Here is a 115,343-nt window from a genome sequence, read left to right as displayed (position 1 = left end):
CGGCTACTGTAGCAGTAACGGGAGGAACTCCGGGCTATACCTACTCATGGGCGCCATCGGGGGGCACCGCAGCAACAGCTACGGGCCTTGCGGCAGGTACTTACACCGTAACGGTGACGGATGCCAACGGATGTACCGATACACAGGCATTTACGATCACCCAACCGTTAACACTTGTTGCTTCAGCAGTTCAGGATTTCCCTGCTACCTGTGTTGAGAACAGTGACGGCGGCGCTACAGTAACGGCTGCCGGTGGTACACTTCCATATACTTATGCATGGGACAACAGCGAAGCTACTGCATCTGCAACTGCACTTACGGTAGGAAACCATATTGTAACAGTTACAGATGCCAACGGATGTACAGCAACAGCTAACGTAACAATTAGCTTCAGTGATACTGTAGCTCCTGTGCCAACAGTGGCCAACTTGCCGGATATTACTGCTCAATGTAGTGTAACAGAAGCAGACGTACCGGTACCAACTGCTACAGATGAATGTGCAGGCACTATAGTAGTAACCCATAATGCTACCTTCCCAATAACAGCCCAGGGTACTACAGTAATTACCTGGACTTATGAAGATGTGAACGGCAATACAACTACACAAACACAAAATGTGGTTATTGATGATACTGTCGCGCCTATTCCAACTATAGCCAACCTGCCGGTAATAACCATGCAGTGCCAGGTGCTTACTACCGATATACCGGTACCAACTGCCAACGACAACTGTGCCGGTGCACTGGTTGCTACAACAACAGATCCACTGCTATACACTGCACTAGGCACATATACCATAACCTGGAGTTACGATGACGGCAACAACAACATCACTTCGCAAACGCAGACTGTGGTTGTAACTGAATCGGCTATCAACGCAGTGACATTTACAAACCAAACAGTAGTATATAATACTGCCGCACAAGCAATAACGGTAGACAACCTGCCTACAGGTGCAACCGTTGCCTATTCTATCAGCCCTGACACAGGATTAGGCAATGCAGCCATCAATGCGGGAAGCTATACCGTAACAGCGGTAGTAACCCCGGCTCCAAATGCGCCAAATTGCGACCCGATAACATTATCGGCTACACTGACCATAGAACAGGCTCCACAAGTGATCACTTTCGCCCCAATACCGGTTAAAAACCTCGAGGCTGATCCTGACTTCCAGCTTACTGCTACTGCAAGCTCCGGGCTTCCTGTATACTATACTTACACATTTACAGCTCCAACAGCACCGGCAACAGTGACTTCCGGAGGATGGGTCGATATGCTGACTTCGGGAATTGTACAAATTACCGCACACCAGGATGGTAATGCCAACTACCTCCCTGCTACTCCGGTAACGCAGGAACTCGTGATCAACAGCAGTGATGCAAGTATCCACACCATTACAATTGGTGATACAGAATACGCCAATCCGGGCCAGGACATTTACCACCTCATATTGTGTGAGGACACTGCAAGCTCGGTAACTGTGAACCTTGTAACCGAAGTGAATGCGACTGTTGTTCCGGGGCACACCTTTGTGATCCAGACACCGCAACCAGGCATTTACACCCAGACAGTAACAATCACATCTCAGGATGGTACAGTAACCCAAACGTTTACTGTAACAGTTGAGAAGATGTTCCAGTTCTTCGATATTGCCGTACAGAAGTTCGACAACGTACTATTGGCCAACAACAATCCTTCTACCAATGGCGGGTACTCGTTTACGGCATATGAATGGTACAAGAATGGTGTTTTGGTAAGCCGTGACCAATATTTCTCTGAAGGCCCGACCAATGACGACCTGTTGGATCCTAATGCAGAATACTACCTGAGACTGACAACTGTGGAAGGCGATGTGCTCCAAACGTGTATCGGGGAGGTAACCCTTGAGCACAGCTTCAGGATATCGGTATTCCCGAACCCGGCTGTTACCGGAAGCGAGATTACCGTTACTGCAGATTTCCCGGGAAGAGAATTTAATGATATGCGAATTGACATCCACGACATCAACGGAAGGCTGGTACATTCAGGCCAGACCAACCAGAGGGTAACGCAAATACAGCTGGGCACAGGCATTGAGGCCGGCGTGTACATTGTGAGCTGTACCACCGATAAACACAGGGAATCATTCAAGATAATCGTTCGCAAATAATCATTAGCATCTTACACCATGAAAAAATATATAAGCACTATTAAAAGCATCTCTGCCATAGCCTTTACAGGGCTATGGCTGGCATGCCCTACTGCCAATGCACAGGAAAAATCCAAATCTTCAGAGCTATCCTTTACCGTGGGCGGAGCAGCTTCCTATCTTGATTATAAGGTAGAAGGCGCCGACGTCAGCCAGGGTATAGGGTTTAACCTCAGCCTGGACTACACCTACTTCTTCTCGGATTATTTCGGGATTTCTACAGGGGCTGAATTCCAGAGGTTTAACGCAAAAACCAAGGGCACTAACCTTGAAGGAGCCTACGAAACCACTGATTTTGAACAGGAAGCCTTTGAATTCCGCTACTCGCTGAGAAGGTTTGAGGAAGAGCAAAAGGTAAACTTCCTGAACATCCCGCTAATGCTGGTGTTCCGCAATGAGGAGGCCGGTATTTATGCCCGGGTTGGGGCCAAAGTTGGCCTGCCCATATCAGGCAAGTTCAACGGCAGCTATAACCTCTCAACCTCAGGCTATTACCCTCAATATAACGCCGAATTGTTCGACCCTGCATTCATGGGATTCGGGGAGTTTGACAACATCAGGGCAGAGCGCGACGAGGTAGAGCTAAAGCCTTCATACATAGCAGCTTTCGAGTTTGGCATCATGCACCGCATCGGGAATGGCAACTTTTATTCGGGGCTGTACCTCGATTATGGCCTGAATGACATTGCCGACAAGAAAACGGCTCCTGTAGAGTATACAGTTATGAGCAATGGCGCGGGTTTCACGCACAACAGCATCATGAATTCAGAGCAGGCAGGCGAAATCAGGACCATGTCGTTCGGGGTGAAACTGAGGTATTCCTTTTTGAACTTTTAAACCAATCCATTTTTCCAATTATAAAACCATCATGGCGACATGGTGGTTTTTTTATGGGGAAAATAAGGGTAAAACATGATGATTTTAGGGTATGTGCCGGAGGATTCCTGAGGGGGTTCAGGGGTATATTTTGGGTACTCCTGAGGGTATATTTGAGCCACTCACTTTTCGGCCGGTGAAAAGTTCAAAATTTCACAAAAAACCGTCCGTTCAATTTTTGGAATGACCCGGTAAAAAGCCTTCAAAAAGTGAAAATGCATGGCTCTGCTTTCAATTACAAAAAGGCCGAAAGAGAATAATGGGATTTTACAGATTTGTTTCAATCAGTCACAGGGTATAACCGCACGCATTCTTCTGTCAGGTAATACCGGCCGTTAACGTTTATGGCATCCATGATGATAAAGCAAAGCTTTTTGCCGGAGCAGTCAAAATAGATGCTTACGTCGGTAACCTTAATCGGGTCCAGCCGCTTCCCATCACGCTTCAGCTTCACTTCCCTGTCCGATGCCTCCGTTTTTGTTATAATGACTTCCGACAGGTCCAGTTCCATCTCTTTGGCTGTGTCCTGCCATTTTTGGAACCGTTGCATTGCCTTGAGCGTATACTTTTCAAAAGCCTCCGGGATCATGGCATCCGGAATCGTAGGGTCGATCTGTTGGCTAAAAGCCTTTATCACTTCGGGCGTAGCCAGGAAGGTTTCGTAGCTTTTGGCATCGTTGGCCCGGCAGGCTTCAAAAACCTTGTTGGCAAATTCGGTAGCTGTGGCCTGGGCCAAGGCGATGCAGGGTAGGAGGAATAGGACGAAGTATTTCATAAATTGATTTGAGGCTAAGATAATAAAGTGTAAGCAAATGAATGCTTATATATAGAGTCTGCTAATTAGATAATATTATTAACTTATGCACATATATTTACTACATGGAAAAATGTAAACTTTGTAAAAAGAATGATGCTACACAAACTGGTTCACATATAGTACCCGCATTTATTCTTAAAACTTTATTTGAGAGAAATAAAGAATTTGTAGTTACTATCAGCAAGACAAATGTAGTCAAGAATGTGGGGAGAGAATTGTCTCCAGAAAAAATTCAGGAGTACATGGGAAGACAGTTAACCGATAAAGAACTCGAATCTAATCACATCCCATTTATACAAGATTATATTTTTTGTCCACAATGTGAAAAGAACTTAGGGTATCTTGAATCAACTTATTCGGAAGCTATCCATCAAAAGTATAACAGAGTCAATATAACCGAAAGTGAAATTATAAAACTTTCAAACAAATCATTTCTCATATCATTATTCTGGTACTCCATTATTTGGAGAATGTCAATAGCGCACGAAAATCCTTTTACTTTAAAAAGTAAAGAAGAGAACAAATTAAGAGATTATCTGTTCTTTAATCTGAAATCTTCTCTTAAATCATTAAAAAACTATATATCAGAAAAACCAAATGAATGTATTTATCCTATCGCCGTATGCCTTAATTCAAACTTTAAAAATAGAGTTACAGGTAATACCGTTGAGATTAATACAAATTATAGAAATCCCTATTTAATGCATTGTAATGAATATATAATCATCATGTATTTTAAACCTTCACAGATTAACGCAATCCAGCATTGGTTTTATGGATTAGAATATACATTCACAATAAAAGACATATTAAACTTTGACAATTCTGATTCATTTAAATTAGGATACATTAATGATGATGAATGGGATACAATCAAAGAAAACGTATTGCGAGAAATTGCTGTAACAAAGCATAAAGAATATGTGTTACTGTTCAAGTATGTTGCAAATCATTACAATTTAAATTTTAGTCTTCAAGATATAGGAAATTTCATTGAAAGAATATTATCGGATAAATTGGCGGATAGACATGATGAGCAAAGAATTCGAATCATCTTAAAAGAAGAAATTTTAAAATTAAGACCTAGAAAATCGCAAAAATGAGGATTAGTTTAAGTCCTAAAAAAAGCGCCCCTTTCAGGGCGCTTTTCACATATAGAATTTAAAACAACTTAGTTGGTAGGCAGCACGGTAGCGCCGGGGTAGCTTCCCGCGCTCACCAGTGGCAGCTTCGCATTGTAGTGCGAGTTGATCACCTTGATCACCTCGTTGGCGATAAGGGCATAACCGCGTGCATTAGGGTGTACGCCATCCAGCGAGAACATTACGGTGCTTAGGGTAGCCGTGCTGAAGTAGTTGGCCGTGTAGATTGAGCCGTCTTCAACGCGAAGGCCCGACACCAGCTGGTTCATTATGGCATTCATGTCAACCACGCCGAGGCCTTTCGCATCAGCAGCAGCCTTAATGATGTTGTTGAAGGCAGTAGTAGCCGTATTTACGTCGCTTACCTCCGCAGCCGTAAGTATGTGCTGGTCGTCAAGCGGGTAAGTAACACCGTACTTGTTCAGGGGGTCTACAGCATACGGGCTGGTTGGCGCAGTGCCTATAACCGTCCTTGTGCTAAGCAGTACCAGGTCCTGTGCGGTAGCGTGGCGTGCCTGCCCGAACACGATGCCTATAACCGCCGCCTGCTGTGCAGGTACGCCTGCCTGTGTAAGGGCGCCTGTAAGCTGTGCCTGCATGTTGGCCAGCGATTCATCCTTTATAAGCAGCGGGTTGGCTTCGGTAGCAGAAAGCAACTGCAGCCTGCTGCCCTGGCCATAGGCCGTAAGCACCTGCTTCACCGGGCCGATCAGGGAAGTGTTCAGCTGGTTGATGAGCGCTGTACCGTTCGCCTCGTTGCCTCCGCCTATGGCAGCAGCCGTTAGCGGGTTATAAGGTACGGTAGTGAAGAATGGTATGGCCGTAACATTCGGGATGGTAGCCACAACACCTTTAGCGCCATTCGACGTAAGCGTGTTGATGATCATGTTATACGATTGCTCAAATACCGGTACCGGGGTAATGTCGGCACCGCCAAGGCCGGCTGTTGAACCCGATCCTCCACTGGTAGCATAGCCCAACACGTCATTATTGCCTATCCAGTTGGTAAAGAACGTTGGGTTCTTCATCATCGCATCGCCCAGCACTGTAGAGGTAGTCGATGTAGCCATCCTTACGTAGTAGGGGTTTGCCATCGGCGGGTTTTGGGCAAGCCCTGCAGGATTGCCATAACCCTGTGCCAGCAGGTGGAAGGTCTTCGCGCCCGGCACACCCATGTTGTTAAACGCGGATGCCTGGGGTGTAAGCGTGATGGTCGACGTACCCGCTATCGGCTCCGGCCCTCCGGCAGAAGCATCGATAACCAGCCTCGTACCGAAACCGGGGATGCCGCTGATGCCTCCAAGGTTGTTAGTATCTTCAGCATACGATGGCTGCGTAAACGCACCGCCGCCTACAAGCGCAAACTGGTTGGCCAGGATGCTTGGGAACGAGTACGACTGGCTAACGCGTGACACGGTTCCGTCCATGTATCCCGAGGTAAGCGAGTTGCCTATGGCCACATAGCTGGAAAAGTCGGCATCGCCGGCGCTGTAGTTGCCGTTGCTCAGTTCGTTTTCAAATTCCGGTTCGCACGAGGCAAAGCCCGCCGCGAGTATCGCTAAGTATATTACTTTATTTTTCATAGGGATTTTTATTAGAATCTATAGTTTAAGCCAACGCCCGGAGAGAATACCACATTTTTGTACGTTCCTCCGAAGGATACGTCCGGGTTGCCGTCTTCGGAAAAGTGGTCGTATGAAGCATCCACCTCGTCGAAATGCAGGTATAGGAAAGATACGTCAACACCAAAGTTGGCATTGAACATGTACGTGATACCACCTGTATAGCCCTGAGAATCGTTCCTGGGGGTTTCCGGTGCAAAATAACCTCCCCTTACCGGACTTTCGTCGTGGTACCATCCGGCACGTAAGATGAACTTCTCGTTCGGCTTGAATTGGGTACCCAGCCTGAAGGTGCTGGCATCTTTATAGTTCCTTGGGTTAACCGATGTAGCAATGCTCGGACTTGCAAAATCAACAGTAAGTGATTCATATACATTCCAGAATGTCCTGTTATAGTCAAATGCAACAAGCCATTTGTCGTTGATCTGCCATGAGATGCCCGCAGTAAGCTCTGCAGGCAGCGGAAGGTCGGCATTGAAGGTCGTATTGGTGTAAATGCCTTGCGCAAAGGCAGGAAGGTCGCTAAAGGTGGCATCGCCGTCGCGTGCTTCCATCGTAATTTCCGAACGGTAGTTAAGGCCCAGCCTTACATCTTCCAGCGGATTGAACATAAAGCCGGCGCTCCAGCCCCATGCGGTAACGTTTTTAGCTTCGATGGTAACGTCCGACCTGTTGCCTTCCTCATCGGTAAGGCTGCGGGTAAGGTTCCTGTTGAACTCCACACCACCGGTAACGAATATAGGGCCTCCACCGATGCTGAACTTATCGCTAAGCTTGATGGATGCGATAGGCTGTACGTAAATGGCCTGGAGGTCGATGTTATTAACAAGGTGCGATCCTACCCAATCCTGGTCCCACTCCACAGCCGAACCGTAAGGGGTATATACTGCAAGGCCCACAGCCAGCCAGTCGAGCGCCTTGTACGATGCATACAGGCTGAATGGCGTACCGGTATTTTCGGTAGAGGCTTTCCAGTTGTAGGTTTCGTTCTGGAATTTTGTACGGGCAAAAAGCGCATTGGCCCCAACCGATACATTAAAGCGGTCTTTAAGGAATACCGCTCCCGCAGGGTTGAAGAAGAGTACCTCGGCACTGTTGGTTACAGCCACACCGGTATGACCCATGCCCAGCTGCTGCTGCCCCTGAAGGCTCACACGGTATCCTCCTGCAAATGCCGAAGTAGCCGTTAATGCCATCATTGTTAAGGATAATAGTTTTCTCATAGTTAAAAATAAGTGTTAGTTTCTCGTTTATTAATCTTATACCAAATTTAATATAATTTATGAATTGTACAATATTTAGGGAAAAATATTATGCATTCATAATAACATTTTTATCAATAAACGGAGGAAGTTTTTTAACATTTCGCTAAAAGTATTATAAAACATTTCCAAACCTTTAAAATATCGGTCAGCAAAGACCTTTTATCCCCTCCCTAATGGAATACCGGCACCCCTAAAAACCTAACCGCCTGGCAACTAGCAAAAACCACCTGTGCTACACCTAATCATTGGCATTTACCGGTATTGCCTGATCCCTAATCAGGTTACATCCGCACACAGTTACTTAATTAAAACCTAAATGATTTCGATGTGCGAGCGAATTGTAGTACATTACATCATAATCACCAAATTATGAGTATTTTAAAAAAAATCGCGACAGGATTGCTTGTACTGCTGTTGCTGGTCATCATCGGGGGCTGGGGCCTGAGCTGGTACATCAGCAAAAAGCTGCCTTCGATCATCCGTAACGAAAAAAGCATACCTTACAACATTAGCTATAAAGACCTTGACATCGACCTGCTGGGCGGCAGCTTTACCATGCACAATGCCAACATTGCCCCTAAGGACAGCATAGGCGTATCGCTCCAGCAAGGCGCCTTTGCAGAGGTGAAAGCCATACGTGTCGAAAACTTCGGGATATGGGCCTTGCTTACAGACGACCGGATTACCGTAGACAAGGTTATCATCGATACACCCAACGTGACCTTGTACCCGCGTGAAAAGAAATATAACCCCGACGATGACATCAAGCCTTTCAAAAACGCCATACGTACCGGAAGCCTTGAGATACGTAACGGAAAGTTCCGGTACCTCGACTCGCTGAAAGGGAAAATCATGAGCGCTTCCAACATCAGCTTTGAGCTGAACAACATCCGCATTGACAGCAATACGGTAGAAAAGAACATTCCCGTGCGCTACCGCGATTACCGCTTTGCGTGCGACAGCCTGTTTTATCGTGCAGGTCAATTTTACAACCTTACAGCAGACAAATTCTCATCGTCGGACAGCACCATTGCCGTAACCAATTTTAAAATGATACCCCAACAGGACCGTGTGCAGTTTACCCGCATGCAGCCCAAAGAAAAAGACCAGTTTGCCATTGTGGCCGAAAAAATAAGCATCCCCAAAGCCGACTGGGGTTTTGTGAACGACACCCTGTTTGTGCATTCGCCCGAAATGGTGCTGGAGAAGGTGAATGCCAACATTTACCGGAGCAAGCTGCCCAAGGACGACCCCTCCATAAAAAAGCTGTACAGCCAGATGCTGCGCGAGCTGAAATTCGACCTGAAGCTGGATAAGCTGCTGCTGAAGAACTCGACGATTGTATATGAGGAGCAGCTGGATTTTGAGCGCCCGCCGGCAAAAGTCACCTTCTCGAAATTTTATGCAACTGTTTCGAATATCTACAGCCCCATACGCAAGGACAAGCTGCCCAATACCACCATTGATGTGCAGTGCCTCTTCATGAAGTCGGCACCGTTTATCGTAAACTGGTCGTTCAACTCCATGGATGCAAGCGACTCATTTACCATTATAGGCCGCCTGAAGGACATCCGCAGCGAGGAGGTAAACCCCGTATCGAAACCGCTGATGAACGTGTCCACCACGGGCAACCTTAACGAGGTGTACTTTACCATGAACGGCAACCGCAACCGTGCCGAGGGCGATTTTGCCATCAGGTATAACGACCTGGACATAACCGTACACGACAAGGACAACCTGAAAAAGGAAAAGAAACTGGTTAGCGCGCTCGGCAACCTCGTTGTAAAGAATGACACCGATGGCGACCTGAAGGAAGTGCACATAGGCGTGGACAGGAATAAAGACAAGTCGGTATTCAACTATATCTGGAAGTTTGCGCAGGAGGGACTGACGCAGACGATACTTCCAAAAACCGTAGCTAAAATCGCAAAGAAAAAGCAGGAGAAGAAGGCGAAGAAGAAGTAGGCTTTACAACCGAAATCACATCGCAATCCGTCATTGCGAGGCACGAAGCAATCTTTCTCTGGCTTACCTGAATGGAAAGATTGCTTTAGTTTACCCCGCGTTGGCGGGGTCGTACCTCCTCGCAATGACCAAATGCGCCATTAGTGGGCGAGGAAACTGAGCGTCTCCTCCATAAACTGCGCCGGGTTCTCGGCATGCAGCCAGTGGCCGGAATTGGCAATGTCTTTTATTTCCGCATTGGGGAAATGGGTTTTAATCAATGCAAAATCTTTGTCTTTGATATAGGGGGAACGGTCGCCGCGCAGGAAAAGCGTCGGCCCGTCGAAGTGGCTGCCATCCGGCAAAGCCTGCCCGATGTTATCTACCTTTTCATTAAACACATCGAGGTTAAAGCGGTAGGCCAGCTGCCCCGGCTCTTTCCAGTAAAGGTTCTTCATCAGGAACTGGCGCGTGCCGGCATCGTCTATGTGCTGCGAAAGGATCGCCTCCACATCGCTGCGCTCCGGCTTTACTGAAAAATCAACCGCATTAAGCCCGGCCAGTATATCCTGGTGGTGGGGACGGTAATATTTAGGGCCGATGTCGGCTATTACAAGCCGGTTTACTTTTTCAGGATATTGCACCGCAAAAAACATGGCTGCCTTCCCTCCCATCGAATGCCCGATGACATCGGCTTTCGAAATTTGGTGTCCGTTGCAGTAGTCCACCAAATCCTGCACCATGGCATCATAGGTAAACTCATCCGAATGGAAGCTCTTGCCGTGGTTGCGCATGTCGACGGCATGCACCCGGAAGCCTTTGTCGGCATATTGCCCGCCCAGGGTCTTCCAGTTATCAGACGTGCCTAAAAATCCGTGTATGATGAGAAGTGGCTTGCCTTCGCCTTCTATCCTTGAGTGCAGCATGTTATTTCAGTTTTTGCAGGTACATATTGATTACGTTCTCCAATCCCAGGTACAGCGACTCGGCAATGAGCGCATGGCCTATGGACACCTCCAGCAGCCCCGGGATATTTTCCTTAAAGAATTTGATGTTGTCCAGGCTAAGGTCATGCCCGGCATTCACGCCAAGGCCAAGGCTGTTGGCCACCGAAGCCGCATCGGCATAGGGCTTTATACCCTGCAGGTTGCCCAGGCCGTATTCGTGCGCAAAGGCCTCGGTATAGAGTTCTATCCTTTCGGTCCCGGTTTCTTTGGCGCCTTCGACCATCTTCAGCACCGGGTCGACAAATATCGAGGTGCGTATGCCGTTGCGTTGGAATTCCTGTATCACTTCCTGCAAAAAGCTTTTGTGCTTTACGGTATCCCATCCGGCGTTGGAGGTTATGGCATCATCGGCATCGGGCACCAGCGTTACCTGTGTGGGTTTGGTCTCCAGCACCAGGTCGATGAACTTCGGCACCGGGTTGCCCTCTATGTTGTATTCGGTATATACTATCGGCACAAGGTCGCGCGCATCCTGGTAGCGGATGTGCCTTTCGTCGGGCCGTGGGTGGATGGTTACGCCCTGCGCGCCGAATTTCTGCACATCGGCGGCTACTTTGAGTAAGTCGGGGACATTGCCGCCCCTCGAATTGCGCAGGGTGGCTATTTTATTTATGTTGACGCTGAGTTTTGACATATCTTTGCTAAGTGAGCTTTTACAGGCAAAAATACGAAGTTAAAAAGGCAGAATATCCTTATTTTTGATTATTTTGCAGAATATTTAGCATTACCCCAATGACTGACATCACCGACTTCCTGAGCAATACCATAAAACCGCTGCGCACCACCGACACCGTTGCCGACGCGCAGGACTTATTCGCCGAATACCCTTTTTCGCACTTCCCCGTACTGGAGGAAGGCGTATACATAGGTTGCGCCATTGCCGAAGACACCGAGCTGATGGACATTGAGAAAACCATGGCCGACCTGCGTTACAGCTTTGAGCGTTTCTTTGTACGCGATACCACCATTTGGCTGGATGTATTGGAGGTTTTCGCCAAGAACGAAACCAACCTGCTGCCGGTGCTTAGTGCCGAGAACCAATACCTGGGCTATTACGAAATCACCGACATCATCACGATGTTCCACCAAACGCCGTTTTTGAAGGAAGAAGGCGGCATACTGGTCGTGGAGAAAGGCATTACCGACTACAGCATGAGCGAAGTGGCGCAGATCGTGGAAAGCAACAACGGCAGGCTACTGGGCTTTTTCATATCGGAGGCCAACCTTGAAAAGGTGCAGATCACGCTGAAGATAAGCCTTGGCGGACTGAGCGAGATCATACAGACCTTCAGGCGCTATAATTATGCGATCATTTCGGAACACCAGGAGGATGCCTACCTGAACACGCTGAAAGACCGGTCGGATTACCTGGACAAATACCTGAATATATAGCAATGAAAATAGCGATTTACGGGCAATACTACAAGGACAATACCGAAGAGATCATCGACAGGCTGCTGGCAGTCTTCGACAGCTATGGCCCGCACATTGCCGTTGAAACCAACTTTTATAACGCACTGGCAGAAAAAGAACTGCTTGCCGGGCGGAACTATCCAGTATTTTCGGGACATGAGGAGCTAAACGGCTTCGACATCCTGATATGCATCGGCGGCGACGGTACCATGCTGAGGGCCGCCACCTATGTACGCGACAAAAACATACCCATTGTGGGCATCAACGCCGGGCGCCTTGGCTTCCTGGCCACGGTACAGCAGGAAAACATACCGCACCTGCTCCCGCTGCTTTTTGAGAACAAATACAAAATATCGCCCCGCACGCTGCTAACGGTAGACTATGACGGCAAGCCCGAAACCCCTGCCGGCGAGCTGGACTTCGCACTGAATGAAGTGACCGTGAGCCGAAAGGATACCACCTCGATGATTACCATCGAAACCAAGCTGAACGGGGAATACCTGAACTCGTATTGGGCGGATGGGCTCATCATCTCCACCCCTACCGGATCTACCGGCTATTCGCTGAGCTGCGGCGGCCCTGTGCTGATGCCCGAAGTGAGCAGCCTCGTGATAACCCCTATTGCGCCGCACAACCTGAACGCGCGCCCGCTTGTAATCCCTGACGATACCGAAATTGAATTGAGGGTAAGCAGCCGTGAAGAGCAGCACCTGGTTTCGCTCGACTCCCGTATCATATCGATGGACGTGGAAACTGCCATCTGCATTAAAAAAACCGGATTTAAGATCAACCTGGTAGAATTTGCCGAAGAGAAATTTACCGATACATTGCGCAAAAAGCTCCTTTGGGGCGAGGATAAGAGGAATTAGTCTTTTATTACATTTTTTAACCACATAGGCACATAGTATCAATCCGGTTCTGTAATCATGAAAAGGAGACATAATTCCACACAGATGAAGCTACGCTTCACTATGGGTTACTAAACAATACCTTTTCATTTAACACTGGCCCAAGCACTATGTTCCATAATGGTTAAAAATTTACCGCCAACTTTTCCCCTTAAATTTACCGTGCCTGCATACTACACGCGCACTTCTTCCGTTTTCAAGTCTGTATGTTGCCAATTTATAGAATTTTTAAGGATGTAAATTAGGTATTAATAGGCAGATTAGAAATCTATATTACTATATTTGCACCCAATTTTGTAGAATGAAGAGGACTGTATTTTTGATATTGATAATCGTAACGGCATTCAGGAGCGAAGCCCAGATCAATGAACTGGGTATTTTCGCGGGCGGCGCTAATTACATAGGCGATGTAGGGCCTACGGATTACATTGCCCCAAATGACCTTGCCATTGGGATCATCTACAAATGGAACCGCAGCCCGAGGCATTCGTGGAGGGCATCGTTTACCTACGGCAGGATATCTTCAAATGATGAGGATTCTGAGGTGTCGGGCAGGAAACAGCGGGGCTACTCCTTTGAAAACTCTGTAAAAGAATTATCTTTAGGGCTTGAATTCAATTTTTTCGATTTCAACCTGCATGAGCCGGAGTTTAAGATCACTCCTTATATATATGGGGGGCTGAGCTATTTTTGGTACAACGACATATACATCAATACCGCCAACGGGGAAACCGAAAGCGGCGATTCGACCGGGGCGCTGGCCATACCGATGACCGTGGGCCTGAAGTCGAACATTACAGAGAACCTTATACTTGGATTTGAAGTGGGCGCACGATACACATTTACCGACAACCTGGATGGCAGCAACCATGATGACCACCCCGGATTCCGTTTTGGGAACCTTGACAGCAAGGACTGGTATGTGTTCTCGGGCTTTACCCTAACCTACACCTTTGGCGAGAAGCCTTGTTATTGCGCCAATTAACCTCATGGATACAACTACCACGCTACATACCGGGAACCTGCCTCAGCACCTTGCCATAATAATGGACGGCAACGGGCGTTGGGCCAAAAAGAAAGGGATGCTGCGCATTTTTGGGCACGAGAACGGCACCAAGGCCGTACGCGAAACCGTAGAGAGCTGCGCCAGGCTGGGCATAGGCTACCTTACGCTGTACGCCTTTTCTACCGAGAACTGGAACAGGCCCAAAATGGAGGTGGACACCCTGATGAACCTGCTGGTAAGCTCGCTCGAAAAAGAGCTGCCTACGCTGCAGAAGAACAGCATTAAGCTAAACACAATAGGCAATACCGCCATGCTGCCCGACGGAGCCCGCAAAAAGCTGCTGGACGTTATAGAGCAGACCAAAGGCAACACCCGCATGACCCTTACACTGGCCCTGAGCTATGGCTCCCGCGAGGAGATTATCTCGGCAGTTAAGAAAATAAGCGAAAAAGTACAGAATAACCAATTAAACATAGCTGATATCAGTGAATCTGTCATCGGGGCGCACCTGTATACACACGACCTCCCGGACGTTGACCTTGTGATAAGGACCAGCGGGGAGCAAAGGATAAGCAATTTCCTGCTTTGGCAGGTGGCTTATGCCGAGCTGTACTTTACAGAGGTGCTATGGCCTGATTTCAGGGAAAAAGATTTACATGAAGCACTTATCAGTTACCAAAAAAGAGAACGTAGATTTGGAAAAACCAGTGAACAAGTCAAATAACACAAATATGCTCAAAACGGGCATTGCATTGCTTTTCGGCCTTTTATTATTTGCAGGCAGCACCGCCAACGCGCAGGAATACAACAACCTGGACGCGGCAACCGAATACATATTGGCAGACATTAAAGTAACCGGAAAAATAAGCTATAATGAGCAGACTGTTGTGAACTTTACCGGCCTTGAAAAAGGCCAGACCATACACGTTCCCGGCGAAGAGATAAGTGCAGCCATAAAAAAGCTATGGAGGCTCGGGCTTTTTAGCGACGTAAACTTTTACCAGAATAAAATTGAGGGCGACAGCATTTACCTGGAGCTTTACCTGAACGAATTGCCGAAGCTGAGCGACGTAAAGATTAAAGGCGTGCGCAAAGGAAAAATCGAGGGGCTTATTAAGGATACCGACCTTAATAAGGGCAAGATCGTGAACGAGAACCTTATCACCAATACCAAAAACTACATTGAGAACAAGTACCGCAAGGATGGTTTTTACAATACCAAGGTAGCCATCAATGTAATACCGGACAGCACCAACACCGTGAAAATGGTGGTGAACATTGACCGCGGCAAAAAGGTAAGGGTAAGCGACATAGAATTTAACGGCAACACCCAGCTGAGTGACGGCAAGCTGCGCAGCGCCATGAAAAACACCAAGCGCAAGAGCCGTTTCCCGCTTAACCCGCTGCGCATATTCAAGCCCTCGAAATTCATTGGCGATAAATACAAGGAAGACCTTGTGAGCGTGATTGACAAATACAAGGAAAAAGGCTACCGCGATGCGCGTGTAACTTCGGACACCGTAGTATATAACCCTAAGAAAAATACCGTAACCATCACCATAAATGTGGAGGAAGGCCGCAAGTATTACTTTGGCGAGATAAAATACCTGGGCAACACCGTATACAACAACCACCAGCTGAACCAGATACTGGGCATTAAAAAAGGCGAAGTGTACAACGGCGTAATGCTGCAAAAAAGGATTGCCGACCCAACCAAGCCGGACGGCGAAGACCTTACCAACCTGTACCAGAACAACGGCTATCTGTTCTCGAACATCAATGCCGTGGAGGTAAGGACCTATAATGACACGATTGACTTTGAAATACGCATTGTAGAAGGCCCGATTGCTTACTTTAACAAAGTGAACGTTGTGGGCAACGACAAAACGAACGACCACGTAATATACCGCGAGCTACGCACCAGACCGGGCCAGAAATGGAACAAGGAAGACGTTATCGGAACCATCCGCGAACTGGGTGCACTGGGCTTTTTTGACCCTGAAACCATCCGTCCGGACGTTCAGAACCCTGATCCTGCCACAGGTACCGTAGACATTGAGTGGAGCGTGACCGAAAAAGGATCGAGCCAGATTGAATTGCAGGGCGGTTATGGCGGCGGTGGCTTCATCGGTACGCTGGGACTGTCGTTCAACAACTTCTCGATACGCAATATCTTCAATAAGGAGGCCTACAACCCGCTGCCGATGGGCGACGGACAGAAGCTGTCGCTGCGTGCGCAGGGCAGTACCTACTTCCAGACCTACAGCCTTTCGTTTACCGAGCCGTGGTTTGGAGGCAAAAAACCGATACAGCTTTTTGGTTCACTATCGCATAGTAAACAGTTTTTATATAACTTTACATCACGCGATGTGGACAGGTCGAGGAGCTTCACCATTTCATCAGTATCCCTGGGTATGGCGAAAAGGCTCAGCGAACCGGACTACTACATGAGGTTGTCGCACTCTTTGACATTCCAGTATTACAGCCTAAGTAATTATAACACAGGATTGTTTACCTTTGGTAACGGTATATCAAGGAACCTTGCCTACACGGTGGAACTGAGCAGGGACAACAGGGGACGCAACCCTATTTACCCTACGTATGGCTCATTGTTCAGCGCGAGCTTCAGGACAACCTTCCCGTACTCGCTGGTAAATGGCATTGACTATGCGGCGCTTAAAAATGAGGCACAGTACAAGCTTAGGAATACTACTGGCGTACAAATGGATGGCACGAATGGATATATTGACAATGGTGACTATTATATTGACAATGGAAATGGCACAAAAACCGGTGTAGGCGATAATTATGAACAAGCAAGCCTTGACGAAGCCAAATACGACCAGAAAAGGTTCAACTGGCTCGAGTACTGGAAATTTAAGTTCAAGGCCGATGCCTACACCAGGCTGGCAGGATCGCAGGGCCACGAGTTGGTGCTGAGGGCTTTGGGCGAATTTGGGTACATGGGAGCTTATAATTCCGACAGGGGCCTTGTACCGTTTGAAAGGTTCTACCTTGGTGGTGACGGTATGGCCAACTATGCGCTGGATGGCCGCGAGGTGATACAGCTGAGGGGTTACCCGAACCAGTCGCTTTCGCCGATTGACGACGAGGGCATACAGATTGGGGCGACCATATATAATAAGTTTACACTGGAGCTGCGCTACCCGATCACGCTGAAATCGCAGGCTTCGATATATGCGCTTACGTTCCTTGAAGCAGGTGCTTCGTATGATGGCTTTAAGAACTACAACCCGTTTGCGCTGAAGCGTTCGGCAGGTTTCGGTCTTAGGGTATTCATGCCGGCATTCGGGCTTCTTGGTATCGACTTTGGCCACGGATTTGACCCGCTTCCCGGACAGCAAACCAAGAACGGATGGGAGACGCACTTTATCATAGGCCAGCAGTTCTAAAAAAAAAATGGCACGATATTTTCTAATACATAAAAAGCTATGAAGAAATATTTATTGACACTGGTTACCGTTTTGAGCTGCCTTGCAGCAACAGCCCAGGGTGCAAGGGGCGTAAAGATCGCTTATATTGACATGGAGTACATCCTTGACAAGGCGCCCGATTATGCCGAAGCTAAAAACCAGCTGGAGCAAAAGGCCCAAAAATGGAAGCAGGAGATTGATGTTAAAAAGAGCGAAATAGAAAAGCTTAAGGAAGCGCTGAAAGCCGAAAAGGCCCTGCTTACCAAAGAGCTTGTTGAGGAAAGGGAAGAAGAGATAGCTTACCTTGAAAAAGAGATGCTGGACTTCCAGGAAAAGAAATTTGGCCCTACCGGCGATTTGGTGACACAGAAGTCGGTACTGGTAAAACCGATACAGGACCAGATATTCACGATTGTGCAGGACCTGGCCGAAATAAGGAAGTATGATTTTGTTTTCGACAAATCGTCGGACCTTACGATGCTTTTCGCCGCCAATAAGCACGACATAAGCGAGCTGGTACTGACAAGGATGGCACGCGCCGCCAAACAGGAAAGCCTGAGCAGCAGGCAGCTGAAAAAGCTGGAAGAGCAGGAGAAGGAAGAAGAACGTGCAACCAATCCTGACATTGTAGAAAGGCAGCGCATACTGGATGAGAAAAAAGCAGCGAAGCAAAAGCTGATTGATGATAAAAGAGCAGCCCAGCAGGCTAAAAGGGATGCTTATGAAGCCAAGAAGCAGCAGCTGAAGGAAGAAAGGGAAGCCAAGAAAAACGGCACTACACCACCGGCAGCGGGCACAGCCAACAAACGCAACGCGGCCAGCGAAACCGAAACGACTGATGTAAAAGAAGGCGAAGCCGGCACTGGAGAAGACAAGGCCACTACAGCCGAAGATAAAAAAAGTAATGCCCAGGCTACCAGGGAAGCAGCTATAGCCGCAGCAAAAGCGGAGAAAGAAAGAAAAGCCGAAGAAAAAAGGCTGGCCATAGAAGCCCGTAAAAAAGAGCTGCAGGAAAGAAAAGAGGCCGCGCAAAGGGCAAAAGAAGAAAAAAAGAATAAGCCTGCCGAAGAAGCGAAGCCGGCAGAAGCAACGCCTACTTCGCCATCGGAGGGCAACGACCCGGAATAGAACAACAAAAACAGAAATTAATTATAAATTACGTAGACAAATGAAACAATTGAAATCATTAGTAATCGCTGCTATACTTTTTGTGGGAATGAGCCAGGCTGCATCGGCGCAGGCCAAGGTAGCACATATCAATGTTATGGACCTCATGACCTCAATGCCTGATAAAAAAGCTGCAGATGCCCAACTTGAAAAGCTTACCAAAACGTATGATAACGATTATAATGCAATGGTAACCGAATTCAGGACCAAAGTGGCACAATACGAGAAAGAAGCTGCTACGGTGACTGAAGCTGTTAACGAAACCCGCAGCAAAGAAGTTCAGGATATGCAGAAAAGGATACAGGAGTACCAACAAAGCGCTTCTAAAGAGCTTCAGCAAAAACAGGAAGACATCTACAAGCCAATCATTGACAAGGCAAGGGCTGCGATTTCTAAAGTTGCAAAGGCCAAAGGTTACCAGTATGTGCTAGACGCATCACAGGGAGGCGGCGTACTTGTACACGACGGTCCGGACCTTCTTGCCGATGTAAAAAAAGAACTTGGCTTCTAAGACATCACAATACGTAAACCATATACTACAAAACGGCTCATGATTGGGCCGTTTTTTTTATATTTGTGATATGGAGAAAAGCAAAAACCCCATTGGGCTGTTCGATTCGGGAATAGGCGGGACTTCCATCTGGAAGGAAATACATGCCCTGCTGCCCTGGGAGGACACCATATACCTTGCTGACAGCAAAAATGCTCCCTACGGCCAAAAGGGTAAAGACGAAATCATTGCATTGAGCTGTAAGAATACCGAATACCTGCTGGAGCAAAACTGCAAGCTGATTGTGGTGGCATGCAATACCGCTACTACCAATGCAATAAAGGAACTCCGCGAAAAATATGACGTACCCTTCATAGGCATAGAGCCGGCGATAAAACCTGCCGCCATACATACCAATACCAATGCGATAGGCATACTGGCCACCAAGGGCACGCTGTCGAGCGAGCTGTTCAACAAAACCGTTGCCGGCTTTACAGGTGTGAATGTTGTGGAACAGGTGGGCTACAACCTCGTGGCCCTGATTGAATCGGGCAAGTTGGAATCGGAGGAGATCCGGGAACTGCTGAAGCAATACCTGCAGCCTATGATCGATGCGAATATTGATTACCTGGTGCTCGGGTGCAGCCACTACCCTTACCTGGTGCCCCAGATAAAGGAAATATTGCCGCCTCACGTAAAAATAATCGATTCGGGGGCCGCAGTGGCCCGCCAGACCAAAAAGGTGCTTGAAGCCAACATGATGCTTAACGATGAAAAGCACAAGAGCACAACCCTTTTTTACACGAATGCCGACCCCGGCGTATTGAATGCAATACTGGAAAATAAATACCCGGTAGAGAGAAAGGATTTTTAACCCCTACTCGTCCTTAAACCAGGAAGAATACATCACATAATTATTGGAGATGCGGCCTATCTCTCCGGCAAAGTCGGAGGCGTTGATGTCCTTTACCTTTTTAGCAGGGATGCCGGCATAAATGGTACCCGACTCCACCACGGTATTCTGCGTAACCACCGCGCCGGCCGCAATGATGGTATTGCTTTCGATGACACAGTTGTCCATCACGATGGCACCCATGCCGATAAGCACATTATCCTTAACCGTACATCCGTGAACAATGGCATTGTGCCCTATCGACACGTTATTGCCTATCACGGTGGGGTGCTTTTGGTACGTACAGTGAATGACGGCGCCATCCTGAATATTTACCTTATCGCCAATCTTAATATAGTGCACATCGCCCCTGATGACGGCATTGAACCATACGCTGCATTGCGAACCAAGCGAAACATCCCCTACTATGGTAGCATTCTCTGCTATAAAGCAATCCTCGGGTATTTGCGGGTACTTCCCGTTTACTTCTTTTATAACCATGGCTGTAAAAAAATCGTCCCGATAATCGCTTATCGGGACGGAATTAATAATATGTAGTCTATAATTAGTTAACTGCAGGACAGTTACAATCCCATTTCTCCCTCTTACAGAACAGGTTGATACCAAGCGTGATCTGGTGAAACCCGCTGTTATCAAACTTAACATCGCCGGTAAGGTAGGAATAGGTGTAAGCAAACATGAAGTTCTTATAGTTCACACCGATGATAGGCGTAAAATATTGCAGGTTTTGCTCAGAAGTACCGTTGCCGTCTACATACTGGGCACCGTCAAGGCTCCTCCTGTAAGACAGGCCTCCCCATAGCCTTCCGAAGTCCATCTCCTTATACACTTTAAGGTTTACGTCGATGGTCTTTTCCTTAGTTTCGTCAACAGCCTGGAACATGATTGATGGTTCCCACTGAAGCGTTTCCTGCGCGCCGAATACATATCCGGCAGAGATAAGGTATTTTTTAAGGTTGTCGCTTTCGATATCAGTATAAATATCCCTCTTGCTGGCCAAAACGTTCTTGGCGGTAAAGTGGGCAAAGAAATCAAGGTAGTGGTAAGAAGCCCCGATATCTACGTTGAAGTAAGAATCCTTCTGTTGCATACCGCCATCTACGATAGGGTCGAATTCAGGATCGAACTCGCTTTCGTCAAGTCGGCTCTGGATAAGGCCGGCACTCATACCGAATGAAAGCATGTTCAAATCGGCATCGTTACGCGAAAAGCGGATATGGTGGGCATAGGTTAGCTTGGCACCTGTTTGGGAGTGGTAGCCGTTTTTGTCGTTGAAGGCAATGATACCTACACCCGACTGCTCGCCCAACGCCGTGTTGAAGCTGAGTGTCTGAAGCTGCGGAGCATCATCCTGGCCAAACCATTGCTGGCGTGCGGTAAGCCTAATTTTGGCACAGTTTGCCGCCCCGGCCATTGATGGATGTATCAGATAATAGTTGTCTGACAAATAATCTGAATAAACCGCTATACCTTCTTGTGAAAAAGACATTTGCGCTACTAGCAATCCAAAAATCAGGTAAATCTTTTTAAAATTCATGTTAACCTTATCGTTTAATTGAGATGACTTTATAACCATTCCCGGTAACATTCCCATCAGGTAACGGTTGCATGCCACAGCTATTTTCCCTTATGCCGCGCACCTTTTCCTTTCGGTAATTTTACATAGCGGTCAAATATATAAATTTTTTATTTTAGGTTGGTAATTTAATTGTAAAAATGCCGCCAATTCTGACGGCATTTTTATATTTAACATTTTTCTTATCGTTTGAGTGCAAAGTGGGCCTTAAATTCCCGCTTTTGTCCGCCAATAGTGTACTCTACGGTAAACCAGTAATCGGTTGCAGGCACGGCTGCCCCGTTGAAAGTACCATCCCATCCTTCACCTTCGGCACTGATTTGCTTCATCAGTTTTCCAAAGCGGTCAAAGATATAAATCTTCGCATCTTTATTCTCTTCCGTATTCAGGCCAAAGATGTTCCATGTGTCATGGTATCCGTCGCCGTTCGGGGTAAAGAAGTGAGGATAGTCGATCGGGCTTATCCCGTCAAGGCCGAATATCAGCTCCAGCTCATCACATGGGTCGGCTGTCGCAACATCCCTCACACGTATCGAATGCCCGTTTGCATCTTCTCCCGGAGGATATGGAGACACATTTTCAAACACGTTTGAATTTTGCCACGGACCATTGTCAAGGCTGTATTGGTATTCGCCGTAACCCTGCACCAGCACTGTTATTACCTGGTTGTCGCCAAACGGATTACCCACTACATAACCATAGTTGATAGGGCTTGCCGGGCCGCTCCTTTCAATAACAACCGGAGCGACAGGGTCAGACACGCAGCCGGTAGCACCGGTAGCGATTACAGTATAGCTGCCCGGGTCAAGCACGGTTAGCGTCGGACTGTTTTCGCCTGTCATTACAACGCCATCCTTATACCACACAAAGGTGTGGGAAGCATCCAGGCCTGAGTTGATGACAGCAGGACGAACATTATCGCCGGTCACAAAGTCGATACAAACCGTAGTATGGTCGGTTGTAAGCACCGGCGCAGGCAGGCGCTCTACAAACAGTTCAAGGGTAGTTATGTCATAGCATCCGCTTACGGTAGACTCATTGGTCACCCTTACCCATATCATTTGGTAATCCGGGGTGCCTTCATACGCTGTAGGGTTTGGTATGGCATTTTCACCCGCTTCGGCATCTTCCATGCTGGTATAGTAAGTCACACTGTAATTTACCGGGCTTTGCGTTCCGAGCACTTCCGGCTCAACCACGGTAAGGTCGAAGGCAAATACGCCATCGTTATCCCCGTCATAGTCACATTCAAAGAACGTAGTGGTTACAGGGTTGGCAATTGCCGCCTCTTCAACCAACAGGGTCAAAGGCGCCCATGTAACACATTCGGTTTCGTCATTCGTCACACGTACAAATATGTTCTGCACATTTGGCGAGCTTGTATTGGTGTAAACGTAAGGCATGGCTATGTTATTGTTCATGTTGGCCATGCTGCTGTAGAACCTGATGGTATAATCATCAGGGTTTACGCCTTCGCCCAATATCTCATCCATGTGCGTATTGAAATCGAATGTAGCGATACCATCAGTATTCTGCTCACAGATAGCGTATGGCTCGATAACGCCGGCCTCACCCAGTTCAGGAAGCATGTCGACAATGATCTCGAATGACACTATCACGTAGCACACGGGGTTTGCCGAGTTGCCGGTATTGGCCTCCGCCCGTACCCAAATGGTCCTGCTGCCACTGTTGTAAGCGGTATAGTTGACTATCGGGTTCTCACGGTTATCAGCATCTTCAAAGCTTTCATAATAGGTCAGCACCATTGTGTTGTCGCCATTCCTTATATCGGCTGCGGCATCGCTCAGGTTGAATACCTCCATGCCATCCGGCGAGCTGTTCACATCGCAAAGCCTTAGCGGGTCGGCCGCAGGGTCCGGCTTAGGAAGCGGCAGCACATTAATCGTCAGCGTAGTATAGCTCTTACAGCCGTCTGTTGTGGTAACCATCACATACAGTGTTTTAGGGTTACCCAGCGGTGGCGGCGGGTTGGTATATGCGGTAGCATCGTCAACCGCAGGTGTTGTCGGGTCAAGGCGCGGGTCGCTTTCAAAATAGGTCACGACATTGCCGTGGCCTATGCCGAATTGGCCCAGTATCTCGTCATCCTTAACGGTCAGGTCAATGGTTGTCTGCGCATCGTATCCGTCTTCATCATAGTCGCACACGGCAAGCACCGTAGGCGTAGTAAGTGCCAGCGGCTGGTGCAGCTCCAACTGGAAGCTCTCAATGCTGAAACACTCGGTATCCGGAATCTCTACGCGTACCCATATCGTTTGCCCGTTCGTGCCGTAGTAATGCGACGGGTTGGTAATCCTTGGTGCACCATTGATAGCATTATCCTCTGTCGTAAAATATTCTATCGTTACGGTTGTCGGAGCTACATGTTCCAGTATAGGTGCGTCCTGTACCGTCAGGTCAAAATACGCCCTGTCATCCTGCCCGTTGTTGTCCTGGTCGTCACACTGTACAAGGTCGATAAGGTCTTCCGGTGCCGTTGGTGCCGGTTCAACAATAAGCATTATGGTATAAGGCTCCTGCCTCACACAGTTGCTCACGGTATTCCTTACCCTTACATACAAATATTGCATGCCCGGGTTTACGTTGTGGTAGTTGGACAGGTCTTCTGTTATCGGGTTAACCCCATCAAGGGCATCCTGGTACGTCAGGTGGAAGGTCACCTCAAGGTTTGGCGCATCGTTCACCATGTCCTCCACAAGGGCTTCAAGGTCAAACTGGCCAAATCCAAGGCCTGTAGTATCACAGGTAGTAAGTTCTTCCTGCGTTGGCAATACCAGTACCGGCATCGGCTCTACCCTCACATCGAGCAGCACGATCCTGTAGCATCCGGTTTCCTCTACGGTTGCCCTTACAAATATGGTCTCTACCGCAACTGAGTTGGTATACGTCTCAGGGTTCAGTATCTGGCTTGCGCCTGTTCCTGCTACCGCATCGTTGTAATCCTTAAAGAATGTCACGATTATGCCATCCTGGACACCCGATGGCGTAGTGATGATTTCCGGTATTTTGGTAGTAAGGTCAAACTCCTCTACCTCATCGCCCGGGTTGTTTTCATCACAAACGGTAAACGGCACCGGCGGGTTGGCTACCGGAAGCGGGTTCACGATCAGTTCCACATCTACTTCATCAGTACATCCTGAAACATTGTTAGTCACCCTTCCAATGATTACAGCGCTGCCGCTGCTATAGCTTGCCGGTGTAGGTATCTGCCCAAGTTCGTCATGGAATGTCACCGTAAACAGCGCAGGGTCATGCGTGCCCAATATTCCTTCCTCAAGCGTGGTAAGGTCAAATACTGCAATGCCATCAGTGTCGTTGTTACCGTTGTCGCACAGTATGTACGGCTCCGGCTCAACAGCTACCGGCGAAGGCTCCACTATCAGCTGCAGCTCTACAATATCAAAACACTCCGTCTGGTCCGATTCTACACGTATGTATATTGTCTGGATGCCATTAGTAGTATACAGCTGCAGGTTGGTATACGATGTTGTATTGGTAATGATGTTATTCATCGCCCCGTAGAAGGCATCGTTGTATGTTTCAAAAGGTATGGCCGTAACCACGTTGCCCAGCTGCGCCTCTATGAGTGCAAGCGTTGGCTCCAGGTTAAAGTCGGCCTCCAGGTTATTATCCGGGTCGCACGAATGTATAGGATCCGGCTGGGTAGCTATTGGTGCAGGCAGCACCTCAAGGTCTACAGTGCCTATCACGATACAATGTGTCACCACATCTTCAATCCTTGCATAGATGGTAGCCGTTTCAGACAGGTACATGGCCGGCAGGTAATCGTCAAGCCCCAGCTGTGCCTGGCCCAGCGTTTCATAGTAGGCTACCGTTACGCCCGATGCGCCCATGGTCACATCCTCATCTATTTCCGAAAGGTCGAATAAGCCCTGTCCGGGTTCTTCTTCACAGGCATAGTAGGGCTCCAGTGCTGTCGCTACCAGCGGAAGCGGGTTCACGATCAGCTCAAGCTCAACTACATCATAGCATCCGGTATCGTTATTGGTTACCCTTGCAAATACGCTTCCGTTGCCGCTGTTATGGTTGGCAGGGTCGGTATCCGGCTCGATGTTGCCCGCGGCATTTCCTGCCGTGGCATAGAAGGTTACTGTATATTGCGCCGGATCAAGCCCGCCAAGTATTTCGTCAACCTTTGTTGTCAGGTCAAACACCTCAACACCATCAGGCGAGTTGTTATCGTCACACAGCACGAATGGCTGCGGAGTAGTTGCTACCGGCGACGGGTTCACCACAAGGTTTAAAGGCACAATGTCGTAGCAGTCCGTCTGTGAGCTTTGCGCCAGCACATATACCGTTTGCACACCGCCTATTGTAAGCGCAGGTACATTGGTATAGCTGCCTGTGTTGGTAATGTCGTTCGAACCTGCTTCCGCCTCCGTAAAGTTGCGGTGAACGGTAAGCTGTACCGTATTGCCCAGTGCCGCCTGCATGGCTGCAAGAGTCGGGTTCATGTTGAATACAGCGGTGCCGTCATTTTCAGGGTCACACACTTCAATGTCATCCGGTTCCGGGGCTACCGGTGCAGGAATCACTTCCAGCTCAACCGGGGCTACCGAGATACAATCCGTTACCGTACTTTCTATCCTTGCATATATGGTAGTGGTAGCGGTAGTATAGGCCATTGGCAATGCCGGGCCTGTACCGTCCTGCGCTTCCGCTTGTGTAGCGTAGTAATCTACTATAGTTGGCGAAGCATCCACAAGCAATACCGGGGTCACTTCGTTAAGGTCGAATATCCCTATGCCCGGATCCTCCTCACACGAGTAGAACGGCTCCATGTTGTCATTAAACAGCGGCAACGGGTTCACGATCAGGTCGAACGAGCCTACGCTGCGGCAGCCTGATGCGCTTTCCACCCTCACCCAAATAGTTTGCGGGCTCGAAGTGTTGGCATAAGCATCCGGGCCAGCTATAGGCGTACCGTCTTCCAATGCGGCTGTTTCATTATCATAATAAGTTACTGTCAGTCCTGCAACACCGTTGGTTGCATCGTCATCTTTAGATGTAAGGTCGAATACCTCGATGCCATCAGGCGAGTTGTTATCGTCACATAGAACATAATCTTCTACAGCCGGTACGGCAGGCCTTGGGTTCACGGTAAGCTGCACCTCCTCTATCGAGTAGCAGTTGGTTGTAGTGCCTGTTTCTACCGCCCTGATGAATACGCTTCCTGTTGCCGATGGGTAGGCCGAAGGAGTATCGATGTCTTCAGTATTGTCCTGTGCCAATGCAAGCGTAGAGTGATAGGTTACAGTAAGGTTGGTTGCACCGTTTATCACCTCTCCGGCAGACGGCTCAAGGTCAAATACCGCTATGCCGTCAAAGTCGTCATCGCAAAGCTCCAGCGGCGTTGCCGGCACTAATACGGGCTCATTGTTTATGGTAACGGTAAATGTGTGCGTATCCGAACACATGCCGTCGGTACCTGTTTCAGCATATATGGTGATATCCTGCGTTTGGGTAATTTCAGTACCTGCGGCTATCACATTGTTATCTGCATCATAATAGCTGCCTACAGTAAGGGCAGGCAATATGTAGCTGCCGCATACGGCAATGTTATCCGGGGTATCTACTACCGGTGTCTCGTTTATGGTTACTACAAAATCATTCTCATATTCACAGGTGTATGGCGGATTACCTTCCCTCTTATACCTGTATACGGTAGTGGTAGCGGTAAGAACGTGCCCGTCAGGATATACCGTTCCGGTACCGTCCGCCGCTGAATAATAGTCGCCTTCATCAAATACAGGCAGGGTATAGCTGTCGCACACCTCGATGTCCTCAACCTCTTCAAAGAATGGCTGCGGCGTAACTATAAGGTCAAACTGCGTTGTACCAAAAGCAAGCGGGTTGGCAATTTCCTCTACCCTTACAAATATGGTTTCGGTAGTGCCGTTGTAGGTTTCAGGGCTCTCGATGTCATCTTCGCCCGATAATGCATCGGCTGCATTGTTGTGGTAGGTAATGGTATAAAGCGACATATCGTCGAAATCTTCCATCATATAATCTTCCTGCGAAGTCAGGTCGAATATCTCATGTGAATCATACGGAGCATCTTCACACACATGCATAGTTAGCGGTGCGTTAAGCGGAAGGTTACAGTCGGATATGATCAGGTTGAATTCCTTTATGAACATACAGTCGGTACCATACCTTGTTATCCTCGCATAGATCGTCTGTCCGTTTGTACCTTCAAATTCAGTAGGGAAAGGAACAGGGAAATCGTCCACAAGCTCTTCCATGCTTGTAAAGTAGTACACTTCATAATAGAGTGGGTCACCAAAGCCCGAAAGCATGGTAGCTGTATTTTGCTCCAGATTAAATAAAGCCGTATCATCACCATCGCTGCACGCTGTAAGGTTTTCAGGATCTACAGACGTATCGGGCGGATAGTATTCAATAATAATATCCTGCCTTATATTACAGTCAGGCGATGCGGCGGTGCTGGCCAAAAGCGTATAAGTACCGGGGCCGTCTATCGTCAGTGTTTCGGTAGTTACCGGGTCATCATTGTCATCAACAACCAGAACGCCATCCTTTTCCCATGTATAAAAATATTCCACGCTTCCGCTTACGGTAGGTACAATCTCGTATACATCGCCGTCGCAAAGTGCGGTATTGGCTGCAAAGGTTATGTCTTCCGGCAGTTCCGGCTGGCCAATATCGAAACTTCCCGCGGAAAGGAATACGGCTGAGTCAAGGGCATTATCATTCCTGTCGGCAATTACCAATTTGATATGGTATGTTGTACCCGCATCAACATCAGACTCAGCTGTCATAATGGTAGTCCTTCCGTTAAAATTAATAGGGGCAGTCGAGTTGGCGGCCTGCGGATAGAAAGCAGCGAAATATTGTTGGTTTTGTGACGCGCAGTTATTGCCCGGAGTATTATACAGTGAATTCCTGATTGTTGTAACCGCTATAGGTGTGGTGGTATTAGGAACTAAGGCGAGGTTGGTCGTTACCCCGGTAGTAGTATTGGTCAAAAAGAAAGCGAAAGCATCAGAAAACTGACACTGGTACTGACCATATTCTTCTGAGGCAAAAACGAAGTCGAAGCTCATGTGCGGTGCCAGCGGAACAAAGTCAAATTCAATTTTTGTGGCATTTCGATGCGCAGAAAGTCCCGGGTCTATACCCAGTGACTGGATGTAGTTGAATAATTGATCATCCTGACAACAGTTAAATTCACCGGTAGATAGCTGGCTTGTATTGTGAGCACCGGCCTGCATCGCATCACCTGTCATGAGTATGATCCCGCTCTTTACCGGAAAAGTGGAGTTGTTTTTCTTGAAATAGCCTATCCCCATATCACCGGGGCCGGCACTCCATGTAATATTTGAAATATCAACGCACTGGATATCGATAAGCACATCCCTTACCAGTTCTTCAATAGAGTATTCATTCCTCGTAACAGTAACATGTGCCGGGTTAGGCTGGTCACTGTCCACACAGCCAAAACAGCCCGGTACAGGATCCGGAGTATCTGAAGTTACTGTTACCGTATTCTTCAGCTCGGTAGTTGAAGCAACATAGTTATCCGGAATAGTAACATTTACCGTATAAATTACACTCTCACCGGCAGGCAGGATGTCTATGGTATTCTGCAGCATCCCTGATCCCGCGGCACCGTTACCGCTCCATGTAAACACAAAAGTGTTTACCGGCTTAAAGTCTTCTACATATACGTTGTAGGCATCACTTGGCCCCGGGTTAGACACCGTGATGGTGTAGGTAGTTACCGTACCTTGGTCGTACTTGTCCTGCCCATTGGTTTTTAACGTTACAATATTAGCCAAAGGATTTGGTGTGGCCGTAACCGAACAGCCAGGACAGGCAGGAACAGGATCCGGGGTACTACTGGTTACATTAACGGTATTGGCAATGTTGGCTTCCTGGTCATACCCGCTTGGTACCGGAACGGTTAAAGTATAAATTACCGTTTCACCCACGGCAAGAACCGGTATGGCATCTGCAAGGTTGCCGGTACCCTCTGTCCCGTTGCCGCTCCATGTTACATTGGCTACAGGCAGCCCGGCAGGTATCATGTCCTGCACCGAAACGTTTTGCGCCTCAGTAGGCCCCTGGTTGGTTATGGTTATTTTATATACAAGATCGGTTCCCGCAGTATATTGGTTATTAGCGGAAGATGTAATCACTTTAGTCGTTACCAGGTTTGCCGACCCCTGTATGTCGGTGTCCGTACAAGCCGGGCAGGCAGGCACAGGGTCTGCCGTAAGGCTGGTCACCTGCGTTTCGCTCACAAGGTTGCCTGTATAGCCTGCAGGGATTCCTGCAGTTATGGTATAGGTTACCGTTTCTCCCGCTGCCAGCTCATCAAGAACATCGGCAAGCGCGCCGGAGCCTGCAGTGCCATTGCTGCCTGTCCATGTAAAGTTGGTAATGCCGGCAGGAACCGCATTGCTTACATTTACGTTCAGTGCAGTATCAGGTCCCTGGTTGCTCACGGTAACGGTATATACCGTTGTTGTACCCGCAATGTATGTATTTTGTCCATTGGTATTGGTAACCACTATGTCGGCCTCATCATCATTATTGGTATCCGTATCCACACACTGGGTGCATGAAGGGTCAGGATCTGTAACCACTGTAGCCGAGGCCTCACTTATCAGGTAACCATCATAATCGGCAGGAACCTGCAGTGTAACTGTATAGGTAACAGTCGCCCCTGCTGCCAGCGTAGCAATGGTATCTTCAAGGGCTGCATCCGTACCCGAAGATCCGTTGCTGCCCGTCCAGTCAAAATCGGTAATGCCTGCAGGAACAGCGTTTTCAACAACAACGTTCACAGCATCGGCCGGGCCGTTGTTTGTTACGGTCACGGTGTAGACTGATTGGCCTCCCGCAGTATAATATGCCGATCCGTTCGTGTTCACGACAACAATATCGGTTGCATTGGCGCTGTTAAAGTCACTATCAACGCACCCGGCACAGGTCAGGTCAGGGTCATCCGTGTCGCTGGAAACTACCGTTGCCCCGCTCACAAGAAAATCCTCATCATAATCTGCCGGAATCGCTATGGTTATCGTATAGGTAACCGACTCTCCTATCGCCAGGGCAGGAATCATATCGGCAAGCGGTACATCCGTGCCTTCAGAGCCATTGCTGCCTGTCCATGAAAAAGCGGTTATTCCCGCAGGGATGGCATTGGCCACACTCACGTTTTCCGCATCCTGCGGACCCGCGTTGGTTACCACTACGGTATAGGTAGCTGTCGTTCCCGCCGTGTAGGATATCTGGTTATTGGTGTTTGAAATTACAATGTCGGCAAGCGGCACGTCATTATCGGTGTCAGTACAGCCTTCGCAGGCAGGATCCGGATCCAGCGTATCGCTTGTAACTGCCGTAGTGCTTACCAGCGACGGTTCCGAATAATCCGCAGGCACGTCAAGCGTAATGGTATACGTAACTGTTTCACCCACGGCAAGCAAAGGTATGTCATCCGACAGCGGCTCGTCCGTCCCTTCAGACCCGTTGCTTCCCGTCCATGAAAATGAGGTTATACCTGTTGGGATGGCATTTTCAACACTCACATTTACCGCATCCGACGGGCCGTTATTGGTTACCGTTACGGTGTATGTAGAAGAAGCGCCCGCCACATAGCTGTACTGGTTGTTGGTATTCACCACCACAATATCGGCCGCAGGAATGTTATCGGTATCCACACATTCCTCACAGGCAGGCACATGATCTGTAGTATCGCTTGTGGCAGATGCCGTACTCACCAGTGTAGGCGCATTGTATCCGGCAGGCACATCGAGTGTTATGGTATAGGTCACCGTTTCGCCCACTGCCAGTGCAGGCAGGGTGTCTTCAAGCTGCACATCCGTACCGGAAGAGCCATTGCTCCCTGTCCAGGAAAAAGACGTGATGCCTGCCGGAATGGCATTTTCAACCTCAACGTTGGCGGCCGGCGAAGGGCCGTTATTCGTTACGGTTACGGTATATACCGAAGAAGCTCCCGCAACATAATGGGTTTGTCCGTTGGTGTTAACCACCTCTATGTCGGCAACAGGCGCCGGGGTATTGGTATCTGTACAGCCTGTACATGCCGGAACAGGATCGTTCAGGAACTGTGCACTGGTACCTACCGTATGCAAAAAATCACCTGTAGTACCCAAAGGCACCACAAGTGTCACCGTATACGTTACCGACTCGCCATTGGCAAGGGTTGCAAGAGTATCATCAATTGGGCCTGTTCCCGAAGTACCGTTGCTGCCCACCCATGAAATTTCAGTTACTCCTGCCGGCAGGACACCGTTTACATCAAGGTTGTTTACGGCAGCAGGGCCGTTATTGGTCACCGTTACGGTATATACAGATTCTTCTCCGGGTGTATAGGTCGTTTGCCCGTCTGTATTGGTGACTAAAATGTCGGCAACCGGTGGCGCCGTATCGGTATCGGAGCACTGAGTGCATCCCGGCACCGGGTCGGTCACCGAGACATTCAGGGAAGTTGTGCTGGTAAGGTTGCCCGTATAGTTTGCCGGCACACCTACAGTGATGGTGTAGGTAACCGTTTCGCCCACAGGCAGTACATTAAGCAGGTTGTTAAGGGCAACATTGTTCCCTACAGAGCCATTGCTCCCTACCCATGAAAACTGGGTGATCCCCGCAGGTATGGCATTAAGCACCCTTACAAGGGTCGCATCTTCGGGGCCGTTGTTCGTTACGGTAACCGTGTAAACCGAGTTTTGTCCCGGTATATAATGCGCCTGGTTATCGGTATTCACTACCACAAGGTCCGACTGGGATGCATAGGTTACACGCACCGGGTTTATATCCAGCTCGTAGTCGCTCGGTATCCTTATATTGATCGTAAAGCTCACAGTCTGGTTCACTGCAAGCGTAGGAATGGTATAGCTAAGGTTCACATTCATGTGGACAGGCTGTACGGCCGGTGGCGGAACATATTCCAGGCTGGTAGTCCACCAGAATTTGTTAATGCCCGGCGGCATCGGAATGTCGGCCGGAATCGGCATGTACACCAGCACATTGGAAGCAGGGTCAGGACCTGTATTGGTCACCATTACGGTATAGGTCATCACATCACCCTGAACATAAGTACCGTTAGGATTGGTGCTGAAAACTGAGATGTTTGACTGGGCATTTGCCGCAATCGTTCCCAGAGCCAATAAGAGAATTAGTAGTAGTTTCTTCATATAGCAGTTTTTAATATAGGCCGGTTGTTAACAACTTGTTATAAATTGCTGAACAAACAGTTAATAGGTACAAGGAATCAAATATAAATATTCAGCAATACTTTTAGATGAAAATTTATAAAAATCACAAATTCATTGAAAATCTTTACACAAATAACTGATGTGATTAGTATATTTTATGAATAACATTTCAAAAGCTCCTAACCCTACCCTCTTTTTTCAATTTTTTTTATGCTAATTTTGCATAAAATTAAAGAAGACATGGAAACCGTAACTATAAAATCTACCCAAAACCCTGCTATCCTGAAGTTTGAGCTTAGCGAATTCATTGCCGGCAGCAGGAACTTTGAGTTTAAAAATATCGACGAGACCGCCAACTCACCTTTGGCAAAGCAATTGTTCTACCTGCCGTTTGTAAAGACCGTATACATATCGGGTAACTTTATCGGGATTGAGAAATATTCCATCGTGGAATGGGAAGACGTACAGGATGATGTAGCCGAGCAGATCGCGAAATTCATCAACGATGGCGGCATGATCGTGAAGCAGGACGAGGAGACTTCAAAAAAAGTACCTTCTACCGTATATGTGGAAACCACACCCAACCCTGCCGTTATGAAATTTGTTTCGAACAGGCTGCTGAGCAAAACAACGGCCGAGTTCAAGAACATTGACGAAACGGCCGCATCGCCATTGGCTAAGGAACTGTTCAAATTCCCGTTTGTGAAGGAAGTGTTCATCGACGAGAATTATATTTCGATCACCAAATATGCCATAGCCGAGTGGGATGAATTCACTGCCGAAGTGCGCACATTCATCCGTGAATACATCGAGCAGGGCAAACCTATCATAGACGAGTCAATGATCCGGGCTACACCACAGGCCGAAAAACAGAAGGAAGAATATTTTGACAGCCTTGACACTACCTCGCAACGCATCATCAACATATTGGAAGAATACGTGAAACCGGCAGTACAGGGCGACGGCGGCAACATTGCCTTTGACTCCTATGATGAAAAGGAAAAACGCGTAAAAGTGATACTGCAGGGCGCGTGCAGCGGATGCCCGTCATCAACCTTTACGCTGAAAAGCGGTATCGAGAACATGCTGAAAGACATGCTGAACGATGAAGATATAAAAGTAGAGGCGCTGAACGCGTAACACTATAATAAAGAAAAGCCCTTAATCGGGCTTTTTCTTTTTGTCATCATTTTTATCTTTCTCAACTTTTTCTTTTTTCACCAGCATATTGGTCTTTTCGTTGTAAACCGCCTCCTCTATTTTTTTACCGGTTTTGCTGAACACCTTTATCTGTGGGTCTTCATGCGTTCCCGTTACAACAATTGGCACACCAATTAGCCCTGCCGGCGGAAGCCCCAGGCGTATCCTCAGGTCAAGGAGCCCGTCAAAGCTGGTTGTGCCTTTTATGGTTGGCCTGAAAACAGCTACTTTAAAGGTAAAGTCGTCAATACGCACCAGGTTGTTATCTATCCTGGTTTTTATGGTAATATCCTTCAGGTTGGGGTTGTCCATTTCTTTAGAGCCCGTTTTATCACTGATGCCGCCAAACAGCTTTAGCCCAACAACTTTTACATCCCTTACCGAAATTGTACCGCCGCCTTCCAGTGACGGCATGACAGGGCTCATGTTGCCGTCGAGGTCGCCCTTTATCTTATAATCTACCGAGATGATGCCCTCGGCTTTTTCAGCCGCAGTCACCAGGTCGTGGAAAAGCGGTATCTCTTTATACGCCCGTTTGACGCTGAAATCTTTTGCCCTGAAGTGCCCTTCAAAGTTTGCAGCCGTTGGCGATTCACTTTTATAGCCTGCATCGATATTTACTGTACAGCCAATGATGTTGAAGTTGGTGTTTTCCAAATACAGCCGCCCTTTATTGATACCCACTTTGCCAATCAGGTTATTGAGCACCAATCCTGTGTATTCCACTTTATCGGCATTGGCCACAAGCGACACATTCAGGTTAGTGGGCAACACCACCACCCCGCTCATTTTCGGGTTCTCCTCTTTGGCATATTCCATCTTTGCTTTGCGGTCCCTGTTCTCACCTTCTTCCAGTGCCATGAACTCATCCACATTAATCAGCTTCGACTTCAGGTTGAAATTACCGGCCAGCGTGCCATTCGATTCCAGAAAGTAATTGATGGTATTGAGCAAATAGCCGTTGATGGCAAAATCCGATTTGCCATAGGCCGCTTTAAACTTATCAAACCACATCTTTTCATTTTGAAAAGTAAAATATCCCTCATTAATGAAGAAGGCTTTCGGGAACAGTTCCGAAGTGGTCTTTATGTTTTTCAGGATGAGGCTGCCCTTGTTGTCCAGCTTCCCATACTGCCCGGTGGTGGCATAGCTCTGCCGGCCTTTCAGTGCAAGGTCGGCTTTTGCATAGCCGGTAACGTCGAGACCTTCCTGTTTAAATACTTTGTATATGCGTCCCACGTTCAGCTCCCCTTTAATCCGTGCATCATAGAATAAATCGGCAAAATCTGACACCGTGGCATTCACATACACCGGGTTGCCCTCAAACACGAATGATGCGGGAGTGACTGCCACCTTCAAATCTTCAAAGGTGCCGTTTCCGTTTTGCAGGCTGGCGACAAATGTGATGCCGGTAATCGGGTTGGGATAGTAGTCGGTTTTCAGCCAGCCGTTTTGCAGGTTGATGCCGCCTTTCGCTTTGGGAAAGAGTTTCTTTTCGGTATTATACTGACCGTTTGCCACAATATCCATTTTCAACAAGCCTTTCAAATCCATGTTCTGCAACCCAAGCGCCGCATCCAGGGTCTTAAGGTCGAGAGCGCCTTTTACATCGGCTTTTACATCCATTACACTCAACCCCTTTGTTTGCAAAAAGGCATGGAAATAATCCTTCTCCCCTACCTTGAAATCAAGCTTCCGAAGGTTGATGTTCAGCTTCTCCGCATCGAGCGAGGGCAGCATGGCATTCAGGTCGAGGTTAAAGTCGGTAAGCGGTACCGGGGCATCGGCATATTCTACCGAACCATCGGTCACTTTGAGGTTAAAGCCGAGGTCGGGCTGCTGGTTGGTCGATGCATTATACCGACCTTTGAAGGTAAACAGCAAATCGCTCCGGCCCTTTATTTTGGTTTCCTCGAGCCAGGTAAGGTATTGCGGTGGAAGTACAGACAATAAATCTTTAACCGTGGTATTTTCCGATGCGGCATCGATATTGATATTGTAGCCGTCCCTCAGTATCGTAAATTCGCCTGTAAACTCAACCGGAAGGCGGTTGATGCGCAATTCGTTCTTTTGCAATATGAACGAAAGCGAGTTGGTATTGATGCGGGTAATCAGGTCGGCACGCACCCGTTTCTTTTCCAGGTAGGGAACCCGGTCGTAATAAAAGTCCACTGAGTCGATACGAGCGTCCGTCTGCAGGTCGAAAACGTCCTCACTGAGGTCGCCCTTGCCTACATAGTTGAAACCATAGGCATCTACCAGTATCTTAGCCGAACGGTCGTTATAGCGTATGCGGCAGTTGTCGAGGTCGATGCGGTCCAGCCTGATGGCGGTGCCTTCGGAGAGCGTATCCTTCGGTTGGTCTTTTTCGGCTACATATACATTATAGTTGGCCTCCCCATTCCGGTTCACCATCACATTGATGAATGCGTCTGACACGTACAGCTCATCTATCTTGACCTCATTATCAAATATCAGCCTCTTCAGGTTGATGCCAAAAGCCACCTGCTCGGCTTTCAGCAAAGTATCATTGGCAAACGGCGCCGAGCCTTTGAGCGAAAGGTCGTCCAGCGAAACAGTAAGCGATGGGAAATGGGTAAAGAACGACAGCCTTGATTTAGAGAAGTTCAATTCGCCCGCAAGGCTTTTGTTGGCGAGCCTTTTAACCTGGTCCGATACCGTGCCGGGAAAAAACAACGGAATGAGGAACATCAGCAAAAGTATGGACACTATCGTAATGCCAAGCCACTTGCCTGTTTTCAGCGCTATATTTTTTACGGATGCTCTCATGGCATTCTTGTTTAATTCTTAAATAAAATTAGATTTTTCCTGTTAATAAGGCTTGCTATTTAACTTGATGTTAGTATTGTTACCCCCTATTTTCATAGTAAGCATCCGTGTTATGCAGGCCGGGGGAACACGCCCTCGCAGGTATTCTATTTTTATATGCCGGTCACACAATATCTTACTATCTTTACAGTTCATTTTAAAACGGTAAATCACATTAAATGGCTTCAAGGAAATCACGTCTCACCCGCATGAAGGTACTCAGCATGTTCTCGGTGGTGCGTGGCTACAACATCCCCATCATTGCCCTGGCGCAGTACCTGTCGGCCATTTTCATACTGGCCCCGGAGGAAAGGGCGCTCGATGTTATCCTCGACCTTAACCTGTTTTTCATCGTATTGGCCTCGTCGCTCACCATCGCTTCGGGCTATATCATCAATAATTTTTACGACGCACAAAAAGACCTCATCAACCGCCCCAAGAAATCCATGCTCGACAGGCTGGTAAGCCAGGGTACCAAGCTAAGGGTGTATTTCCTGCTCAACTTCATCGTGTTCCTTTTGGCATGGCTGGTGTCGTGGCGGGCAGCCTTGTTCTTTTCGGCCTATATTTTCCTGATATGGCTTTATTCACACAAGCTTAAACGCTACCCGCTCATTGGTAACCTTACCGCTGCCCTGCTTGCGGTGCTGCCTTTTTTCGGGATACTGATGTATTTCAAGAATTTCTACCAGGTGATATTTGCCCATGCCACCTTCCTGTTCCTGCTGATCCTCACAAGGGAGCTGATAAAGGACCTTGAAAACCTCAAAGGCGATATCGTGGCCGACTACCGTACCATACCCGTAATGTTCGGCGAGCGCACAGCAAAAGCGGTCATTATGGGGCTTACCTTCCTGACGGTCATTCCTGTTTTCCTGCTGATAGACGTGTACGATGTAGGCTATATGGACATCTATTTCTATAGTGGCATGATCGTGATCATTTACTTCCTGAGCCTGCTCTGGAAAGCCGAAAACCAAAAGGATTACCTGCGACTGCACAACATCCTGAAATTCCTAATCGTTACCGGCGTATTCTGCATTGTGCTTATAGACCCGTCAGTAGTGGTGCATGGCAGGAAATTGCTGTCCATGATATAGATGGCCGACTAATCGGCAAGCTATAAATAGGCGGAATTCTATAATCTGCCTCATCCGCATTCCAAAAAAAATTAAACTATCTTTGCCAAAATATTCTACAAATGAACAATGGCAGTAACAGGGGCGGCGGCCCGGGAAGAGGCAATAGCGGCAGGGCAAGGAAAGCAGGCGCAGGCCCGTCGAAACCGATGAATAAGGCACGCAAGCCAAAACCTGCGGCAAAACATGAAGATGCAGATGCAAATAAAGGCCCGAAAAAGGCAGGCTTCATAAAAGGCAAAGGTCCTGTTGACAGGAAGCCGGCAGCGCCGAAACCCGCAGCCAAAAAAACCAATCCGGACGAAATTCGCCTTAACAAGTACATTTCCAATTCGGGCATGTGCTCGCGCAGGGAGGCCGATATCTACATACAGTCGGGCAACGTTAAGGTGAACGGCAAGGTAGTGACCGAAATGGGCCACATCGTAAAGATTACCGACGAGGTAGATTTTGACGGTACACGCATCACGCCTGAAAAGAAGGAATATATCCTGCTTAACAAGCCGAAGAACTTTACAACTGCCGGGGATGATGAGAAAGACCTGCGCAATGTTATGGAGCTTGTACGTGCCGCAACAAAGGCCAAGATACAGCCGATAGGGCGCATGGATAAGAATACCACCGGGCTTCTTATTTTTACCAACGATACTGATATGGTGCGCAAGTTCTCGCAGCCCAACCAAAAATCGTTCAAGATCTACCAGGTATCGCTTGACAAAAACCTGAAGTTTGAAGACCTGGAGAAAATGTCGCAGGGCGTAACGCTCGACGGGCACAGGCTCTTCATAGATGAAATCAGCTACATAGAAGGCGAAGCCAAGACCGAGATAGGCCTGAAACTGCGTACGCCAAATGTAAAGGTAGTACGCGCCATATTTGAAAGCTTTAATTATGATGTACTGAAGGTAGACCGTGTATCGTTTGCCGGCCTGACCAAGAAGAACCTGCCGCGTGGCAACTGGAGGTTCCTTACCGACCAGGAAGTCATCAACCTTAAAAACGTTTAAGCAGTGCAGCCACGCGATATCGAACACATAGCCATGAAATGGTTTGAAGCCTTCAATGCCAAACAGCTTGACCGCCTGCTTGACCTTTACACCGAAGATGCCGAGCATTTCAGCCCCAAGCTAAAAATCAGGCAGCCGGAAACCGGAGGCATTGTAAAAGGACGCGAAGCCATGCATGCCTGGTGGCAGGATGCTTTTGACAGGCTGCCTACGCTGTATTATAAAGTCACTTCGCTTACCGCTAATGACCACCGCGTATTCATGGAATACACCCGCACCGTACAGGGCGAAGACGACATGCTTGTTGCCGAAGTCCTCGAAATAAAGGATGGCAAGATAGTCGCTTCAAGGGTATATCATGGGTAATATCTAAAACGAAAATATACCTCTAAATACAGTAGAGCCGTTGCAATGCAACGGCTCTTATCGTTTTTATTAAAGAATCAGACGTTGCGTGCAACGTCTCTACAAAGTTTTTCCGAGTTTATAAAACTTTGCGGCTTTGTTACTTTTCAACTTTGAAACTTTCCTTCCCCAACCCCCTCTTCCTCAGCAATGGCTGAATCGATGGCTCTGCCCCACGGAAGGTGCGGTACATTACATCGGCATCGGCGGTGCCGCCCTTTTCGAGTATGTTGGTGCGGAAGGACCGGGCTGTAGCCGGGTCAAACAATGATTTTTGCTTAAAGGCATCGAACGCATCCGTGTCCAGCACTCCCGACCAGATATAGCTGTAATATCCCGCCGAATACCCTCCGCTGAATATGTGGCTGTAATAGGTGCTCCGGTAACGCGGAATGATAGATGAGGGAAGACCTATTTTATTCATGGCCGCTTCTTCAAACGGCACGATGTTCTGCGTAAGCGCATCCGTTAGCGTATGGTAGTTCAGGTCGAGGTAAGAGGCCGCAAGGTATTCTACCGTGGCAAATCCCTGGTCGAATGTTGCCGATTCCTGTAATTTTTGTATCAGCGCATCCGGAATCACTCCCCCGGTCTTGTAATGTTTAGCATACATCTTCAGCACTTCGGGTTCAGCAGCCCAGTTCTCCATGATCTGCGAAGGCAGCTCCACAAAGTCGGTTGGCACGCTCGTACCCGACAGGCTCTCATAGGTAACATTGCTCAGCAAGCCGTGCAGTGCATGCCCAAATTCATGGAAGAAGGTTGTGGTTTCATCAAACGTAAGCAATGCAGGGTTGCCTGCCGTAGGCTTCGAGAAGTTGCACACTATGGAAATTATCGGCGCAATGCGCTTACCGTCGGTTATTTTTTCCTTGCGGTAGGAGGTCATCCACGCACCACCCCTTTTGGAGGCACGGGGAAAGAAGTCCATGTACAGCAGCCCAACGTGCTTGCCGTCTTTTTCCGAGACCTCCCAAACGGTCACGTCCTCATGGTATTTTGGCACGTCGTTCAGCTCTTTGAATTGCAGGCCATACAGATTTTTCGTTACCTCAAATATCCCGTTGCGCACATTATCCAGGCTAAAATATGGCTTTATCTCCTGCTCGTCGAGGCTGTAGCGTTCCTTGCGTATCTTCTCGGTATAGTAGCGCCAGTCATATGGCTGTACATTATCTTTTATCCCATCGGCTGACATCATTTTCCTGATGTCGGCCTCCTCTGCTTTTGCCTTTTCCAGCGCCGGCTTCCAAAGCTGGTCCAAAAGGCTGTACACATTTTCAGGTGTTTTGGCCATACGCTCTTCCAGCACATAATGCGCGTGAGACGCATAGCCTAAGAGCCTTGCTTTTTCGCTGCGCAGGCTGGCCATGTGCACTACATTGGTGCGGTTGTCCAGTTCGTTGCCATTGTTCCCCCTGTTTTGGTAAGCCATCCATATCTTCTTGCGAAGCTCACGGTTGTCGGCATATTGCAGGAATGGCATTACACTGGAATTGTGAAGGGTAAAGAGCCATTTGCCCTCTTTTCCCGCGGCCCTCGCATCATCGGCAGCAGTCTGCACCACCTCCTCCGGAAGCCCGGATAAGTCTTTTTTATTATCAATGACCAATTGGTAGGCGTTGTTCTCGGCCAGTACATTATCGCCAAACTTCAGCGATAGTACCGACAGCTCACTGTTAATGGCGCGCAGCCTTTCCTTCTGTTTGGCATCAAGGTTGGCGCCACTGCGTAAAAAGGCTTTGTATTTCTTTTCCAAAAGCTTGGCCTGCTCGGGTGTCAGCTTCAGGTTCATCTGCGTATCCCAAACCTTTTTTACACGGGCAAACAGCTTATCGTTAAGGTAGATGTTATCGTTGTGCTTTGATAGCTCCGGCGCCAGTTCCTGGGCTAATGCCTGAAGGGTATCGTTGGTGTTGGCCGAAGTGATGTTGCTGAAGATGGTATTGACCCGGTTAAGCAGCGTACCCGAAGTTTCGAGCGCCACTATGGTATTCTCAAACGTAGGGGCGTCCTTGCCTGCCGCTATGGCATCGATCTCCCCCTGATGCACGCGTATGCCCTCAAGGATGGCGGGTTTGTAATGTTCATTTTTAATGAGATGGAACGGCGGTGCCTGGTAAGGCGTTTCGAAAGCGGCGAGCAGCGGGTTATCGTCGCCTATGGTTGCGGGAGTGTTCATTCGGTTGCAGGATAATAATGTTGCGCCTGTTACGGCAAGTAAAATTGCTGTTTTTTTCATGTCATTGGGCTTCCGTTATGGAAAAAGTAAAGTTACCCCAAACAACGCAGAAATCCAAGGTATTGTGAGGAATTGCCCGATTAAATGGTGCAGGATGTTATTTATCTGCGATGGCTTTCAGCTTCCCTCCTGCCAGCATGATGATAAAAATAATGAAAATGAATACCATGATATTCAGCAGTCCATAAGACAGTAGTCCGGGAAACGCCGGAAAATTAAGCCACAGGCTTCCGTGTGTGCCGAGCGCCCAATGGGAAAGGTACCGTACAAAAAGATCGGAAGGCAGGATAAGCAGCAGCAATGCAAAAGTGATGAGCGCCGCCTTTTTCATGTATAGTTTTTTGATCCAGAACAGCTGGCTGAGTACCACGGTCATGGCCGGCGGAAAAAAAGTGAAGAGCATATAGGCCGGTGCCGAAACATTGGATGTGTTGTACGAAGTCCCGTCAAAAAAGTAGGTATATGCATCTTTGGCCGCCAGCAGGAAATAAAAGATACCTGCTATGCGCACTGCCTGTACAGCCGTGAGTATAAAAAGGTCTTTGACTGCTATGGCCTTAATATTGGAAGTCCTTACAAGGGCGAGAATGGGAATGACAAACCCGAAACCCACAAATACGGATTTCAGCAGAATGTTCAGGATGTCAGTAACGCTGTGCACGGGTTAGAATTGATACACTACCTCCAGTTTATGGCCTTCCAGCGATTTTTTGGCTTTTTCGAGGTCTTCGGTAAAGCCCAGGATGTAGCCGCCACCGCCTGATCCGCAAAGTTTCAGGTAGTAATCGTTGGTATCGATGCCCTTTTGCCAAACCGAATGGAACTGCTCCGGTATCATCGGCTTGAAGTGGCTCAACACTACTTTGGAAAGCTTCTTGGTATTAGAAAAAAGTGATTTGAAGTCGCCATGCAGGAAGTTGTCCACACAGGCGTCGGTATATTGCGCGAATTCTTTCTTGAACATATCGCGGAAGCCCTGCTCCTTGAGGCTTTCCATGAAAATGGAAACCATCGGTGCGGTCTCGCCTACAATACCTGAATCCAACAGGAATACGGCTCCCTTGCCCGTAGTGCTTTGGCTTGGTATGCCTGTGGTCTCTATGTTGTCCTGGGAGTTAATCAATATTGGAATGCTCAAATAGCTGTTGAGTGGGTCAAGGCCCGAACTCTTGCCATGGAAGAACGACTCCATCTGCCCGAATATCTTTTTGAGGTGCAGCATCTTGTCCCTCGTCAGGTTTTCCAGCACGGTTATCTTGTCGTTGGCATAACGGTCATAAATGGCCGCAACCAATGCACCGCTGCTGCCCACGCCATAGCCCTGCGGAATGGTCGAGTCGAAGTACATGCCTTCCTCAAGATGCTTGTTTAGCGTTTCAAGATCAAAGGTAACCAGTTCCGGCTGCTCCTTTTGCAGCGTTTCAAGGAAAGCCGCAAAACGCTTCAGGCTGGCATTGGATTTTTGGGCTTCCGCCGAATCCTTGCCTTCTATCTTGAGTGCGCCGTTGTAAAAGTTATAGGGAATGGACAATCCTTTAGAATCCTTAATGATGCCATACTCTCCGAAGAGTAAGATTTTCGAGTAAAATAAAGGTCCTTTCATGTTGTGCTATTGAGCTATAAAGGTACGATAAAAACGTTAACTTTTTAATTTTAGTATAATCTTAACGCGCCTGTTCCGATTTCGTCGCAAATGTACTGGTTGTTCTGGCAGTATGCAAGCAATTCGGCTTTAATGAAATCCAAAACTTTTACTGCAACGTTTTCAGGATAAAGCACATGCACGTTGGCTCCGGCATCGAGCGTAAAGCAAACCGGTATGCCCGTATCCTGCCTGAATTTCCATATCCGGTTAATGATCTCAAGCGTGTTGGGCTTCATTAGTATAAAATATGGCAGGCTTGTCATCATCATGGCATGCAGCGTGAGCGCCTCGCTTTCGGTAATCTTTATGAAGGCATCCACATTTCCTTCTACAATCGCCCTCTTCATGGCTGACAGATTTTCATGTGCCTGTTCAAAGCGCCTTTCGGCAAAAGGGTGGCCGTGCATCAGGTCGTGCCCTACGGTACTGCTCACCTGCTTTTCCCCTTTGTCTACCAGAAGTATGGTATCCTTGTAATTCCTGAATACCTCATGCACTTTACCGGCAAACGGCACCCCGAAAAGATCGGAACTCCCTTCGATTTCCGCATGCGCACCCCACACCACGACTGCGCCGTTGATGCTGCGGCAGGCACTGCCCGAACCCAAACGGGCAAGGAAAGAAGCCTTTTTATAGAAATATTCGTCGGTTATATCCGGATACAGGAGGCGCTCCAGGCTCATGAGGTTCATGGCCAGTGCCGCCATGCCCGATGCCGATGATGCTATGCCGGAGCTGTGGGGAAATGTATTTCGGGTATCAATAGTAAAATGGTAATCCTTTATAAAAGGGATATACTGCGCCGTGCGTTCAAAAAATTTCTCAATTTTCGGACGGAAGCTGTCCTTGGGCTGCCCTTCAAACAAAAGATCGAAGGATATTCCGCTAACATCCTTCTTAGGTTCATAAGCAAGTTTGGTAACCGTCTTGCACTCGTTAAGCGTAAAGCTGATGGAAGGGTTGGCCGGAACCTGGTTGGCCTTTTTGCCCCAGTACTTTACAAGGGCAATGTTGCTGGGGGCGCTCCATTCAAAGCTTCCTTCATCTGCTATTTTGCTATATGCTGAAGGGATAAAATCCTTTTCGGTCATTGGGATTGATTTTGGGCAAAGGTAATTATTTTAGTTTGGAGCCGTTTCACAAAGTTGCACAAAGGAGACGTGTGCCTTCGTGAAACAACTGCTACAAGCTTTTCTCAAAACACACACTGCTCGCCACACCCGCGTACTGTCCGTAATTATCGGTCTGCGAATAACCGCTCTTTTTATAGAGGCCGATAGCTTCAGGCATTTTTATGCCGGTTTCGAGTATGCATTTGCCAAAGCCCAGCTCTTTTGCCCAATGCTCCAGTTCGTGCAAAACCGCTACAGCCACACCCGATCCACGATGCTCCAAAGGCACGAACATGCGCTTTACCTCGATGGCAACATTGTCATAGGGCTTTATGGCACCGCAACCCACAGGCGCATCTTTTTTGTAAGCCACAACCACGTGCCTCAGCATATCGATCTTGTTGAACTGGTGGAAAAAATCATGCTCATCGCCATCGCGGATGGCAAGGTCTTTATCCAGCTCGCGTACGAGGTTTTGGAAGTCGATGTCTTGTGAGGTTGTTCGTTTTAAAGTGATCATTTCTTATACGTTTAAATTCGTACTGAACCCCTAAAACCCCGTGCCGCATAATAGGATTCAGCACCATTGTGGTAATAAAACACCGTATCATAGCGACGGTCGCAAAACACCGCGCCGCCCAGCTTGCGAATCTCTGCAGGTGTAGCCGCCCAGCTTGAGGTTTTCAGGTCGAACTTACCGAGCTGCTGCAGCTCGCGGTATTCTTCTTCGGTAAGGATATCAATGCCCATTTCCGCAGCCATGCCCACTGCGCTGTGCCCCGGCTTGTGCTCCTTGCGCGACTCCAAAGCCTGGTGGTCATAGCACACACTGCGGCGGCCTTTGGGGGTTTCGGCAGCGCAGTCGTAAAAAATGAACTCGCCTGTTTTTTTGTCAACACACACTACATCGGGTTCACCGCCGGTTTCTTCCATCATGTCGAGCGACCACAGCTTGCCGGGATTGGCTTCCAGCCTTTCCTGTACCTTTTCCCATTCAATGCCTTTGTGGCGGTGCATATTTTTTTCAAAGCGCGCTTTCAAAACACTAAATAGTGCATCGCGCTGGCCTTGTGATAGTTGTTTTTTAGTTCCCATATTGTTTGTTTGTACGATACCAAATTTACTAAAACCATTTATCATATTTTTCACACACAAATGTAAAATTCTGCCTAATTTTACTTCATGGAAAATCCGCAACTCTCCTTAACGTTCAAAATATTGGTAATGATCGCCACCTGCGTGGGAATTGGCTATTTGTCCGGCCAGTTTACGCAGGAAGGTGTGGAAACATGGTATAAGACTATTGAAAAACCGGTATTCAACCCGCCCAACTGGGTATTTGCCCCGGTGTGGACTACGCTGTACATCCTGATGGGACTTGCCGCCGGGCTGGTGTGGGGCCGCATTGGCGAACAGCCCGAAATCGTTAAAAAAGGCCTGACGTTTTTCGGGATACAACTGGCACTTAATGCCCTTTGGTCGTACCTGTTCTTCGGGCTCCACAACCCGCTGCTGGCGTTGATCGAGATTATACTTTTATGGCTGATGATCTACGAGACCTTCCTGCAATTCAACAAAATCAATAAGCTATCAGGCTATATTTTCATCCTGTACCTGCTGTGGGTAACCTTCGCTACGGTGCTCAATGCCTCGATATGGTGGCTGAACAAATAGTTGATGGGCTACTTGTTGATGTGGTTATTTGAAAAAATAGATATCATAGCAACTATAATCAAAAAGCCCCCTTTAATCAGGAGGCTGGCTGTTTGTTATTTTTTGCAGGATTAATTTTTCAGGATAACGAACCAATCCCAGTCGGCAGGGTCGCCAATGCCAACGCTTGGCGCATACAGGAAAATGTTCACCTTTGCATTCGGATTTCTAGCCCTGTAATCTTCAACTAACTGAAGGTGGCTGATCGATTCCCAAATTGCTTCGTGATCGATGGTCAGGAACGGAAAGCCGGTTTCGCCATCGCCATATTCCACATGTACAATATCTGAACTTGCAGGCATTGCAATTTCATTGTCCATCACCGCAAATGATGACGGAGCATCAAGCGCCGCAGGATAACTCATTTCACCAAGGCCATTCCAGTGTATGGTACCGTCAAAAATTGTTTCACCTGTTTCTTCATACTTTAATTTTATGCTTCCGAAATCCGCCGGCGAAACGTACTCCGGTGTAATGGTAAAAGTGTCTGCTTCCTCAAAGCTAAGTTCTTTCCCCCCCTCGAAAGTGTTGGTAAGAAGGTCTACTTTCAACAGCAGCACTTTGTTATTCCCTGCAGGTTGATTTGTTGATGTATCATCATCTGAACAAGCAGTAAGTGACATTGCAAGCGTTAATCCAAAAAGTAAAATTGTCTTTTTCATAATGTGTATAATTTTATTCTTAGATGTTGCAATACTAAAACGGTTGCGTGAAAAAATTAAATTTTCTTACAAATACTTTCCGCTGCAATGAAACCTCCTGTCCAGGCATTCTGGAAGTTGAAGCCTCCCGTTATGGCATCGATATCCAGTATCTCGCCCGCAAAGTACAGGTTTTCCTGCAACTTGCTTTCCATCGTCTTAAAATTGACCTCCTTCAGGATGATGCCTCCCGCAGTAACAAATTCTTCCTTAAAGGTGCTCTTGCCGTTTACATTATATTCGCCATTTACCAACTGCCCTGCCAATGCGTCCAAATGGTTTTTAGAAAGGTCGGCCCAACGGGTTTCGGCACCAATGCCCGATGCGGACACGAGGCTTTGCCACAAGCGGTTGGGGAAATTGAACGGCGACTGCTTAGCTACCGTCTTTTTTGCCTGCCCCTGCTTCAGTTCTTTCAGGGCTTCAAGGCATTCGTCCCTGCCCATGTCGTTCAGCCAGTTGACCTGTAAAACGAACTGGTAATTTTTCGCTGCGAGTTCCCGTGCACCCCATGCCGAAAGGCGGAGTATTCCGGGGCCGCTCATACCCCAGTGCGTTATCAGTAGCGGGCCGGAAGCTTCGAGCTTTGAATTTTTTACTTTTACCGATGCCGGCGCCGAAACGCCCATCAGGTCTTTTATCCTCGGGTCTTTTATGTTAAAGGTAAACAGCGATGGTACCGGCGGGATCATCGTATGGCCAAGTTCCGCCAGCATGTCCCACATTTTGGGATTGCTGCCCGTTGCCATAACTAAATGTTCCGCCACAAAAACTTCTTTATTGGTTTCTATTTTCCAATGCGATTCTGCTTTGTATAAGGACTGGATGCTCTCGCCTGTCAGCACCGGGATGTTCAGCTTTTTTACTGCCTCCATGAAACAATCGATGATGGTTTGCGAACTGTCCGTTACCGGAAACATCCGTCCGTCTTCCTCTATCTTGAGTTCCACCCCATGCCTTTCGAACCATTCAATCGTATCACCGGAGCAAAAACGATTAAAAGGCCCGCGCAATTCCTTTTCGCCTCTTGGGTAAAACTTTACAAGGTCGTTCGGCACAAAGCAGGCGTGCGTTACGTTGCAACGCCCCCCACCGGATATGCGGACTTTAGACAGCACGTCCTTGCCGCGTTCCAGTATGGCGACTTTAAGTTTAGGATTGGCTTCGGCAATGTTTATCGCGGTAAAAAATCCTGCCGCGCCTCCCCCGGCTATTATGACATCAAAACTTTTCATAGGCGTTCAGGGTAATCAGATATTATCCCGTCTACACCATAGCTTTTCGTGCGGGCTATGTCGTCAGGGTCGTTCACGGTCCATGTGTATATTTTGTAGCCTGCTTCCTGCGCTTTTTTCACATTGCTTTCCGTAAGCAGCGAAAAGTGCGGGTGTATGGCTTTAGCCTTAAATTCTTCTGCCCAGTCCCACGCCTCTTTCATACTGGCCTGTGTGAGTATTCCAAGATAAATATCGGGATTGAGCCTGCCTATCGCCTCGAGTTCTTCTCTTTGGAAACTCGACACAATCAGGTCATCATAACGCCAGCCTCCTTTTTTAACCAAATGCATAATGAAATCATTCACAGGTATTGCGGTGTGCCTCCCCTTCATTTCAATGTTTACTTTGCACCTGCCTTTGCACAGCGTCATTACCTCGCTCAGCGTGGGAATGGTATGGCTGCCTTCCACCACCAGATGCTTCAGCCCGGCCAGTGTCATCTTATGCACTTCGCCGCTGCCGTTGGTGGTGCGGTCTACCGTAAAATCGTGGATCACGACCAGCTCGCCCGTAGCGCAAACGTGCACATCAAGCTCGAGGCCGTCAACGCCCAGGTCGAGCGCCTTTTGGAAAGATGCCATCGTATTTTCGGGCAAGTGGGCCTTAGCGCCGCGATGGCCTATTTTTAGCATATCAAAGTTTTTTTGTAAAGGTAGGATTTCGCAGCCAATTAGAAAAAATGTAAAACAGGAGCAATAAAAAACCCCGAAGCAAAAACTCCGGGGCTATCTAAATAACAATGAAAAAATTAATTCTTAACCACCCTTACCGTTTCAGTGGCATTGCCCGATGTAAGCCTTGCGAAATACATCCCTGAAGCAAATCCTGAAACATTCACGGTAGCCTGGTTAGCATTTACAGCAGCAGTGTAAACTGTTTTGCCTGTTACATCCATAATCTGCACAGAAGATATGGTGTTGCTGCCCGCATTGAAGTTCCATACGCTGTTTGATGGGTTAGGGTAAACCGTGATGGATTTTGAATTGAAATCTTTAGTGCTGTTGGTCGATTCTGTAAAAGCAAAATCACCTGTCGACCTGTTGAAAGTACCATCATAAGTACCTGCTGTAGCCATGATATTGCCACCGTTGCCTACTACAGTTACAGTACCTGAAGGAAATGTTGCATTACCCCATGTTACACCCCAATCGTGGTTCAGCCTGAATTTCCACTCAGCTGCTGTAAATGTTACATCGTTTACCGTATAATTAATACCGTCAGCAGTTTGCATGTCTATGTCAACGTTACCCCATCCGCCTACAGCATCACCCGTAATACTGATGATAACAAAGTTAAAGGCATAGGCATGAGTATCTGCATTGTACGTAACATTATAGCTGTTCGCCGGAACCGATATGGCAGCCCCGCCCATAGTTGCCGTACCTGCCGGGAATGCAGCACCACCCCAGGACTCACTGCCGTTAAAACGGAATGTTACCATGCCCGGATTTTCAAAAACCACATTGTTTGCCGTGTAGGTAGTGCCATCCAAAGTAAACATAGATACTGCAGTAGCTCCAATCATTACGTCAACATCGTCAAAGTTACCCGCATCTTCAAAGTTATACTCCAGTGTTGTACGGTTAAACGTAATGTTGTAAACACCCGGCTGTGACGGAATGTTGTTCGAACTGTTGAAAACACCTGTTCCCGAAGGCCATGTAGTGCCACCCCAGTTGTTTGTCCATGAGTCATTTTCCCTGAATTTTACCGTACCATTCGTAAGGGTAAAGTTTTCAAGCGTGTAAATAACGCCGTCTGTTGTCTGCATGTCTGTATCCGTTGCCCATACGCCCGGAGTTGCATCGCCAATAATCCCGATGTTTTGCGCAAACATCATTGCAGTACCCGCCATGAATACCGCTGCTGAAAAAAGTAATTTTTTGATCATAGAATAGGTTTTTAAAAATTAAAGAAAACGTTTTAGTTAATAAAGTATAAAAAAGCCGCGGCTTGGGCACCGCGGCCTGTGTCATTATTTTGTCAATATCCAGTACTGCCAGGGTTCGGCCTCTATCTTCTGGTTAGTGGTAAATGTAACTTTCTCACCGGTCATGTAGTTGGTGTATTCCCCTCCCTCTACAGGGATGTTGAACGTAATGGGTGCACCTTCAAGGTTAGCCACATAAATCACTTTTTTGCCATCCTTTTCACGCTCGAAAGCGATCAATGGCTCTTTATCGTATGTTTCCAGCAATTTGAACGATGCAGGGTTTTTGCCGCCGTTCAGTGCCGGGTTTTCGTTCTTCAATTTACCAAGTTTTTCATAAATGGCAAACATCTTCCCTTTATTCTTGTCGATAGGGTCCTGTTCAAAGAATTTGAGGCGTTTCTTCACATCATATTCCTGCCCGGTATAAATGAGCGGCATTCCCGGCATTACGTAGGTCATGGCAGCAAAGGCTTCTGCCCCATCGCCCAGCCTTTCATACTCGGTACCGTTCCAGGCATTCTCGTCGTGGTTGGTGGTAAAGTTCATGAAGATGTCATCGGCCTCATATTTCCCGGGCCTTTCTGCAAGGAACTTTTTCAGGTCGGCAACCGGTTTTTTGCCTTTGGCTACGTCGTTCATCAAGTGGTGCGCCACCCAGCCGTAGCCCATATCGAACTGCCCTTTAAAAAGGTATTCCTTGTCGCTTTCCATCAGCATGAAAACGGGTTTCACGGCCTTCAGTTTCGGGATGGTATAATCCCAAAACTCCGTAGGCACATTATCGGCCACATCACAACGGAAGCCGTCCACGTTCTGCTCCTTTACCCAGTACAGCATTTCCTTCATCATCGGCTCGTAGAGGACTTTGCTGGTATAGTCCAGGTGGGCAACATCGGTCCATCCCCAGCTTTTGCCGGTTTCAGGGTTCAGCGGGTCGGTCACTTCGCCCTTGGCATTCTTGTGATAGTATTCCGGGTGCTCCGTGATCCACTTGTGGTCCCAGCCCGTGTGGTTGGCTACCCAGTCGAGTATCACATACATGCCGTTGTCGTGGGCGGTCTTTATCAGCTGCTGGAAATCCTCCAGTGTACCCAAATCAGGGTTGATGGCAGTATAATCCGTAATGGCATAATAGCTGCCCAGGTATTTTTCCCGCTCCTTAGGATCTTTGATGTCCTCAACCGACAAGTCGCCCGTAGCCTTCCTGTTCTTCATAGAGATAGGATATATTGGCATCAGCCATATCACCTTTACGCCCAGCTTTTTCAGCTCCGGGATGTCTTTGGTGAATGCATTGAACGTCCCTTCCTTCGAGTAGTTGCGGATGTTCGCCTCATAGATCACGCTGTTCTCCATTACGGCATCGCTTACAGGGGCAAGGGTTTCCGTTTGGGCGGTTTCCTTTACTTCCTCTTTTTTCTCCTCCTTGCAGCCAGCGGCAATAATTGCCAACGCCATGAGGGATAATATTGTTTTTTTCATATTCAGTTTGTTTGGTTTTAGTCTTTTAACCACATAGGTACATAGTTTCCAAAGCCCATATTTTTTACCACAAGGGGCACAAAGGCTTCCACATGGAACACTAAGCTGAACGTTTAAGATCACAAAGGACGCTTCGCTTCCCCTTACTACTTTAACTCCAGCACCAACACCGATTTTGCTTCCAGCGTAATATCCTTGGTCACATCAACCGCTTTGCCTGTCAGTACATCCTTGCCGCTGCTAAAGCCGTTAAGCCTTTCCGCAAAGCGCGCAGTACCGATAGTTTTGGCATCCGCCGAATTGTTCAGCACCACCATTACGGTTTCCTTGTCGTTGTAACGGAAGTATACATACACGTTATCGTGCGGCAGGTAATGCATCATCTTACCATTATGGATCACGGTTTTGCCTTTCCTCCAGTTGAACAGCTTCGAAGTCACGTCAAAAAACTGCTGCTGTTCGGCAGTACGGCCTGCTTTGGTAAACGCATTAGCTGCATCGCCCGGCCACCCGCCCGGAAAATCCCTGCGGATGTCGCCATCGCCCTTGCCCTTGTCGCCTGCCATGCCAATTTCGCTGCCATAGTACAGCTGCGGGATTCCCCTTACCGTTGCCAGCAGTGTCATGCCCATGCGGTACTTGTTGAAGTCGTTCCTGTAGTTTTGGTTAAAACGCCCTGTGTCGTGATTCTCTACAAACGTCAGTATGTTGTTGATGTCGGCGTACAAAAAGTCGTTCGCAAAGTTGTCGTATACCTTTTGCATACCGCTGTCCCACCCGGCCTGGTCCTCGTTGAACACGTTGCCGAAGGCATCGTGCAGGGTAAAATCCATCACGCTTGGCAGGTAGGAGTTGTAGCTCTGTATCGCCGCGATTTTGCTGTCCTTTTGCCAGTACGACATCTGTGCCTGGTCGTGCATCCACACCTCACCCACAATATTGAAGTACGGGTATTCGTCAGTGATGGCTTTGGTCCATTTGGCAATGCCCTCTTTGTCGTTGTATGAATAGGTATCCACGCGGAAGCCGTCAAGATCGGCATACTCTATCCACCATATCGCGTTCTGCTTAAGGTATTTCAGCACCAGCGGGTTGCTTTGGTTCAGGTCGGGCATGCTCGGCACAAACCATCCGTCCATGCACTGGCGGGCATCGACTTTTGAGGCATTCGGGTCAAATTGCGTGGTCATACGGTAGTTGGACTGCGAATAGCCCGGAAACTGGTGCACCCATTCGTAGGTAGGCAGGTCTTTGTACATCCAGTGCTGCGCGCCCCAGTGGTTGGTCACATAATCCATTACCAGCTTCATGCCGCGTTTTTTCAGTTCACCCGAAAGCTTTACATAATCTTCATTGGTACCGTAGCGTGGGTCAATTTTGTACACATCGCTCTGTCCATACCCGTGATACGAGCCGCGTGGGTCGTTATCCTCACAAAGCGGCGTGCTCCATATAGCCGTAGCGCCTAGCTCGTGTATATAATCCAAATGATCGATGATACCCTTTATATCACCGCCATGACGCCCGTTAGGATTGGTGCGTTCGGCCTTTTCGGTAGTATTATTAGTGTTGTCATTTTTGGCATCGCCATTAGCAAAACGGTCGGGCATCAGCAGGTACATCATGTCTGCAGATGTAAAGCTTTCGCGTGTGGCCGACCCTGCCCTGCGTGCCTTCAGGTCATACTTTTGTGTAAATGCCGCTTTCCCCTTGTCATTTTTAAAAGAAAAGGTCAGCTGCTGCGCCGTTACGTTTTTAGTATCGATGGTCACGAAAATGTAGTTCGGGTTTTCGGTCTTCACCACATTATTGATCACCACGCCATTGCTTACCGATGGCGTGTACTGCGCAATGTTTTTCCCGTAGAACATCACCTGCAATTCGGGATTGTGCATCCCGGCATACCAAAATGGGGGCTCGACGCGATCAATCTGCGCGAAGGCGGTGGTTGTTGCTAATAGCAGTAATAGTAATTTCTTCATAGTTTGTTTGGTCCTCACCCTAAACCTTTCCGGCCTCACCCCCAACCCCTCTCCAAAGGAGAGGGGAGTGAGCTACACTCTTGCCGAATCACTCTGAAAGTGAGATATAGTTATTTGTTTGTAATCTTTAGTCCTCACCCCCAACCCCCTCTCAGGTTGCTTCGTCGTTCCTCCTCGCAATGACAGAGGGGGAAGCTACACTCTTGCCGGCTGACTCATTTGCAGGTCTGAGTGGAGCTGTTCCCCCTTCGGGGGTTAGGGGGCTAAACCGTCACTAATGTATTAGGTTCCACGGTTACTTCTTTGCCGTTCACTACAACGGTTAGTTCGTGGTCGCCTTCCAGTGTAAAATTCGTTTCGCCCGCGTGTACTGATACCTTAAGCACCTGGTTGCGGAAGTTGATCTTGAACGAGTAGCCTTCCCACTGTGCCGGGATCCTCGGCTCGAAATGCAGCATGTCATTCTTTACACGCATGCCGCCAAAACCTTCCACAATGCTCATCCACGTTCCGGCCATGCTGGTAATGTGCAGGCCTTCCTTTACCTCTTTGTTATAATCGTCAAGGTCAAGGCGCGATGTCCTTAAATAAAAAGTATATGCCTGTTCCATCCTGCCCAATACTGCTGCCTGAATGGAATGTACGCACGGTGACAGCGACGACTCATGTACCGTCAACGGCTCATAGAAGTCAAAATGTTTCTCTAGTTGCTCCTTTGTAAAATGATCTTCAAAGAAATAGAAGCCCTGCAGCACGTCGGCCTGCTTGATGTACGGCGAACGAAGTATCCTGTCCCAGCTCCATTTCTGGTTGATGGGGCGCTGTGCCGGATCAAGCTCCGCGACCTTAACCAGTTCCTTATCCAGGAAGTTGTCCTGCTGCAGGTACACGCCGAACTCCTCCGAGTACGGGAAGTACATGTTGTCAGCCACATTTTTCCAGCGCAGTATCTCTGCGGCATCAAGGTTCACTTTTTCCATGATGCGGTCATGATCTGCCGGATACTCCTCACTAACCCTGGCTATCTGCTCCACGGCATAGTCGATGCACCATTTGGCTATATAGTTGGTGTAGAAGTTATTGTTTACGTTGTTCTCATACTCGTTCGGGCCGGTTACGCCAAGGATCACAAATTTATTCCTGTTCGCTGAGAATGTTGCCCGCTGCTGCCAGAAGCGTGCGATACCGATGAGCACTTCCAGTCCTTTTTCGGGGATGTAACTGTAGTCACCGGTAAAGCGGTAATAGTTATAAATGGCAAAGGCGATCGCACCATTGCGGTGTATTTCTTCAAAAGTAATTTCCCATTCGTTGTGGCATTCCTCGCCATTCATGGTTACCATTGGGTAGAGCGCGGCGCCGTTGGTAAAGCCCAGCTTGGCCGCATTTTCTATTGCTTTGCCCAGTTGGTTGTAACGATAGGTCAACAGGTTGCGTGCCACCTGCTGGTCTTTGGTCGCCATGTAAAACGGTATGCAGTAGGCCTCGGTATCCCAGTAGGTGCTCCCGCCATATTTTTCTCCGGTAAAGCCTTTCGGGCCAATGTTGAGCCTAGGGTCTTTGCCCAAATAGGTTTGGTTCAGCTGGAAAATATTGAAACGTATGCCCTGCTGTGCCTCTACATCGCCTTCTATAGTAATGTCGGCCATTTCCCAAATCGATGCCCATGCTGCTTTCTGTTCGTCCAGCAATGTATCGTAACCCCTGGCTTTCGCATCGGCGATAACTTTTTTGGCGGCAGCAACAAGATTGTCCTTATCATGGTTCATCGATACGGTATATCCGCCAAATTTCACGATGGCAGCTGTATCATTTTGGTTGGCTTCTATAATATAGCTAAACTGTACTTTGTCATCTCCTGCTTCGGCATTCGCCGGAAGTATTTCTACATCATTACCATTGAGCAAAATGCTGTTGTGCATGAAAGTACAGGCGTTAAAATGCGTCTTGAACGTACGTGCCGTTACAAACGCTTCGCTGCCCGAATGCTGCACATCGAGCGGTTCCCAAAACTTCTCTTCCCAGTTGGCATCCATGTTTTTTACGCCGGCATCCACATAGGGTTTGAAAGTAATTTGCGCGGCACGGTTGAGTGGCTTCACCTCATAGTTGATGACGCCCAACTCATCCGCCTCAAGCGAAAGAAACCGGGTTACGTTTACCGAAACTTCCGTCCCGTTTTGCAATGTGGCTTCAAACGAACGGTTGTACCAGCCTTCCTGCATGTTGAGCTCGCGCCTGAAGTTTTTCACTTCGCATTTGGCAAGGTCGAGGCTTTCGCCGTTTATCTCTATGTCGATGCCTATCCAGTTGGGCGCGTTGAGCACCTTGGCAAAATATTCGGGGTAGCCGTTTTTCCACCAGCCCACTTTGGTTTTGTCAGGATAATAAACGCCGGCTATGTAGCTGCCCTGAAACGTATGCCCGGAGTAGCTTTCTTCAAAATTGGCGCGTTGTCCCATGGCGCCGTTGCCTATGCTGAATAAACTTTCGGAAGATTCAACCCTTTCCGCATCAAATCCCTCTTCGATGATTGACCAATTGTCCGGTAGTATATAATCCTGGTTCATTTTATGTAGTAACTAAAGTTGCTAAAAATTCTGTATCTATTTCTGTAAAGTCGTTGAAGTTGTATTGCGCCTCGTGCAGTACGGTGCTGCTGCCAATGCCTATGCTCACCATATTGGCAATGTTCGCGGCCTGCACCCCGGCTACCGAGTCCTCGAAAACTATGGCGCCTTCGGATGGCATGCCCAGCAATTGCGCCGCCCTTATGAAAACCTCGGGGTCGGGCTTGGCGTTGGTTACATCGTTGCCATCGACAATCGCATCGAAGTAATGGATAATGTCCACCTTTTCCAATATTGGCCGGGCGTTTTTGCTTGCCGAGCCCAGTGCGATCTTTTGATTGTTGTCTTTTAAATACTGTAGTACAGGCACTACACCTTCCAATATCTCATCGGACTGCATGTGGTGGATGTACTCCAGGTAATCCTCATTCTTTTCAGACAGCCATTTGTCTTTGTCTTCCTGGGTCACCTGTACGTTGCCAAGCCCGAGGATGATGTCGAGGGAGCGAATGCGGCTCACCCCTTTCAGCTGTTCATTGTGTTCGTGCGTAAAATCGATCCCAAGGCGGTGCGCTATCTTTTGCCAGGCCAGGAAATGGTATTTGGCAGTATCGACAATAACCCCGTCGAGGTCGAAAATAAATGCTTTTTGGTTCATTAAATTTTTTGATTGATTGTATTCTGATTGATTGTAATCTTTGCATTGTCATTTACCATCAGCGACATAAGGCCTGCCATCAGCATAGATACCCCTCCGATTACAAGGGCATATATCGGCTCGTTTTCAAAGAAATAGGAAACTAAGAAACCTAAGATGGATGCTGCAACCAATTGCGGTATTACCACAAAAAAGTTAAAAACACCCATATAATAGCCCATTTTTGAGGCAGGAAGCGCCCCTGAGAGCATTGCATAGGGCACTGACAAAATACTGGCCCATGCTATACCCACACCTATCATCGAAAAATCATACATATAGAATGTAAAATGATGCCAGGTACCCGGTGTGCCGATAGAAAATATCTCATTGTTAAAAATGCCCCAGTTGCCTAAAAAATAAATGGAGGCAAGCCCTGCACCACCTGCAGCAAGGGCAAGAAAGTGTGTAAATTTCCTGCTTGTCCTTTTTGCTATAAGCGGAAGCAGGAATGCGGCAATGGCTGCCACAAGGTTGTAGTTGGCAAACATTTCGCCCACCAGGTTCGCCCCGGCATTGTATGCCACCGATGTGGTATCGGTAGTCTTAAAAATGTGTTCGGTCACTGCCCCGGTGGTATATATCCACATTGAAAACAATGCAAACCATGAGAAGAACTGTACCCAGGCAAGCTGCTTCATCACTTTAGGCATGAACTGGAAATCGTTCATTATGGTTACAAAGCCATTCCTGTATTTACCTGTTTTTTGGAACGTTCCGGAAAAGATAAGGGCTACCCCACCCACACCTATGAGGCCGAGGGACAGTACATACAGGTCTTTCTTGAGGCCATACTCATAAATGATATAAGAAAAAGCAAGCCCTATGGCCAATGCGACAGACCCTATAAGCAGATGCCGTGAGCCATTGGCATGAAACCATGAAGCAGGGCGCTCCTCTTCGCTGTATTTGCCTCCATGCTTTTCCTCCTCACTTTTTTCGTAGGCGGCAAGCTCCTCCGGCGAATATTCCTTTGTAGTAAAAATGGTCCATAATACCGAAATGATAAAAGCTGCGCCACCAATGTAGAAAGAATATTTTACCGAATCGGGAATCTCTCCGGCAGGTGCTACATTGCTCACGTTATAATGGGTAAGGATATTAGGCAGCTTTGATGCCACATACGCGCCAAGCCCTATAAAAAAGCTTTGCATGGCAAACCCTGCAGTCCTTTGCCTGTCCGGAAGTACATCGCCAACAAATGCCCTGAAAGGTTCCATGGAAATGTTGATGGATGCATCGAGTATCCAGAGCATTCCCGCAGCAAACCAAAGCACAGGCGAATTTGGCATTATGAACAGGGCTACTGAAGCCAGCAATGCCCCCACAAGGAAATAGGGCTTCCTCCTGCCAAGCTTTGTCCAGGTACGGTCGCTGAAATAGCCTATAATGGGCTGCACAATAAGTCCCGTAAGCGGGGCCGCTACCCAAAGGGCAGGGATATCGTCTATTTCGGCACCGAGTGTCTGAAAAATTCTGCTGACATTGGCATTTTGCAGGGCAAAACCCATTTGTATCCCCAGGAAACCGAAACTCATGTTCCAAATTTCCCAGAAACCTAATCTACGCTTTTCCATTATCGTAATTAAATGGTTATTACTACGATAAGCGCGTTACTGCTTATCAAATCTTATAGGGTTGAAGTGGACTATAAGCGTTGATAATTAGAACAAAGATATAAGTTTTTTAATCCGAAAAACATTTGGCCTCAAAAAAAATTCCGCCAAAAGCAGCGGAATTGATTTTTCAAGATGTTGAAAATAAATATTTTACACCCAACTACAACGTTGACGTAGATTTCTTCCAATCATCCAAAGCAGCGTCCTTCAAAGTACAGAAGCCATTTTTTACCGAAATAATAATACTGGCGGGAACAGGTCACCATCAGGTTTGTCCCAAGAGGAAATTTAGAGTTTGAAAGAGGTTCCCATTCTTCAAAATTTTCAGGATAATAGGTAAGCTCCGAAGTATGGTATGCCACCCCTTTGAAGTCAATCCGAAGAAATATTTTCTTCACTTTATTGTTATAAAACTCTATTGCGAAAATTGAATAGGACTTTCCTTTAAGGCCAACCGCTTCATGATAAGGCTCGAGAGCATGGCTTTCGCTTATGAATTTATAATTTTCACTCACAAATTTATAGCCATTGGTTTTACCAAGGCTGTCCTTCATCAATTCATTGATTTGCATTACTTTGTTTACAATTAGCGGTTCATTTTCAAGCATGAATGACTCAGCAATATCTGATTCTTTCGCGGTACTGCACACTTGGTTCCTGAACAATGTCTGCTGAAGGATGTCTGTTTGCCAATAAAACCCGACAACTACTATAATTACTGTTTGAATAAGCCATAAAAATCGTTTGGAAATGACAGCCAAAATTACGGGCATTATCGCTGCCAGATAAACCATACTGAGAAAATCTCCTCTGATGGTTAAACTATGATCAGGAGGGCCACTCCATGTAGTCGCAGTAGTCCAATGGTAAAACCCGAAATATAGAAAATACAGTATCCCTGCAAGCAGCAAAATATCAAGGACAAGAAATATCCGATAAGCTTTCCTGCCCATGCTGCTATATATTTTCAGTACTTTCCCTGAACACCAGGCTGGTTTCTATAAGCTCTGTAGTGTATTGCTCATTTTCTTCCTCCATTTCCAGTCGGTCGATGAGCATCTGGGCTGCCCTTCCTCCCATTTTTATCCCATTCTGGCTTACAGTGGTAATGCTCGGGCTGGAGAATTGGGATATGATGCCATCGGTAAAGCCAATCACCGAAAGTTCTTCCGGTATTTTGATGCCCATTTTGGTAGCCAGCTTAATGCTTGTTACCGCAAAAAGTTCGTTGACCGCAAATATGGCATCGGGCCTTTTGTCCTGCAGCAACTTTTCAATTTTGGTGGCGCAGTTGTCAATATCTTCAATCTTTACGATCATGTCTTCATCTACCACGATATCATGGTCGCCTAATGCATTTATATACCCGTCAGTACGCAGCTTGCCTACGCTCACATAGTCGACCGTAGTTACGAGGGCCACTTTTTTGAAGCCTTTGCCTATCAGGAAACCTACCGCATCATAGGCAGCCATCTGGTCGTCGATGATCACTTTGTCACACAGTACATCATTGGTGATGCGGTCGAACATTACTACCGGCATTCCCTGGTTGATAACTTCCTGTATATGGTGGAAGTCCTTCTTTTGCTGGGTTTCTTTGGAAAGCGACATGATGAAGCCATCGGTACTGCCTGTGGCCAGCATTTCCATGTTGATAACCTCTTTGTCGAACGACTCGTTGCTGAGGCACACGATTACGTTGTATCCATTCTCATTGGCCACCTGCTCGATGCCGCTGATTACAGTAGCAAAAAAATGGTGCACGATCTCGGGGATGATGATGCCGATGGTCTTTGTTTTCTTGTTTTTGAGGCTGAGGGCAATATTGTTGGGCTTGTAATTGTAAAGCTTGGCGAAGGCCTGTACTTTTTGGCGCGTATCCTCACTGATTTCAGGGCTGTTACGGAGTGATTTTGATACGGTTGATATGGATACGTCAAGCTCTTTTGCGATCTGCTTGAGGGTGACTTGTCTTTTCATTGAAAATCGGGTAAATAGTAGATTCGCAAATAAAGGTAAAGGTTATTTTTATTAATAGCAATTATCTTACTGAAATTGTGCAAATTCAGGAAAGTTTTCAACACGACAACGTTTTCGCAACCCCCAAAAAGCGAAAACGTTTTTTTGGTAATATTTTTTACATAATTTTAACATTCGAAGTGGATTATAAGCAAAAACAAAACGCAAAATTAACCTAAACAACTTGTATGAAAACAATGTATCAGAAGTTATTACTTTTATTGCTGATGCTTCCCTTAAGTGCACTGGCCCAGAGCACATTATCGGGAACTGTCCGCGATAACGCCACTGGGGAGCCCATACCCGGGGTAAATGTAATTGTGCAGGGCACCCAAAATGGCACTTCGTCGGACCTGGACGGTAATTTTAACCTGTCCAATCTTAAGAGCGGTGACCAGATCGTGTTCAGCTTTATTGGCTATGCCGACCAGGTGGTAGGATATACCGGCCAAAGCACCATAGACGTCACAATGTCCGAGGATGCCACACAGCTTGAAGAGGTGATGGTGATCGGTTATGGTAGCGTAAAGAAAAAAGATGCTACCGGCGCCGTAACAACCGTTACTTCGAAAGACTTTAATAAAGGCACCATGGTTACAGCTGAAAACCTTCTTAACGGACGCGTTGCCGGTGTTACCATCAATACCAGCGGTGCCCCGGGTTCCGGATCGATGATCCGTATCCGTGGAGGTTCGTCGCTTAATGCTTCGAACGACCCGCTTATCGTTTTGGATGGCCTTCCGCTTGATAATAACACCAACATCGGTTCAACATCTTTGCTTGCGGCCATCAACCCTAATGATATTGAGAGTATGACAGTGCTTAAAGATGCCTCCGCAACAGCCATCTACGGTTCGCGTGCTGCCAACGGTGTAATCATCATCAATACAAAAAGAGGTTCAAAAGACCTTAAAGTAAGCTATAACTTTACGTACGGAAGCGGTAAGGTAACCGATAAGATTGATGTATTCAGCGCAAGCGAGTTCAGGGCACTAATCCAGGAACGTGTTGCGGCAGACCTTATGCCGGCAAGTGAGCTTGACCTTCTGGGCGATGCCAATACCGACTGGCAGGATGCTATATACAGGAGGACTGACTTTGTAGACAACAACGTATCATTAAACGGCAACCTGTTTAAAACCATCCCTGCACGCCTTTCATTAGGTAATACCTACCAGGAAGGCGCAAGGCTTACCAACAAATTTAACAGGAGTACGGTATCGGTATCATTGAACCCGTCGTTCTTTAACGACCACCTGAAGTTCAGGGTAAATGCCAACTATGCCAACGAGAAGAACCGTTTTGCCGATGGCGTGGAAGGATCGGCTTTCCGTTTTAACCCTACGCAGCCTATTTACCAGGCAGGGTCGCCATACGGCGGATACTTTGAATACTATAACGCGGCCGACCCTAACAATGCCCTTACTTTGGGTACAAGGAACCCGGTTGCGCAGCTGAGGCAGACATTTGACACCGGACACAACAACCGTATCTTTGGTAACATTGAGACAGAATACCGTTTCCATTTCTTCCCTGACCTGAAAGCTGTAGTAAATCTGGGCTTTGACGAATCGAAAGGTGAAAGGGACCGTTATGTACCTACCAATGCCGGTTCATCGCCATCTAACAACAGTATTCCTTTTGGCACCAACGAGTACAGCGAAAGGACGCTAAGAAACAAATTGTTTGACGCTTACCTTAACTACAACAAGACATTTGGCAAAACAAATGTTGATGTTACCGCGGGCTACTCTTACCAGATTTTTGAACAGAGCAGTTTTTATACCGGTAACGTAAACGATCCCAACCTTGGAAGCAACTTCCCTGAGACGGACATTGCTACAGATAACGTAATCATCGGTTTCTTCGGAAGGGCTAACCTTTCCTTCAATGACAAATACCTCCTTACATTAGCTTTCAGGAGGGACGGATCATCCCGCTTTGCCAGCGATAACCAGTGGGGTAACTTCCCTGCTGCGGCTTTTGCCTGGAAAATGAGGGAAGACCTTTTTGCTAACTCTACTACGTTTAGCGACCTTAAGCTTCGCCTTGGCTATGGTGTTACAGGACAGCAAAGCTTTGCTGCCCCTAACTTTTACCTGCAGCAGTACAACACTGGCGACGGTAACAGCCAGATCGTGTTTGGCGACTCACAATACCCTATCGCCGTATCGCTTCCGTACAACCCTGCCATCAAGTGGGAAGAAACTACTACCTACAACGTAGGTTTGGATTACGGCCTTTTCAACGGCCGCATCAACGGTGCTGTAGATGTTTTCTACAAACTTAGCGAGGACCTGCTACAGGAGGCGCCATTTGCCGACGGTGGTAACTTCTCTAACCGCGGATGGCAAAACATCGGTAGCTTTAGTACAAAAGGTATAGAATTCAGTATCAATGCCGATGTGGTTAAGACCGAAAACTTTAACTGGAACCTTAACTTTAACGTGACCAAATTTGAAAGAAGGATCGAAGAGCTTGCATTTGGGCAGGATATCCAACTGGGTGGCACAGGTGCAGGTACAGGTGGTACAGCACAGCTTTTCCGCGAAGGCTACACTCCATACTCTTTCTATGTATACAAGCAATTGTATGATCCAAGCGGTGCTCCTATAGAAGGCGCTTATGCCGACCTTGACGGCAACGGCACCATCAATGAAGCAGATAGGTACCTTTACAAAAACCCTGACCCGGATGCTACATTTGGCCTTGCGTCGAACATCAACTGGGGCAACCTTGACTTCTCGTTCAACATGAGGGCAAGCGTGGGCAACAGGATATACAATGCTGTTGCGGCGGGTAACGCACAGTACAACCTGCTTAAGACTGATGCTGCGCTTACCAACATTCCGCGCAATGTTTTAAGCACAGGCTTTACAACCACATCCGAAGCAGTACTTTCTGACGTATATGTAGAAAACGGATCGTTCCTGAGGCTGGATAACGTAACGCTTGGCTATACGTTTAAAAACTGGCTTGACAAGGCTTCTGTAAGGCTGTTTACCGGCTGCCAGAATGCGCTTCTTATTACAGAATATTCAGGCATTGACCCTGAAATCACAAATGACGGACGTGACCAGACTATTTATCCGCGCCAAAGGACATTCCTGTTCGGTGCCAACATAAATTTCTAATAAAAAAACTATGAAAAAATTGAAATTCAATTTCTTATACCTTCTGGGACTGACGCTTGTGTTCTCTTCGTGTACGAGCGACCTGGATGTGCAGCCCGAAGATGACGACATCTCTACGGCAGACGATTTTTATAAGCAGCCGGGTGCTTACAAGCAGGCACTGGCAGGCGTGTACGGCAACCTTTCGCTTACCGGTACCGGCGGTGCGGGATCATCGTTCCTACAGGGCGTTGATGCAGGTACGAGCCAGTTTGGCCGATGCCTTTGGTACATGCAGGAGCTTACTACCGATGAAGCGATATGGAGCTACGAGAACGACCCGGGCGTAAGGGAACTGCAACGCAATACATGGAATGCCGAAAACCCGCTTATCCTGGGTATGTTTAGCCGTACGATGGTAGAGGTTGCCCTTGCTAACGAGTTCCTTAAGCAAAGTACACCTGCCAAACTGAGCAGCAGGAACATCAGCAGCGAAGAAGCTGCTGAAATAGAAGTTTACCGCAACGAGGTAAAGGTACTAAGGGCCATGGCCTATTACTACATGCTCGATATGTTCAGGAAAGCGCCTTTCATTACCGAGAACGATCCGGTAAACTTCCGTGGGCCGGAGTATAATGCACAACAACTGTATGATTTCATAGAAAGTGAGCTTGTTGCCGCATTGCCTAACCTTAAAGCTGCCCGTAGCAATGAATACGGAAGGCTGGACCAGGGAATGGCCAACATGGTGCTTGCAAAGCTGTACCTGAATGCAGAGGTTTATATAGGAACCCCGAAATATGCTGAGTGTGCTGCAAAATGCCAGGAGGTTATCAATTCGGGCTATGTATTGAATGCTAACTACCTTAACAACTTTAAGGCAGACAACCACACATCTTCTGAAAACATCTTTACACTGCAAAGCGATGGAACCCTTACGCAAAACTACGGCCCTACCACTACCATGGTAAACGGTGAGGTGGGATCGCTGGAGCTAAACGGCGTATCGCTTGGAACCAGTGCTGCCGGATGGAGTGGCGCACTGCGTACGAGGAAGCAGTTTTTCCAGAAATTTGGAGCCCTGGGTAATGTAGACAGCGACTCAAGGAACACTTTCCTTGCCCACCCTGACAGGGAACTGGACATTACCGACATTGCCAACAAGAACCAGGGATACGTGCTTGCAAAATGGTCGAACATTACCTCTGCAGGTGTTGCAGGCCCTAACTCTACCTTTGTGGATACTGACTTTGTACTGTTCCGCCTTGCAGATGCGTACCTGATGTATGCTGAATGTGCAGCAAGGGGTGCTGCCGGCACAAACCCTGCTGTAGCACTTGATTATGTAAATGACCTTAGGGAGCGCGCCAATGGCAATGCTTCGGAAAACATTTCGCAGTCTGAACTTACACCGGAATTCATCCTTGACGAGCGCGCAAGGGAACTGCACTGGGAAGGACACAGAAGGCAGGACCTTATCCGATTTGGCAAATTTACCGGCGGAAGCTACAACTGGGAATGGAAAGGAAACAGCGCGGGCGGTGTGGCCATTGCCAACCACCTGAGAATATTCCCATTGCCTACTGCTTCCATAGCGGCAAATCCGAACCTTACACAAAACACTGGCTATTAAAAAACTCAAAAACTAATATTATATACAATGAAAAATATATTCAAATCGTTGATCGCAGCTGTCCTTATTACAGGCGGGTTTGCTTCATGTGAAGATGAGCAGGAGATAAAGTACTTATCGCCTGAAGGCTCATTCCAGATACTGTCTCCTGAAACAGGAGGGTCTATAGTGCTTAACGGAGATACCCCGGACAATCCGGGCCTTGCAATGGTATGGGAAGACATTTCATACGGAAACCCTACCGAAGTAAGCTACACGATACAGATAGATGTAACCGGAAATGACTTTGCCACTCCACGTGACATTGCTACCGTTCCCGGAGGGGCTACCTATAAGACCATTACCATGGCCGAGCTTAACAATGCCGCCCTTGCCATGGAACTGCCGGTTGATGAAGCCAGCTCTATCGACATCAGGGTAAAATCGTGGGTAGGCTCAAACGGTTCGATGGAGGCTTACTCTAACGTAATCACTTACATCATTACACCTTACTCTGTAACCATACCGGTACAGGACCTGTTCCTTGTGGGTGCAGCTACAGAGCACGGATGGAGCGAGAACGCTTTCAACGCACCTCTTTTCAGGGACCATGCAAACCAAAACCTTTACCGTTTTACAGGCTATTTCGCTGCTGACGGATTTAAAGTGCTTTCTAAGCGTGGCGCTTGGCACCCTCAATACGGTTCTGCATCAGCCGGCGTACTTGGCGTAAGCGGTGAAGACGGAAGCAACGAGCCGGGCCAGATTATGGTACCTGCCGCAGGTTACTACACTTTTACTATGAATACAGACGAAATGACTTACAGCCTTGAGCCATTTACAGTAGATCCTGTTACCATGCCTGTTTTCACCTCGGTGGGCATTATAGGCGCGGCTACCCCTGGCGGATGGGATAACGACACGAACATGACCAACACTACACAGCAGCCACACCTTTGGAGGCTGCAAACAGTTGCGCTCACAGCTGCTGCAGTGAAATTCAGGGCAAATGACTCGTGGGATCTTCCGGGCAACTGGGGTGCAGGGACAGCTCCAATACAGGGGCAGATGTCTGAAAATGGCGGCGACTTCCAGGGTGTAGTTATTGATGGCAACTATGAGGTGTGGTTTAACGACCTTGACAAGCGTTACATTTTCATAGAAAACTAAAACAATAAAAATAAAGGGCTGCTCGTCAGCCCTTTATTATCTTATATAAATTACCATGAAAAAATTTACAATACTATTTTTACTACTGGGCTTCATTGGCTTTGCACAGGTGACCACGAGTCCCTCCCCCGTACTTGCCGACCAGCCGGTAACCATATTTTTTGACAAGGCAGGCACGGGCCTTGCCGGCTACAACGGCACTATATATGCACACACCGGCCTTACCGTAGACGGTACCGACTGGAGCAACGTGGTTGGCTCCTGGGGATCGAATGCCCAGCCATCGCTTACACTGGTTTCGGGAACCACTTATAAGCTGGAGATCCCTACCAGCCTGTATGCATTTTACAACGTGCCTACCTCAAGCACCATTACCAAAATGTGGTTTGTATTCAGGGCGGCAGGTTCATCGGGGCCGCAAACCAACCCTGACATTTCCATAAACGTAGGGGCTTTCCAGGTAAACATGACCACACCGCTTGAAGACAGCACCACGCTGCTGGCATCGGGCGCAAACCTCAGCATAAACGCCAGCAATACAGGCGGGCCTGCAAATTACAACCTTATGTCGAACGGTGCGAGCGTAACTACGTCCAACAACGTTTCGACATTTACCTATACCCATTCCGGCCTTACTGCCAACCAGAACTATGAGCTGGTAGTAACACAGGGCACCAACGTGATTACGAAAAAATTTACTGCTGTTGTAAACCCCGGCAATGTTAACGCTACACTGCCTGCGGGAATGCGCGATGGCATCAACTACCATGCAGGCGATGCTACCAAAGTAACGCTTGTACTGAATGCACCGCTTAAAGACTACGTGTATGTAGCGGGCAGCTTCAACAACTGGCACCCTACATCGGCGTATGCCATGAAAAAAGACGGCACAAAATTCTGGCTGGAGCTGCCATACAGCTTTGTAGCCGGCGATAATCATACGTTCCAGTACTGGGTGGTCGACGAAACACCTGTTGCCAACTCACCGGCAATGGTAAAAACCGCCGACCCGTTCTCTACCCTTGTACTTTCGCCATTTGACGATCCTTACATCACCGAGGCGCAATATCCCGGCCTGCCGCAATATCCTGAGGGGCAGTCATTCGAAGTAAGCGTTATTAAAACAGGACAGGCGCCTTACAACTGGCAGGTGCCTGACTTTAACAGGCCTGCAAAGGAAGACCTTGTTATCTACGAATTGCTTATCAGGGACTTTAACACCGAAAAAACGTGGCAGTCGCTAAGCAACCAGATCGGCTACCTGAAAAGCCTCAACATCAACGCCATCGAGCTGATGCCGGTAATGGAGTTTGAAGGCAACATTTCGTGGGGCTACAACACCGCCTACCACATGGCGCCGGATAAAGCTTACGGTACGCCCGAATCGATGAAGGCATTCATCGACCTTTGCCACCAGAACGGTATTGCCGTAATACTCGACGTGGCGCTTAACCACGTGTATGGCCGCTCTCCGCTGGCTCGTATGTGGGTAAATGACCCTGACGGTGACGGTTTTGGAAATACGACTGCCGAAAACCCGTACTGCAACGTAAACGCCATGCACTCCTACAGCGTTGGTACCGACCTTAACCACCAGTCGGACCTGACACAATACTATGTAGAAAGGACCATTGAGCACTGGATTACAGAATACAACATAGATGGTTTCCGTTGGGACCTTACCAAAGGCTTTACGCAAAACTGCCCTAACAGCGATGGCTGTACCAACGGCTACCAGGCCGACCGTGTAGCCATACTGAAAGAATATGCCGACATGCAGTGGGCGCTTGACCCTGACTTTTATGTGATATTTGAGCACATGGGTACCGGCAGCGGGCCCAATAGCTCGGCAGGTGAGGAGACCGAATGGGCCAACTACCGCGCAGGTGAAGGCAAGGGCATCATGCTATGGGGCAAGCTTACCGACCCATACAACCAAAATACCATGGGCTATGCCAGCGACAGTAACTTCAACTCGATCGATTTTGAGAACAGGGGCTACCAGCAGCCGCGCCTTGTAGGCTTTGCCGAAAGCCACGACGAGGAAAGGCTGATGTACAAGAACCTTGAATATGGCGCAAACTCCGGCTCCTACAATGTGAAAGACCTTGCAACTGCACTCAACAGGCAAAAAGCGCTTGGCGCGGTATTGCTTACTGTTCCGGGACCAAAAATGATATGGCAGTTTGGCGAACTGGGCTATGGCTTCAGCATCAACCGCTGCGAGAATGGCACCATCAACTCCGATTGCCGTACCAACCCTAAACCTATACCTTTTGAGCTGGGCTACCAAAACAATGCCGACAGGATGGCTGTTTACGGTGCATGGGCAAACATCATTGAACTAAGGATGCTAAACCCCGTTTTCCATACCAATACATTTACCGTGGCATCGGGCAACCTGCTGCCAAGGATAGACATCTGGAACGAAAGCATCCCGACAACACAATTGAGGAATGTGATCGTACTTGCCAACTTCAACACTACGGCACAGAACGTGAATACCAACTTCCCGCTTGCAGGAACATGGCATAACCTTGTAGATGGCTCTACCATTGCGAGCACGGTAGCAAGCATACAGCTGCAGCCGGGCGAATACAGGATATTTGGCAACCAGCCGCCTGTAGTACTTGGACAGGAAGAGTTTGCCGCTGCAAAAGTTTCGCTATATCCGAACCCGGCGAACAGCCAGTTCAGCCTGAGTGCTGCGGCTGCCAAAGTAGAAGTATATACTATCACCGGACAGCTGGTTAAAACCTTTGGCACTACAGAAGCCAACACGTCATTCGATGTTAGCGGCCTTGGCGCGGGTATGTATCTTGTTAAGATTACAGATACAGCCAACCGCCAAAGTACAGCCAAGCTTATCAAAGAATAGTTTTGAGTTAGTTTTTATAAGTTAAGTTTCTGAAGGCCTGCTTATCTAATGCAGGCCTTTTGTTATAACTGCCTTACCTTTACACAATGAAACATCTATTTTCCAAATTACATTATTCCATCCTGCTGTTGCTTTCTGCAATGGGTATGTTGGCACAAAACACCAATGTCCAGTTCCAGGTGAACATGAACCACCAGGTGACGCTTGGCAATTTTAATCCTGATACGCAAACTGTGGATATCGCGGGCTCCTTCAACAACTGGGGTTCCCCTACCACAGTGCTTTCCGACACTGATGGCGATGGCATTTATACCGGCAGCGTAAGCCTCACTATCGGTTCGACCATACAATTCAAAACACGCATCAATGCACAATGGAACGGCACCGAGGAATTTCCGAATGCGGGCCCTAACCGGGTTTATACAGTAATGCAAAACGGCGTGGTAGCCTACTGGTACAATGATGTGCTGCCGCCCAATGTGCTGGACATACAGGCCGAAGCCAGTGCCTATGTGGTACAGCCGGGCCAGGCAGTGCAATACTTCGACCTCTCTGCCGGGAATCCTGTTGCATGGGAATGGACAATGCCGGGCGCAACCCCTCAAACATCGGCACTGCAAAACCCTGTGGTTAGCTATGCAGCACCCGGAAACTATAATATAACGCTCACGGTGACCAACATCGAAGGCGAATCGACCTCGCACACGTTCACCAATTTTATTCGTGTGGATGCCATGCAAACGCACTGGTGGAACGACCGTGTGTTTTATGAGGTATTCATACGCAGTTTCCGCGACAGTAATGGCAACGGCATTGGCGATTTGCAGGGCCTCATTGATAAGCTGGATTACCTTAATGATGGCGACCCTAATACCACTACCGACCTGGGCATAACCGGTATCTGGCTCATGCCGGTGCAGCAGTCGCCCTCGTACCATGGGTACGATGTATCGGATTATATGACCGTGGAGCAGGACTATGGCAATAACCCCAAGTTCATTGAGTTCATGCAGGCGGCACACGCACGCGGCATAAAGGTGATCATTGACATGGTGATGAACCACACCAGCGACCAGCACCCGTGGTTCGTATCGAGCAAGAACCCCGCCAGCGACAAGCGCGACTGGTACATTTGGGAGGACAACAACCCCGGTACACCCGGACCGTTTGAAAATTACCCTTGGTATGCCTATAATGGCGACTGGTATTATGGTGCGTTTTACGGCGGCATGCCCGACCTGAACTTTTATAATCCTGAGGTGCACGAAGCCTTTGAGGAAATAGCCGAATTCTGGCTGAACGACATGGGCGTGGACGGCTTCAGGCTGGATGCCGTAAAGTTCCTGCATGAAAATGGCACATCGGTGCAAAACACGCCCGAAACCATTGCCTACTGGCAGGAGTTCCGTGCCTTCTACAAATCGGTCAAACCGGATGCCTTTGCCGTAGGCGAGGCCTGGGACCTTACCACCATTGCATCGCAATATGTAAACAACAACGGCCTGGACTACTGCTTTGAATTTGAGCTTGCCGACGCCATACTGAACGGCCTGACCAGCGGCAATGCGACCGACCTGGGCAACCAGATGGAAGAAGTGATGAAAGCCTACCCTTTCCTGCAATTCGGGACCATACTGGGCAACCACGATACCAACAGGGTAATGAGCGTTTTTAACAACGACATAGCCAAAATGAAAGCTGCCTCGGCCCTGTTGCTTACCCTGCCGGGCATACCCTACATTTATTACGGCGAAGAGATAGGCATGACCGGCATGAAGCCCGACCCTAACCTGAGGACACCAATGCAATGGACCGGGACCGCGGGCGCAGGGTTTACCAACGGCACACCGTGGATGGCCATAAATGGAGATTATACCACCAAAAACGTAGCGGCACAGCAAGGCAATACTACCTCGTTATGGCACCATTACCGCAACCTTATTTCGATGAGGCATAGTGAGGATGCGCTGACGAAGGGAACTTTTAAGGCTGTCAAGGCATCATCGTCTGCCGTGTTTGCGTTCCTGAGGCAGTATGAAGGCGAGAATGTACTGGTTGTAGCCAACCTGGGGAGTGCAGCGCTGAACGATGTTACCATTTCTATGCCGGCCGCCGGAGTAACACCGGGCAGCTATGATGCTGAGGAAATGATGGGGGGCCTGCCCCTGGCTATCACCTTTGACGGCAATGGCGGCCTGGACGATGCTGCCCTGAATGCCCTGCCTGCACGGAGCGTTTCGATTTATAAGTTCCAGGCGCCACTGGGCACGGAGGACAGGAACATCACTGCAACGAGCCTCTACCCTAACCCGGCAGGCAACAGCTTCAGTTTTACTTTGGCGACCGAAAAGGCCGATGTTTATTCGCTGGCCGGCCAGCTGGTAAAAAGCTACGGCGCTGCCAGTGCCGGAACAGCGCTTGACATCAGCAGCCTTGCGGGCGGGCTTTACCTGGTAAAGGTAACAGATGCCTCGGGAAGGGTAAGTACGGTAAAGCTGGTAAAAGAGTGATCCCTGCATTGAAATAAATCAGGGCAATTTAAATAAACCCGCACAATAACAAAATTTACAATCCGTTTTATTTAAATTTGTAATCTGTTTTGAAATAACGTTTTAAACCAAAAAGAGATATACCATGAATTTCGCAAAGAAACTATCGCTTATCGCACTTTCAGCTGTACTTTTTGCAAGCTGCAACGACAAATCTAAAGACGGTAATGTGGAAGGCACTGAAAAGGACAGCACAGCTGTAGACAGCATCAATAAAGAAACTGCCGCCAACCTGGAGACCACCAGCTTTAAAATTGACGGCATGACCTGCCCAACGGGATGTGCTGCCATGATCGAGAAAAAACTGGCCGGCCTTGATGGCGTAGGCGAAGCCAAAGTAGACTTCGAAAAGAAAACGGCTACCGTATCATTCGACGCTGCAAAGCAAACCCCTGAAAAGCTTGTTGAAACTGTGGAAGGCCTGGCAGACGGCGCCTACAAAGTTTCTGAAGTGAAGTCTTCAGGCGACAAGGCCTACTTTTCTGTAGAGCAGGAAAAAGAGAAGAAGAAAGAAAAAACGGCCAAAAAAGAGAAAAAATCTAAAAAAGGAGGCGATAGCAAAGCCGGCTGCGGCACTGAGAAAAAAGGCGGCTGCTGCTCAGAATCAGCTAAAAAATCATGCGGCGGCCACGCGTAACCGTATTGACAAATCATATGAAAAGCATCCGCCGCGGCGGATGCTTTTTTGCTTTCTTTGATTATAGCCGACACAACAATGAGTCACTGCCTTTGCGAGGAGGAACGACGAAGCAATCTTTCCTGTGAACGCCTGACATAAACACAAAGACCGCTTCGTCGTTCCTCCTCGCGGTGACAACCGGATTACGTATGGAGTAATTCGTCTAAAAATCCAACAATCCAATATTTAACAATCACCCCCGCGTCCAACACTCCGTTACATGGTCGTTTACCATGCCCGTAGCCTGCATGTTGGCATAGATGACCGTTGAGCCTACAAACTTGAAACCACGCTTTTTCATGTCCTTGCTTATTTTGTCGGACAAAGGTGTTGTAGCGGGCACCTGCCCCATTGAAGCGGGTTGGTTGTCTATGATTTTGCCTTCGGTGAAATCCCAGTAATATTTGGAAAAGCTGCCGAATTCCTCCTGAATCTTCATGAATGCCTGCGCATTGGATATGGCCGAAAGCACCTTGAGCCTGTTGCGGATGATGCCGGGATCCTGCAGCAGTCCGGCAATCTTGTCATCATCGTACCGGGCAATTTTTTTGTAATCGAAATTGTCGAATGCTTTTGCAAAATTTTCCCGCTTGCGAAGGATGGTAATCCAGCTCAGCCCTGCCTGGAACGTTTCCAGCAGCAGGAACTCAAACAGTTTATCATCGTCATGAACGGGGCGTCCCCATTCCTCATCGTGGTATTTTTCGTAGAGCGTGTCACCCACGCACCACCTGCACCTTATTTTGTCTGCCATTGTATTATTCAAATTGGTTGTATAACAGGTTCTGCATATCTGCCGCCGTGATGGTTTGCGCGCGGCTGTTGTACTCGTTTAGTGTCTGGTCGATTATGCTCTTCTTGTATTTTTCAAGCTCATCCTCATCGATGATCTCTTTCGTCTCTATCCGGCGGTAGGCGTGGGTATCCATGCTGCCGTCTTCGTTTTGGAGGAAGGCGACCGCAGCCAGCTCATCAATATCTGCGTCATCATCTTCGGGGTCTTTTGCTGTAACCCTGAAGAAATAGAAATCGGCTTTGAAACCATAATAGGGAACTGTTTTCTTTTCAAGGAACTCCAGTTGCTTTTTGTCCTTTTTCTTGTTGTTGAGTATGTAGATGGCCGACGCGGCTATGTCCTGCCCGCCCACTTTCTTTACCAGGTTTTCCTTTTCGCTGATATTGCCGATGTTGTATACCGTAAACAGGGTTTCGGGATCTTCCAGCAGGGGTTGCAGGGTTTCCGGTGTAATGTTGTTTTTTACTATGTCGAGCCTTGCCAGTTCGAGTGTTTCCTGCTTCGATTTCATCTCCTTTACAGCCTTGAAGAAAGGCTTTATGTCCTTATCATTGCGGAAAGGGTACAGCAGGTTAATGTATCCGGTAAGCTGGTTATTGACATTAATATATCCGTAGTATTCATCTACCTCTTCCTCCTCCGCGCCCATGCGACTTTTGGCACGCTTTAGCTCAAGCTTGGCGCCGGTAAGCACCATTTTTTTGAAGGGCTTTACCTTGCCGGGCTTTATGGCCTCTTCGCTAAGCAGGCCTGCAACGAAATCGACTATGGGCGCGTGGTATTCCGGCACACTGAAAAACTGGAAGATGTCCGGCATCAGCACCTGCGAATTTTCCGGATCAACGCTAAAGCCGGCAAAGAGTCCCGAAACATCGTATTCCCTGTCCGAAAGTGGCAGGTCGTACTCCAGCAGTTCCAGCAATTTTTTGTACCCGGCCCGGCTCTTCTGGCCGGTAAGCGCATTGAGCAGCATGAACTGTTCCGATGCTTTAATCCCCTCCTTTTTATATTGCTTTTCAAGGAACGGGATTACCGAGGGGTGCTGTATTTGACCGATCTTGTTGTATAACCCCTGTACGGAATAAGATTCATCGGTTTTGTATTCGAATCCTTTCAGGAACTCCATCATCGCGGGCAGGTCCTTTTCGCTGATCCTGAGGTTCAATGCCGAGCGTATCGCTGACCTCCTGATGCTGTCATGTTCGCTTTTGGTATCTTCGATAAAACGCGCCACCCGGTCGTAATCGATGCCCTCTTCCACTTTATCGGTAAAGGCAAACGAACCAAATACTTTCTCTATTTCACGGTCGTCGTTTTTGTAGCCTTTCTCCACCAGCGTGCTTATGTCATACTTAAAGCCATTGCGGTAATAGTAGCGCTGTTTGATGGCCTGTTCCGAGTTGTCCTGTTCCAGAAGGAAATCCCACTGCGAATAGCCCTCCTCTTTATTATTGGTCATCTTCTCTGCGGTTATCCTTTTCCTGCTGTCTTTCGAGATGCGCTTCCATATCTTTTCGGGCCATGTGGACGGTGCCACCCCTTTCCTCCCCGCAAGCGGCAGTGCATATTCATCATCTTCGTTATAATAGTAATCATTTTCGGCAACCGTGTTTCTACGGATGTCAGCCCAAACCGAATCTGCAGGCTTCAGGGCTTCATAGCGGTGGCCCTGGCTGTAGCTCACGTCTATTTTCCTTCCCGAAGGCAATACGAATGATACGCTGCCTGATTCGGCTATAAAATAGTTAGTATCCTCGTCGTCGTCCGCCATGCCATGGTAGTTGAACACAAAATCCAGGCGTTCGTTTTCGCGTTTGGGGATTGCGACTGTGAATTTTCCAATCGTATCGGCATAGGTCCGGAAATCGTCGCGGAAAGCCTCTTTCTCTATGGCAAAGGAATTGAAGAACTTCTCCGTATCGGCATCTGCCGCACCCACAGTGCCCATCAGGTAGTATTTTGCCCCATGAATAACCGATTTCAGGCGGATGTCCTTACTGCCCACCTTTGCGGAAGACAGGAATGCCAGCGGCTTTTTATCAAAAGCGGTATCAGTGCTGTCGGCATCAAAATTGGCGTAGAACTCATAATGCATGCGCTGCAGCTCAAAGCGTGTGTCCTCGGGGGTTGCGTAATCGAACGTTTTTTCGGTAATGAAGTAAGCCGCGCCATTATCATAACCCACCATCTGCACATCTTCGGGTGTATAGGACTGCATGTCGCCGTAAACCGCCCTGTTTTCCGGCAACGACACGCTAAAGCCGCCACGTGCCGGGGCCGCTTTTGTCCATTTGCCGGTCATTGTTTTAAACGTAATGTTACTGAAAATATCATTCTCGAACTGTCGCACATAATTCCCCTCACCCGACATGATTACGGTAATGACCTCCAGCGGGGTAATGTAGTAGCGGTAGCGCTGGGCATTGCCTGTGCGGGTGGTGCTCTTTATGTCGTAGTACGGATAACTGCCCTGCGTGTAGAATTTCTTCTCCAGTATCTTGCCCTGCACATTTTCGTAGAAGAGGCTGTCCAGCGATCGATGGTCAAAGGGTTTGTTGTCCTTTTTGAGGAAATCGGCCAGCAGGGTGCGCTTCAGGGTAATGTAACCCCCGTTGGCAAGGTCGGGCGACTCTGTCATGGCCCTGCTTTCCATCACCTGGTTAAAAAGCGGCAGGGTTACCATGCCATCGGGTGTGGTGTACTGCCTGTAGGAGGGCTTAACGTAGTAGGCTTCTATCTGCTGTTTCTTCTCCAGCCCTTTCTCCCCATAGGTATCAAAAACAGGGGTCACGGTAAATCCTTTTTTGCGCAGGGCCTCAATTACGCCATTCTTCCCCGGAAGGTGTGCCGCCCCCACAGCCGCAAACAGGCTTCCTTTTCGCGAAAGCGAGTCGATTGATGCGGCCATGACCCCGTTGCGCTCATAAAGCAATGCCTTCAGGTAGTTTTCGGGTATTGCCAGCACCATGAGCGAGTCGATCATGTCCAGGTCCTTCTCGCGGTAGTAGTGCGTCAGGGCATCCTGGTACGACATGTTTTTCAATGCTTTTTGTATGGCGGCCCGGTTATTTTCCAACGGCTTTACGCTCGTAGGGTCTACCTTCATAATGGTAAGCACCGAGGTTTTCGCATCCTCCAGCCCTACAGATATTTTATTGTATTTGCGGCCGGTGCGGTAAATGAACATATCCAGGTAGGTATCTTCCTGGTTTTCGATGTCTGTTTCATCAGTACGCGACAACAGGCTGTTCAGCGAATAGCTGTTGCTGCTGAAGAGCTTCCGCAGGCCATCCTTGCCGACCGGCTTAAAATAGAAGCCCGAATACCCCATGGAAAGGTAGTACGGCCTTTGCTGCGACATCATCCCTGTAAGCTCTCCCCAGGTAGCAGGGTCGCTTTCCCCGGCCACCATGTCGGCATTGAGCAGGTGCGTAAAAAAAGCGTCGCTAAGGTTGTACGACACTTTGTTGCTCACGTGCATGGAACCATACAGGTACGATTTCTTTTCCAGGCCGTTGCCTGATATTTCCCATAGGAGGCTTTGGTATTTCTTTTCCTGTGCTGATAATGAGGCTGCCGCAAAGAGCAGCAGTAGGGCTAATCTTTTCAATGTGTGGATTTTCAGGGTATTCGGAGTCAAATATACTATAGTTTTTGAAGCAGGCAGTGATTACCGGCCTTCTTTCAGGTTTTCAAGCTGCGGCCCGTCATCAGGCTTCATGTGTTTGCCGATGATGGCATGCCCGAGGTAGATGGCGGGCGTAAGCAATATGGCGATGGCAAGCTTTACGGCATATCCGGTAAGCCCCGAGGCGATGTAGGTTTCGGTGTCCATTTGCCCTGTAGCCCAAAAGGCGATACCGAGTACTATGAACGAGTCGAAAAACTGCGATATGACTGTCGATCCTGTACTGCGCAGCCATATCATGCGCTTTCCGGTCTTTCGCTTCACGAAATGGAATATGGTTACGTCAATGAGCTGCGACACAAGGAACGCCGTGATGCTCCCTACGATGATCCACATGCCCTGCCCGAATACCGAGGAGAACGCACTGTCCTGCACTCCCATGCCTTTTACAGCAGGAATATTCAGCGCGGCCCAAAGCACAAAAAAGCAGTAGGCAATAAGCCCTGCCGTAATGTACGACAGCCTGCGCACGCCCTTTTCGCCAAAATACTCGTTGATAAGATCGGTGGTAATGAACACCACCGGCCATGGCAATATCCCTACGCTCATTGGGACGGAACCTACGTAAATGAGCTTGCCGCCAATGAGTTCGGCCACTACGGCATTGGTAATGAAAATGCCGGAAAGTATGGTAAATATGGTCTGTCTTTTGGTTAAAGGCATGAAATTACGGGTGTATACCAAAAGTAGTGAAAATTTACAATTATGGTATGTGGTAAATGACGGATTAAAGCTTTACTTCTTTTGCTGTCCTTTTAAAATCCTCGTCATTTACATCGGTCACCATAATATAGACTTTATTGCCCTCTTTATAAACCAGGCTTTGCACCTCTTCGGCGCTTATCTCATCACAACCGGTAGGCACAATAAACGGTTCAAAAAGCTGTTGCCACTTGCCATCGCGGAAAGTATAGGTCGCCATGGTATACACGCACCCGTTCATGGGAGCCTGGAAAACCGACAGTTCCGCGGCGCCGTCGCCATTGAGGTCGCCTTCGCCTACAGGCATCGGATTGCAGCATCCAACGGCGAGATCCGGCAGCGTTTTATTGTCGAATGTTATGGTGAATTTGCCGGGCGTGCCATCTTCAACAGGATTTCCCGAACCTTCCACAACGGGTACAGTTATTTCATCATCCGGTTTGCCATCGCCGTTAAAGTCCCACAGACTTACATCAACGCTTTCATTAAATTCAGGGGAAGCCTCAGATGGAACTGGGGCAGGTTTTTCGGTTATGGTTTTTGCAGCCTCTTTTTTGCATGAGATAGCTGATAATAACAGAAACAGGATAAGGAAGATATTTTTCATAGGGTTAGCCGGCTATGTGGATTGCTCTCGTGATGTTTGCGATACTTCCCGGACTTTCCCAATCAGTATCATTACTATAAGCAGGGAAGCGTATAGCCACTCCATTTGCCAAAGCCGGAATATAATTACCCCAAGGATACAATCGCCAATGAATACCATAATTTTTGAGGCAGTAATCAGATTTCCCTGCACCTTACCAGAAAATCGTACAAATACTTTTTTCCACAGTCTTTCCAAAAAGCTTTTCAGCACATAAATTGCCACAAGCCCGGCTACCAGTAAAAGTATTGCGCTGGCAGTACCCAATACCGATGTTATGTCCTGAGCCGCATAGTACAACAGGTACATCACAAAAAGTGAAGCGGCTACGACAAGCGCCGGCCTGAGATACCTTTCCCATATGTGCCTTAGAAATTCCTTCCTGTCCATATATCAAATATAGAAATAGTTTAGTCACATCGTCGATTTATATTTTAGAAAGGGGTGTCGACTAAAATTTAATAAAAATATTCATAAAGAACCCTGTAATTTATAGGGGTAAACTTTTTATATTTACAAAAAATAAAATTTACCATCATGAAAATAGGGGTCCCACAGGAAATAAAGAACAATGAGAACCGCGTAGGGCTGACTCCGGCGGGGGCGTTCGAACTGGTAAATTACGGGCATGAGGTTTTCGTGCAGGAGTCGGCCGGAATCGGCAGCGGCTTTTCCGATGAGGATTACTACGAGGCAGGAGCCGTATTGCTGCCCACCATAGAAGCTGTGTATGCCATGGCCGACATGATCGTAAAGGTAAAGGAGCCCACCCCTTACGAGTACCCGCTCATCAAGCGCAACCAGGTGCTGTTTACCTATTTTCATTTTGCATCCAGTGAGGAGCTTACCCGTGCCATGATCGCCAGCAAAGCGGTGTGCATTGCCTATGAGACCGTGAGCGATGAAGACGGCTTCCTCCCGCTGCTTACCCCAATGAGCGAGGTGGCAGGGCGCATGGCGATACAGCAGGGCGCGAAATATTTAGAGAAACCCATCAAGGGCCGCGGCGTACTGCTGGGCGGCGTTCCGGGGGTACCCCCGGGCAAGGTGCTGGTGCTGGGTGCCGGCGTTGTAGGCATACAGGCCGCAAAAATGGCGGCAGGGCTTGGCGCACACGTGACCATACTCGACATCAACATGAAGCGCCTGCGGTATGTGAATGACATCATGCCGAACCACGTGGTGACGGAGTTCTCCAGCGTGTTCAATATCAAGAGGCACATTAAAAACCACGACCTGATCATTGGAGCAGTGCTGATACCGGGAGCCAAGGCCCCCAACCTCATTACCCGCGAGATGCTGAAGGAAATGCGCCCGGGTACGGTACTCGTAGATGTGGCGGTAGACCAGGGCGGATGCTTTGAGACCACGCGCCCGACAACGCACGAGGAACCCACCTATATCATCGACGATATTGTGCATTACTGTGTGGCCAACATGCCGGGCGCGGTGCCGTATACCTCGACACTTGCACTCACGAACGTTACGCTGCCATACATACTAAAGCTCGCCAACCTGGGGTGGGAAACGGCCTGCGAAAAATATCCTGACCTGGGCCGTGGCCTGAACATCGTAAAAGGGGAAGTGCTCATTGAAGAGATTAAAAAAGCGTTTGCAGAGGTTGATTTGTTGATGGGGTAATGAGTTTATTTATTGATGGGTTTATTGTGGATTTGGTTATTTGGTTATTTGTTGATTTGGAGAAGCATTCAGGATAGCGACTTAAAAGCGATTTGTTATATATGTTTGTTTGTTTGGCCCGGCAACGGGTAAAAGAAAACCCCGCCTGTGAGAAGCGGGGTTTTTGGTTATTTTATTCCTGCGATTATTTGAGCCGGGGTTTTCCCATTTAAAACAAACGGTATGTCCGGCACAAGCTTATTGAAAGCTGACTTTCCTGCGGGCCGTATCCATTCTTTTACACCAAATGCAAAATTCAGCTGCGTGTTTGGCGTACTGAAAACCACCAATTCGCCAAAATGATTCGGATGCCCTTTACGCGGTGTTTCGCCCACCAGCTTTGCGAGCTTATTATCCTGCACTATTGCGGCAAACATTATAGCGCTCGAAAAGGTGTGTTTTCCAACTACAATGTAGGTTATGCCTTTAAACCGGTTGGCTTTTTTTTTCGGGATAATCTTCTCCTGCGGCATTTCCATCACAGTGCCATCGGCCAGCTTTTCGTATTTGCTGTCAAATAGGCCGTTACGTTTCATATAATCCACATATTCAGCACTTTTCTTCCATTTTCCGCTATATGTCCTATAAGGCTTGCCTGAAAAATAATCGATTAGTTTACGCCCGACGGCAGAATTACCCCCTCCATTGTTGCTCACATCTATAAACAGCCGTTTTACCTTGTCTCTTTTTATGAGTGTGAAAATAGAATCGAGTTTACCATCCCATACTTCCCCGGTCAGCTTGCTATTAATGCTGAAAGAATTTACGGTTAAGTACCCGGCATCTTCCACTTTTTCATACTGCATCAGCGGGTTGCTTTTTTTTACCGGATTTGTCTTGCTGTAGTTTTGACGGAATTCATCCCAAGGCTGGCTTTTTACAAGTACCTGCTTGCCCGACCGGAACAAGAGCTGGTAATTGTCTTCAATGAAATAGCAGAATTTCGGCAGGTACATCCATAGCCTTTCAATGGCTATAGGCTTGCTCTCGTCCGGCGGGCCGGGCACGAGCCTTGCGCAATTTTCCGCCAGGTCTGCAGCAGCAATCCCGTTCAGTGAAATTAATTCGTCCCCCGGCGTGAGATCGTGCGGACTGTAGTTTTCCGTAAGGATGATCTTATCATTTTCGTACTCAAACCGGAGCGGGAATACCTTAAAATTATTTTTAATGCTGTCGGTAACGCAATAGTCATTCATGCCACTGTGTTCGTCGTTAAGGCTTACCATAATGGGAGCTGCGGCAAAATAGAAATCCCGCTGGGTCATACTGTCCTTTAAAGCAGCCTTTACAGTACTGATTTTTTTGGCAAATTCTTCCTGCGTGATGCCGGTATAGGGATTTATATGTGCGTTTTTGATTTTTTCATACATATAATCAATATCCGCCGCAACTTCTTGTTTACTGAATTTGTGATGGTATAATTCGTTGCATACGGGTTGTGCGGGCACTGCTATCGGAAAAAGGAGGACAAAAAAGTATAACAGGTTCTTCATATTCGTGTTTTTAGAAAAAGACTCTGAAAACCTCTCTTTGTTACAGTAAACAAAAACCCCCGGAACTTTTCAATTTCGGGGGTCCTGATATGATAAAAAAGGTTTACTTATGCAAGTGCAACCCTTTTGAAACCTGTAACAACAAGGCCTGCATCAACCGGCAATAAGACAAGCATTTGGATTTTTAGTAATCGCGGGTAAGGGTTTTTAGCTCTAGAAATATACCTGTATTAGTAGGAAGGGAGACTTTCTCTACATTGTGAAGCGAGGAATCATTTCTAACAACTCTATAGGTTAGAGGCTTATCTGCTCTAAAATGTTGGGGCACATAAAATGCACATTCATCGCAAGGCTTTTCAGAAGCAAGTTCCAAACAAATATAAAACCTATTCTTTTTTATATTGTAAGATGCTACATTAACTGTAATGTTTTTATGCCAGTCATTCCCTGCCTCAATGACAATTATAAGCGGCTTTTCATTTATTTGGATTAAATTCCCGTTTTCACTTTCTTCATAAAATGTTAATTTATACTCCGTACGCATTACACCTAACTTCAGCGCATCTCGCTCTACATCTAACCTGCACATTGCTGCAAAATTAAATTTCAACTCCTGTAATATCCCATAAGGTATGCTATCAACAAGATAAAATAACGGACTGGAACCTGAGTTAAAAAGGGCAATTTTATTTACAAATTTTGATTTCTTATTACCATATTTTATCGTCCTTTCTTTAGGCTTTTTCTTTACATCTTCTAAAATTTCAACATCTTTTAGTTGAATTGTATCCTGTGCATTGCATAAACAATATCCAAATATAAAAAAGATGATTACTGTAACATATAACTTTCCTTTCATAATATATTTTGATAAAGGGCTACGTTGTAAAAACTTTACGTAGCCCTATTTTATAGATCAAGGACAATCAACAACTTGTTGGTAGTCTGTACTACTCCATGTAATCCAAAATCTTTTTTTCTTTATGGTACAATTTTTATAGCAATGCTGCTCAAGTGTCAGTGGATCGGTCTCAACCTGAGTAGATCCACAACCCGGAATATCTCCCCAAAAATTATCTCCAATTTCAACGATGACCTCTACAATCACATACCAACCCCTGGATTGAGCTTCGGGAGCATTGCCTAGCTCAACAAGCGTTATAAGGTTGCCTTTTATTTCGGTGAACACAGGATCTTCATCAAGATCTTCGATAACATCCATCTCTTCAGTTGCCATATCAACCATTTTCATTACATGATTGGCATGGTCGATGTCAATGAATCCAACAGGCTCGTTATCTGCTGCATCAGATACCAAATAGCCACGTGCCTCAGTATCAGTTCCAACCGTTACTGCCCTGATAATGTAATCCCTGTCCTTATCGGACGTTTCAATACTATCCGTAAATACGAAAGTCGTACCGTAAAAATTGCTGATATAGTCGTTAACATCAGCCTGATAGATCCTATGCGCAGAAGCAGTATTATCTGTAGCTGTCGACACACCCTCTTCGCTTGAACACCCAACAATTACTGAGGCACCGATTAGCAAAACCGAAAAATAAAAATACTAATTTTTTTCATTTTGATAAAATTGATTTGTTAATAATCAATAAGTTAACTTATCATTTTCTGTTGGCAACATCTCAAAGTTCGAATTTTTAAAATAATGTTGTATATATAAAACAAAAACCCCCGAAACTTTTCAATTTCGGGGGTCCTGATATGATAAAAAAGGTTTACTTATGCAAGTGCAACCCTTTTGAAACCTGTAACAACAAGGCCTGCATCAACCGACTTCACATACTCGCTAACGCTAAGTTTGTTGTCTTTGATGTAATCCTGATTCACAAGGGTGTTGTCTTTGAAGAAACGGCCCAGTTTACCTTTTGCAATGTTGTCAAGCATAGCCTCAGGCTTGCCTTCCTGGCGAAGCAGGTCTTTTGCGATTTCGATTTCTTTTTCGATGGTAGCAGCATCAACGCCATCTTCGTTAAGGGCGATAGGAGCCATAGCGGCAGCCTGCATGGCCACGTTGCGTGCAGCTTCCTCAGCGCCTTCAGCGTTGCCTGAAAGGCTTACCAAAGTAGCGATCCTGTTACCTGCGTGGATGTATGAGCCTACGAATGCGCCTTCAAGCCTTTCGAAAGCACCGATCTCAATCTTCTCACCGATAACACCTGTCTGCTCCGTAAGTTTTTCTTCAACGGTAAGGCCATTATAGTCTTTTGCAAGAAGCTCTTCTTTAGTAGCGCTTTCAAGGGCAAGGGCAGCAAAGTCGTTAGCCATTTTCACGAACGATTCGTTTTTCGCAACGAAGTCAGTTTCACAGTTAAGCGATATAACAACACCGGCAGTCTTGTCAGCATTTACCACAGCGATAACCGCACCTTCAGAAGATTCGCGGTCAGCCCTGTTAGCAGCTACTTTCTGTCCTTTTTTACGAAGGATCTCGATAGCTTTGTCAAAATCGCCTTCAGCCTCAACAAGGGCTTTCTTGCAGTCCATCATACCGGCACCGGTAATGGTACGTAGTTTATTTACTTCAGCAGCAGTTATGTTTGCCATTTTAAGTCGTATTTAAATTTGTTGTTTTTTTAATAAATAATAAAGCCGTCATACCGATAATGCTTCAAAAATAAACATTACCCTGCACAACGGCTTTACTGTAATGTTAACTTATTCCTCTGTAGCAGCAGGTGTTTCCTGCGCAGGAGCTTCAGCAGCCGGGGCAGCTTCCTGTTTAGGGGCAGCTACCGGGGCAGCAGTTTCATTGCCTTCTTCAGTGAAATCATCTTTGTCAGATTTCCTGTCAGAAAGGCCTTCAACTACAGCACCTGTTACAAGGGCAAGTACTTTTTCTATTGATTTAGAAGCGTCATCATTTGCAGGGATAACATAGTCAACCTGACGTGGGTCAGAGTTGGTATCTACCATTGCGAAAACCGGAATGTTTAATTTCTGAGCTTCTTTTACTGCGATGTGTTCAGCCTTGATGTCTACTACGAACAACGCGGCAGGAAGCCTTGTCATGTCGGCAATAGAGCCAAGGTTTTTCTCAAGCTTAGCACGAAGACGATCTACCTGAAGGCGCTCCTTCTTAGATAGCGTGTTAAATGTACCGTCTTTCTTCATCTTATCAATAGAAGCCATTTTTTTAACAGCTTTACGGATAGTAACGAAGTTTGTAAGCATACCGCCCGGCCACCTTTCAGTGATGTAAGGCATGTTGGCAGCAGTTGCTTTCTCGGCAACGATGTCTTTTGCTTGTTTTTTTGTGGCTACGAAAAGGATTTTTCGGCCTGAAGCAGCGATCTTTTTAAGGGCTTCGTTAGCCTCTTCGATCTTAGCTGCGGTTTTATACAGGTTGATAATGTGTATGCCATTACGCTCCATGTATATGTAAGGGGCCATGTTCGGGTCCCATTTCCTGGTCATGTGTCCGAAGTGTACACCTGCTTCCAGTAAGTCTTTAACTTCTACTTTATTTGCCATTTTTGTAATAGTTTACGTTCTGTTGAGTAAGCAATGGATAAGTGGCGAAATGTTCGGCCTTGCCCATTTAGATGCTAAACTAACCCCTCGCCTCAGCGGGGCAACAACAACTTTTGTTTTTAAATTTTTAATCAAATCCCTTATGGTAAGGGCATTCAGAATATTAACGTTTAGAGAACTGGAATCTCTTACGGGCTTTCTTCTGGCCGAATTTCTTACGTTCCACCATACGTGGGTCCCTTGTCAATAGACCTTCAGGCTTAAGGATGCCGCGGTTCTCAGCATCAACCTCGCACATAGCGCGGGCGATAGCCATACGTACAGCTTCAGCCTGTCCTGTGATACCACCACCGTATACGTTTACTTTTACGTCAAAGCTCTCAGCGCTGTTCGTCATAGAAAGCGGCTGGCGTACTTTGTACTGTAGCGTAGCGGTTGGGAAGTACACTTCAAGTTCTTTTTTGTTTACCGTGATCTTACCTGTTCCTTCAGAAAGGTAGATACGGGCAACAGCAGTTTTCCTCCTGCCGATTTTGTGGATAGTTGCCATTTACTTTAGATCGTTTAAGTTAACGGTTTTAGGCTTCTGAGCTTCATGCTTGTGGTCAGCGCCTACATATACATTTAAATTGCGGAATAGCTCAGCGCCAAGTTTGTTCTTAGGCAGCATTCCTTTTACAGCTTTCTCAACAAGGATAGCAGGGTTCTTGGCCTGTACGTTCCTTGCGGTAAGCGTCCTTTGTCCACCAGGGTAACCTGTATGACGCATGTAGATCTTGTCGTCAAGTTTGTTACCTGTAAGGTTGATCTTCTCTGCGTTGATAACCACTACGTTATCGCCACAGTCAACGTGCGGTGTATAATTTGTTTTGTACTTACCCCTCAAAAGCATCGCAACTTTAGAAGCAAGACGGCCCAAATTATGACCTTCAGCATCGACAACGATCCACTCTTTCTGAGCAGTCGCCTTGTTCGCCGAAACTGTTTTGTAGCTTAATGTGTTCACAATAAATTATTTTAATTAAACATTCCATCCCCAATAAAGGGGTTGCAAAAGTACAATTAATTCTTAGAAATTCAAATATGAGATAAAATTATTCTGTAACGAATGAATTTTAACCTGCGGAGTACTGCAAAGATAGGGGTTTAATGGAACAATTGGGCAATTGCTTAATGGGATATTGCCCACGGACTGCTTCAATTTAGTTAAGCCGATTGATATTCTCCTTATCTTAGTACAATACTTTACACCAGGTTATGAAAAAGCTCACCGCATTTTTACTGTTATTATGCCTTGGATGCACTAAAAATACTTCTGTATCAAATCTTGAGGGTACCTATGCGTCTCCCACAAGAAGCAAACTCAATGTTGCATTGGGAAAATTAAAGGGCGAATCATACCCTTCATTTGATACGCTGCAATTAAATGCTGACTCAACTTGTGTTTTCCGGAATTGCGCAATGGCAATGAGTGGCAATTGGAAAACTTCAGGCGATTCAGTACTCGTATACTATAATAAGAAGCGATTTAATATCGACAGCCTCAACACAGACCCAAAATATATTGAGTTCCTAAAATGCGATTCAATTCCGTACCGCTTTAAGATAAGCCGGAATGCAAATTCATTAACATGGAAAATGAAAACCAACGAAGGCACAACAATAGTTAATAGATTAATACGGCAATAACTACCCTTAAACCATCACCTTTATTTGTAACAGATTGCTTCACCATACCTCCTCGCAAGGACTGCGCGTGTAAATAGCATGAGTGGATTCCCCCTTCGGGGGTCAGGGGGCTTATAACGGCCGCAGCGTATTGCTATACGTTACTGTAAAAGGCGTTTTCGAGCCGGGGTTCTTCATGATGTAAATGAATTTGTGCTTTTGTGCCTCCTTCGCCTCAATCACTACCTCATGATTGTCTGATTTATCATAAACCGTCGTGTCCATTGTATTGTCAATGCGGGCCTTGTCGGCAATGCCGGTCTTGAGGTTGGACAGGGCATAGCCGCTGTACAGCTGCCCTTTTGCATTGGCCACCGCCATCTTTTCGCCCTTAAAGTTCTGCGTGAATATGATTACCGAATAGTTTGCACCCGTAGCCTTTAATTCCTTCAGCACTGCCGCTTTTTCTTTTGCCGAGGCCGACCTGAAATCGTCCTTGTACTGCACCTTTGCCACCCTGGCCTCTTCCCCTGCAGATGCCGTTTTGGCGCTCTTGCACATTATGAAAAGCATGGCTATACCTATAATAAAGAGTATCTTTTTCATTCCCCGTCATTTTTTAATCAACCTTAAAAATACGATTTACCCTTTGTAAATGCGACAGGTTTATGATTGTGATAACAAAATTGGGTACACTCAAACGCGCATACTCAGGCATGAAAATTTTTTCGGCAAGAGTTTTACGTCACGTCACCCTCTCCTTTGGAGAGGGCCGGGGTGAGGACTATTCGGCATGATGCAAAAAAAAAGCTCCCCGCAATGCGGGGAGCCTTGTATAAAAACAATTAGTATGCCTTATTGGAAATCAGCAGCAGTTACGCCTTCGTTGATCTTGGCCTCATTTACTGTAAGGTCAAGCTCGATGCCGATGTTCATATTGATCTTGTGCGGAAGCTTGATGCCTTTTACTTCTTTGTAGTCGCCATAGTAGGTGTACAGCGTCATTTTCTGTCCGCCCGGCCCTTCCTGCTCGTGCGCTTCAGCAACCTTAAGGTTGGTAGCCACATCATAGTAGTAGGTATCCGTACCTTTTTTAACCGCATAAGCATCTTTGCCGTTGATGGCTTCGATAGCTGCAACGCTCACACCCGGATCAGAAGCCATTGTAAGCTCTTCAAACGGAACGGCAGTCTCTTTGTTCTCTTTGAACTCATCGGCTTCCATTTCCATTCTCTGGCCCTGCTGTACGCTGTAGCCGCTCTTATCGCCTACAACCTGCTTGAACATTGAGCCCATGCCGGCAACAGTAATTTCCACAGCCTGCTTCTTGTCAGAAGATACTTTGCTGGTAAATGTTACCGCCATGCCCTGTACCGTAGCCGACGATTTTGTAGATACAGTCTTAACTGCCCTGGCTGCCTTCTCGCCGCCTATCGCCTTAATATAGCCGTCAAGCACCGTTTTGGCAGTTACGCCTGCCGGCACCGGCTTGTTCATTACCGGCTTTTCAGTCGGCTTACCGAACTTATCAAAGTACATGATCGGCATTTTCCTGCTCTCAAGGCCCGGAAGCACGTCGGCTGCCTTACCTACGATAACCACCCTTGAGTTATCGGCAGAGAAATATTTCTTCGCAGCATTCCTGATGTCTTCAGCAGTTACGGCGTTGATGTTCTTGATATAGTTCTCGAAGAAATCTTCAGGAAGCCCCTGTGTCTGCGTAAGCAATGCATAACGCGCTACAGTACCCGGCTTCTCCATGTTCATTACAAAGTTTCCTATGTATTTTGCCTTGGCATTCTTAAGGTCTTCCTCGCTAACAAGGTCAGTCCTCATGTTCTTGATCTCGTTGAATATCTCTACAACAGCACTGTCGGTAACCGTGTTCCTTACCGAAGTTGAAGCAGAGAAATCGCCAACATACTTATTGCCACCTATTGAAGAGTAAGCACCGTATGTCCAGCCGTGTTTCTCACGAAGGTTAAGGAAAAGCCTTCCTTCACCGCCACCGCCAAGAATCTGGTTGGCAAGAAGCGTAGCGAAGTATTCTTTGTCCGTCATTTTAAGGTTGGATATGTTTACAACTGAAATTTCAGATTGTACCGCATTCGGCATGTCTACAAAGTTGATTTGCGAGTACTGAACGTCTTTAGGGTCGCTGTAGCTCACGTTAGGGGCAATGCCCGGCTTCCATGCGCCGAAAAGCTTCTCCACCTGCTTTTTCACATCCTTGAACTTCACGTCACCGGTTACAACCAGGTAGGCTTTACCGGGAACAAAGTACGTTTCATAGTTCTCACGTACATCTTCAAGAGTTACATTGTTCAGTGTCTCTTCGCTCAGGTATTCGCCGTTCGGGTGGTTTTTGCCGTACACAAGTACATTATTCACCCTGGCCGCTACCGATGTTACGCTCTTCTCGTCCGCCTTAAGGCCTTCAAGTATCTGCGCTTTCTGCTTGTCAAACTCTTCCTGCGTGAATACCGGGTTAAGGGCGCCATCGGCCATCAGCTCCAGTATCCTGTTGGAATATTTCGAAAGGCCGCTTGCATAAGCCGACTGCGAGCCGAAGCCTATGTTCGCGCCAAGGAAGTCAACTTCCTCGTTGAACGCGTCTTTCGACATTTTCTTTGTACCGCTTCCCATAAGGGCAGACGTCATGTCGCTCACACCTTTCTTGGAACCTTCCGCATAAGGGGCATTGTCCATGGTAAGGCTGTACGATACGCGTGGCAGCTTGTGGTTTTCCACTACAAGTACCTTAAGCCCGTTCTTTAGTGTAAAGGTTTGCGGCTTGCCTACGTTAACAGTTGGCGACGGCCCCGGTTTTGGCATCGGCCTGTCTTGCGCCTGAACGGCAACGGTTAAAAACAAACCGGCTAATAGATATATAACTTTTTTCATCGTTTTTCTGTATTCTTATTTTTCTGCTTTTTCTGTTGCTCCTACGTAGTCAAGTACCATCCTTTGGTTAGGGTTAAGGTATTTTTTGGCTACATCCCTTATCTCTTCCCTTGTTATCGAACGGTAGATGTCGATCTCAGTATTGATAAGGTTCACATCGCCGTAAAGAAGGTAGTACGACGCAAGGTTCTCAGCAATGCCCTCAACATTTGAGTTGCTGCTCACATAACGGCTTTCGAACTGGTTCTTCAGCTTGGTGAATTCCCTTTCAGAGATAAGCTCTGTCTGGAGCTTCACGATCTCAGCATCCGCTTCCTTCATGATGTCCTCGGCAGTAAAGCCCGGCATTGGGATTCCGTATACAATATATAGGCCTGCATCTTCCTGGCTGTAGTTGAAAGCGCCGATCTGCATTGCCATTTTCTTGTCGTCAACGATTTTTTTGTACATCCTTGAGCTCTTTCCGTCGCTAAGGATAGACGATATCATGTCAAGCACCCTTGCCTCACGTGTTTTCATCGAAGGCGTCCTGTAGGCGGTAACCACCATCGGAAGCTGTACGTTAGGGTCTTCGTAGCGTGCCTTGAAGCTTTCAGTGATTGGCTTTTCTTCAAATTTCTGGCGTGTTACCGGCGTGCCTTTCGGTATGGCGGCAAAGTACTGCGATATCCATTTTTTAGCCTGTGCCGGGTCAAAATCGCCCGCTACTACAAGCACCGCATTGTTCGGGATGTAGAATTTCTTGTTGAAAGCCTGGAACTCCGCAAGGGTAGCGGCATCAAGGTGCTCCATAGAACCGATGGTTGCCCAACGGTACGGGTGTACCTTGAACATGTTCTTTTTCACTTCGGCAATAAGGTTACCGTAAGGCTGGTTGTCTATACGAAGCCTTTTCTCCTCTTTTACCACCTCATTCTGCGTATCAACGCCAATCTGGTTGATCACAGGGTGCATCAGCCTTTCCGACTCCAGCCAAAGGCCAAGCTCAAGGTTGTTGGAAGGGAATACCTCATAGTAATAGGTGCGGTCGTCCGACGTGTTGGCGTTATTGTTTCCGCCGTTAGAAGTAACTATCTTAAACCAGTCGCCGCGTTTGATGTTCTCTGTGCCTTCAAAAAGCAAGTGCTCAAAAAAGTGTGCAAAACCCGTCCTTTCAGGGTTCTCATCCTTAGAGCCCACGTGATACATTACCGAAGTAATGACTACCGGCGCACTCTTGTCCTGGTGCAGGATCACGTGCAGGCCGTTGTCCAAATTGTATTCTTCGAATGCCACTTTCTGGGCAGAAGCTGTTCCGCCAAGCATAAGGAGCGAACCCAAAGCGATTAACGATCTTTTCATAAAAATACTGATTATTATTGTGTTTTGATAATTGGTGTGCAATTTCGTCAATTTGTTACAATTAAATTATCTTTTTTTTTAAGAAGTTGGTTTTGGATTGCAAAAATGGCATTTAAACACACGTATATATAGGCTGGATTTAAGGGAACGCTCATTTCTCTCCCGTAAAGACACAAGCTACCCGGGCAGAGCTGTTGCAATGCAACGGCTCTGCGGAACACCAAATCATTTTGCAATTGAGACCGGCCTGTATTCCAATGTTAAACCCTGCCGATTGCTGTGTCATTAGCCATTGCATTGCAACGGTTCTGCGCATTTCAAAATCATTTCACACTATGACACCTTCGCATCACGGTTGCATTGGGCAATTCACCACAACATATATAAAATGTAAACCTCAGGAAATCAAATCCCTGCCCTTCAAACATTTTTTTGAAATTTTACCCCCGCAGGTTGCCTGATAAATAATAAGTTGTATATTTGCACACTCAAAAAATTAATTAAACCATATTGTTATGTACGCAATCGTAGAGATAGCAGGGCAGCAATTTAAAGTTAGCAAAGACCAAAAGGTATTTGTTCACCGTCTGGAAGGCAAAGAAGGCGACGCGGTTACATTCGCGAAAGTACTTATGCTTGACGACAACGGAACAATCACCCTTGGCGCCCCGGCTATAGAAGGTGCTTCAGTAGAAGCCAAAGTGCTGCAGCACTTAAAAGGAGACAAAGTAATCGTTTTCAAAAAGAAAAGGAGAAAAGGCTTCAAAAAGAAAAATGGCCACCGCCAGTCTTTAACGCAAATCCAGATTTCCGGTATCATCGGGGCGGGTGCTGCGCCTAAGAAAAAAGCTGCTGCCAAAAAAGCAGACGCAACTGAAACTGCAGAATAATATTAACAATTAAAAACAAAACATCATGGCTCACAAGAAAGGTGTCGGTAGTTCCAAGAACGGTAGGGAATCGGAGTCGAAACGTCTAGGCGTTAAGATATATGGCGGCCAGGCTGCTATTGCCGGTAACATCATAGTAAGGCAGAGAGGTTCTAAGCACAATCCGGGCGAAAACGTGTACATGGGCAAAGACCATACACTACACGCTAAAGTTGACGGTGTTGTTAAGTTCCAGAAAAAAGGCGACAACAAGTCTTTCGTTTCTATAGTTCCATTCGAAGCTTAAGAAATAGTCTTATCACAATATAAAAACCCACTCAATCGAGTGGGTTTTTTAGTTGCCGGTTACTTGATCAGGCTCTCCTCAACAATGCCCTGCCATTTCTTTACCAGTTCCAGCTCGGCATTGATCTGCATGAGCGTAGCGCTGTTATAAAACTCCAGCACGGTATCGGGCTCTTTGCTGCTGTTGTGTACCAGTACCAGCTCCAGCTTTTCAATGGCATTGCCGGCACCATTAATGTATACCTTGTCTACACCCGCCAGGTGGGCCTGCTTTTGCACCTCCCCGTCTTTCGTCCTGCGGAAAAAGAACAGGCATTTCTCATTGTCGTCAATGCCTATCGCGGTGTTGTGCCAAAGGTCGTGGCGCGTTATGGCACAGCCATAGGTTATGGCCTGCGCCTTCAGCTGCTTAAGCAGCAATTGCTGTTTCTCTTTTTTCTTCTTATTTATGAGTACGAACGGTACAACGCAAATCGCTATGAGCACCGCCCCTATTATTGTGGTTTGTAGATCCATTTCTTTTTGTGATTATTGAGTTATAGTGGTGTATTGCCACGTACTATTTTTGAACACCCAAAATCAATTTAACCACATAGGTACATAGGTTCCATAGTGATTTCAGGCAGGAGGATACATATTTACACATAGATGAAGCGTCGCTTCACTATGCGCTACTTTAGCCAAACCTACCCAGCCACAGAAATGCCTATGTAGCTATGTGGTTAAATCGATTTTAGACGGTTTTTTATTGCGGAATAAAACCGGGGTATCACCAAAAAGAATGGAAAGGATAAATGATGTCGGCAACCGAGAGGATGTGCACATTCTGCAGCCTCCTGACATACTGCCGGAACGTTTTAGGAATAAAGTGCCCTGCAAATTGGGGAGTAGGCGCAAGAGCGTGAAACGTGAGCTTGAAGTTTTGGGGCTGTCCGTATTTGGCAAAAGCCTCCACAAAGGCCGTCTGCGGAATGTGGGCCGCCAGCTTGTCGGGCGTGCCGGCAACAAGGGTTGTTTCACCGGCTGCCGATGCGTCATAAACGGCGGCCAAATCATTGCCATTACCGGCAGCACCCACGGCCATGCAGTAGCACAGCGCGAGCAGGATAACCAGGGTATGTTTCAATGCGGCCTTCATCGGCGCAAAGATACCATTTTATTTTTTGGAGGCAGGCGTACGGCCCTGCACTGCCTGGCCATAACAGAAGGAAGCGCAATAAGGGGGTTGAGCGCCTATAAAAAATTACCGGAATTATTGTTTTTCGTAAACGTTTTCTTAATTTCGCGCCCGCCGCGAACCTGATTGCGGCACTGATCAATTTTTATTAACCAATTAGAAGAACTAAAATGAAAAACCTGTTCCAAATGTTGCTTGCTGCCCTTGTAATGGCATCTTGCAACCAAAAAGCAGATTCTGAAGGCACAAATGCCGAAACCACTGAAGCAACAACCGAAACACCTGCTGTAGCGTATGTTTTTAACGAAGCTGACTGGGTTGAAACCGACCTGAGCACTACAAAAAAAGAGTACCCTATCCTGGTAAAACTGCCTAAAACAGCAAAAATCGGCCTAAGCGAGATTAACCCTGAAGACCTTACGGTTACCATAAACGAAGATACCGGCCTTACTGTTAGTACCGCTTTTGAAAACACCATCGAAGAAGCCCTTAAAAGGTTCAAAGCGCAAAATACAGGTGGAGACAGCACCAAAATGCTGAAAGAAGACGAAAACGGCTTTATGTATGAAGAACTTGCTACCGAAGGCTTTGACGCCCAATACAGGTTTTATGTTATAGTGAAAGCCAAAGGCGAGGGTTGCTACGTAATCCACAACCATGCTACAGGTGCGGTTGCCGGCACAAAGGAAGCTGCAGAAAAAATGTATGAAGCTGTAAGAAGCTCTGCTAAAGTAAAATAAGCAATTCCCTGCTATCAAATAGTAAAGGGCTGCCCGTTAAGGACAGCCCTTTTGCATTTACTTTTTGCCCGTCTTTGATGACGCCCTGCAAAGGTCATTTTAACCCTCAATATCCATCTTGCGCAGCAGGCCGTCCTGCACCGTATAAATATGCTTTACGGTGCCGTCGAACAGTACCCCGCCCTGCAGGTCCTTTACAAGCTGGTGTACCGTCACCTCTATGGTGCCATTATCCCTTTCGCTGATTCCGGCCGGGTCGACATTGGGGTTTATCTCACCCCATTGCCGGGTCCAATAGTCCCGTATCGCTTCATGACCCCGGACGTAGCCACCCTCAAAAGCTTTGGGCCATTCAACCTCCGGATGGAAAGTGGAAAGGGCCGCATCAATGTCGCGGGAATTAAAGGCTGCATAGGCCTTGTGGATCAAATTTTCTTTAGCGGCATCCATTTTATGGTCTTTATAAAAGTTAGTTTTAAGCTTATCGCAAACGATGGCATCAAAAATACCCCTGGGTATACCCTAAAATCATCATGGCGGGGTTATAAAATCCCCTAACCGGCTCCTCAAAATCCCCCTGAATTCTTCAAAATGGCCATAAAATCATCACGTTCTATCTCCCTTGCCCCAAGGCTCTCAAGGTGGTCGTTGTGTACCTGGCAGTCGAGCAATTTGTAGTTTTCGAGCTGCAGCTTTTTGCACAGTGCAATGAAGGCTATCTTGCTGGCATTCGGTACTTTGGAAAACATACTCTCCCCACAGAATACGTGCCCCTGGTCGATGCCGTACAGCCCGCCCACCAGCTCGTCGCCCTGCCACACCTCTACCGATTTGGCATGGCCCAGCTCATGCAGCCTGCAATAGGCTTCGGCCATATCGGCGGTAATCCAGGTACCGTTCTGCCCGTGGCGCTTTATGTCGCGGCAATTGGCTATAACCTCCTGAAAGGCAAGGTCAAAGCTCACCGAGAAAATGCCCCTGTTCATAATGTTGCGCATGCTCTTGGAAATTTTCAGCTCGTCGAAAAACAGCACCATGCGCTCGGGCGGGCTCCACCACAGTATGGGCTCATCGTCCTCAAACCAGGGGAATATCCCGCTTTGGTAAGCCAGCAGTAGCCGCTCAGCAGAGAGGTCGCCGCCAATGGCTACAATGCCTTCGGGCGATGCTTCGTCCACTGGGGGGAAATAGAGTTCACGTGAAAGGAAGTACATCCGTTATTTTTTATAATAAGGCATATCAAAGTTAGGCATTGAAAATTAAAGTTAAAACAACCCGCCCCACAAAATGATTTTTTACCTTCGCCTATTAAACGGATGCAACACATGAAATATTTCCTTTTCCTCTTTATCTTTTGGGGCGTTCCCGCAACGGCGCAGAACTTTGTCAACATGGAAAAGGACACTATTTACATGGAAGAAGTGGTGGTAAGCAAAGGGAAAAAGCTCAAAATGAAAACCCTGCGCCTCACCGGGCCCTGCTATTCACCCGAACCTTTTAAGGATGCCGGTGAGATCGTGACCCTGGCAGAGGGCATTCCGGCAGGGTCGCTGGAATCGGTTACCTTTTATTTCAACGGGATATTTGACAATAAGAAGGAACACAGCGAACGCGCTACTTTCGGGGTGCTCATTTATACCGTAGACGAAAACGGCCAGCCCGGCAGGCGCATTGCCTACGACAGCAAAGCGCTCATCATGGATGAAAAAGCCAAAGGAAAAATCAGCATTAACATTGCCGGGCTGGACCTGAAAAGCGAAAGCAAACTATTCATAGGATTGATAAAGGAATCCGGGCCGGAGGAGATTGATGACCTGTATTTCGACTGCATGTGCAGCGGCCACGACAAGTTCATGACCCTTGCCCGCACCTCCGAAAGCGCCCCGTGGGAACGCCGCTGGGTATGCGCCGGTATGCGGGTAGATGTACGGGTGGTTTTGGATAGGTAAAATACCAATTGCTTCTCAGCTTTTTAGCCTATATTTGGAAAAAACTTCAGGCAATTCAGCATTCCCACATACAGTTGAACTATGAAAAATATCCTTTTTATCCTTTTTCTTTTCAGTCTTTCTGCCTCGGCCCAAAACATTGATATGGAAAAAGACACCATACAAATGAAGGAAGTAGTGGTCAATGAAAAAAAAAAGAATGGCAGACAAATATCCTACAAATTCCGACGAGGCATTTGCACTTTCTATGATAATCTCTCCAGCGTTTATGAAACAGCGACGATGGCTTACGATATGCCGAGAGGAATGATAAAATCTTTGCGATTTGAGTTTAATCACTCTGCCAAACGAGACGACAAAGGGAAGTATGCAGATACCGAAATAGAATTGAATTTGTATGATGTAAAGGCCAATGGTGATCCCGGAGAAAAGCTTGGGTCAAAAACTTTTTTAGTACCGGGCAGCCATTCCGGCAAAATGAATATTGATGTGTCTGATTTACAAGTGAGAAATGAAACTGGAATATATGTTGCCCTGCGCAAAGTCAAAAAAGAGAATTCAAAGGCAACAGATTTTGAAGTGGACTGTAGTTGTAAAGAAAATAAAAATCACAAAACCTTGATATATAACCCTAAGAGCGAAAAATGGCTGCAAGCCCACGGACCTTATGCCTTTGAACTTACAGTAACCATTGAGCAGTAAACGAAGATACCACAATAAATAAAAATCCCGGACACCTTTTACGGCCCTGGGATTTGTTATTTGTTATTTGGAACTTGGAATTTTAAAAAGGCAGGTCGTCGTGCTCTTCCTCTTTAAAGTTCGTTGCCGGCTGGAACTGGTCGTACTGCTGTTGCGGCGGCGTTTGCTGTTGGTATTGCGGTGCCGGCGCCCCTGCTGCCGGAGCTTCAGGCTGCAGCTTCTCTATCCTCCAGCCCTGTATCGAGTTGAAGTATTTTGTCTCCCCCTGTGGGTTTACCCACTCGCGGCCCCTAAGGTTTATCGAAACCTTTACCGGCTCGCCCGGCCTGTAGTTGTTCAGCAGGTCGCATTTGTCCTGCGTAAACTCTATCATGATGTGCTGTGGGTACTGCTCATCGGTAGTCACCACCATTTCCCTCTTCCTGAAACCGTTGGCGCCAAAGGCTTTGGTTTCGTCAATCATCTTGATCCTTCCTGAAACTTCCATAATTGTCTGTTTTAATTTTCTGCCTCACCGGGCAGCTATCGTTAGTAAATAATTAAAAATCTTTTTGTGCGAGCAGTACCTTCCAGGCTTCTGCCACCTTGTTATTGTCGAGCAGGTCCTTGGCCATCGCCAGCTTTTTCTGCTCATCGTCAGCGCTCAATACCGCTTTCATCTCAAAGCTGCCTTTTACAAATATAGCAACTTCCACGTCGGTAGGCAAGGTTTCCACGTTGCCAAGTTTCCCCAGGTCATTACCGTTGAAAATGCCGCTTTCCTTTACAAAGGCCGGAATGGCATCTACCCCTATGCCCAGTGTGGTGAGCGGTTTTTCCACTTCAAAAAGGCCGGCATTGGCACGGCTGTACCAGTTGCCCCCCATGCGCGCCACCAGGTCGATCTTGTGCTGGTCGATGGCTTCGCCGTTCGGGGTCAGTACATCTTCGTTGATGTGCATTTTCAGGATTTCGCAGATGATCAGGTTGCCCGCCCCGCCTTCGGTGCCCAGGCTTACGATCTCGAGCACTTTGCATTCAAACTGCACCGGCGACTCTTTTACCCTGAAGGGCTTCACAATGTCCGACGGCAGCATCGTCAGTCCCGCTTTCTCAAACTCATTCACGCCATCGGCATACTCGGTGCTGGACAATGATGCCTGCTGCACGATGTCGTGGTTCACCACGTTGATCACCACCTCACGGTTCAGCTCAGCATTGATCAGCGTATGCTTGATGGTATTGTCGCGCACCCTGCGTGCCGGCGAAAACACCAGTACGGGCGGGTTGGAGCTGAATGCATTGAAAAAGCTGAAAGGCGACAGGTTGGGCACGCCATTCCTGTCGAGCGTGCTGGCAAAAGCGATGGGCCTGGGCCCTACCGCCCCCTGCATATAGCCCTGGAATTTGGCCGTGGGCATTTCTTTTGGGTCAATACTGAACATTTCGGGTCTGTTGTTTTCACAAAGATAGTCGTTTGGAGGGATGCAGCACAGTTTTAATCCCGCCAAAAACCACAAAATATTAACAGCCAAAAAGGCGTTATGCCTGTTGAAAATTGTACCCCTGTATCGCATCGTTTTGTATCTCATTGTGGACAAATAATGCGGCAGGTTCAGATTTGTTTCATAATTGTTCCATGTGCCGACAAACAGCTACCCTTACTCAACTTTTTAGTATCTTTAAGCCACAAAATACCGCTTATGCAAATTATCGACAAAAGAAGCTTTACCCGCTGGTTCATCATCATCGCTTCTTTTCTTATCGTTATACTGATCGTATGGAACACCTACTTCCTTTTCCAGAGGTTTAAAGTGGATGAAAGGGAAAAGATGCAACTTTGGGCAAATGCCACCGAGGCTTTATCCAGTGAAACGGAAGATAAAACGTTTGACCTGATAAATTCCATTACCCAAGGCAATACGACCATACCAACCATATTGACAGATGGAAAAGGAATTATCCGAAAGGCAAGGAATATCGACGAAGTAATAATAAAAGACGATGTCGTTAAAGATTCCATCCGTGCCTATAAATTGCTCGAAGAATTCAAATCCACAAACTCAGCCCTAAAGATCGAATATTTGGGTGAGGTACAATATATCTACTATGGCAACTCTGTCATGCTTAGTGTACTCAAATATTATCCCGTGGCACTCGTGCTCATCATCGTGCTTTTCGGGGCGGTGGTGTATAACTTTTACCGTGCTTCAAAAATGGGTGCGCAAAGCCGCCTGTGGGCCGGTATGGCCAAGGAAACCGCCCACCAGATAGGTACGCCGCTGTCTTCTTTATTAGGATGGATAGAGATCATGAAGGCCGATAATGTGGATGAAACCACCGTTGAGGAAATAGAAAAAGATGTGAACCGCCTGCAGACCATAGCCGAACGCTTCTCGAAAATAGGGTCGGAGCCGGTACTGGAAGAGCGGGATATTGTGGCCGAGACCGAAAACGCCTTTGATTACCTGAGGGCACGGGCATCGAGCCAGGTGGAGTTCAATTTCCGTTCGCCCAACCATCCGGTGATGGTAATGCTCAACCCCGAGCTGCACAGCTGGACGATTGAAAACCTCGTGAAGAACGCCATAGATGCCATGAAAGGCAAAGGCCGCCTGGACGTGGTGGTGGAAGAACGCGAAAAATTCGTGAAGATAAAAGTGTCCGACAGCGGCAAGGGCATACCCAAGGCGCAGTTTAAAAAAGTGTTCGAACCGGGCTTTACCACCAAGCGACGGGGCTGGGGGCTTGGGCTTTCGCTAACCCGCCGCATTGTGGAGGAATACCACAAAGGCAAGATAAAAGTACTGGCCTCCGAAGTGGGCAAAGGCACCACCATGCAGGCGAGCTATAAGAGGGTTTAATGCCTGATTATACACGTGAATATAAATGATTACGTTGCAGAGCCGTTGCAATGCAACGGCTCGAACGTTATGGCCTATCATATCGGTATTAGACGTTGCAATGCAACGGCTCACGCTTTTTGGTATATCTTATTCGTATCAGACGTTGCATTGCAACGCCTCTGCCACAAAGCATAAGTCAATTTTGGTATAGAATAGGATTTGTGACCTATTTATACCGAAATCACTACATTTTAATCTATAGCATTAAGGTCGATGTCGAAGTCGCCACTCACATAATAGCCTGGAGTGCCTTCGGGTTCCTGCGTGCCGGGCTGCACATTGCCCGAAAAGCTGCCCACCAGGTGGTTGTCGCTCCTCAGCGTGGCTATATGTTCGAAGTCAGGATTGGCCAACGGGCCTGCCAGCATAACATAATGATGCATGATGTCAAGATGCGTGCCGTCAAACTGGTTGTCATTAATATCGATCTGCTGGAGTTCGTAGTGCCCGTCCACCAAATTGAACGGCAAGTGCACATAATTCTTTATATGGTGGCTGCCTTCGAATATAATGTAGCCCCTGACCGTCAGGTCGAATGCGGAATCAGGCCCGCCCCTCATCACTTCGGGGTCTTCAAACTGTATGTTGTTGCCGAGGTAGGCAATCCGTACATGCCCGGTGGAAACGGCTTCCTGGCCGGGATTTTGGGATGCATCGTCATCAGAACAGGACAGCAAAATGGCGCTGCATACAAAGAGTAGTATCTTTTTCATAGGTTAGGTTTTGTGTAAGAATGGCGCAAAAACTGAGCCATAAAAAACGGGGCGATTGCCCCGTTTTATGTTTTTTTATAAAAATTATGGATTGCTTGAGTAGGTTTCTGTTACCGTCTCTTCATCACCATCACCATCATAATCAGTGGTGTATGCTACTTTTAATTCTGAAGCTGTGAGCTTTTTTATAGTCACCGTTTGTGTTTCGCCACCCGCAGTGGCAGTAATTTTGTTGCCGTTTACAGTATAGGCCGCATTAAAAACATCCGTTAAAGGTGTATTACCGTCACAACCATAAACATCCACATTCGTAAGTACGCCTCCACTCGAAAATTCAATATAATCTTTTCCACATGCCTCATGGTCATCCCAAAGCTCTGTTTCTCCATTAGCGTTTACAGAAACATAGTACCACTTCTTCAGCAAGTTGTCCGGGTTTATTGATCCTGACGAACTATCGTCGTCAGAACACGAAGCAAAAAGCGCTACTGCAAGGCCTAAGCCGATTACTTTTTTCATTGTTGGTTTTTGTTTAATTGTTATACGGCAATAATAATAAAATTTCAAATAAAAAAACCTGGGTTTATAAGGGTAATTTTATGGTGTACTGGTATAAATGTAGGTTATTGTCGCCCCGTTCAGGGTCGCCTGGGTTTCCAGCCTCGAGGAAGTCAGCTTCTTCATGGTAAAGCTCTCAGGCATTCCATCTATAGTATAGGTAAGCGTTTCTTCAGTTGCTGAATAGGTCCCCGTATCTACAGCCGGATCCTGCTGGCAGTCGAAATAATCGACATTACGCACAACATTATTGGCCTGAAACTCGATGTAATCCTTCCCGCACGGCATATGGCCCGGGTAATTCTGCGTTTGGTTTCCTAATTTGGTTGACACGTAGTACCATCTTTTTTGCAAATGGTCCAGGTTTACCGCAGGGTCATTGTTGTCATCATCAGAGCAGCCTGCCAGGCAGAGTGCCATCATTGCAAATACAAGTATCTTTTTCATAGTGTGTTAGTTTAATATATGTACAATGATACGAAATAACACAAACGCCGATGGTTAAATTTGTTATAATAAAAAACCGGAACTGTGTCCGGTTATTATTAAAGGTTTGCCGCAATGGCCTTTGCCAGCGCCTCAAACTCTTCTTTTTCCAGTTTCACTTTATTGGAAAAGCGTATCTCGTCCATTTCGTTCAGCGGAATGAGGTGTACGTGCGTATGCGGCACCTCCAGCCCAATTACCGACATCCCTATCCTCTTGCAGGGCACGGTCTTTTCCAGCGCTTTTGCCACTTTGTACGAAAACGCCATCAGGCCCAGGTAATGCTCCTGCTCCATGTCGAATATCTTGTCGATTTCCTGCTTCGGAATGCACAGGGTGTGCCCCTTGGCATTGGGATTTACATCCAGAAAGGCAAGGTAGTTGTCGTCCTCGGCTATTTTATAGGCCGGGATTTCGCCGTTTACTATTTTTGTGAATATCGATGCCATGGCTTAGTCGCGTGTTATTTCGAGCACGTCAAATTTCAAAGTCCCGTTAGGCACCTGTATTTCGGCCACCTCACCAACTGATTTGCCCAAAAGCCCTTTGCCTATGGGCGATGTAACCGATATTTTCCCGGTTTTAAGGTCGGCCTCGCTTTCGGCAACCAGCGTATATTTCATTTCCATGCCGTTGGCCTGGTTCTTTATTTTTACAGTAGAAAGCACAAGCGCTTTCGACACGTCAAGCTGCGACTCGTCGATAAGGCGCGCGTTGGCCACCAGCTCTTCCATTTTGGATATCTTCAGCTCAAGCAGCCCCTGGGCTTCCTTGGCGGCATCATATTCGGCATTCTCAGAAAGGTCGCCTTTATCCCTCGCCTCGGCTATGGCCTGGCTGGCTTTAGGGCGTTCTATGCTTTTGAGCTGGTCCAGCTCGTCCCTTAATTTTTTTAATCCTTCCGCAGTGTAATAAGATACTGTACTCATGACTTCATCGTTTATATATAAATAGAAAGAATCCCATCGCGACGGGATTCTTTTTACAAAGATAGTATTTTTTATTAATTCAAATTTTAATCTTGCAATTGCAGTACTCCAAAGTTAATTAAATTAACTTTGTTTCATAATTATCTGCACAAATTTTTATGCTATGAAAAAATTCATGTTCCTCCTCTTCGCCATCGCTCTCCTCTCGGGGTGCGGCAGCGATGACTATAATAACACCAACCGTTTCCTGCCCAACTATAACTTTTCGGTAGACCTTGATTTCAACCTCCCGCTATACAATGCGCTGCGCTTCCCGGCCAACCCGGTGCGCATCAACCAGGCCGGTGTGGGCATCAACGGCATTATCGTCATGAATACCGGCAGCGGCTATGTAGCCTATGAGGCCACCTGCCCCAACCAGCCCGTTACTTCCTGCTCCTCGCTTACCATAGACGGCATCAACGTAATATGCAACTGCGACGACGTGGTGTACAGCCTCTTTACAGGGCTTCCGGAAGCCGATGTGCGTTACCCGCTCAAGCCCTACCGCGTACAGATCACGGGCGAAAACTCCATCAGGGTATACAACTGATGCCCCGCATTGTACTCAACACCGTTATCCATGCGCCAATTGAGGTTGTATTCGACCTTTCGCGAAGCATCGACCTGCACAAGATTTCTACCGCACATACGAATGAGGAGGCCATAGCCGGAACCACATCCGGCCTCATCGGCATGGGCGAAAGCGTTACCTGGCGGGCAAAGCATTTCGGGCTGTGGCAAAAGCTAACGTCCGAAATAACGGCTTTCGACCCTCCCCGCTATTTTACCGACGAGATGAAAGAAGGGGCTTTTAAAGGCTTCCGGCATGAGCACCTCTTTGAAGAAAAAGGCGGTACCACCTATATGACCGACATTTTCGACTACCAAAGCCCGTATGGCATCTTTGGCCGCATGGCCGACAACCTATTCCTCGAAAAATACATGCGCCGCCTGCTGGAAGAGCGCAACCGCATCATTACCGAATTTGCCGAAGACGAAAGTAAATACCGCCGGGTGCTCCCCTGAATACCCGCACTTTTTCGGGTACCATCCTCGCCAAACGGCGATTTTCAGCATTTCTGTTTTTACGAACTTTCAGGCCCTGTTTTCAAATTTTCAGTGAAATGTTACAGATATTCATTTGCTAAAAATGATGAAGGCTGCTTGCCTACATTTGCCCTGTAATTAAAAACAAAACGGAAGAAAGGCAATTTGAAAATCACCGCCAAATGTTAAATCAGCGTTACGACATCTTGAATTTTAAGATTTTTTTAACCCGAAAATAATTACGTGTTATAAAAATTGTATTTTCGTCCACAAAATAATTTATAACCAATAAAACAAAAAGAACATGAGAATTTTAATGAGGATTTTAGGAATCATCGCAGTTATCGTAGCTGTAGGAATGGGAACCCTTGGTGTAGTAAGGAATTTTGGGGATGCCGAAGATGCTAAAGAATCAGCCGCAATGGTAGAGCAGGCCAAAAAAGATCTTGAAACAATGAAAGAAAACGTTAAGCAACTTTCGGGACCTGAGGCAGATGAAATGAACAGCGAGATTGCCGACATGGAAGAAATGATGGATATCGCATCACCCGGCACTTATACTACTTTGGGTATCATGATGGCCCTGCTTGCACTTGCCAGCATTGTTTCTGCAGTATTCCTGTTCAAGGCAGGAGGAAAAACCGCCGCGATGCTATTGGGCGCAACAGTTGTCATAGGCCTTGCAGCCATTGTGCTTTCACCTGATTTCAGCAGTAAATACGGCGCAATGAGCAACCGCTCCGTAGCTATCATCGTTACCGTACCTGCCGTACTTGCAGCCCTGTTTGCCTTTGCGATGCGCAATGGCAAAAAACAGCCTGCACACGCTTAATCAATACATCTTACTAAATTATAATTCAAAAACCATTACAATGAAAAAAACGGTTATCATGGCATTGATGCTGTCAATGGCACTGTACTCGTGCAAAGACAAAAATGCCGCTGAAGGAACAGAAACTGCCGAACAAACGGAAGCTGCCCCTGCTGAAAAAACACCTATATATGTGGTTAACGAGGCCGACTGGGTAGAAACAGACCTGAGCGGAACCTCAACGCTGACACCGATCATCGTGAAGCTTCCTAAGGATGCCGTACTTGAAAAGAATGGCAACGGCGGGGTTGACGTAACGCTTGCCGAAGATTATGTTATCTCTGTTTATGCACAGGCTGTAAGTTCGATGGAAGAGCTTATCAAAGGAAACAAAGGCCTGACAGTAGGCCGTACTGAGCAGTATGTTGACATCAAAACTATTGTTGATGAGCCTAACGGATTTGTATTTACATACACCATGAAGCCTGAGGCAAACGGTGCAACATACAATCCGGAATCGCACTTCTTCTATGCGCTTGAAACCGAAGGCAAGGCATTCTTCAGCCTTTCAGACAGCGGCTCTATGACCATGTCGGAGAAAGTATATACCGAAGAAGCGGCCAAGAAAGTTTACGAGATCATCAAGAGCTCGGCAAAAGTTAAGGAATAACAGGAAAGATTAACCAATCAAACCTTCCTGAGGCCCCCGCGAGGGGGCTTTTTTGTTTTTATAGATATAGGTGAACCGCTAAATCTAATAATCTATTTTACAGGCTTGCTCCCCATATAGAAAACCAGCGTTCCGCCATTTGTTATATCGCCGTGCTTCAGGGTTGAACCCGTAAAAGGCTTCCCGTTGAGTTCCATTTTCTGCACATATACATTCTTAGCGCTTTGGTTTTTGGCAGTTATGGCAAACGTCCGCCCATTCTCAAGGTTGAGTATGGCGGTCTTTACCAAAGGGCTGCCAAGGGCATATTCGTCGCTCCCCGGAGCCACAGGATAAAAGCCCAATGCAGAAAAGATATACCAGGCACTCATCTGGCCGCAATCGTCGTTACCGCCCAGCCCGTCGGGCTTCGGCTTGTACATCGCATTAAGTATCATGCGGATTCTTTCCTGGGTTTTCCAAGGCTTACCCGTCCAGTTGTACAGGTAGGCCACGTGGTGCGAAGGCTCGTTGCCGTGCACGTAATTGCCTATGATACCGTCGCGTGTAATGTCCTCCGTATGCTCAAAATACTTATCGGGCAGGGTCATGGTAAACAGCGAATCGAGATGTTGCGCAAACTGCTCTTTCCCGCCGTTCATGGCCACTAATGCATCGGGATTGTGCGGCACATACAGGCTGTAGTTCCACGCATTTCCTTCTATAAAGCCCTGCCCATGCGTATCAAGCGGGTCGAATTCTTTCTTGAAAGTCCCGTCTGAAAGCCTTGGGCGCATAAAGCCGGTGCCTTTGTCGAATACGTTCTTATAATTCTCTGAACGCTTCATATATTCTTTGTAAACCTCATCCTTGCCCAGCCTCTTCGCGATCTGCGCTATGCACCAGTCGTCATAGGCATATTCCAGCGTTTTGGAAACCGATGAGCCATTCTTGTCTTCCGGCACATAGCCGAGCTTTTGGTAGTACTCGATCCCGTCATAATACTTCAGGTTCGCCGAGCTGATGCAGGCTTCCAGCGCCTTATCATGATCATACGCCAGGTTGCCCTTGACGATGCCGTCCGCCAACAATGACACCGAATGATAGCCTATCATGCACCAGTTCTCGTTGGCATAGTGCGACCATACCGGCAGGGCATGGTGCACGCTCTGGTCATAATGTGCCAGCATCGACTGCATCATGTGGTTATTGCGTTCGGTTTGTACAAGGTTGAACAAGGGGTGCAGCGCCCTGTAGGTATCCCAAAGCGAAAAAGTGGTGTAATTGGTAAGGCCCTCCGCTACGTGCACATTCTGGTCAAGGCCTTTGTATTCGCCATTATTATCCATATACACCGTCGGGTTGATGAAGGCGTGGTACATGGCAGTGTAGAAATTCACCCTATCGTCTTCTGTCAGGGTTTCCACCTGTATCTTGTTGAGCTCTTTTTCCCAAAGCTGTTCTCCTTCCTTGCGGGTGCGGTCAAAATCCCAGTGCGGCACCTCCGCCTGCATGTTGGCCAGGGCATTGGCCGTGCTTACCGGCGAAAGAGCAAATTTTACCTTTACCTTCTCATTTTCAGCAGTTTCAAAATCAAAATGCATTTTTATGTTGTGGCCGGCCGCTTCGGGAAAGATTCTGGTTTGGTCGAACTTCCGCCAAAAGCCGTTGTATATGTTGTTCTCGTCATACTTCGCTGCGCCATACTGCTTTATGGGCTTTGAGAAGGCCATGGCAAAATATACCGTGCGTGTGCGTGCCCAACCCTGCGTTTGGCGGTAGCCCGTTACCAGCGTATCGTTCTCTACACGCACAAACGTCCATACATTCTTGTCTTTGTGGTTATAAATACCGGCCATGAGGTCCAGTATAATATGTGCATCCGCCGATTTTGGAAACGTATAGCGATGGAAGCCCACCCGCTGGCTGGTCGTGAGTTCGGCAGTAATGTTATGGTCATCGAGCTTTACCTTGTAATAATTGGCTGAGGCCGTTTCATTGGCATGCGAATAGGCCGAGCGGTAGCCTGAAGCCGGATTATCGGCAGTCCCGGGGTTTAACTGTAGTTTGCCCGTGGTCGGCATGATCAGGAAATCCCCCAGATCGGAATGCCCCGTCCCGCTGAAATGCGTATGGCTGAACCCGCAGATGGTCTTGTCGGCATACTGGTAACCGGCGCAATATTCATACACCTTGCCGTTGTACTTTTTGTTGAGTTCGTAGGCAATGCTGTCGGTATCCGGGCTAAGCTGCACCGAGCCGAATGGTACCGTGGCACCGGGAAAGGTATGCCCCATGCGCTGCGTCCCGATAAGCGGGTTGATGTACTGGTAATTTTTCTTAGTGGTTTTTTGGCTGTAGCCGATGGCCGAAAGCAATAATGCTGTAATGAGCAATCGTAATTTCATGGTAGTTTGTTGTGTGAGATAAAGGTAGAAAAAAAACCTCACCCCCAAGCCTCTCTGCTAAAGGGCCTCACCCCAACCCCTCTCCAAAGGAGAGGGGCTGCTACACTCATAAACCTCATTGCAACCTTTCCAGGCATGGAAATATGCAGGAAGAGTGAGTCTGAGTCAGCACATTCCGTCACCCTCTCCAAAGTAGAGGGCCGGGGATAGGAAAAAAAACAGGGAACCTCCCGATTCCCTGCCTTTCAATGTAGTAGTAAGTTTTTAGCTGTGTATTAGAATTTCAGTGTTAACCCTGCAAGGAAGTTAATGCCCGCCTGCGGATAATAGTAGGGGTCGCCCCACATATAGCCGTTGGAGGCGTACTCTTCATCAAATATATTGTTTACCAACCCGCTCAGGATAACGGCTTTGAATATCTTCTTTGGCTTAAATTCATAGCTTACATTTATGTCGGTAGTCGTGTAGGCATCCAGCGTGGCATTGTCAGACTCGAGGTTGTCCATGAACTGCTCGCCCACATATTTTGTGGCCAGCATCCCCTGGAAACCGCTTTTGCGGTATATCAGCTGTACTGCCCCGATAACAGAGGGTGAAAAGGCAATCTCCGTCTTGCCCAGGTTCTGTACGCCCTCTTCGGTTTCGTTAAAAAAGTCGATGTTCTTGTTATCGCTTATGGCAATGTTCGGCCTTAGCGTGAATTCGTTGGTCAGTGCAATCGCTGCATCGGCCTCAAGGCCAAGTCGGTAGCTGTCGCCGCTGTTGGCATATACGGGTGCACCCACGTCGTTAAGCGCGCCTGTCAGCACAAGCTGGTCCTTATAACGCATATAGTAGGTGTTCACATTGATGTTGGTACGGCCTGCCTTAAACCTCCAGCCCAGCTCAAAATCGTTAAGGCTTTCGGCCTTGGTGCTGCCATTCTCATAGTCATCGCGGCGCGGTTCCTTGTTGCCACGGGCGTATGAAAAGTAAAGCGTGTTTTTGTCATTGAGCGAGTAGGTAAGGCCTGCTTTCGGGTTAAAGAAATTGAAGGTATCATCCACCGGATCGGCCAGTACGCCGTTAGCTTTGTAGTTCACTGTACGGTACTGCAGGTCGCCAAAAAGATTCAGCTTAGCGGTTACATTATAATTTGCTTTCGCATATACATTCAGGTCGGTCTTGGCGGCATAATCATCATAGTAATGATCGTCCGGCTGCGTATCCGACGAATACCTCGCCCATATCACTTCGCCAAAGTGGTCGCCCTCATACTTGTTGTAGGCACCGCCAAAAACCACATCAAGGGCTTCCTTTTTATAATTAGCAGAGAAAGTCGTTCCGTAAAAATCGTTCTTAAGCCATTTGCGGGTTATCAGGTCTTCTTCGGTAATCTCCACACCATCCACAATTACCGGCTGCAAACCATAATCAGCATAGGTATCATTGTCGCGGTAGTTCTCGTAATAGCCTTTGCCAATGGTATAATGAAACGCCAGGTTAGTGCTCCACACGTCGCTCAGGCGCTCGTTCCAATGCAATTGGTAGTGGTCCTGCTGGTAATTATCGGTTTCATTGTCATAAAAACGCGTGTTGCCTTCGGCATCGGTATACATACCGGAATAATTGTATTGCCTGTCGCTGGCCATTGTAGCGGCATCAATGCCGTTCCATGCCTGGTAGGTGCGCTCACTGCCTCCAAAAACCAATGCTTTAATCAATGTTGTATTACCAACATAAGTACCCTGTAAAAAATAGGACTTCAGGTCGGATGACGCGCGGTCGATATAACCATCGGACGCTATGTTCGACAGGCGGCCTGCCAGCTCAAAGCGGTCGTTCATCAGCCCGGAGCTGAATTTTACCGTGTGCTTGCGCGAATTGAAGCTCCCGAAAGAATTCGAAATTTCACCTTCGGCCTCGTGCTTAAAAGCATCCGTAAGCACGTTAAGGCTGGCGCCAAATGCGCCTGCGCCATTGGTTGATGTACCTACACCCCTTTGCAGCTGGATGTTTTCGGCAGACGAGGCAAAATCGGGCATGTTTACCCAAAAGGTCCCCTGCGATTCGGCGTCGTTGTACGGGATTCCGTTGATGGTTACGTTTACCCTCGTGGCATCGGCGCCACGCACACGGATGCCGCTGTAGCCAATGCCGTTTCCTGCATCAGTGGTAGTTACAACCGATGGAAGGTAATTAAGAAGTGTCGGGATGTCCTGCCCAAGGTTGCGGGGCGCAAGTTCCTCTTTCGAAACATTGCTGAAGGTAACCGGCGTTTTGCTGTTGGCGCGTACGGCCTGTACCAAAACCTCATCGAGCTTGTATTCCTGTGTTTTAACGCTGTCCTGTAGTACAGGCTCCTGTGCCAGCGCAGCAAATGAGAAAAGTGAGAAAGCAGTAATTAGCCCTGCTTTGCAACTTTGCAGCTCCCGCCACTGCGGGACAAGTTTTGCAGCTTTTTGACTTTCAAAAAATAAAATTTTCATCCGTAAAATGTTTTACGAATAAAAGGGGCGATTATTCTTTTGTTTAAAATTAGTAAAATGATGTTCCTGGCAATTCCGGCGGCGTGCACTCCGCATTGGTTTTGCCTGTTTCCCTTGGCGGCATTACCCGCCCAGGTTCTTTGGGTATGATCTCAGCCCGATTGTTTAGGGCACCCCTTTGAGACGGGGCAAATGTACTTTTTTATTTCAGATTTCAGATTGTAGATTTCAGATTTTTCCACTCAAGCCCAAAAAAACCTTGTAATTTGAAGATTATGAGTGAAGCTCAATCAGAAATCAGAGATCTGAAATCAAATATTAGGCCTCCTGCGAGACTGTTTGATCTCCGATTGCCTGCGCTTGTTCTCAATGCGTTTCTTGATGACGGCAGGTGGGATTTTCGTTGCCTTTCGGGGTTTTACCACTTTCAGGGCGCTATCCATAACCTCCAGGAAGCGCTTTGTTACAATGTCTTTATTGCGAAGCTGGCTGCGGTCTTCGTCGCAGTGCAATATCAATATCTTTTCAGTTGTCAGGCGCGATGCCAGGCGGGTTTCGGCAAGTGCTTTTTCCTCATCGGTAAGCGATTGCGAATTGGCCAGGTCAAAGCTCAGCACGACCTTGGAGGCCACTTTATTCACGTTCTGCCCCCCTGCCCCGCTGCTTCGAACGGCTTTATAATCAAGTTCCTGTACTATCTTTTCTTTATCCATATTATTTCAGATGTCAGATGTCAGATTGAACTTCACCCGGATGCTAACACTCCTTAAAGTGCAAGAGTGGCAAATCTGAAATCTACAATCTGAAATCTGAAATTACAAAGGTTGATGTGCCGGTTTCAACAAATCATTAACGGTTTTAACGGGACTGAAAGTAGTTAGCGGCACTTCGGCAAAAACGGTGATCCACCCTGCCATCGCCCCGTTCCAGAGTCCCGGAAGCTCATAAGACTTCAGGTCTTTGCCCATTTTGTTCTTATAAACGATAAAACCGGTGGATGGGTCTACAAAATCGTTAAGGTCGAACCTCTGCCCTTTATAATCTTTAAGCCCGCAAACCAAATCAACCGGGTTGAAGTGTGTTGACGATGCCAATATTTCCTTTTGTGCCGGGTTTTCAAGGTCTATCTGTGAGCTTTCAACGATCTGGAGCGACAGCTTCCCGTCATCACCTTTTACCCAGAAAGGCCCCCCTCCGGGTTCGCCTTCGTTCTTTACCATGCCGCAAACGCGTATGGGCCTGTTGAATATTTTCCTGGCAAATTCCAGCCTGTGCTCATGTGTAAATTTCATGATATCCTTCGGGACATCAACAGACAGCTTAGCCATTGCAAACGCAAACATATTCCTGAGCTCCTGCCCGGTTACATCGCCCTGCTCTATTTTACGGAGGCATTCAAATACCTGCTCCTGCAGCTCAATCAGCTGCCCCGCAAGCGCTTTTTTATTGAATGCAATAGCATCAATATGGTTAAGGCTTACATTATCTATATTCTTTACAAATACAATGTCCGCATCAAGCCCGTTCAGGTTTTGTATCAGGGCGCCATGCCCGCCCGGCCTGAAGAGCAGGGTGCCATCTTCATTGCGGAATGGCCGGTTTTGTATGTCAACCGCAATAGTGTCGGTTTGCTTATGCTGGTAAGAAAAACTGATATTGATTGAAATACCATACTCTGCCTCCACTCTCACTTTAGCTTCTTTAATCGCATCGAGAAAACCATCCAGGTGCTCCTCCGATATGGTAAAATGAACGTCGGCCACGCCCTGCGAACTCGCGTAGGCAGCTGCCTCTTTCAGGTGCTCATATACCGGTGTAGCAGTAAAATCTTCATATTTGTGAAATGGCAGGATGCCTTTGGGCTTATTGGCATAATCAAACGCACTATCGTTAAGCATTGTCTTTATAAAGCCAAAATAACGCCTGTCCTTCGTCAATGCGCTATAATCTTCCCTTTCTTTGGTAACGGCCAGCACTTCATTGAAAAAGGGAAATTTATCGATACCAATGAGGAATGTCCTGAGCGACTCGTCCTCTCTGCGGTTGATATAAGCGTTGATGGTTTCTTTTTCTGCATCGAACCCGGCAAGGAACTCAAGAACGAATTTAAACATACGGCTCGCGGCGCCCGAGGCAGGGACGAACTTCATCAGTTTAAGACTATCTTTTCTTTGGTCAAAATAAGCGGCAAGCTCTTGCGCCCTGGAATCGTACATATCAACAATGCCATCACTAAGTGTGGCAGGTTTCTTTAGCTGTACCTTGCCGATGCCATTCCTGAAAATCACAAGCTGGCTGCGCACTTTTTCAACAGGGATTCCAATTTGGGCCATTTGGGCATAATCCGCTACCGAAAAACCCATGTCCAGTGTATCTTCAAGATTTTTAATTGCAGCTCTGGCTTCCTCATGGATATTATTACCGGGAATAGTAATATAACTTGAGCCTTTCTTACCCAGCAGTTTCAATAGTTTTTCCCAGCCTGTACTATTTTCATCCACAATGTGCAGTGACTCCCCCCCATTCTCATTTTCGGCCACAGAAGCAGGCCCGACGATCCGGAAGATAAATTCACGTGCATCTTTGCCGTCAGGATTTATGAATCCCGAAAGCAAATCGCCAAGTGATTTGTGCTGGGCCGGAGCATTAGTATAAATGTTTATAGCTACTGAAGCTGTTTTTCGCTGTGTAATATTCTCTTCCATTCGAAATAGCCAAAGATGGCGATTATGGTTAAAATTATATAAAAGAAACCTGTAAACGTAAGGCCTTTATAAAAATAAACACCTGTAACAATGATATCGCCTATTATGAGATAAATCCAGTTTTCCAGCTTTCGCTTTGCCAGCAGCCACATTCCAACAAAGAACAGGCCCGTGGTAAAAGTGTCGACATAAGCCCACCAAACGCCAAAATAATCGGCCCTATAATAGACAAGGGCAACAAATATAACCGAAATTATGAATATCAGAAGAATTGTTAAATTATCTTTTGGGGTTACAGAGGTTATTTTTAAGTGATTGCCGCCATTTCCCCGCGCCCACAGTGCCCAGCCGTAAACACTCATATAAAAATAATACCCGTTGATTATGATATCGCCGTAAAGGTCTGCCACATAGAAGATGTAAACAAAAATTACCGTGCTCACTATCCCTGTCGGGTACACCAATATGCTGTTGCGCGCCGAAAATATCACGCTGAGGAGCCCAAAGAAAATGGCTGTCAGCTCCAGCGACAGGGTCAGCGGTGTATATCCCTCAAACTGCCCAAAGAGAAAATCTGCTATTTCCTGCATCATCCTTCCTCATTATTATCCAGGCACCACGCCAGGGTAAATCCGTCAGTTTCTTCAAAATAAAAACGAAAAGCCTCATTTATCTCTTCAAAAGACACGCCGGCCATACCCTTGCCTTCGGCCATGTCAAAATTATATACATTGATGTGCTGCTTAAAGCTGAGGCCTTTACGCGACACCATTTTGTACACCGCCTCCTTAACGCACCATATCACAATAAGCTTGCGCATGTATTCCTCCAGGTGCAGCGGGTCGAGGTAAGCAAATTCGGGCTCGATGAATTTGTCTGCTATCGTGATCACTTTTTCGCGCTGCAGCTCCATGTCGATTCCAGTATTGCGGCTGCCGATAATGACCGCCGCAAAGGAATACGAATGGGTTATGGAGATATTTGTCCCGTCATTGAGGTGGGGTTTGCCGTCCGGCCCGTAATACAGGTCCAGGTCGGTGTAGCCCATCTCCTGCATGAGCCTCCGCACGCTAAGGAGCGCTTTGCGGTGCTGGTCCGACTGCATTTTTTCAAATTTCACCACGCAGGAATCCTTCAGGAGCAATCCTTCGGCAAGTTCCTCAATGGTTTCGGTTATCTTCCAGACAAGAAGCCGTGTACCCGGGGCTATAATTACAGATTTGTATAGAGGCATTGTATGATTAAAGGCCGGCAAAAGGATTGCCAATACCAAAGTATTATTGTTTTTAAAAGCGCTGATTAAAAACCAATTCACTAACTTTGCAAAAATTTTTTGCTAATACAAATATACAATATTCATGAGTACTAACACAATGCCTTTTGTGGCTTATAAAGTAAAAGATATTTCCCTTGCGGAATGGGGCAGGAAAGAGATAGAGCTTGCCGAGGCAGAAATGCCAGGCCTAATGTCGCTAAGGAAGGAATATGGCGCATCGCAGCCGCTTAAAGGCGCGCGCATTGCAGGCTGCCTTCACATGACCATACAAACTGCCGTGCTAATAGAAACGCTTGTTGCCCTGGGTGCTGAAGTTACCTGGAGCTCATGCAACATTTTCTCTACACAGGACCACGCTGCTGCTGCAATCGCTGCTGCCGGCATTTCTGTATACGCATGGAAAGGAATGAACGAAGAGGAGTTTGACTGGTGTATCGAGCAGACACTTTGGTTTGGCGAAAACCGTGAGCCTCTGAACATGATACTTGACGATGGTGGCGACCTTACCAATATGGTATTCGACCGTTTCCCGGAGCTTGCCGCAGGCATCAAAGGACTTAGCGAGGAAACTACTACAGGTGTACACCGCCTTTATGAAAGGATGAAGAACGGCACGCTCGTAATGCCGGCCATCAACGTAAATGACTCCGTTACCAAGTCGAAATTCGACAACAAATATGGCTGCAAAGAGAGTGCTGTGGATGCTATCCGCCGTGCTACCGACCTTATGCTTGCCGGAAAGCGCGTAGTAGTATGCGGCTATGGCGACGTTGGCAAAGGTACTGCTGCTTCTTTCCGCGGTGCGGGATCTATAGTTACGGTAACTGAAATCGACCCTATATGTGCGCTTCAGGCTGCCATGGACGGTTATGAGGTAAAAAGGCTGGATACCGTTATCGCGAATGCCGATATCATCATCACAACTACCGGAAATAAAGATATCGTTGTGGGAAGCCACTTCGAAAAAATGAAGGACAAAACCGTAGTTTGCAACATTGGGCACTTCGACAACGAGATCGACATGGCATGGCTTAACAAGACCCACGGCGCAAGCAAAGTGGAGATCAAGCCGCAGGTGGATAAATATACCATCAACGGTAAAGACATTATCATCCTTGCTGAAGGCCGCCTTGTGAACCTTGGATGCGCTACAGGACACCCAAGCTTTGTAATGAGCAACTCGTTCACGAACCAGACACTTGCACAGCTGGAGCTTTGGGCGAACAGCGACAAATACGAAAACAAAGTATACATGCTGCCTAAGCACCTTGATGAAAAAGTAGCTTCGCTTCACCTTGAAAAACTGGGCGTTGAGCTTGAAACACTTCGCGAGGACCAGGCTGCCTACATTGGTGTAGACGTACAAGGGCCATTTAAGCCGGAGTACTACCGTTACTAATTTATTTCAGATTGTAGATTTCAGATTTCAGATTGAGCTACACTCAAATCCATAATAGACCCTCGCTTTCGCGGGGGTTTTTGCTTTTGGGGTTTATGATATATGCAAAAAGGCGGAGACGCATGGATGTATCTCAACATTAGCCTCCCGACTTTTAGGGTCAGAATTAGTGTAAACACGCCTTTCGCGGGACAGGTTTCGCGTCTAAAACAAGACTATT

Annotated in this window: 95 protein-coding genes and 1 riboswitch (2 of these 96 cut by a window edge); of the genes, 36 read left to right on the top strand and 59 right to left on the bottom strand. The window is 47.4% G+C overall.

The window, feature by feature from the left end:
• Window positions 1–2,150 carry the 3' end of a T9SS type A sorting domain-containing protein gene (locus OGH69_RS04675; RefSeq protein ID WP_265173289.1) on the top strand. 4,729 nt of this gene lie to the left of the window's left edge, so 2,150 of the gene's 6,879 nt are visible here — the last part of the coding sequence; its start codon lies off the left edge, out of view; it ends in the stop codon at window positions 2,148–2,150.
• Between the two features lie 18 nt (window positions 2,151–2,168).
• Window positions 2,169–3,026: a PorT family protein gene (locus tag OGH69_RS04670; RefSeq protein WP_265173288.1), complete on the top strand. Its 858-nt coding sequence runs from the start codon at window positions 2,169–2,171 to the stop codon at window positions 3,024–3,026.
• 319 nt (window positions 3,027–3,345) lie between these two features.
• Here OGH69_RS04670 and OGH69_RS04665 read toward each other — a convergent pair whose 3' ends face one another.
• Window positions 3,346–3,840 (bottom strand): hypothetical protein, encoded by a 495-nt coding sequence (locus OGH69_RS04665; RefSeq protein WP_265173287.1) that lies wholly within the window; start codon window positions 3,838–3,840, stop codon window positions 3,346–3,348.
• Between the two features lie 104 nt (window positions 3,841–3,944).
• Between OGH69_RS04665 and OGH69_RS04660 the strand changes: the two genes are divergently transcribed.
• Entirely contained in the window at window positions 3,945–4,985 is a 1,041-nt protein-coding gene (locus OGH69_RS04660) for a DUF4238 domain-containing protein (protein WP_265173286.1), read from the top strand.
• Between the two features lie 68 nt (window positions 4,986–5,053).
• On the opposite strand, the gene OGH69_RS04655 is transcribed toward OGH69_RS04660, so the two are convergent.
• Window positions 5,054–6,607, bottom strand: coding sequence for an SGNH/GDSL hydrolase family protein (locus OGH69_RS04655; protein ID WP_265173285.1), 1,554 nt, complete (start codon window positions 6,605–6,607; stop codon window positions 5,054–5,056).
• An 11-nt stretch (window positions 6,608–6,618) separates the two neighbouring features.
• Window positions 6,619–7,869, bottom strand: a complete 1,251-nt coding sequence (locus tag OGH69_RS04650; RefSeq protein ID WP_265173284.1) for an OmpP1/FadL family transporter — start codon at window positions 7,867–7,869, stop codon at window positions 6,619–6,621.
• 411 nt (window positions 7,870–8,280) lie between these two features.
• Here OGH69_RS04650 and OGH69_RS04645 point away from each other — a divergent pair, with 411 nt between their 5' ends.
• Complete coding sequence (locus tag OGH69_RS04645; RefSeq protein WP_265173283.1) at window positions 8,281–9,876, top strand: AsmA family protein; 1,596 nt, start codon at window positions 8,281–8,283, stop codon at window positions 9,874–9,876.
• A gap of 140 nt (window positions 9,877–10,016) precedes the next feature.
• Here the strand turns inward: OGH69_RS04645 and OGH69_RS04640 are convergent, their stop codons facing one another.
• Window positions 10,017–10,781, bottom strand: coding sequence for an alpha/beta fold hydrolase (locus OGH69_RS04640; protein WP_265173282.1), 765 nt, complete (start codon window positions 10,779–10,781; stop codon window positions 10,017–10,019).
• 1 nt (window position 10,782) lies between these two features.
• The gene (locus OGH69_RS04635) at window positions 10,783–11,496 is read right to left on the bottom strand and encodes a pyridoxine 5'-phosphate synthase (RefSeq protein ID WP_265173281.1); all 714 of its coding nucleotides are present in this window, start codon (window positions 11,494–11,496) and stop codon (window positions 10,783–10,785) included.
• Between the two features lie 98 nt (window positions 11,497–11,594).
• Between OGH69_RS04635 and OGH69_RS04630 the strand changes: the two genes are divergently transcribed.
• The 8 genes from OGH69_RS04630 to murI all read left to right on the top strand — a co-directional run bounded on the left by OGH69_RS04630 (window position 11,595) and on the right by murI (window position 20,154).
• Window positions 11,595–12,254, top strand: coding sequence for a CBS domain-containing protein (locus OGH69_RS04630; RefSeq protein ID WP_265173280.1), 660 nt, complete (start codon window positions 11,595–11,597; stop codon window positions 12,252–12,254).
• Window positions 12,255–12,256: 2 nt separating this feature from the next.
• Window positions 12,257–13,144: an NAD kinase gene (locus tag OGH69_RS04625; protein WP_265173279.1), complete on the top strand. Its 888-nt coding sequence runs from the start codon at window positions 12,257–12,259 to the stop codon at window positions 13,142–13,144.
• Window positions 13,145–13,484: 340 nt separating this feature from the next.
• Window positions 13,485–14,168, top strand: coding sequence for a type IX secretion system protein PorG (locus OGH69_RS04620; protein WP_265173278.1), 684 nt, complete (start codon window positions 13,485–13,487; stop codon window positions 14,166–14,168).
• A 4-nt stretch (window positions 14,169–14,172) separates the two neighbouring features.
• The gene (locus tag OGH69_RS04615) at window positions 14,173–14,913 is read left to right on the top strand and encodes an isoprenyl transferase (protein WP_265173277.1); all 741 of its coding nucleotides are present in this window, start codon (window positions 14,173–14,175) and stop codon (window positions 14,911–14,913) included.
• On the top strand, window positions 14,846–17,602 hold the full coding sequence (locus tag OGH69_RS04610) for a BamA/OMP85 family outer membrane protein (protein ID WP_265173276.1): 2,757 nt from the start codon (window positions 14,846–14,848) through the stop codon (window positions 17,600–17,602). The genes OGH69_RS04615 and OGH69_RS04610 overlap by 68 nt, the downstream gene beginning before the upstream one ends.
• A gap of 39 nt (window positions 17,603–17,641) precedes the next feature.
• Window positions 17,642–18,751: an OmpH/Skp family outer membrane protein gene (locus OGH69_RS04605; protein WP_265173275.1), complete on the top strand. Its 1,110-nt coding sequence runs from the start codon at window positions 17,642–17,644 to the stop codon at window positions 18,749–18,751.
• Between the two features lie 40 nt (window positions 18,752–18,791).
• Entirely contained in the window at window positions 18,792–19,301 is a 510-nt protein-coding gene (locus OGH69_RS04600; RefSeq protein ID WP_265173274.1) for an OmpH/Skp family outer membrane protein, read from the top strand.
• A 70-nt stretch (window positions 19,302–19,371) separates the two neighbouring features.
• Window positions 19,372–20,154 carry a glutamate racemase gene (gene murI / locus OGH69_RS04595; protein WP_265173273.1) on the top strand — a complete coding sequence of 261 codons (783 nt, stop codon included), beginning with the start codon at window positions 19,372–19,374 and terminating at the stop codon, window positions 20,152–20,154.
• A 3-nt stretch (window positions 20,155–20,157) separates the two neighbouring features.
• Here murI and OGH69_RS04590 read toward each other — a convergent pair whose 3' ends face one another.
• The 3 genes from OGH69_RS04590 to OGH69_RS04580 all read right to left on the bottom strand — a co-directional run bounded on the left by OGH69_RS04590 (window position 20,158) and on the right by OGH69_RS04580 (window position 32,997).
• Window positions 20,158–20,673 (bottom strand): gamma carbonic anhydrase family protein, encoded by a 516-nt coding sequence (locus tag OGH69_RS04590; RefSeq protein ID WP_265173272.1) that lies wholly within the window; start codon window positions 20,671–20,673, stop codon window positions 20,158–20,160.
• Window positions 20,674–20,737: 64 nt separating this feature from the next.
• Window positions 20,738–21,730 (bottom strand): PorP/SprF family type IX secretion system membrane protein, encoded by a 993-nt coding sequence (locus tag OGH69_RS04585; protein ID WP_265173271.1) that lies wholly within the window; start codon window positions 21,728–21,730, stop codon window positions 20,738–20,740.
• A gap of 221 nt (window positions 21,731–21,951) precedes the next feature.
• Window positions 21,952–32,997: a choice-of-anchor L domain-containing protein gene (locus OGH69_RS04580; protein WP_265173270.1), complete on the bottom strand. Its 11,046-nt coding sequence runs from the start codon at window positions 32,995–32,997 to the stop codon at window positions 21,952–21,954.
• Between the two features lie 261 nt (window positions 32,998–33,258).
• Here OGH69_RS04580 and OGH69_RS04575 point away from each other — a divergent pair, with 261 nt between their 5' ends.
• Window positions 33,259–34,158 carry a NifU family protein gene (locus tag OGH69_RS04575; protein ID WP_265173269.1) on the top strand — a complete coding sequence of 300 codons (900 nt, stop codon included), beginning with the start codon at window positions 33,259–33,261 and terminating at the stop codon, window positions 34,156–34,158.
• A gap of 21 nt (window positions 34,159–34,179) precedes the next feature.
• Here the strand turns inward: OGH69_RS04575 and OGH69_RS04570 are convergent, their stop codons facing one another.
• On the bottom strand, window positions 34,180–37,008 hold the full coding sequence (locus OGH69_RS04570; RefSeq protein WP_265173268.1) for an AsmA family protein: 2,829 nt from the start codon (window positions 37,006–37,008) through the stop codon (window positions 34,180–34,182).
• Between the two features lie 218 nt (window positions 37,009–37,226).
• On the opposite strand from OGH69_RS04570, the gene OGH69_RS04565 reads away from it, so the two are divergent.
• The 3 genes from OGH69_RS04565 to OGH69_RS04555 all read left to right on the top strand — a co-directional run bounded on the left by OGH69_RS04565 (window position 37,227) and on the right by OGH69_RS04555 (window position 39,559).
• Window positions 37,227–38,147: a geranylgeranylglycerol-phosphate geranylgeranyltransferase gene (locus OGH69_RS04565; RefSeq protein ID WP_265173267.1), complete on the top strand. Its 921-nt coding sequence runs from the start codon at window positions 37,227–37,229 to the stop codon at window positions 38,145–38,147.
• Window positions 38,148–38,248: 101 nt separating this feature from the next.
• Window positions 38,249–39,193, top strand: a complete 945-nt coding sequence (locus tag OGH69_RS04560; RefSeq protein ID WP_265173266.1) for a pseudouridine synthase — start codon at window positions 38,249–38,251, stop codon at window positions 39,191–39,193.
• A gap of 3 nt (window positions 39,194–39,196) precedes the next feature.
• Complete coding sequence (locus tag OGH69_RS04555) at window positions 39,197–39,559, top strand: nuclear transport factor 2 family protein (RefSeq protein WP_265173265.1); 363 nt, start codon at window positions 39,197–39,199, stop codon at window positions 39,557–39,559.
• Window positions 39,560–39,698: 139 nt separating this feature from the next.
• Here the strand turns inward: OGH69_RS04555 and OGH69_RS04550 are convergent, their stop codons facing one another.
• From OGH69_RS04550 to OGH69_RS04525, 6 genes are all read right to left on the bottom strand, one after another.
• Window positions 39,699–41,840 (bottom strand): M3 family metallopeptidase, encoded by a 2,142-nt coding sequence (locus OGH69_RS04550; protein ID WP_265173264.1) that lies wholly within the window; start codon window positions 41,838–41,840, stop codon window positions 39,699–39,701.
• Between the two features lie 97 nt (window positions 41,841–41,937).
• Complete coding sequence (locus tag OGH69_RS04545) at window positions 41,938–42,501, bottom strand: hypothetical protein (RefSeq protein WP_265173263.1); 564 nt, start codon at window positions 42,499–42,501, stop codon at window positions 41,938–41,940.
• A 3-nt stretch (window positions 42,502–42,504) separates the two neighbouring features.
• Window positions 42,505–43,443, bottom strand: a complete 939-nt coding sequence (locus OGH69_RS04540) for a mevalonate kinase family protein (RefSeq protein ID WP_265173262.1) — start codon at window positions 43,441–43,443, stop codon at window positions 42,505–42,507.
• Between the two features lie 50 nt (window positions 43,444–43,493).
• Window positions 43,494–44,576: a diphosphomevalonate decarboxylase gene (locus OGH69_RS04535; RefSeq protein ID WP_265173261.1), complete on the bottom strand. Its 1,083-nt coding sequence runs from the start codon at window positions 44,574–44,576 to the stop codon at window positions 43,494–43,496.
• Between the two features lie 91 nt (window positions 44,577–44,667).
• Window positions 44,668–45,117, bottom strand: a complete 450-nt coding sequence (locus OGH69_RS04530; protein ID WP_265173260.1) for a GNAT family N-acetyltransferase — start codon at window positions 45,115–45,117, stop codon at window positions 44,668–44,670.
• An 11-nt stretch (window positions 45,118–45,128) separates the two neighbouring features.
• On the bottom strand, window positions 45,129–45,692 hold the full coding sequence (locus OGH69_RS04525) for a DUF4256 domain-containing protein (RefSeq protein ID WP_265173259.1): 564 nt from the start codon (window positions 45,690–45,692) through the stop codon (window positions 45,129–45,131).
• Between the two features lie 129 nt (window positions 45,693–45,821).
• Between OGH69_RS04525 and OGH69_RS04520 the strand changes: the two genes are divergently transcribed.
• The gene (locus OGH69_RS04520) at window positions 45,822–46,271 is read left to right on the top strand and encodes a TspO/MBR family protein (RefSeq protein ID WP_372339330.1); all 450 of its coding nucleotides are present in this window, start codon (window positions 45,822–45,824) and stop codon (window positions 46,269–46,271) included.
• Window positions 46,272–46,381: 110 nt separating this feature from the next.
• Here OGH69_RS04520 and OGH69_RS04515 read toward each other — a convergent pair whose 3' ends face one another.
• The 11 genes from OGH69_RS04515 to OGH69_RS04465 all read right to left on the bottom strand — a co-directional run bounded on the left by OGH69_RS04515 (window position 46,382) and on the right by OGH69_RS04465 (window position 60,551).
• Window positions 46,382–46,972 carry a hypothetical protein gene (locus OGH69_RS04515; RefSeq protein WP_265173257.1) on the bottom strand — a complete coding sequence of 197 codons (591 nt, stop codon included), beginning with the start codon at window positions 46,970–46,972 and terminating at the stop codon, window positions 46,382–46,384.
• Between the two features lie 56 nt (window positions 46,973–47,028).
• Window positions 47,029–48,246 carry a BaiN/RdsA family NAD(P)/FAD-dependent oxidoreductase gene (locus OGH69_RS04510; RefSeq protein ID WP_265173256.1) on the bottom strand — a complete coding sequence of 406 codons (1,218 nt, stop codon included), beginning with the start codon at window positions 48,244–48,246 and terminating at the stop codon, window positions 47,029–47,031.
• The gene (locus tag OGH69_RS04505) at window positions 48,243–48,920 is read right to left on the bottom strand and encodes a glycerophosphodiester phosphodiesterase (RefSeq protein WP_265173255.1); all 678 of its coding nucleotides are present in this window, start codon (window positions 48,918–48,920) and stop codon (window positions 48,243–48,245) included. The genes OGH69_RS04510 and OGH69_RS04505 overlap by 4 nt, the downstream gene beginning before the upstream one ends.
• A 116-nt stretch (window positions 48,921–49,036) precedes the next feature.
• Window positions 49,037–50,179 carry a T9SS type A sorting domain-containing protein gene (locus tag OGH69_RS04500; protein WP_265173254.1) on the bottom strand — a complete coding sequence of 381 codons (1,143 nt, stop codon included), beginning with the start codon at window positions 50,177–50,179 and terminating at the stop codon, window positions 49,037–49,039.
• 84 nt (window positions 50,180–50,263) lie between these two features.
• The gene (locus OGH69_RS04495) at window positions 50,264–51,703 is read right to left on the bottom strand and encodes an alpha-amylase family glycosyl hydrolase (RefSeq protein ID WP_265173253.1); all 1,440 of its coding nucleotides are present in this window, start codon (window positions 51,701–51,703) and stop codon (window positions 50,264–50,266) included.
• 146 nt (window positions 51,704–51,849) lie between these two features.
• Window positions 51,850–53,685, bottom strand: coding sequence for a glycoside hydrolase family 13 protein (locus OGH69_RS04490; RefSeq protein ID WP_265173252.1), 1,836 nt, complete (start codon window positions 53,683–53,685; stop codon window positions 51,850–51,852).
• 263 nt (window positions 53,686–53,948) lie between these two features.
• Window positions 53,949–56,255, bottom strand: coding sequence for a glycoside hydrolase family 65 protein (locus OGH69_RS04485; protein WP_265173251.1), 2,307 nt, complete (start codon window positions 56,253–56,255; stop codon window positions 53,949–53,951).
• 1 nt (window position 56,256) lies between these two features.
• On the bottom strand, window positions 56,257–56,913 hold the full coding sequence (gene pgmB / locus OGH69_RS04480) for a beta-phosphoglucomutase (protein WP_265173250.1): 657 nt from the start codon (window positions 56,911–56,913) through the stop codon (window positions 56,257–56,259).
• Window positions 56,913–58,529: an MFS transporter gene (locus tag OGH69_RS04475; protein WP_265173249.1), complete on the bottom strand. Its 1,617-nt coding sequence runs from the start codon at window positions 58,527–58,529 to the stop codon at window positions 56,913–56,915. The genes pgmB and OGH69_RS04475 overlap by 1 nt, the downstream gene beginning before the upstream one ends.
• 230 nt (window positions 58,530–58,759) lie before the next feature.
• Entirely contained in the window at window positions 58,760–59,524 is a 765-nt protein-coding gene (locus OGH69_RS04470; protein ID WP_265173248.1) for a hypothetical protein, read from the bottom strand.
• Window positions 59,525–59,528: 4 nt separating this feature from the next.
• Window positions 59,529–60,551, bottom strand: coding sequence for a LacI family DNA-binding transcriptional regulator (locus OGH69_RS04465; RefSeq protein WP_265173247.1), 1,023 nt, complete (start codon window positions 60,549–60,551; stop codon window positions 59,529–59,531).
• A 227-nt stretch (window positions 60,552–60,778) separates the two neighbouring features.
• On the opposite strand from OGH69_RS04465, the gene OGH69_RS04460 reads away from it, so the two are divergent.
• From OGH69_RS04460 to OGH69_RS04435, 6 genes are all read left to right on the top strand, one after another.
• The gene (locus tag OGH69_RS04460) at window positions 60,779–63,724 is read left to right on the top strand and encodes a SusC/RagA family TonB-linked outer membrane protein (protein ID WP_265173246.1); all 2,946 of its coding nucleotides are present in this window, start codon (window positions 60,779–60,781) and stop codon (window positions 63,722–63,724) included.
• A 10-nt stretch (window positions 63,725–63,734) separates the two neighbouring features.
• Window positions 63,735–65,336, top strand: coding sequence for a RagB/SusD family nutrient uptake outer membrane protein (locus OGH69_RS04455; RefSeq protein ID WP_265173245.1), 1,602 nt, complete (start codon window positions 63,735–63,737; stop codon window positions 65,334–65,336).
• Between the two features lie 27 nt (window positions 65,337–65,363).
• The gene (locus tag OGH69_RS04450; RefSeq protein ID WP_265173244.1) at window positions 65,364–66,485 is read left to right on the top strand and encodes a SusE domain-containing protein; all 1,122 of its coding nucleotides are present in this window, start codon (window positions 65,364–65,366) and stop codon (window positions 66,483–66,485) included.
• Window positions 66,486–66,540: 55 nt separating this feature from the next.
• Entirely contained in the window at window positions 66,541–69,363 is a 2,823-nt protein-coding gene (locus OGH69_RS04445) for an alpha-amylase family glycosyl hydrolase (protein WP_265173243.1), read from the top strand.
• Window positions 69,364–69,449: 86 nt separating this feature from the next.
• Window positions 69,450–71,873, top strand: a complete 2,424-nt coding sequence (locus tag OGH69_RS04440; protein ID WP_265173242.1) for an alpha-amylase family glycosyl hydrolase — start codon at window positions 69,450–69,452, stop codon at window positions 71,871–71,873.
• Between the two features lie 124 nt (window positions 71,874–71,997).
• Window positions 71,998–72,549, top strand: a complete 552-nt coding sequence (locus tag OGH69_RS04435; protein WP_265173241.1) for a heavy-metal-associated domain-containing protein — start codon at window positions 71,998–72,000, stop codon at window positions 72,547–72,549.
• Between the two features lie 235 nt (window positions 72,550–72,784).
• Here OGH69_RS04435 and OGH69_RS04430 read toward each other — a convergent pair whose 3' ends face one another.
• The 5 genes from OGH69_RS04430 to OGH69_RS04410 all read right to left on the bottom strand — a co-directional run bounded on the left by OGH69_RS04430 (window position 72,785) and on the right by OGH69_RS04410 (window position 78,813).
• Window positions 72,785–73,345 (bottom strand): DNA-3-methyladenine glycosylase I, encoded by a 561-nt coding sequence (locus OGH69_RS04430; RefSeq protein WP_265173240.1) that lies wholly within the window; start codon window positions 73,343–73,345, stop codon window positions 72,785–72,787.
• Window positions 73,346–73,349: 4 nt separating this feature from the next.
• Window positions 73,350–76,997 (bottom strand): TraB/GumN family protein, encoded by a 3,648-nt coding sequence (locus OGH69_RS04425; protein ID WP_265173239.1) that lies wholly within the window; start codon window positions 76,995–76,997, stop codon window positions 73,350–73,352.
• 60 nt (window positions 76,998–77,057) lie between these two features.
• Window positions 77,058–77,738 carry a queuosine precursor transporter gene (locus OGH69_RS04420; protein ID WP_265173238.1) on the bottom strand — a complete coding sequence of 227 codons (681 nt, stop codon included), beginning with the start codon at window positions 77,736–77,738 and terminating at the stop codon, window positions 77,058–77,060.
• Between the two features lie 64 nt (window positions 77,739–77,802).
• Complete coding sequence (locus OGH69_RS04415) at window positions 77,803–78,384, bottom strand: hypothetical protein (protein ID WP_265173237.1); 582 nt, start codon at window positions 78,382–78,384, stop codon at window positions 77,803–77,805.
• Between the two features lie 12 nt (window positions 78,385–78,396).
• Window positions 78,397–78,813, bottom strand: a complete 417-nt coding sequence (locus tag OGH69_RS04410; RefSeq protein WP_265173236.1) for a hypothetical protein — start codon at window positions 78,811–78,813, stop codon at window positions 78,397–78,399.
• A gap of 147 nt (window positions 78,814–78,960) precedes the next feature.
• On the opposite strand from OGH69_RS04410, the gene ald reads away from it, so the two are divergent.
• Window positions 78,961–80,064, top strand: a complete 1,104-nt coding sequence (ald, locus tag OGH69_RS04405; protein ID WP_265173235.1) for an alanine dehydrogenase — start codon at window positions 78,961–78,963, stop codon at window positions 80,062–80,064.
• A gap of 167 nt (window positions 80,065–80,231) precedes the next feature.
• On the opposite strand, the gene OGH69_RS04400 is transcribed toward ald, so the two are convergent.
• From OGH69_RS04400 to rplM, 7 genes are all read right to left on the bottom strand, one after another.
• Window positions 80,232–81,596: a S41 family peptidase gene (locus OGH69_RS04400; protein ID WP_265173234.1), complete on the bottom strand. Its 1,365-nt coding sequence runs from the start codon at window positions 81,594–81,596 to the stop codon at window positions 80,232–80,234.
• A gap of 184 nt (window positions 81,597–81,780) precedes the next feature.
• Window positions 81,781–82,455, bottom strand: a complete 675-nt coding sequence (locus tag OGH69_RS04395) for a hypothetical protein (RefSeq protein WP_265173233.1) — start codon at window positions 82,453–82,455, stop codon at window positions 81,781–81,783.
• A gap of 57 nt (window positions 82,456–82,512) precedes the next feature.
• Window positions 82,513–83,100, bottom strand: coding sequence for a hypothetical protein (locus OGH69_RS04390; RefSeq protein WP_265173232.1), 588 nt, complete (start codon window positions 83,098–83,100; stop codon window positions 82,513–82,515).
• A 239-nt stretch (window positions 83,101–83,339) separates the two neighbouring features.
• Window positions 83,340–84,164, bottom strand: coding sequence for a translation elongation factor Ts (gene tsf, locus OGH69_RS04385; RefSeq protein ID WP_265173231.1), 825 nt, complete (start codon window positions 84,162–84,164; stop codon window positions 83,340–83,342).
• 111 nt (window positions 84,165–84,275) lie between these two features.
• Window positions 84,276–85,091, bottom strand: coding sequence for a 30S ribosomal protein S2 (rpsB, locus tag OGH69_RS04380; RefSeq protein WP_265173230.1), 816 nt, complete (start codon window positions 85,089–85,091; stop codon window positions 84,276–84,278).
• Window positions 85,092–85,254: 163 nt separating this feature from the next.
• Complete coding sequence (gene rpsI, locus OGH69_RS04375; RefSeq protein ID WP_265173229.1) at window positions 85,255–85,641, bottom strand: 30S ribosomal protein S9; 387 nt, start codon at window positions 85,639–85,641, stop codon at window positions 85,255–85,257.
• Entirely contained in the window at window positions 85,642–86,097 is a 456-nt protein-coding gene (gene rplM, locus OGH69_RS04370; RefSeq protein WP_265173228.1) for a 50S ribosomal protein L13, read from the bottom strand.
• A gap of 251 nt (window positions 86,098–86,348) precedes the next feature.
• On the opposite strand from rplM, the gene OGH69_RS04365 reads away from it, so the two are divergent.
• Window positions 86,349–86,780, top strand: a complete 432-nt coding sequence (locus OGH69_RS04365; protein WP_265173227.1) for a hypothetical protein — start codon at window positions 86,349–86,351, stop codon at window positions 86,778–86,780.
• Between the two features lie 111 nt (window positions 86,781–86,891).
• Here the strand turns inward: OGH69_RS04365 and OGH69_RS04360 are convergent, their stop codons facing one another.
• The 3 genes from OGH69_RS04360 to OGH69_RS04350 form a co-directional block, all read right to left on the bottom strand.
• On the bottom strand, window positions 86,892–87,365 hold the full coding sequence (locus OGH69_RS04360; protein WP_265173226.1) for a hypothetical protein: 474 nt from the start codon (window positions 87,363–87,365) through the stop codon (window positions 86,892–86,894).
• 249 nt (window positions 87,366–87,614) lie between these two features.
• On the bottom strand, window positions 87,615–89,663 hold the full coding sequence (locus tag OGH69_RS04355; RefSeq protein ID WP_265173225.1) for a M16 family metallopeptidase: 2,049 nt from the start codon (window positions 89,661–89,663) through the stop codon (window positions 87,615–87,617).
• Between the two features lie 15 nt (window positions 89,664–89,678).
• Window positions 89,679–91,004: a M16 family metallopeptidase gene (locus OGH69_RS04350; protein WP_265173224.1), complete on the bottom strand. Its 1,326-nt coding sequence runs from the start codon at window positions 91,002–91,004 to the stop codon at window positions 89,679–89,681.
• 515 nt (window positions 91,005–91,519) lie between these two features.
• Here OGH69_RS04350 and rplU point away from each other — a divergent pair.
• Together rplU and rpmA are read left to right on the top strand one after the other, a co-directional pair.
• Complete coding sequence (gene rplU, locus OGH69_RS04345) at window positions 91,520–91,894, top strand: 50S ribosomal protein L21 (RefSeq protein ID WP_265173223.1); 375 nt, start codon at window positions 91,520–91,522, stop codon at window positions 91,892–91,894.
• 25 nt (window positions 91,895–91,919) lie between these two features.
• Window positions 91,920–92,180, top strand: a complete 261-nt coding sequence (gene rpmA / locus OGH69_RS04340; protein WP_108777454.1) for a 50S ribosomal protein L27 — start codon at window positions 91,920–91,922, stop codon at window positions 92,178–92,180.
• Between the two features lie 59 nt (window positions 92,181–92,239).
• Here rpmA and OGH69_RS04335 read toward each other — a convergent pair whose 3' ends face one another.
• Window positions 92,240–92,695 carry a hypothetical protein gene (locus OGH69_RS04335; RefSeq protein ID WP_265173222.1) on the bottom strand — a complete coding sequence of 152 codons (456 nt, stop codon included), beginning with the start codon at window positions 92,693–92,695 and terminating at the stop codon, window positions 92,240–92,242.
• A 253-nt stretch (window positions 92,696–92,948) separates the two neighbouring features.
• Window positions 92,949–93,317, bottom strand: a complete 369-nt coding sequence (locus OGH69_RS04330; protein WP_265173221.1) for a hypothetical protein — start codon at window positions 93,315–93,317, stop codon at window positions 92,949–92,951.
• Between the two features lie 209 nt (window positions 93,318–93,526).
• Between OGH69_RS04330 and OGH69_RS04325 the strand changes: the two genes are divergently transcribed.
• On the top strand, window positions 93,527–94,096 hold the full coding sequence (locus OGH69_RS04325) for a hypothetical protein (RefSeq protein WP_265173220.1): 570 nt from the start codon (window positions 93,527–93,529) through the stop codon (window positions 94,094–94,096).
• A gap of 99 nt (window positions 94,097–94,195) precedes the next feature.
• Here OGH69_RS04325 and OGH69_RS04320 read toward each other — a convergent pair whose 3' ends face one another.
• The gene (locus tag OGH69_RS04320) at window positions 94,196–94,546 is read right to left on the bottom strand and encodes a nuclear transport factor 2 family protein (RefSeq protein WP_265173219.1); all 351 of its coding nucleotides are present in this window, start codon (window positions 94,544–94,546) and stop codon (window positions 94,196–94,198) included.
• Window positions 94,547–94,662: 116 nt separating this feature from the next.
• Entirely contained in the window at window positions 94,663–95,310 is a 648-nt protein-coding gene (aat, locus tag OGH69_RS04315; RefSeq protein ID WP_265173218.1) for a leucyl/phenylalanyl-tRNA--protein transferase, read from the bottom strand.
• A 111-nt stretch (window positions 95,311–95,421) separates the two neighbouring features.
• Here aat and OGH69_RS04310 point away from each other — a divergent pair, with 111 nt between their 5' ends.
• Complete coding sequence (locus OGH69_RS04310) at window positions 95,422–96,045, top strand: hypothetical protein (RefSeq protein ID WP_265173217.1); 624 nt, start codon at window positions 95,422–95,424, stop codon at window positions 96,043–96,045.
• 81 nt (window positions 96,046–96,126) lie between these two features.
• Window positions 96,127–96,747 carry a hypothetical protein gene (locus OGH69_RS04305; RefSeq protein ID WP_265173216.1) on the top strand — a complete coding sequence of 207 codons (621 nt, stop codon included), beginning with the start codon at window positions 96,127–96,129 and terminating at the stop codon, window positions 96,745–96,747.
• An 82-nt stretch (window positions 96,748–96,829) separates the two neighbouring features.
• Here the strand turns inward: OGH69_RS04305 and OGH69_RS04300 are convergent, their stop codons facing one another.
• Both OGH69_RS04300 and OGH69_RS04295 read right to left on the bottom strand, forming a co-directional pair.
• On the bottom strand, window positions 96,830–97,234 hold the full coding sequence (locus OGH69_RS04300) for a DUF3127 domain-containing protein (RefSeq protein WP_265173215.1): 405 nt from the start codon (window positions 97,232–97,234) through the stop codon (window positions 96,830–96,832).
• Window positions 97,235–97,286: 52 nt separating this feature from the next.
• On the bottom strand, window positions 97,287–98,171 hold the full coding sequence (locus tag OGH69_RS04295) for a flavin reductase family protein (protein WP_265173214.1): 885 nt from the start codon (window positions 98,169–98,171) through the stop codon (window positions 97,287–97,289).
• A 258-nt stretch (window positions 98,172–98,429) separates the two neighbouring features.
• Here OGH69_RS04295 and OGH69_RS04290 point away from each other — a divergent pair, with 258 nt between their 5' ends.
• Window positions 98,430–99,590, top strand: a complete 1,161-nt coding sequence (locus OGH69_RS04290; RefSeq protein ID WP_265173213.1) for a sensor histidine kinase — start codon at window positions 98,430–98,432, stop codon at window positions 99,588–99,590.
• Window positions 99,591–99,823: 233 nt separating this feature from the next.
• Here the strand turns inward: OGH69_RS04290 and OGH69_RS04285 are convergent, their stop codons facing one another.
• The 5 genes from OGH69_RS04285 to greA form a co-directional block, all read right to left on the bottom strand.
• Entirely contained in the window at window positions 99,824–100,345 is a 522-nt protein-coding gene (locus OGH69_RS04285; protein ID WP_265173212.1) for a hypothetical protein, read from the bottom strand.
• A gap of 84 nt (window positions 100,346–100,429) precedes the next feature.
• The gene (locus OGH69_RS04280; protein ID WP_265173211.1) at window positions 100,430–100,864 is read right to left on the bottom strand and encodes a lipocalin-like domain-containing protein; all 435 of its coding nucleotides are present in this window, start codon (window positions 100,862–100,864) and stop codon (window positions 100,430–100,432) included.
• A gap of 78 nt (window positions 100,865–100,942) precedes the next feature.
• The gene (locus tag OGH69_RS04275; RefSeq protein ID WP_265173210.1) at window positions 100,943–101,350 is read right to left on the bottom strand and encodes a lipocalin family protein; all 408 of its coding nucleotides are present in this window, start codon (window positions 101,348–101,350) and stop codon (window positions 100,943–100,945) included.
• Window positions 101,351–101,448: 98 nt separating this feature from the next.
• Window positions 101,449–101,838, bottom strand: coding sequence for an HIT family protein (locus tag OGH69_RS04270; RefSeq protein ID WP_265173209.1), 390 nt, complete (start codon window positions 101,836–101,838; stop codon window positions 101,449–101,451).
• 3 nt (window positions 101,839–101,841) lie between these two features.
• Window positions 101,842–102,318 carry a transcription elongation factor GreA gene (greA, locus tag OGH69_RS04265; protein WP_265173208.1) on the bottom strand — a complete coding sequence of 159 codons (477 nt, stop codon included), beginning with the start codon at window positions 102,316–102,318 and terminating at the stop codon, window positions 101,842–101,844.
• 163 nt (window positions 102,319–102,481) lie between these two features.
• Between greA and OGH69_RS04260 the strand changes: the two genes are divergently transcribed.
• The 4 genes from OGH69_RS04260 (at window position 102,482) to OGH69_RS04245 (ending at window position 104,888) form a co-directional block, all read left to right on the top strand.
• Window positions 102,482–102,910 carry a Rieske (2Fe-2S) protein gene (locus OGH69_RS04260; protein ID WP_265173207.1) on the top strand — a complete coding sequence of 143 codons (429 nt, stop codon included), beginning with the start codon at window positions 102,482–102,484 and terminating at the stop codon, window positions 102,908–102,910.
• Window positions 102,910–103,386 (top strand): SRPBCC family protein, encoded by a 477-nt coding sequence (locus OGH69_RS04255; RefSeq protein ID WP_265173206.1) that lies wholly within the window; start codon window positions 102,910–102,912, stop codon window positions 103,384–103,386. The genes OGH69_RS04260 and OGH69_RS04255 overlap by 1 nt, the downstream gene beginning before the upstream one ends.
• A 325-nt stretch (window positions 103,387–103,711) precedes the next feature.
• The gene (locus OGH69_RS04250; RefSeq protein ID WP_265173205.1) at window positions 103,712–104,239 is read left to right on the top strand and encodes a hypothetical protein; all 528 of its coding nucleotides are present in this window, start codon (window positions 103,712–103,714) and stop codon (window positions 104,237–104,239) included.
• Between the two features lie 40 nt (window positions 104,240–104,279).
• Window positions 104,280–104,888 carry a hypothetical protein gene (locus tag OGH69_RS04245; RefSeq protein ID WP_265173204.1) on the top strand — a complete coding sequence of 203 codons (609 nt, stop codon included), beginning with the start codon at window positions 104,280–104,282 and terminating at the stop codon, window positions 104,886–104,888.
• A 92-nt stretch (window positions 104,889–104,980) separates the two neighbouring features.
• Here the strand turns inward: OGH69_RS04245 and OGH69_RS04240 are convergent, their stop codons facing one another.
• From OGH69_RS04240 to OGH69_RS04215, 6 genes are all read right to left on the bottom strand, one after another.
• Window positions 104,981–107,275, bottom strand: a complete 2,295-nt coding sequence (locus OGH69_RS04240; protein WP_265173203.1) for a GH92 family glycosyl hydrolase — start codon at window positions 107,273–107,275, stop codon at window positions 104,981–104,983.
• A 275-nt stretch (window positions 107,276–107,550) separates the two neighbouring features.
• Window positions 107,551–109,743 carry a TonB-dependent receptor gene (locus tag OGH69_RS04235; protein ID WP_265173202.1) on the bottom strand — a complete coding sequence of 731 codons (2,193 nt, stop codon included), beginning with the start codon at window positions 109,741–109,743 and terminating at the stop codon, window positions 107,551–107,553.
• 93 nt (window positions 109,744–109,836) lie between these two features.
• Window positions 109,837–109,931: riboswitch (TPP riboswitch) on the bottom strand.
• A gap of 123 nt (window positions 109,932–110,054) precedes the next feature.
• A complete protein-coding gene (gene arfB / locus OGH69_RS04230) occupies window positions 110,055–110,456 on the bottom strand; it encodes an alternative ribosome rescue aminoacyl-tRNA hydrolase ArfB (protein WP_265173201.1) in 402 nt (133 codons plus the stop codon).
• Between the two features lie 102 nt (window positions 110,457–110,558).
• Complete coding sequence (locus OGH69_RS04225; RefSeq protein WP_265173200.1) at window positions 110,559–112,448, bottom strand: DUF4301 family protein; 1,890 nt, start codon at window positions 112,446–112,448, stop codon at window positions 110,559–110,561.
• A complete protein-coding gene (pnuC, locus tag OGH69_RS04220; RefSeq protein ID WP_306354362.1) occupies window positions 112,409–113,041 on the bottom strand; it encodes a nicotinamide riboside transporter PnuC in 633 nt (210 codons plus the stop codon). Before pnuC ends, OGH69_RS04225 begins: the two co-directional genes overlap by 40 nt.
• Window positions 113,038–113,682, bottom strand: a complete 645-nt coding sequence (locus OGH69_RS04215; protein ID WP_265173199.1) for a 4'-phosphopantetheinyl transferase family protein — start codon at window positions 113,680–113,682, stop codon at window positions 113,038–113,040. The genes pnuC and OGH69_RS04215 overlap by 4 nt, the downstream gene beginning before the upstream one ends.
• 124 nt (window positions 113,683–113,806) lie before the next feature.
• On the opposite strand from OGH69_RS04215, the gene ahcY reads away from it, so the two are divergent.
• The gene (ahcY, locus tag OGH69_RS04210; RefSeq protein ID WP_265173198.1) at window positions 113,807–115,123 is read left to right on the top strand and encodes an adenosylhomocysteinase; all 1,317 of its coding nucleotides are present in this window, start codon (window positions 113,807–113,809) and stop codon (window positions 115,121–115,123) included.
• Between the two features lie 215 nt (window positions 115,124–115,338).
• Here the strand turns inward: ahcY and gldD are convergent, their stop codons facing one another.
• A protein-coding gene (gene gldD / locus OGH69_RS04205) for a gliding motility lipoprotein GldD (RefSeq protein ID WP_265173197.1) crosses the window boundary here: on the bottom strand, window positions 115,339–115,343 show its 3' end. Its footprint extends 568 nt past the window's final position; only the last 5 of its 573 coding nucleotides appear in the window; its start codon lies beyond the right edge, outside the window; its stop codon occupies window positions 115,339–115,341.

The sequence above is a fragment of the Flavobacterium sp. MFBS3-15 genome, from assembly GCF_026107645.2.
Classification (GTDB): domain Bacteria; phylum Bacteroidota; class Bacteroidia; order Flavobacteriales; family Flavobacteriaceae; genus Flavobacterium.
Note: the sequence above shows the minus strand (reverse complement) of the source record. Positions and strands in the feature narration are given on the sequence as shown.

Coding starts and splice junctions, on each gene's coding strand:
- OGH69_RS04670 (WP_265173288.1), top strand. CDS start 2,169: ATGAAAAAATATATAAGCACTATTAAAAGCATCTCTGCCATAGCCTTT.
- OGH69_RS04665 (WP_265173287.1), bottom strand. CDS start 3,840: ATGAAATACTTCGTCCTATTCCTCCTACCCTGCATCGCCTTGGCCCAG.
- OGH69_RS04660 (WP_265173286.1), top strand. CDS start 3,945: ATGGAAAAATGTAAACTTTGTAAAAAGAATGATGCTACACAAACTGGT.
- OGH69_RS04655 (WP_265173285.1), bottom strand. CDS start 6,607: ATGAAAAATAAAGTAATATACTTAGCGATACTCGCGGCGGGCTTTGCC.
- OGH69_RS04650 (WP_265173284.1), bottom strand. CDS start 7,869: ATGAGAAAACTATTATCCTTAACAATGATGGCATTAACGGCTACTTCG.
- OGH69_RS04645 (WP_265173283.1), top strand. CDS start 8,281: ATGAGTATTTTAAAAAAAATCGCGACAGGATTGCTTGTACTGCTGTTG.
- OGH69_RS04640 (WP_265173282.1), bottom strand. CDS start 10,781: ATGCTGCACTCAAGGATAGAAGGCGAAGGCAAGCCACTTCTCATCATA.
- OGH69_RS04635 (WP_265173281.1), bottom strand. CDS start 11,496: ATGTCAAAACTCAGCGTCAACATAAATAAAATAGCCACCCTGCGCAAT.
- OGH69_RS04630 (WP_265173280.1), top strand. CDS start 11,595: ATGACTGACATCACCGACTTCCTGAGCAATACCATAAAACCGCTGCGC.
- OGH69_RS04625 (WP_265173279.1), top strand. CDS start 12,257: ATGAAAATAGCGATTTACGGGCAATACTACAAGGACAATACCGAAGAG.
- OGH69_RS04620 (WP_265173278.1), top strand. CDS start 13,485: ATGAAGAGGACTGTATTTTTGATATTGATAATCGTAACGGCATTCAGG.
- OGH69_RS04615 (WP_265173277.1), top strand. CDS start 14,173: ATGGATACAACTACCACGCTACATACCGGGAACCTGCCTCAGCACCTT.
- OGH69_RS04610 (WP_265173276.1), top strand. CDS start 14,846: ATGAAGCACTTATCAGTTACCAAAAAAGAGAACGTAGATTTGGAAAAA.
- OGH69_RS04605 (WP_265173275.1), top strand. CDS start 17,642: ATGAAGAAATATTTATTGACACTGGTTACCGTTTTGAGCTGCCTTGCA.
- OGH69_RS04600 (WP_265173274.1), top strand. CDS start 18,792: ATGAAACAATTGAAATCATTAGTAATCGCTGCTATACTTTTTGTGGGA.
- murI (WP_265173273.1), top strand. CDS start 19,372: ATGGAGAAAAGCAAAAACCCCATTGGGCTGTTCGATTCGGGAATAGGC.
- OGH69_RS04590 (WP_265173272.1), bottom strand. CDS start 20,673: ATGGTTATAAAAGAAGTAAACGGGAAGTACCCGCAAATACCCGAGGAT.
- OGH69_RS04585 (WP_265173271.1), bottom strand. CDS start 21,730: ATGAATTTTAAAAAGATTTACCTGATTTTTGGATTGCTAGTAGCGCAA.
- OGH69_RS04580 (WP_265173270.1), bottom strand. CDS start 32,997: ATGAAGAAACTACTACTAATTCTCTTATTGGCTCTGGGAACGATTGCG.
- OGH69_RS04575 (WP_265173269.1), top strand. CDS start 33,259: ATGGAAACCGTAACTATAAAATCTACCCAAAACCCTGCTATCCTGAAG.
- OGH69_RS04570 (WP_265173268.1), bottom strand. CDS start 37,008: ATGAGAGCATCCGTAAAAAATATAGCGCTGAAAACAGGCAAGTGGCTT.
- OGH69_RS04565 (WP_265173267.1), top strand. CDS start 37,227: ATGGCTTCAAGGAAATCACGTCTCACCCGCATGAAGGTACTCAGCATG.
- OGH69_RS04560 (WP_265173266.1), top strand. CDS start 38,249: ATGAACAATGGCAGTAACAGGGGCGGCGGCCCGGGAAGAGGCAATAGC.
- OGH69_RS04550 (WP_265173264.1), bottom strand. CDS start 41,840: ATGAAAAAAACAGCAATTTTACTTGCCGTAACAGGCGCAACATTATTA.
- OGH69_RS04540 (WP_265173262.1), bottom strand. CDS start 43,443: ATGAAAGGACCTTTATTTTACTCGAAAATCTTACTCTTCGGAGAGTAT.
- OGH69_RS04535 (WP_265173261.1), bottom strand. CDS start 44,576: ATGACCGAAAAGGATTTTATCCCTTCAGCATATAGCAAAATAGCAGAT.
- OGH69_RS04530 (WP_265173260.1), bottom strand. CDS start 45,117: ATGATCACTTTAAAACGAACAACCTCACAAGACATCGACTTCCAAAAC.
- OGH69_RS04525 (WP_265173259.1), bottom strand. CDS start 45,692: ATGGGAACTAAAAAACAACTATCACAAGGCCAGCGCGATGCACTATTT.
- OGH69_RS04520 (WP_372339330.1), top strand. CDS start 45,822: ATGATCGCCACCTGCGTGGGAATTGGCTATTTGTCCGGCCAGTTTACG.
- OGH69_RS04515 (WP_265173257.1), bottom strand. CDS start 46,972: ATGAAAAAGACAATTTTACTTTTTGGATTAACGCTTGCAATGTCACTT.
- OGH69_RS04510 (WP_265173256.1), bottom strand. CDS start 48,246: ATGAAAAGTTTTGATGTCATAATAGCCGGGGGAGGCGCGGCAGGATTT.
- OGH69_RS04505 (WP_265173255.1), bottom strand. CDS start 48,920: ATGCTAAAAATAGGCCATCGCGGCGCTAAGGCCCACTTGCCCGAAAAT.
- OGH69_RS04500 (WP_265173254.1), bottom strand. CDS start 50,179: ATGATCAAAAAATTACTTTTTTCAGCAGCGGTATTCATGGCGGGTACT.
- OGH69_RS04495 (WP_265173253.1), bottom strand. CDS start 51,703: ATGAAAAAAACAATATTATCCCTCATGGCGTTGGCAATTATTGCCGCT.
- OGH69_RS04490 (WP_265173252.1), bottom strand. CDS start 53,685: ATGAAGAAATTACTATTACTGCTATTAGCAACAACCACCGCCTTCGCG.
- OGH69_RS04485 (WP_265173251.1), bottom strand. CDS start 56,255: ATGAACCAGGATTATATACTACCGGACAATTGGTCAATCATCGAAGAG.
- pgmB (WP_265173250.1), bottom strand. CDS start 56,913: ATGAACCAAAAAGCATTTATTTTCGACCTCGACGGGGTTATTGTCGAT.
- OGH69_RS04475 (WP_265173249.1), bottom strand. CDS start 58,529: ATGGAAAAGCGTAGATTAGGTTTCTGGGAAATTTGGAACATGAGTTTC.
- OGH69_RS04470 (WP_265173248.1), bottom strand. CDS start 59,524: ATGGGCAGGAAAGCTTATCGGATATTTCTTGTCCTTGATATTTTGCTG.
- OGH69_RS04465 (WP_265173247.1), bottom strand. CDS start 60,551: ATGAAAAGACAAGTCACCCTCAAGCAGATCGCAAAAGAGCTTGACGTA.
- OGH69_RS04460 (WP_265173246.1), top strand. CDS start 60,779: ATGAAAACAATGTATCAGAAGTTATTACTTTTATTGCTGATGCTTCCC.
- OGH69_RS04455 (WP_265173245.1), top strand. CDS start 63,735: ATGAAAAAATTGAAATTCAATTTCTTATACCTTCTGGGACTGACGCTT.
- OGH69_RS04450 (WP_265173244.1), top strand. CDS start 65,364: ATGAAAAATATATTCAAATCGTTGATCGCAGCTGTCCTTATTACAGGC.
- OGH69_RS04445 (WP_265173243.1), top strand. CDS start 66,541: ATGAAAAAATTTACAATACTATTTTTACTACTGGGCTTCATTGGCTTT.
- OGH69_RS04440 (WP_265173242.1), top strand. CDS start 69,450: ATGAAACATCTATTTTCCAAATTACATTATTCCATCCTGCTGTTGCTT.
- OGH69_RS04435 (WP_265173241.1), top strand. CDS start 71,998: ATGAATTTCGCAAAGAAACTATCGCTTATCGCACTTTCAGCTGTACTT.
- OGH69_RS04430 (WP_265173240.1), bottom strand. CDS start 73,345: ATGGCAGACAAAATAAGGTGCAGGTGGTGCGTGGGTGACACGCTCTAC.
- OGH69_RS04420 (WP_265173238.1), bottom strand. CDS start 77,738: ATGCCTTTAACCAAAAGACAGACCATATTTACCATACTTTCCGGCATT.
- OGH69_RS04415 (WP_265173237.1), bottom strand. CDS start 78,384: ATGAAAAATATCTTCCTTATCCTGTTTCTGTTATTATCAGCTATCTCA.
- OGH69_RS04410 (WP_265173236.1), bottom strand. CDS start 78,813: ATGGACAGGAAGGAATTTCTAAGGCACATATGGGAAAGGTATCTCAGG.
- ald (WP_265173235.1), top strand. CDS start 78,961: ATGAAAATAGGGGTCCCACAGGAAATAAAGAACAATGAGAACCGCGTA.
- OGH69_RS04400 (WP_265173234.1), bottom strand. CDS start 81,596: ATGAAGAACCTGTTATACTTTTTTGTCCTCCTTTTTCCGATAGCAGTG.
- OGH69_RS04395 (WP_265173233.1), bottom strand. CDS start 82,455: ATGAAAGGAAAGTTATATGTTACAGTAATCATCTTTTTTATATTTGGA.
- tsf (WP_265173231.1), bottom strand. CDS start 84,164: ATGGCAAACATAACTGCTGCTGAAGTAAATAAACTACGTACCATTACC.
- rpsB (WP_265173230.1), bottom strand. CDS start 85,091: ATGGCAAATAAAGTAGAAGTTAAAGACTTACTGGAAGCAGGTGTACAC.
- rpsI (WP_265173229.1), bottom strand. CDS start 85,641: ATGGCAACTATCCACAAAATCGGCAGGAGGAAAACTGCTGTTGCCCGT.
- OGH69_RS04365 (WP_265173227.1), top strand. CDS start 86,349: ATGAAAAAGCTCACCGCATTTTTACTGTTATTATGCCTTGGATGCACT.
- OGH69_RS04360 (WP_265173226.1), bottom strand. CDS start 87,365: ATGAAAAAGATACTCTTTATTATAGGTATAGCCATGCTTTTCATAATG.
- OGH69_RS04355 (WP_265173225.1), bottom strand. CDS start 89,663: ATGAAAAAAGTTATATATCTATTAGCCGGTTTGTTTTTAACCGTTGCC.
- OGH69_RS04350 (WP_265173224.1), bottom strand. CDS start 91,004: ATGAAAAGATCGTTAATCGCTTTGGGTTCGCTCCTTATGCTTGGCGGA.
- rplU (WP_265173223.1), top strand. CDS start 91,520: ATGTACGCAATCGTAGAGATAGCAGGGCAGCAATTTAAAGTTAGCAAA.
- rpmA (WP_108777454.1), top strand. CDS start 91,920: ATGGCTCACAAGAAAGGTGTCGGTAGTTCCAAGAACGGTAGGGAATCG.
- OGH69_RS04335 (WP_265173222.1), bottom strand. CDS start 92,695: ATGGATCTACAAACCACAATAATAGGGGCGGTGCTCATAGCGATTTGC.
- OGH69_RS04330 (WP_265173221.1), bottom strand. CDS start 93,317: ATGAAGGCCGCATTGAAACATACCCTGGTTATCCTGCTCGCGCTGTGC.
- OGH69_RS04325 (WP_265173220.1), top strand. CDS start 93,527: ATGAAAAACCTGTTCCAAATGTTGCTTGCTGCCCTTGTAATGGCATCT.
- OGH69_RS04320 (WP_265173219.1), bottom strand. CDS start 94,546: ATGGATGCCGCTAAAGAAAATTTGATCCACAAGGCCTATGCAGCCTTT.
- aat (WP_265173218.1), bottom strand. CDS start 95,310: ATGTACTTCCTTTCACGTGAACTCTATTTCCCCCCAGTGGACGAAGCA.
- OGH69_RS04310 (WP_265173217.1), top strand. CDS start 95,422: ATGAAATATTTCCTTTTCCTCTTTATCTTTTGGGGCGTTCCCGCAACG.
- OGH69_RS04305 (WP_265173216.1), top strand. CDS start 96,127: ATGAAAAATATCCTTTTTATCCTTTTTCTTTTCAGTCTTTCTGCCTCG.
- OGH69_RS04300 (WP_265173215.1), bottom strand. CDS start 97,234: ATGGAAGTTTCAGGAAGGATCAAGATGATTGACGAAACCAAAGCCTTT.
- OGH69_RS04295 (WP_265173214.1), bottom strand. CDS start 98,171: ATGTTCAGTATTGACCCAAAAGAAATGCCCACGGCCAAATTCCAGGGC.
- OGH69_RS04290 (WP_265173213.1), top strand. CDS start 98,430: ATGCAAATTATCGACAAAAGAAGCTTTACCCGCTGGTTCATCATCATC.
- OGH69_RS04285 (WP_265173212.1), bottom strand. CDS start 100,345: ATGAAAAAGATACTACTCTTTGTATGCAGCGCCATTTTGCTGTCCTGT.
- OGH69_RS04280 (WP_265173211.1), bottom strand. CDS start 100,864: ATGAAAAAAGTAATCGGCTTAGGCCTTGCAGTAGCGCTTTTTGCTTCG.
- OGH69_RS04275 (WP_265173210.1), bottom strand. CDS start 101,350: ATGAAAAAGATACTTGTATTTGCAATGATGGCACTCTGCCTGGCAGGC.
- OGH69_RS04270 (WP_265173209.1), bottom strand. CDS start 101,838: ATGGCATCGATATTCACAAAAATAGTAAACGGCGAAATCCCGGCCTAT.
- greA (WP_265173208.1), bottom strand. CDS start 102,318: ATGAGTACAGTATCTTATTACACTGCGGAAGGATTAAAAAAATTAAGG.
- OGH69_RS04260 (WP_265173207.1), top strand. CDS start 102,482: ATGAAAAAATTCATGTTCCTCCTCTTCGCCATCGCTCTCCTCTCGGGG.
- OGH69_RS04255 (WP_265173206.1), top strand. CDS start 102,910: ATGCCCCGCATTGTACTCAACACCGTTATCCATGCGCCAATTGAGGTT.
- OGH69_RS04250 (WP_265173205.1), top strand. CDS start 103,712: ATGAGAATTTTAATGAGGATTTTAGGAATCATCGCAGTTATCGTAGCT.
- OGH69_RS04245 (WP_265173204.1), top strand. CDS start 104,280: ATGAAAAAAACGGTTATCATGGCATTGATGCTGTCAATGGCACTGTAC.
- OGH69_RS04240 (WP_265173203.1), bottom strand. CDS start 107,275: ATGAAATTACGATTGCTCATTACAGCATTATTGCTTTCGGCCATCGGC.
- OGH69_RS04235 (WP_265173202.1), bottom strand. CDS start 109,743: ATGAAAATTTTATTTTTTGAAAGTCAAAAAGCTGCAAAACTTGTCCCG.
- arfB (WP_265173201.1), bottom strand. CDS start 110,456: ATGGATAAAGAAAAGATAGTACAGGAACTTGATTATAAAGCCGTTCGA.
- OGH69_RS04225 (WP_265173200.1), bottom strand. CDS start 112,448: ATGGAAGAGAATATTACACAGCGAAAAACAGCTTCAGTAGCTATAAAC.
- pnuC (WP_306354362.1), bottom strand. CDS start 113,041: ATGATGCAGGAAATAGCAGATTTTCTCTTTGGGCAGTTTGAGGGATAT.
- OGH69_RS04215 (WP_265173199.1), bottom strand. CDS start 113,682: ATGCCTCTATACAAATCTGTAATTATAGCCCCGGGTACACGGCTTCTT.
- ahcY (WP_265173198.1), top strand. CDS start 113,807: ATGAGTACTAACACAATGCCTTTTGTGGCTTATAAAGTAAAAGATATT.